At 34.9% G+C, this 115,343-nt stretch carries 100 protein-coding genes, 2 pseudogenes and 1 CRISPR repeat array (2 of these 103 running past the window's edge); of the genes and pseudogenes, 22 read left to right on the top strand and 80 right to left on the bottom strand.

The features are described 5' to 3' along the window. The 7 genes from arcC to ssnA form a co-directional block, all read right to left on the bottom strand. A protein-coding gene (gene arcC / locus AC4BBR_RS05585) for a carbamate kinase (RefSeq protein WP_490461568.1) crosses the window boundary here: on the bottom strand, nucleotides 1–183 show its 5' portion. The gene continues 756 nt to the left of window position 1, outside the view; the window shows 183 of its 939 coding nt (coding positions 1–183); the start codon lies at nucleotides 181–183; the stop codon falls past the left edge of the window. 294 nt (nucleotides 184–477) lie between these two features. Next, a complete protein-coding gene (gene ygeW / locus AC4BBR_RS05580) occupies nucleotides 478–1,671 on the bottom strand; it encodes a knotted carbamoyltransferase YgeW (RefSeq protein ID WP_490461567.1) in 1,194 nt (397 codons plus the stop codon). 102 nt (nucleotides 1,672–1,773) lie between these two features. Next, the gene (locus tag AC4BBR_RS05575) at nucleotides 1,774–3,090 is read right to left on the bottom strand and encodes a YgeY family selenium metabolism-linked hydrolase (protein WP_490461566.1); all 1,317 of its coding nucleotides are present in this window, start codon (nucleotides 3,088–3,090) and stop codon (nucleotides 1,774–1,776) included. Between the two features lie 5 nt (nucleotides 3,091–3,095). Next, nucleotides 3,096–4,289, bottom strand: a complete 1,194-nt coding sequence (gene dpaL, locus AC4BBR_RS05570; RefSeq protein ID WP_490461565.1) for a diaminopropionate ammonia-lyase — start codon at nucleotides 4,287–4,289, stop codon at nucleotides 3,096–3,098. A gap of 54 nt (nucleotides 4,290–4,343) precedes the next feature. Then, nucleotides 4,344–5,726, bottom strand: a complete 1,383-nt coding sequence (gene hydA / locus AC4BBR_RS05565) for a dihydropyrimidinase (protein ID WP_490461564.1) — start codon at nucleotides 5,724–5,726, stop codon at nucleotides 4,344–4,346. A 50-nt stretch (nucleotides 5,727–5,776) separates the two neighbouring features. After that, the gene (gene ygfK / locus AC4BBR_RS05560) at nucleotides 5,777–8,782 is read right to left on the bottom strand and encodes a putative selenate reductase subunit YgfK (RefSeq protein WP_490461563.1); all 3,006 of its coding nucleotides are present in this window, start codon (nucleotides 8,780–8,782) and stop codon (nucleotides 5,777–5,779) included. A gap of 39 nt (nucleotides 8,783–8,821) precedes the next feature. Further along, nucleotides 8,822–10,156: a putative aminohydrolase SsnA gene (gene ssnA / locus AC4BBR_RS05555; RefSeq protein WP_490461562.1), complete on the bottom strand. Its 1,335-nt coding sequence runs from the start codon at nucleotides 10,154–10,156 to the stop codon at nucleotides 8,822–8,824. A gap of 419 nt (nucleotides 10,157–10,575) precedes the next feature. Between ssnA and AC4BBR_RS05550 the strand changes: the two genes are divergently transcribed. The 3 genes from AC4BBR_RS05550 to AC4BBR_RS05540 all read left to right on the top strand — a co-directional run bounded on the left by AC4BBR_RS05550 (nucleotide 10,576) and on the right by AC4BBR_RS05540 (nucleotide 13,608). Continuing rightward, nucleotides 10,576–11,214: a helix-turn-helix transcriptional regulator gene (locus AC4BBR_RS05550; RefSeq protein WP_490461561.1), complete on the top strand. Its 639-nt coding sequence runs from the start codon at nucleotides 10,576–10,578 to the stop codon at nucleotides 11,212–11,214. A 319-nt stretch (nucleotides 11,215–11,533) separates the two neighbouring features. After that, nucleotides 11,534–12,871: a MurT ligase domain-containing protein gene (locus AC4BBR_RS05545; protein WP_490461560.1), complete on the top strand. Its 1,338-nt coding sequence runs from the start codon at nucleotides 11,534–11,536 to the stop codon at nucleotides 12,869–12,871. Nucleotides 12,872–12,912: 41 nt separating this feature from the next. Beyond that, entirely contained in the window at nucleotides 12,913–13,608 is a 696-nt protein-coding gene (locus AC4BBR_RS05540) for a type 1 glutamine amidotransferase (protein WP_490461559.1), read from the top strand. A gap of 125 nt (nucleotides 13,609–13,733) precedes the next feature. On the opposite strand, the gene manA is transcribed toward AC4BBR_RS05540, so the two are convergent. From manA to licT, 11 genes are all read right to left on the bottom strand, one after another. Further along, a complete protein-coding gene (gene manA / locus AC4BBR_RS05535) occupies nucleotides 13,734–14,708 on the bottom strand; it encodes a mannose-6-phosphate isomerase, class I (RefSeq protein WP_490461558.1) in 975 nt (324 codons plus the stop codon). 42 nt (nucleotides 14,709–14,750) lie between these two features. Next, nucleotides 14,751–15,788, bottom strand: a complete 1,038-nt coding sequence (locus AC4BBR_RS05530) for a serine hydrolase domain-containing protein (RefSeq protein WP_490461557.1) — start codon at nucleotides 15,786–15,788, stop codon at nucleotides 14,751–14,753. A 40-nt stretch (nucleotides 15,789–15,828) separates the two neighbouring features. Then, nucleotides 15,829–16,665: a VOC family protein gene (locus AC4BBR_RS05525; RefSeq protein ID WP_490461556.1), complete on the bottom strand. Its 837-nt coding sequence runs from the start codon at nucleotides 16,663–16,665 to the stop codon at nucleotides 15,829–15,831. 345 nt (nucleotides 16,666–17,010) lie between these two features. Next, nucleotides 17,011–18,246, bottom strand: a complete 1,236-nt coding sequence (locus AC4BBR_RS05520; protein ID WP_490461555.1) for an ABC transporter permease — start codon at nucleotides 18,244–18,246, stop codon at nucleotides 17,011–17,013. After that, on the bottom strand, nucleotides 18,243–18,953 hold the full coding sequence (locus tag AC4BBR_RS05515; protein WP_490461554.1) for an ABC transporter ATP-binding protein: 711 nt from the start codon (nucleotides 18,951–18,953) through the stop codon (nucleotides 18,243–18,245). Before AC4BBR_RS05515 ends, AC4BBR_RS05520 begins: the two co-directional genes overlap by 4 nt. 11 nt (nucleotides 18,954–18,964) lie before the next feature. Continuing rightward, complete coding sequence (locus tag AC4BBR_RS05510) at nucleotides 18,965–20,125, bottom strand: efflux RND transporter periplasmic adaptor subunit (protein WP_490461553.1); 1,161 nt, start codon at nucleotides 20,123–20,125, stop codon at nucleotides 18,965–18,967. Nucleotides 20,126–20,496: 371 nt separating this feature from the next. Continuing rightward, entirely contained in the window at nucleotides 20,497–21,456 is a 960-nt protein-coding gene (locus AC4BBR_RS05505; RefSeq protein ID WP_490459128.1) for an IS30 family transposase, read from the bottom strand. A 141-nt stretch (nucleotides 21,457–21,597) separates the two neighbouring features. Further along, nucleotides 21,598–22,185: a guanylate kinase gene (locus AC4BBR_RS05500; protein WP_490461552.1), complete on the bottom strand. Its 588-nt coding sequence runs from the start codon at nucleotides 22,183–22,185 to the stop codon at nucleotides 21,598–21,600. A gap of 218 nt (nucleotides 22,186–22,403) precedes the next feature. Next, nucleotides 22,404–23,852, bottom strand: coding sequence for a glycoside hydrolase family 1 protein (locus tag AC4BBR_RS05495; protein WP_490461551.1), 1,449 nt, complete (start codon nucleotides 23,850–23,852; stop codon nucleotides 22,404–22,406). A gap of 110 nt (nucleotides 23,853–23,962) precedes the next feature. Next, a complete protein-coding gene (locus AC4BBR_RS05490; protein WP_490461550.1) occupies nucleotides 23,963–25,843 on the bottom strand; it encodes a beta-glucoside-specific PTS transporter subunit IIABC in 1,881 nt (626 codons plus the stop codon). 181 nt (nucleotides 25,844–26,024) lie between these two features. Then, the gene (gene licT / locus AC4BBR_RS05485; protein ID WP_490461549.1) at nucleotides 26,025–26,867 is read right to left on the bottom strand and encodes a BglG family transcription antiterminator LicT; all 843 of its coding nucleotides are present in this window, start codon (nucleotides 26,865–26,867) and stop codon (nucleotides 26,025–26,027) included. A gap of 469 nt (nucleotides 26,868–27,336) precedes the next feature. On the opposite strand from licT, the gene AC4BBR_RS05480 reads away from it, so the two are divergent. Continuing rightward, nucleotides 27,337–27,957, top strand: a complete 621-nt coding sequence (locus tag AC4BBR_RS05480) for an FMN-dependent NADH-azoreductase (RefSeq protein ID WP_490461548.1) — start codon at nucleotides 27,337–27,339, stop codon at nucleotides 27,955–27,957. 46 nt (nucleotides 27,958–28,003) lie between these two features. On the opposite strand, the gene AC4BBR_RS05475 is transcribed toward AC4BBR_RS05480, so the two are convergent. The 25 genes from AC4BBR_RS05475 to AC4BBR_RS05355 form a co-directional block, all read right to left on the bottom strand. After that, on the bottom strand, nucleotides 28,004–29,170 hold the full coding sequence (locus AC4BBR_RS05475) for an AI-2E family transporter (protein ID WP_490461547.1): 1,167 nt from the start codon (nucleotides 29,168–29,170) through the stop codon (nucleotides 28,004–28,006). A gap of 4 nt (nucleotides 29,171–29,174) precedes the next feature. After that, entirely contained in the window at nucleotides 29,175–29,537 is a 363-nt protein-coding gene (locus AC4BBR_RS05470; protein WP_490461546.1) for a PTS glucitol/sorbitol transporter subunit IIA, read from the bottom strand. A 361-nt stretch (nucleotides 29,538–29,898) separates the two neighbouring features. After that, complete coding sequence (locus AC4BBR_RS05465) at nucleotides 29,899–30,075, bottom strand: DNA-directed RNA polymerase subunit beta (RefSeq protein ID WP_490461545.1); 177 nt, start codon at nucleotides 30,073–30,075, stop codon at nucleotides 29,899–29,901. A 14-nt stretch (nucleotides 30,076–30,089) separates the two neighbouring features. After that, nucleotides 30,090–31,388 (bottom strand): UDP-N-acetylglucosamine 1-carboxyvinyltransferase, encoded by a 1,299-nt coding sequence (gene murA, locus AC4BBR_RS05460; RefSeq protein ID WP_490461544.1) that lies wholly within the window; start codon nucleotides 31,386–31,388, stop codon nucleotides 30,090–30,092. 106 nt (nucleotides 31,389–31,494) lie between these two features. Further along, nucleotides 31,495–31,731 (bottom strand): DUF1146 family protein, encoded by a 237-nt coding sequence (locus AC4BBR_RS05455; protein ID WP_490461543.1) that lies wholly within the window; start codon nucleotides 31,729–31,731, stop codon nucleotides 31,495–31,497. Nucleotides 31,732–31,999: 268 nt separating this feature from the next. Further along, nucleotides 32,000–32,419, bottom strand: coding sequence for a F0F1 ATP synthase subunit epsilon (locus AC4BBR_RS05450; protein WP_490461542.1), 420 nt, complete (start codon nucleotides 32,417–32,419; stop codon nucleotides 32,000–32,002). A 16-nt stretch (nucleotides 32,420–32,435) separates the two neighbouring features. Beyond that, nucleotides 32,436–33,842 (bottom strand): F0F1 ATP synthase subunit beta, encoded by a 1,407-nt coding sequence (atpD, locus tag AC4BBR_RS05445; protein WP_490461541.1) that lies wholly within the window; start codon nucleotides 33,840–33,842, stop codon nucleotides 32,436–32,438. Nucleotides 33,843–34,104: 262 nt separating this feature from the next. Beyond that, the gene (locus tag AC4BBR_RS05440; RefSeq protein ID WP_490461540.1) at nucleotides 34,105–35,025 is read right to left on the bottom strand and encodes a F0F1 ATP synthase subunit gamma; all 921 of its coding nucleotides are present in this window, start codon (nucleotides 35,023–35,025) and stop codon (nucleotides 34,105–34,107) included. A 15-nt stretch (nucleotides 35,026–35,040) separates the two neighbouring features. Further along, nucleotides 35,041–36,597, bottom strand: coding sequence for a F0F1 ATP synthase subunit alpha (gene atpA, locus AC4BBR_RS05435; RefSeq protein WP_490461539.1), 1,557 nt, complete (start codon nucleotides 36,595–36,597; stop codon nucleotides 35,041–35,043). A 28-nt stretch (nucleotides 36,598–36,625) separates the two neighbouring features. Continuing rightward, nucleotides 36,626–37,168, bottom strand: a complete 543-nt coding sequence (gene atpH / locus AC4BBR_RS05430) for an ATP synthase F1 subunit delta (RefSeq protein WP_490461538.1) — start codon at nucleotides 37,166–37,168, stop codon at nucleotides 36,626–36,628. Next, entirely contained in the window at nucleotides 37,155–37,682 is a 528-nt protein-coding gene (gene atpF, locus AC4BBR_RS05425; protein ID WP_490461537.1) for a F0F1 ATP synthase subunit B, read from the bottom strand. The genes atpH and atpF overlap by 14 nt, the downstream gene beginning before the upstream one ends. Nucleotides 37,683–38,055: 373 nt before the next feature. Beyond that, entirely contained in the window at nucleotides 38,056–38,268 is a 213-nt protein-coding gene (atpE, locus tag AC4BBR_RS05420; RefSeq protein WP_490461536.1) for an ATP synthase F0 subunit C, read from the bottom strand. Nucleotides 38,269–38,310: 42 nt separating this feature from the next. Then, nucleotides 38,311–39,027: a F0F1 ATP synthase subunit A gene (gene atpB / locus AC4BBR_RS05415; protein ID WP_490461535.1), complete on the bottom strand. Its 717-nt coding sequence runs from the start codon at nucleotides 39,025–39,027 to the stop codon at nucleotides 38,311–38,313. A 302-nt stretch (nucleotides 39,028–39,329) separates the two neighbouring features. Then, on the bottom strand, nucleotides 39,330–39,794 hold the full coding sequence (gene smpB, locus AC4BBR_RS05410) for an SsrA-binding protein SmpB (protein WP_490461534.1): 465 nt from the start codon (nucleotides 39,792–39,794) through the stop codon (nucleotides 39,330–39,332). A 17-nt stretch (nucleotides 39,795–39,811) separates the two neighbouring features. Continuing rightward, on the bottom strand, nucleotides 39,812–42,160 hold the full coding sequence (gene rnr, locus AC4BBR_RS05405) for a ribonuclease R (protein WP_490461533.1): 2,349 nt from the start codon (nucleotides 42,158–42,160) through the stop codon (nucleotides 39,812–39,814). Beyond that, the gene (locus AC4BBR_RS05400; protein ID WP_490462075.1) at nucleotides 42,157–42,924 is read right to left on the bottom strand and encodes an alpha/beta hydrolase; all 768 of its coding nucleotides are present in this window, start codon (nucleotides 42,922–42,924) and stop codon (nucleotides 42,157–42,159) included. Before AC4BBR_RS05400 ends, rnr begins: the two co-directional genes overlap by 4 nt. A 144-nt stretch (nucleotides 42,925–43,068) precedes the next feature. Continuing rightward, the gene (secG, locus tag AC4BBR_RS05395) at nucleotides 43,069–43,305 is read right to left on the bottom strand and encodes a preprotein translocase subunit SecG (protein ID WP_490461532.1); all 237 of its coding nucleotides are present in this window, start codon (nucleotides 43,303–43,305) and stop codon (nucleotides 43,069–43,071) included. Nucleotides 43,306–43,457: 152 nt separating this feature from the next. Continuing rightward, nucleotides 43,458–43,733 (bottom strand): GNAT family N-acetyltransferase, encoded by a 276-nt coding sequence (locus tag AC4BBR_RS05390; RefSeq protein ID WP_490461531.1) that lies wholly within the window; start codon nucleotides 43,731–43,733, stop codon nucleotides 43,458–43,460. A 5-nt stretch (nucleotides 43,734–43,738) separates the two neighbouring features. After that, nucleotides 43,739–44,008, bottom strand: coding sequence for a (4Fe-4S)-binding protein (locus tag AC4BBR_RS05385; protein ID WP_490461530.1), 270 nt, complete (start codon nucleotides 44,006–44,008; stop codon nucleotides 43,739–43,741). A gap of 117 nt (nucleotides 44,009–44,125) precedes the next feature. Next, nucleotides 44,126–45,916, bottom strand: coding sequence for a heavy metal translocating P-type ATPase (locus AC4BBR_RS05380; protein WP_490461529.1), 1,791 nt, complete (start codon nucleotides 45,914–45,916; stop codon nucleotides 44,126–44,128). Between the two features lie 162 nt (nucleotides 45,917–46,078). Then, nucleotides 46,079–48,547: an HAD-IC family P-type ATPase gene (locus tag AC4BBR_RS05375; protein WP_490461528.1), complete on the bottom strand. Its 2,469-nt coding sequence runs from the start codon at nucleotides 48,545–48,547 to the stop codon at nucleotides 46,079–46,081. 167 nt (nucleotides 48,548–48,714) lie between these two features. Continuing rightward, nucleotides 48,715–49,295: direct repeats of the CRISPR family, unit length 34 nt; unit sequence ATTTCAATCCACTCACTCCATATTAGAGTGAGAC. Nucleotides 49,296–49,492: 197 nt separating this feature from the next. After that, nucleotides 49,493–50,320 carry an NAD(+) synthase gene (nadE, locus tag AC4BBR_RS05370; protein ID WP_490461527.1) on the bottom strand — a complete coding sequence of 276 codons (828 nt, stop codon included), beginning with the start codon at nucleotides 50,318–50,320 and terminating at the stop codon, nucleotides 49,493–49,495. Between the two features lie 15 nt (nucleotides 50,321–50,335). After that, the gene (locus tag AC4BBR_RS05365) at nucleotides 50,336–51,808 is read right to left on the bottom strand and encodes a nicotinate phosphoribosyltransferase (RefSeq protein WP_490461526.1); all 1,473 of its coding nucleotides are present in this window, start codon (nucleotides 51,806–51,808) and stop codon (nucleotides 50,336–50,338) included. Between the two features lie 77 nt (nucleotides 51,809–51,885). Continuing rightward, the gene (locus AC4BBR_RS05360; protein WP_490462074.1) at nucleotides 51,886–52,296 is read right to left on the bottom strand and encodes a GtrA family protein; all 411 of its coding nucleotides are present in this window, start codon (nucleotides 52,294–52,296) and stop codon (nucleotides 51,886–51,888) included. A gap of 116 nt (nucleotides 52,297–52,412) precedes the next feature. Continuing rightward, nucleotides 52,413–53,045 carry a response regulator gene (locus tag AC4BBR_RS05355; RefSeq protein ID WP_490461525.1) on the bottom strand — a complete coding sequence of 211 codons (633 nt, stop codon included), beginning with the start codon at nucleotides 53,043–53,045 and terminating at the stop codon, nucleotides 52,413–52,415. Nucleotides 53,046–53,556: 511 nt separating this feature from the next. Here AC4BBR_RS05355 and AC4BBR_RS05350 point away from each other — a divergent pair. Genes AC4BBR_RS05350 through AC4BBR_RS05340 form a run of 3 tightly spaced genes read left to right on the top strand, consistent with a single transcriptional unit; the run spans nucleotide 53,557 to nucleotide 56,826 of the window. Next, nucleotides 53,557–54,489: an ABC transporter ATP-binding protein gene (locus AC4BBR_RS05350; RefSeq protein ID WP_490461524.1), complete on the top strand. Its 933-nt coding sequence runs from the start codon at nucleotides 53,557–53,559 to the stop codon at nucleotides 54,487–54,489. A gap of 14 nt (nucleotides 54,490–54,503) precedes the next feature. Continuing rightward, nucleotides 54,504–55,652: an ABC transporter permease gene (locus AC4BBR_RS05345; protein WP_490461523.1), complete on the top strand. Its 1,149-nt coding sequence runs from the start codon at nucleotides 54,504–54,506 to the stop codon at nucleotides 55,650–55,652. Continuing rightward, entirely contained in the window at nucleotides 55,639–56,826 is a 1,188-nt protein-coding gene (locus AC4BBR_RS05340; RefSeq protein ID WP_490461522.1) for an ABC transporter permease, read from the top strand. Before AC4BBR_RS05345 ends, AC4BBR_RS05340 begins: the two co-directional genes overlap by 14 nt. Nucleotides 56,827–56,877: 51 nt before the next feature. On the opposite strand, the gene AC4BBR_RS05335 is transcribed toward AC4BBR_RS05340, so the two are convergent. After that, the gene (locus tag AC4BBR_RS05335; RefSeq protein ID WP_490461521.1) at nucleotides 56,878–57,234 is read right to left on the bottom strand and encodes a DUF1827 family protein; all 357 of its coding nucleotides are present in this window, start codon (nucleotides 57,232–57,234) and stop codon (nucleotides 56,878–56,880) included. Nucleotides 57,235–57,420: 186 nt separating this feature from the next. On the opposite strand from AC4BBR_RS05335, the gene AC4BBR_RS05330 reads away from it, so the two are divergent. Further along, nucleotides 57,421–58,179, top strand: coding sequence for a MerR family transcriptional regulator (locus AC4BBR_RS05330; RefSeq protein ID WP_490461520.1), 759 nt, complete (start codon nucleotides 57,421–57,423; stop codon nucleotides 58,177–58,179). Between the two features lie 92 nt (nucleotides 58,180–58,271). On the opposite strand, the gene AC4BBR_RS05325 is transcribed toward AC4BBR_RS05330, so the two are convergent. Continuing rightward, nucleotides 58,272–58,913, bottom strand: coding sequence for a hypothetical protein (locus AC4BBR_RS05325; protein WP_490461519.1), 642 nt, complete (start codon nucleotides 58,911–58,913; stop codon nucleotides 58,272–58,274). A 104-nt stretch (nucleotides 58,914–59,017) separates the two neighbouring features. Then, nucleotides 59,018–59,872, bottom strand: a complete 855-nt coding sequence (locus AC4BBR_RS05320; protein ID WP_490461518.1) for a Cof-type HAD-IIB family hydrolase — start codon at nucleotides 59,870–59,872, stop codon at nucleotides 59,018–59,020. Nucleotides 59,873–60,102: 230 nt separating this feature from the next. Here AC4BBR_RS05320 and AC4BBR_RS05315 point away from each other — a divergent pair, with 230 nt between their 5' ends. After that, complete coding sequence (locus AC4BBR_RS05315; protein WP_490461517.1) at nucleotides 60,103–60,852, top strand: TraX family protein; 750 nt, start codon at nucleotides 60,103–60,105, stop codon at nucleotides 60,850–60,852. A 184-nt stretch (nucleotides 60,853–61,036) separates the two neighbouring features. On the opposite strand, the gene AC4BBR_RS05310 is transcribed toward AC4BBR_RS05315, so the two are convergent. The 3 genes from AC4BBR_RS05310 to groES all read right to left on the bottom strand — a co-directional run bounded on the left by AC4BBR_RS05310 (nucleotide 61,037) and on the right by groES (nucleotide 66,152). Further along, nucleotides 61,037–63,724, bottom strand: coding sequence for a putative mucin/carbohydrate-binding domain-containing protein (locus tag AC4BBR_RS05310; protein ID WP_490461516.1), 2,688 nt, complete (start codon nucleotides 63,722–63,724; stop codon nucleotides 61,037–61,039). A gap of 451 nt (nucleotides 63,725–64,175) precedes the next feature. Further along, nucleotides 64,176–65,804 carry a chaperonin GroEL gene (groL, locus tag AC4BBR_RS05305; RefSeq protein WP_490461515.1) on the bottom strand — a complete coding sequence of 543 codons (1,629 nt, stop codon included), beginning with the start codon at nucleotides 65,802–65,804 and terminating at the stop codon, nucleotides 64,176–64,178. Between the two features lie 63 nt (nucleotides 65,805–65,867). Then, entirely contained in the window at nucleotides 65,868–66,152 is a 285-nt protein-coding gene (groES, locus tag AC4BBR_RS05300; protein ID WP_490461514.1) for a co-chaperone GroES, read from the bottom strand. Between the two features lie 222 nt (nucleotides 66,153–66,374). On the opposite strand from groES, the gene AC4BBR_RS05295 reads away from it, so the two are divergent. Continuing rightward, nucleotides 66,375–66,557 carry a hypothetical protein gene (locus AC4BBR_RS05295; protein ID WP_490461513.1) on the top strand — a complete coding sequence of 61 codons (183 nt, stop codon included), beginning with the start codon at nucleotides 66,375–66,377 and terminating at the stop codon, nucleotides 66,555–66,557. An 87-nt stretch (nucleotides 66,558–66,644) separates the two neighbouring features. Continuing rightward, a complete protein-coding gene (locus tag AC4BBR_RS05290) occupies nucleotides 66,645–67,313 on the top strand; it encodes a CPBP family intramembrane glutamic endopeptidase (protein ID WP_490462073.1) in 669 nt (222 codons plus the stop codon). A gap of 63 nt (nucleotides 67,314–67,376) precedes the next feature. Here the strand turns inward: AC4BBR_RS05290 and AC4BBR_RS05285 are convergent, their stop codons facing one another. Then, nucleotides 67,377–68,042, bottom strand: coding sequence for a redox-sensing transcriptional repressor Rex (locus tag AC4BBR_RS05285; RefSeq protein ID WP_490461512.1), 666 nt, complete (start codon nucleotides 68,040–68,042; stop codon nucleotides 67,377–67,379). Between the two features lie 216 nt (nucleotides 68,043–68,258). On the opposite strand from AC4BBR_RS05285, the gene AC4BBR_RS05280 reads away from it, so the two are divergent. The 5 genes and pseudogenes from AC4BBR_RS05280 to AC4BBR_RS05260 all read left to right on the top strand — a co-directional run bounded on the left by AC4BBR_RS05280 (nucleotide 68,259) and on the right by AC4BBR_RS05260 (nucleotide 76,470). Beyond that, nucleotides 68,259–70,205 carry an ABC-F family ATP-binding cassette domain-containing protein gene (locus AC4BBR_RS05280; protein ID WP_490461511.1) on the top strand — a complete coding sequence of 649 codons (1,947 nt, stop codon included), beginning with the start codon at nucleotides 68,259–68,261 and terminating at the stop codon, nucleotides 70,203–70,205. Between the two features lie 13 nt (nucleotides 70,206–70,218). Then, nucleotides 70,219–70,854 carry a GntR family transcriptional regulator gene (locus tag AC4BBR_RS05275; protein WP_490461510.1) on the top strand — a complete coding sequence of 212 codons (636 nt, stop codon included), beginning with the start codon at nucleotides 70,219–70,221 and terminating at the stop codon, nucleotides 70,852–70,854. Nucleotides 70,855–72,170: 1,316 nt separating this feature from the next. After that, on the top strand, nucleotides 72,171–73,361 hold the full coding sequence (locus AC4BBR_RS05270) for a quaternary amine ABC transporter ATP-binding protein (RefSeq protein WP_490461509.1): 1,191 nt from the start codon (nucleotides 72,171–72,173) through the stop codon (nucleotides 73,359–73,361). Next, nucleotides 73,354–75,069, top strand: a complete 1,716-nt coding sequence (locus AC4BBR_RS05265; RefSeq protein ID WP_490461508.1) for an ABC transporter permease/substrate binding protein — start codon at nucleotides 73,354–73,356, stop codon at nucleotides 75,067–75,069. The genes AC4BBR_RS05270 and AC4BBR_RS05265 overlap by 8 nt, the downstream gene beginning before the upstream one ends. Nucleotides 75,070–75,222: 153 nt before the next feature. Further along, a pseudogene (locus AC4BBR_RS05260) lies at nucleotides 75,223–76,470 on the top strand (IS256 family transposase). A gap of 363 nt (nucleotides 76,471–76,833) precedes the next feature. Here the strand turns inward: AC4BBR_RS05260 and AC4BBR_RS05255 are convergent. From AC4BBR_RS05255 to AC4BBR_RS05215, 9 genes are all read right to left on the bottom strand, one after another. After that, nucleotides 76,834–77,793 carry an IS30 family transposase gene (locus AC4BBR_RS05255; protein ID WP_490459128.1) on the bottom strand — a complete coding sequence of 320 codons (960 nt, stop codon included), beginning with the start codon at nucleotides 77,791–77,793 and terminating at the stop codon, nucleotides 76,834–76,836. A 251-nt stretch (nucleotides 77,794–78,044) separates the two neighbouring features. Beyond that, nucleotides 78,045–78,479 carry a hypothetical protein gene (locus tag AC4BBR_RS05250; protein ID WP_490461507.1) on the bottom strand — a complete coding sequence of 145 codons (435 nt, stop codon included), beginning with the start codon at nucleotides 78,477–78,479 and terminating at the stop codon, nucleotides 78,045–78,047. Between the two features lie 7 nt (nucleotides 78,480–78,486). Then, the gene (locus AC4BBR_RS05245; RefSeq protein WP_490461506.1) at nucleotides 78,487–80,058 is read right to left on the bottom strand and encodes a T7SS effector LXG polymorphic toxin; all 1,572 of its coding nucleotides are present in this window, start codon (nucleotides 80,056–80,058) and stop codon (nucleotides 78,487–78,489) included. Next, nucleotides 80,058–80,405, bottom strand: coding sequence for a DUF3958 family protein (locus tag AC4BBR_RS05240; protein WP_490461505.1), 348 nt, complete (start codon nucleotides 80,403–80,405; stop codon nucleotides 80,058–80,060). Before AC4BBR_RS05240 ends, AC4BBR_RS05245 begins: the two co-directional genes overlap by 1 nt. Further along, nucleotides 80,402–80,692 carry a TIGR04197 family type VII secretion effector gene (locus tag AC4BBR_RS05235; RefSeq protein WP_490461504.1) on the bottom strand — a complete coding sequence of 97 codons (291 nt, stop codon included), beginning with the start codon at nucleotides 80,690–80,692 and terminating at the stop codon, nucleotides 80,402–80,404. Before AC4BBR_RS05235 ends, AC4BBR_RS05240 begins: the two co-directional genes overlap by 4 nt. A gap of 214 nt (nucleotides 80,693–80,906) precedes the next feature. Continuing rightward, nucleotides 80,907–81,905, bottom strand: coding sequence for a hypothetical protein (locus tag AC4BBR_RS05230; RefSeq protein ID WP_490461503.1), 999 nt, complete (start codon nucleotides 81,903–81,905; stop codon nucleotides 80,907–80,909). 183 nt (nucleotides 81,906–82,088) lie between these two features. Further along, the gene (locus AC4BBR_RS05225; protein WP_490461502.1) at nucleotides 82,089–82,592 is read right to left on the bottom strand and encodes a hypothetical protein; all 504 of its coding nucleotides are present in this window, start codon (nucleotides 82,590–82,592) and stop codon (nucleotides 82,089–82,091) included. 719 nt (nucleotides 82,593–83,311) lie between these two features. Continuing rightward, nucleotides 83,312–83,488 (bottom strand): hypothetical protein, encoded by a 177-nt coding sequence (locus AC4BBR_RS05220; protein WP_490461501.1) that lies wholly within the window; start codon nucleotides 83,486–83,488, stop codon nucleotides 83,312–83,314. Further along, the gene (locus AC4BBR_RS05215; RefSeq protein ID WP_490461500.1) at nucleotides 83,485–88,677 is read right to left on the bottom strand and encodes an isopeptide-forming domain-containing fimbrial protein; all 5,193 of its coding nucleotides are present in this window, start codon (nucleotides 88,675–88,677) and stop codon (nucleotides 83,485–83,487) included. The genes AC4BBR_RS05220 and AC4BBR_RS05215 overlap by 4 nt, the downstream gene beginning before the upstream one ends. 760 nt (nucleotides 88,678–89,437) lie before the next feature. Between AC4BBR_RS05215 and AC4BBR_RS05210 the strand changes: the two are divergent. After that, nucleotides 89,438–90,290, top strand: a pseudogene (locus AC4BBR_RS05210) (transposase). Between the two features lie 182 nt (nucleotides 90,291–90,472). Here the strand turns inward: AC4BBR_RS05210 and AC4BBR_RS05205 are convergent. From AC4BBR_RS05205 to AC4BBR_RS05185, 5 genes are all read right to left on the bottom strand, one after another. After that, a complete protein-coding gene (locus AC4BBR_RS05205; RefSeq protein WP_490461499.1) occupies nucleotides 90,473–91,771 on the bottom strand; it encodes a glucosaminidase domain-containing protein in 1,299 nt (432 codons plus the stop codon). Nucleotides 91,772–92,602: 831 nt separating this feature from the next. Then, nucleotides 92,603–92,917, bottom strand: a complete 315-nt coding sequence (locus AC4BBR_RS05200) for a hypothetical protein (RefSeq protein WP_490461498.1) — start codon at nucleotides 92,915–92,917, stop codon at nucleotides 92,603–92,605. 17 nt (nucleotides 92,918–92,934) lie between these two features. Beyond that, entirely contained in the window at nucleotides 92,935–93,618 is a 684-nt protein-coding gene (locus AC4BBR_RS05195; RefSeq protein ID WP_490462072.1) for a fructose-6-phosphate aldolase, read from the bottom strand. Between the two features lie 80 nt (nucleotides 93,619–93,698). Further along, nucleotides 93,699–96,134: a glycyl radical protein gene (locus AC4BBR_RS05190; RefSeq protein ID WP_490461497.1), complete on the bottom strand. Its 2,436-nt coding sequence runs from the start codon at nucleotides 96,132–96,134 to the stop codon at nucleotides 93,699–93,701. A 134-nt stretch (nucleotides 96,135–96,268) separates the two neighbouring features. Continuing rightward, nucleotides 96,269–97,012 carry a DeoR/GlpR family DNA-binding transcription regulator gene (locus tag AC4BBR_RS05185; RefSeq protein WP_490461496.1) on the bottom strand — a complete coding sequence of 248 codons (744 nt, stop codon included), beginning with the start codon at nucleotides 97,010–97,012 and terminating at the stop codon, nucleotides 96,269–96,271. 146 nt (nucleotides 97,013–97,158) lie between these two features. Here AC4BBR_RS05185 and AC4BBR_RS05180 point away from each other — a divergent pair, with 146 nt between their 5' ends. Continuing rightward, on the top strand, nucleotides 97,159–97,935 hold the full coding sequence (locus tag AC4BBR_RS05180) for a glycyl-radical enzyme activating protein (RefSeq protein ID WP_490461495.1): 777 nt from the start codon (nucleotides 97,159–97,161) through the stop codon (nucleotides 97,933–97,935). 203 nt (nucleotides 97,936–98,138) lie between these two features. Here AC4BBR_RS05180 and AC4BBR_RS05175 read toward each other — a convergent pair whose 3' ends face one another. The 7 genes from AC4BBR_RS05175 to AC4BBR_RS05145 all read right to left on the bottom strand — a co-directional run bounded on the left by AC4BBR_RS05175 (nucleotide 98,139) and on the right by AC4BBR_RS05145 (nucleotide 104,835). Continuing rightward, nucleotides 98,139–99,107 carry a sugar-binding transcriptional regulator gene (locus AC4BBR_RS05175; protein ID WP_490461494.1) on the bottom strand — a complete coding sequence of 323 codons (969 nt, stop codon included), beginning with the start codon at nucleotides 99,105–99,107 and terminating at the stop codon, nucleotides 98,139–98,141. Nucleotides 99,108–99,558: 451 nt separating this feature from the next. Continuing rightward, entirely contained in the window at nucleotides 99,559–100,632 is a 1,074-nt protein-coding gene (locus AC4BBR_RS05170; protein WP_490461493.1) for an ABC transporter substrate-binding protein, read from the bottom strand. Then, on the bottom strand, nucleotides 100,629–101,465 hold the full coding sequence (locus AC4BBR_RS05165) for an ABC transporter permease (protein WP_490461492.1): 837 nt from the start codon (nucleotides 101,463–101,465) through the stop codon (nucleotides 100,629–100,631). Before AC4BBR_RS05165 ends, AC4BBR_RS05170 begins: the two co-directional genes overlap by 4 nt. Continuing rightward, nucleotides 101,462–102,271, bottom strand: coding sequence for an ABC transporter permease (locus AC4BBR_RS05160; protein WP_490461491.1), 810 nt, complete (start codon nucleotides 102,269–102,271; stop codon nucleotides 101,462–101,464). The genes AC4BBR_RS05165 and AC4BBR_RS05160 overlap by 4 nt, the downstream gene beginning before the upstream one ends. Before the next feature lie 11 nt (nucleotides 102,272–102,282). Next, on the bottom strand, nucleotides 102,283–103,368 hold the full coding sequence (locus AC4BBR_RS05155) for an ABC transporter ATP-binding protein (protein WP_490461490.1): 1,086 nt from the start codon (nucleotides 103,366–103,368) through the stop codon (nucleotides 102,283–102,285). Between the two features lie 138 nt (nucleotides 103,369–103,506). Beyond that, on the bottom strand, nucleotides 103,507–104,049 hold the full coding sequence (locus tag AC4BBR_RS05150) for a helix-turn-helix domain-containing protein (protein WP_490461489.1): 543 nt from the start codon (nucleotides 104,047–104,049) through the stop codon (nucleotides 103,507–103,509). Nucleotides 104,050–104,346: 297 nt separating this feature from the next. Next, a complete protein-coding gene (locus AC4BBR_RS05145; protein ID WP_490461488.1) occupies nucleotides 104,347–104,835 on the bottom strand; it encodes an FUSC family protein in 489 nt (162 codons plus the stop codon). 246 nt (nucleotides 104,836–105,081) lie between these two features. Here AC4BBR_RS05145 and AC4BBR_RS05140 point away from each other — a divergent pair, with 246 nt between their 5' ends. Genes AC4BBR_RS05140 through AC4BBR_RS05125 form a run of 4 tightly spaced genes read left to right on the top strand, consistent with a single transcriptional unit; the run spans nucleotide 105,082 to nucleotide 108,064 of the window. Next, nucleotides 105,082–106,074, top strand: coding sequence for an oxidoreductase (locus AC4BBR_RS05140; RefSeq protein ID WP_490461487.1), 993 nt, complete (start codon nucleotides 105,082–105,084; stop codon nucleotides 106,072–106,074). A 15-nt stretch (nucleotides 106,075–106,089) separates the two neighbouring features. Continuing rightward, entirely contained in the window at nucleotides 106,090–106,860 is a 771-nt protein-coding gene (coaB, locus tag AC4BBR_RS05135; protein ID WP_490461486.1) for a phosphopantothenate--cysteine ligase, read from the top strand. Further along, nucleotides 106,860–107,402 carry a phosphopantothenoylcysteine decarboxylase gene (gene coaC, locus AC4BBR_RS05130; RefSeq protein WP_490461485.1) on the top strand — a complete coding sequence of 181 codons (543 nt, stop codon included), beginning with the start codon at nucleotides 106,860–106,862 and terminating at the stop codon, nucleotides 107,400–107,402. Before coaB ends, coaC begins: the two co-directional genes overlap by 1 nt. 17 nt (nucleotides 107,403–107,419) lie before the next feature. After that, a complete protein-coding gene (locus AC4BBR_RS05125; RefSeq protein ID WP_490461484.1) occupies nucleotides 107,420–108,064 on the top strand; it encodes an ECF transporter S component in 645 nt (214 codons plus the stop codon). A gap of 688 nt (nucleotides 108,065–108,752) precedes the next feature. On the opposite strand, the gene AC4BBR_RS05120 is transcribed toward AC4BBR_RS05125, so the two are convergent. The 9 genes from AC4BBR_RS05120 to AC4BBR_RS05080 form a co-directional block, all read right to left on the bottom strand. Then, nucleotides 108,753–108,920, bottom strand: coding sequence for a hypothetical protein (locus AC4BBR_RS05120; protein ID WP_490461483.1), 168 nt, complete (start codon nucleotides 108,918–108,920; stop codon nucleotides 108,753–108,755). A 588-nt stretch (nucleotides 108,921–109,508) separates the two neighbouring features. Continuing rightward, complete coding sequence (locus tag AC4BBR_RS05115; RefSeq protein ID WP_490461482.1) at nucleotides 109,509–109,820, bottom strand: DUF6980 family protein; 312 nt, start codon at nucleotides 109,818–109,820, stop codon at nucleotides 109,509–109,511. A gap of 16 nt (nucleotides 109,821–109,836) precedes the next feature. Further along, on the bottom strand, nucleotides 109,837–110,655 hold the full coding sequence (locus tag AC4BBR_RS05110) for a colicin E3/pyocin S6 family cytotoxin (protein WP_490461481.1): 819 nt from the start codon (nucleotides 110,653–110,655) through the stop codon (nucleotides 109,837–109,839). A gap of 185 nt (nucleotides 110,656–110,840) precedes the next feature. Continuing rightward, nucleotides 110,841–111,266, bottom strand: coding sequence for a hypothetical protein (locus AC4BBR_RS05105; protein ID WP_490461480.1), 426 nt, complete (start codon nucleotides 111,264–111,266; stop codon nucleotides 110,841–110,843). A 17-nt stretch (nucleotides 111,267–111,283) separates the two neighbouring features. Next, complete coding sequence (locus AC4BBR_RS05100; RefSeq protein WP_490461479.1) at nucleotides 111,284–112,711, bottom strand: LXG domain-containing protein; 1,428 nt, start codon at nucleotides 112,709–112,711, stop codon at nucleotides 111,284–111,286. After that, nucleotides 112,701–113,072, bottom strand: a complete 372-nt coding sequence (locus AC4BBR_RS05095) for a DUF3958 family protein (protein WP_490461036.1) — start codon at nucleotides 113,070–113,072, stop codon at nucleotides 112,701–112,703. The genes AC4BBR_RS05100 and AC4BBR_RS05095 overlap by 11 nt, the downstream gene beginning before the upstream one ends. Then, complete coding sequence (locus AC4BBR_RS05090) at nucleotides 113,069–113,380, bottom strand: TIGR04197 family type VII secretion effector (protein WP_490461478.1); 312 nt, start codon at nucleotides 113,378–113,380, stop codon at nucleotides 113,069–113,071. The genes AC4BBR_RS05095 and AC4BBR_RS05090 overlap by 4 nt, the downstream gene beginning before the upstream one ends. A gap of 218 nt (nucleotides 113,381–113,598) precedes the next feature. After that, complete coding sequence (locus AC4BBR_RS05085) at nucleotides 113,599–114,804, bottom strand: aminoacyltransferase (RefSeq protein ID WP_490461477.1); 1,206 nt, start codon at nucleotides 114,802–114,804, stop codon at nucleotides 113,599–113,601. A gap of 173 nt (nucleotides 114,805–114,977) precedes the next feature. Further along, nucleotides 114,978–115,343, bottom strand: the 3' portion of a protein-coding gene (locus tag AC4BBR_RS05080; RefSeq protein WP_490461476.1) for a QueT transporter family protein. The gene runs 141 nt beyond the window's last position; the window shows 366 of its 507 coding nt (coding positions 142–507); the start codon falls outside the window, past its right edge; its stop codon occupies nucleotides 114,978–114,980.

Below are 115,343 nucleotides of genomic sequence, written 5' to 3'. Positions count from 1 at the left end.
TTCTTCCATCGCCAATTGGATCATGCCCACTTGAGGACCATTTCCATGTGACAAGATAACTTCGTATCCTGCTTCGATCAAATCTACAATGGCTTTCGATGTTTCTTTAACTGCGGTCATTTGTTCTGTTAAATTATCGCCTAGCGCATTTCCGCCAAGAGCGACTACGACTCGTTTTACCATTCAACGGCTCACCTCATTTTCAATTTATGGTTATTCTTATTACTTAATTATTTTAAAAGCAAGATGCTTTCTCTAAACAAATCACGTTGAAATCATTAAGTAAAAACTGCTCTTTGCATGAAGTAGTTAGAATCTTAGAATAGCAGATCCTTTTTAAGCCAGTTTTATGCTTAACTAGTAGTATTATAAATGGACTTGGAAAGGTCTTATTATTATTTTCGTTTTTGAAAAGAGAATAAATGATTCTATTTTATAGAGAAAGCATCTCACTCCATGCCAGTGACCGATTACTGCTTATTTTATTTCTCTAGGTGAGGATTTCTTTTCAAATTCTTTTAACATTGCTTGCGGGCTTTTTACTTTACTCAAGAAAATCATCGCAGCAATGATATATGGTTTGTAGCTTGCTTCCTTATAAAGTTCTACACGATAGCGATCAAAAACAGAAGCTTCAACTTCCCCTTCATCACAACTTACGCCAGTAATATCGGCTGGTAAGCAATGCATGTATAATGCTTTCCCTTCTTTTGTTGTTTTCATTAACTCTTCCGTACATTCCCAATCTTTATGATTTTTATTTTGAGTCAGTAATTCTTTCTCTAATTTATCAATTCCCACTTGATCGCCGTCACCATATAATTGCGTCCGTTTTTCCATTGCCGCAAATGGTGCCCAGCTCTTAGGATAGACAACATCTGCATCTTTAAAAGCTTCCGCCATGCTATTTGTTTTTGTAAATGAACCGCCAGCTTCAGCAGCGTTTTTCTTGGCAACTTCTTCAACTTCTGGCATAATTTCATAGCCTTCTGGGTGTGCTAACACAACGTCCATACCAAGACGTGTCATTAAGCCAACTATTCCTTGTGGTACTGACAATGGTTTTCCGTAAGATGGTGAATACGCCCAAGTCATTGCAACTTTTTTCCCTTTTAAATTTTCAATACCGCCAAATTCATGAATTAAATGAAGTGCATCAGCCATTGCTTGGGTTGGATGATCAATATCACATTGTAAATTGACCAAAGTTGGACGTTGCTCTAATACACCATCTTTATGACCTTCTTGAACTGCTTCTGATACTTCACGCATATATGTGTTTCCTTTACCAATATACATATCATCACGAATCCCTATGATATCCGCCATAAATGAGATCATATTGGCTGTTTCACGAACTGTTTCACCGTGAGAAATTTGACTTTTACCTTCGTCTAGATCTTGAACTTCTAAGCCTAATAGATTACAGGCAGAAGCAAAGCTAAAGCGAGTTCTTGTAGAATTGTCACGGAATAAAGAGATTCCTAAACCACTATCAAAAATCTTCGTCGAAATATTATTTTCCCGTAAGTAACGTAGCGTATCTGCTACGGTGAAAACAGCTTCTAATTCATCACGTGTTTTTTCCCAAGTTAAAAAAAAGTCATTTTCATACATTTTATCAAATTCTAATTTGTCCAATTTTGCAATATAATCGTTAAACGTTTCCATGTCATTTCTCCTCTATATGAATAATACGATAGCCGATATTCTAACGTCCTTTACTCATCAGAATATCGATTCGTTTTTAGCTTATATTTTTAATAATAATGATTAGTTATTTTCGCAATAAACGCTTGGTAATGCTGCATATACTGCGGCGCAACGTACCAAATCATCTTTCCATGTTTTTTCATTTGGCGCATGTGCTTGTGCTTCTGCACCAGGTCCAAACCCAATACAAGGAATCCCATTACGTCCCATAATCGACACACCATTTGTTGAGAAAGTCCATTTATCTAATAGCGGACGAGCCTTGCGCATCTCGATCGTTTCTTTTGACCCTTTACGTTCTTCACCATATAGATTTGCATGCGTTTTCATCAACGCTTTTGTTACACCATGATCTTCTGGTATCACCCAGGTTGGGAAATAACATTCGATTGGATAGGTTAAACCTGTATAGGAAGGACGATCGTAATCATACATCGAAACGACTACATCCTCTCCATATTTTTTAACGGCAGGCAAATTACGGATTTCTTCCAAACAGCTTTCCCATGTTTCGCCTGCAGTCATCCGACGATCTAATGAAACCGTACAACCATCCGCCACTGCACAACGACTTGGAGATGAATGGAAGATTTGAGAAGCAGTGACAGTTCCCTTCCCTAAGAAACGAGCTTCTTTCCATTCAGGGTTATATTTTTCGTCAAGCATCCGGACTAACCCTCTAATAACCGTACTTTCAGTATCACCATTATTATTTAAAGCGCGCACATCTTGTAAAATATCAGCCATTTTATAGATCGCATTATCGCCTCTTTCTGGAGCAGATCCGTGACAAGAGACTCCTTTAACTTCAACTTTGATCTCCATTCGACCACGTTGACCACGATAGATCCCGCCATCTGTTGGCTCTGTTGAGACAACAAATTCTGGACGGATACCGTCTTCTTTGATAATATATTGCCAGCATAACCCATCACAATCTTCTTCTTGTACTGTCACAGTAACCAAAGCTGTGTATTTTTCATTTAATAAGCCTAAATCTTTCATGATTTTTGCACCGTAAACAGCAGAAACGATTCCACCTTCTTGGTCAGAAGTACCTCGTCCGCCAATTTCTGTATCTGTTTCATACCCGTCATAAGGATCAAACTCCCAATTACTCATTTCACCGATTCCTACTGTATCCATATGACCATCAAATGCGATCAATTTTTTACCTGTTCCCATATATCCTAACAAGTTTCCTTGAGGATCTATTTCAATTTTGTCAAAACCTAATTTTGTCATCTCAGTTTTAGCACGTTCTATTTTATTTCCTTCCTCAGAACTTTCCCCTGGAATTTTGATTAAATCACGTAAAAACGTAATCATGTCTTCTCTGTAGCCTTCTGCAGCATTATTGATTGCTTTAAAATCCATTTACATTACCTCCATAAGATTTTTTTGTAGTTATCTGGATCTGTATCGCCTTCTGTTGAAAACATTAAAACAGTTGAATTTTTATCAAGCTCTAGTGTGTCACGTAATTCTTTATATTCTGGATCATGCATAGCTGTTGCTACTAACCCCATGGCTACGGCTCCTGATTCTCCTGAAATTACTTGCGGATCCTCTTTTAATGGGGCACCAAGCATTCTCATGCCTTTTTCTGAAACCCAATCAGGTGCAGAAACAAAGACTGAGGTATGATTTTCTAAAATGTCGAATGAAATAGTATTTGGCTCACCACAAGCAAGACCTGCCATGATCGTTTGTAAATCACCTTCGACAAAACGAATCTTGCCATCTTTTTCGACAGCTGACTGATACAGACAATCTGCTGCTTGTGCTTCAACAACAATCATTTTTGGGGGATTATCAGGATAAAGATTAGCAAAATAACCAATAACAGCACCCGCTAAGCTACCAACACCAGCTTGAACAAAAACATGTGTAGGGCATTTATTTCCTGCTTCTTCTAACTGTTTGGAAGCTTCTAAAGCCATTGTTCCATAGCCTTGCATGATCCATGTTGGAATTTTCTCATACCCATCCCAAGCAGTATCTTGAACCATGATACCGTTTTTAGTTTCTTCAGCCATTTTATTTGCCATTCGCACACATTCGTCGTAATTGACTTCTTCAATGGTAACTTTTGCACCTTCTTTTTCAATGTTTTCTTTACGCGTTTGTGTTGAACCTTTAGGCATCAAAACAACTGCTTTCTGCCCTAATTTATTTGCTGCCCAAGCAACACCACGACCATGATTTCCATCTGTCGCTGTGAAGAATGTTGCTTGACCAAACTCATTCCGAAGCTTCTCAGAAGTTAAAATATCATAAGTCAAATCAGTAACATCTTTGCCTAGTTTTTCTGCAATGTAATTCGCCATAGCAAATGAACCACCAAGTACTTTAAATGCATTTAAATCAAAACGATACGATTCATCTTTGACAAAAAAATCCTTTAAGCCTAAATACTCAGCCATGTTTTTTAATTCAGCTAATGGTGTCTGATTGTATTGGGGAAAACTACGATGAAAAGCTAACGCTTTCTCGATTGCTTCCTTTGACATCAGAGGTAAATAGTAATCTTCCGTTTTTGGCATGTCATTTGCCGTCCATTTTATTTTTTCCAAAAAATTTTCTCCTCCATCTTTTTTATTTAAATCAACACTGGTCGATTGATTCCGTTAATGATTACTTGTGAGCTTACGGAAAATAAACTTTCCTTGTTTTTCTACGATAACCTTGTCATTTTCAGCTACTTTTTGCCCTCTTAAATATACTGCTTTTGCGCTACCTTTCGTTTGCATACCGTCATATGGCGTATAATCAACATTCTGCAATTGAGTCGAAGCAGAAATGACGCCAGCTGTTTTAGGATTCCAAACAACGATATCCGCATCACTGCCTACTTGGATAATGCCTTTTTGCGGATATAATGCAAATTGTTTGGCAATATCTTCTGAAAGTAAACCAACCATTCGCTCCAAACTAATTTTTTCAGTTGTTACGCCATAGGTATAAATCAGCTCTGGACGAGTCTCAACACCTGGCATACCATTTGGAATCTTACTAAAATCGTTTTTCCCAATTGTCTTTTGCCCTTCAAAATTAAAGCTACAGTGATCTGTTGAAATTGTATCAACTTGACCACTGATTACACCGTCCCACAATGCATTTTGATCACTGATACTCCGTAATGGTGGGGAACATACATATTTCGCCCCTTCAAAATCTGGTCCATCGTATAAATGATCATCTAAAACTAAATATTGAGGGCATGTTTCCACATAAACTTTTTGCTTGCGATCTCTTGCCCGTTTAACAGCTTCTAAAGATTGTTTGGTACTTAAATGAACGATATTTACTGGTAAACTAGCTAAATCAGCGATCATCAAGTAGCGTTCCACAGCCTCTGCTTCAACTGAATTCGGTCTCGTTAAGGGATGGTAATGCGTTGAAAGTTTTCCTTCTGCTACAAATGTTGCAATCATTTTATTAACCATATCGCCATTTTCGCAATGAATCCCTAACATTCCTCGATACTTACGGATTTCTTGCATTGCTTCAAAAATTTCTGCATCTGTCGTTCTTAAATTATCGTAAGCCATGTACATTTTAAATGAGGTGATTCCAGCATCAATCATGTTTTTGATTTCTGCTTTAATACTCGGACTCCACTCTATAATCGACATATGATAGGTATAGTCACAAGAACTAGTTCCTTTTGCAAGATGATTCCAATCCGTTAAACAATCTTTCAAGGAACTACCTTTACTTGGTGTCGCCATATCGATCACTGTTGTTGTTCCTTTGGCAACTGCCGCTTTGCTTCCAGTATAAAAATTATCTGCAGTGCTCATCGATCCTGCACCATTATTTAGTTCCAAATGAGTATGAGCATCAATAAATCCTGGCAATAACAAATAACCTGAAACATCTTCTAGTATGGAATTTCCTGGATTCAAATTGGTACCCATCTCAATAATTTTTTCACCGTCAATTCGTACATCTACTTGACGACGATTCTTTGCGGATACAACTGTTCCGCCTTTTAAAAGAATAGACATTTTTTAACCTCCATCATTCAGAAGTTGGTTTTGCGCAACTCATTGTCTGTTTACATTTGCATACAATACTCATATTCTTCGATCATTGTATCCATTAACTCAATAATATCTTTCGGAATCTGTTGCATTTGATTCTCTAAACAAATGGTTGAAATATTTCCCCATAATCGAACCAAGCAAACTTTCTCTCTAGGATCAATGACATAAAATCCTGAGTTCTTACTATTTTCAAAATCAACCTCTGTATTAAATAACGTGAATTTATCTTTGTAAGGCGCACTTGCATAAGGACAAAAAGTTTCACAATTGCCACATTCATTACACATCCGATCCACATGAACGATTTGAGGCTGACCTTTAACATTTACCACGATATTTGCTCGGTTTGGACAAACATCCATACACGACTCGCAAATCGTTGAGCATTCTAAGCAATTACTTGCTTGTCCGCAGAATGCTTCATTTTCTTCTAGAACGCCTCGTTTGTTACGAACAAGGGCTATATCTTCATTAAAGTTAGTTTGTTCATAATGCTCATTATGGATTTGACAGATATTTTTTGTGGCTTTTGTTGCATCTGCAATCGCTTCAACAATGGTTGCAGGTCCTAGATTTGCATCACCAATCACATAAACATTTTTTAAATTTGTTTCTAAAGTATTTTGATTTGAGACCACTTTTCCGTATTGATCGGTCGTAATTCCAATGGATTGATAGAAATCTGTATCAACTTTCTCACCTACTGCAGCAATCACAGTATTCGCCACAATGTCTATAAATTCCCCCATAGCTACTGGGCTGCGACGTCCAGAGCTATCGCGATCACCTAAGCTCATTTTTTCACAAGTAAGTTGACCATCAACTAGTTTAGTTGGTGATAGTAATTCCAAGAATTCTACACCATCTTCTAACGCAAAATATAATTCTTCTTCATCAGCAGGCATATTACGTTTATCACGACGGTAAACGACGGAAACTTTTTTCACGCCTGGTAAAGTGGTTGCCGCTCTAGCACAATCCATTGCTGTATTTCCGCCACCAACAACCACGATCTCTTCCCCATAAGGATTGATTTGCGGATTTTCTCGGTTTGCTTTTAAAAATTCTAACGAGTTTAGGGTTTCCCCAGCTTCTAATTTTAGTTTGCCATGTTTCCAAGCACCAATTGCATAAATAATATTTGTGTAACCTTGTTCACGCAAAGTTTCAATATTCGGTGCAGCTTTTCCAGTCTTAAATTCAGCACCCATAAATTTGGCCATTTTCACATCATTTTGAACAGATTTCATTGATATTCTAAATTCTGGTACGATTTGGCTACAAACACCACCAATCGTATCTGCTTTTTCAAATACGGTAACTGGCATCCCTTCACGAGCAAGCAAGAACCCAGCAGATATTCCGGCTGGTCCCCCTCCTACAATAGCTGTTTTAGGCATATTTTCTTTTGGAATTGGTTTTTCCATTGTTTCCATTAGTTCATCATACGCATGCTCAGCAGCTTCTAATTTTGCTTTCCTAATTTTGATCGATCCTTCATAAAATTGACGCGTACATTTCGTCATACAAGGATGTGCGCAAATCGTTCCAGTAATAAATGGCAAAGGATTTTTATCGACAATTACTTTTAGTGCCTCCAAGTAGTTGCCCTCGCTCACATAGCGAAGGTAAGCTGGAATATCCTGATTAATTGGACAACCACCGTCACTACGACAAGGAGCCGTGTAGCAATTTGTCAAAGGAACTGTTGTACGTAATTTAGGACTTTCGGGTAATTTGATTGATTTTTTATAACGAGCTTGCTTTTTGGCTCTTTCAACGATCATTGTCAGCTTAGCTAAATCCACTTCAACTTTTGTTGGATAAAGTGAATCTGCAAGTAAATTAGCTACTTGGTTCATCCGTTGATAGCTACCAGGTTTTAATAACGTGGTCGCCATAGTAATCGGCCAAATTCCAGCATCAAAAATATCTTTGATGTTAAAAATATCCGCACCTCCAGAATAAGATATCTGCAATTTCCCGTTGAAAGCATCTGATAATTTTTTGGCTAAAGAAATACTTAACGGAAATAATGAGCGACCGGACATGTACATTTCATCTCCAGGTAATTCCTCTTCGGCAATTCCTACAGGAAATGTATTCGTAATTTTTACGCCAAAATTTAATCCTTTATTATTTGCTAAAGTTTGAAGACGTTTTAACATTGGAACTGCGTCTTCAAATTGTAAATCTTCTACAAAATGATGATCATCAAAGACCATGTAATTAAACCCTAGCTCGTCCATCGTTTGACGTGTATATTCATACCCCAACATCGTCGGATTGCACTTAATAAATGAATTCAAGCCTTTTTCTTCTAATAAATATGTCGTGATTCGCTCAATTTCATCTGAAGGACAACCATGGAGCGTGGAAAGTGTTATTGAACGGCAAACTTTTGAGCTGATTGCTTCAATATAATCTTTATCGATTTTTTTAAATTGAGGTAGATATTTATAAGCTGCTTCCTTACATTTTTGCCAGATCGGTGTAGTTTGAGCATCTTGCATATCTGTAATATACTTATCCACTTTCGGTGACTGAATCCCAGCTAAATCATACCCCACACTCATATTGAAAATGAAACCGTCTGGATCTCCTAAATCAAGCTCTTTACTAAGTAATTTTAATACAAACCAGCCTTTGACATATTCATCATATGCTTGTGGAACTCTTAATTCCGTTGACCACTCTACGTTATAGCATTCATCTGCTGCTGTGATACAAGGTTTACTTACTGGCAAGTCTTCTCCATCAATGATTTGAACAGTCTTAACTTCAAAAAAACGTGAACCCGTTAAATAAGAAGCGATAATGTTTTGAGATAATTGCGTATGTGGACCTGCAGCAGGGCCGCATGGCGTTTCCATTTTTTCACCAAATAAAGACATTGTTTTATTTGAATTAGCTTTGTAAAATTTTTTTACACCAAAAATAGTTGATTCGTTTTTATACTCGTTTAAAATCCAATTCAATAACCCATCAATAGAAATCGGGTGCATGATGTCACTCATGTTTGTCACTCCTTTTTTATTTTTCTACACTAGCAATGACTAGCGATTGATTCTTGTCCAAAGAGATTGCGCTTGTATTTGGGCATCGCGCCATATCTTTTCTTCGTCAACACCTTGTACTTCACGATTTCTCATACGAATTCCACCATTAATGATCGTATCTGTGACCGCTCCGCCATTCACACCAAATAAGATATGAGAATTATAATTATCTTTCGTCATTGGTGTTGGTCCTTTGTAATCTACTACGATCACATCTGCCGCTGCGTCGGGTTCTAAAACACCTAGCTTTGTTTCAAAATAGCGATTTGCCATTTGAGGATTATTAGTGAACAGCATTTGAGGGATTTCTGTCCATGCAGCATTTGGATCGGCTAGTTGATGTTTATGAATAATATTCCCTACCTTATAGGATTCTGTGAGATCATTCGTATAGCCATCAGTTCCAAGACCCATTAATATTCCATACTCATTGAGCATACGTATTGCAGGCGGGCATCCCACTGCATTCCCCATATTTGATTGGGGATTTGTTACGACCATCGTATTAGTATCTCTTAATAACTCCATTTCATGAGGACCGATATGGATGCAGTGTCCTGCCATCGTTTGTTTCCCTAAAATTCCTAAGTCGTACAATCGATTCACAATGGGTTTACCATATTTTGCTAGTGAATCATGCACATCCGCAATATCTTCAGCAATATGAATATGATACCCTACATCTTCAGGAGTATTTAAAACACAATATTCCAATGATTTATCTGACAACGTAAAGGCAGCATGCATACCCATCATAGCTTTTTGCATATCATCATTTCGAGCTTTACTTGCTTTAATAAAATCAACATTTTCTCTAACTGCAACTTTCATTTTTTCTTCGCCATCTCGATCTGAGACTTCATAACATAGACAAGTACGCACACCTAATTCATCCGCCGCATTAGAGAGACGAGTTAAACTACCTTCAATTTCCCCATAACTCGCATGATGATCAAAAACAGTAGTCACACCATTTTTAATACTATCTAAGTAAGCGATTTTCGCACTATGATAAGAATCTTGTAAAGTCAACGTTCGATCGATACGCCACCATTGACCTTCTAAAATATCCATAAAATTTTTAGGATGATAACCATTAATCGTTAATCCTCTAGCAAAAGTGCTATAAATATGATTATGCATATTAATTAAACCAGGCATGATCACGCCACCTTTGGCATCAATAAATTCAGCTTTTGGAAACTTTTTACGTAAATCACCAGTTGATCCTACGGCTTTGATTTTCTGTCCATCGATTACAACACATCCATCCTCATAAAATGTACCTTCCATATCTCTACAGATCGTCCGTCCATTTCCTATTAATAACATTTTTGCCCTCCTAAGATTTCATTTTATTTCACGCCGAAAAAGAAATCGCTTACAATCATATGATTCAATCATGGATTAAGATAAAGATTTTTTCTATCTTTTTATTCCTGTTATCGTCGTAAAAGAGCGCTTGCAAAATCACTTACATTGACTATTTCCTCTAACTCGAGTAAATTATACCACTTAACCTAAAAAAAAACAATGCTACCTAAAAATTATTTTTTAGTCCAATGTGCCCATTGTCTTGTATTATAATTTGGTGCATGATATTATTACATTCGAAGATAATTTCAGCTATTTTTTTCCTATTCATATACTGTTATATATCTGTTTTTTTCTAAATTTACGAATAATAAAAGGACCTAGAATAACATCTACTCAAAATGTTACTTACCTTCTTTTAGGAAAGGAGTGAAAAAATGCTCTCAGATGAAAAATTAAATTTTCTGACACAAGTCGCAAAAGCTTTGGCTGGTCAGTTCGGTGATAATTGTGAAATCGTCATTCATAAAATTAATGAAAATAATATCAATAATACGATCGTTTCAATTGAAAACGGTCACGTTTCTTCCCGTCAACTTGGAGATGGACCTTCTCAAGTTGTTTTAGAAGCGTTGAAAAAAGATCCTGCCGATTTGATCGACCACATCAATTATTTAACTCGAACACATGATGGACGAATTTTGAAATCAAGTACCGTTTATTTCAAAGATAACTTTGGTAATTTAGATGGTATTTTTGCAATTAATTACGATATTACTGCACTCATTGCCGCTGAATCAACATTGAAATCTCTCGTTTCTATTAATGAACAAGAGAATAATAAAGAACCTGACTATATTCCTCAAAATATTAATGAGCTTTTAGATGACTTGATTGAAGAGTCCGTTAAACTAGTTGGAAAACCAGTTCCTTTGATGACAAAAGATGATAAAATTAAATGTATTCAGTTTTTAAATAGCAAAGGTGCTTTTCTTGTGACGAAGTCGGGCGATAAAGTAGCAGCATTTTTTAATATTTCTAAGTATACTTTATATAGTTATATTGATGCGAAGTAACAGTGTAAGCTTTAAAAATTTTGGAATAAAGCGTTTAGTTCCGAGAAAGTAAGACTGAATTTCCGACTTATTCCCGAAGCCTTTAATTCTAAGTGCAACGTAGTAACTGTTTTTTACCACCGTTTATTCGTATATTGAGGGTGAGGCAAAAGTGCTTTTTACTTTTATCTCACCTTCGTTTTTTTTAGGCTATATTTTTCAGTCATAATAATAGTAAGAAAGAGTAAAAGGAATTAATTTTTTTTTTCAATTGTGGTATTATAGATTGAGTTTATTATTGAATTTAATAATGATCGTTATATAAATTGGAGGGCACTTTATGGGAATCAGAAGTCATATTGCGATTGCTGCAGGAAAAATTTCTCAATGGATTTTACAAACTTTTTTTAAAGGTGGCAGCAGCTATCCTGGAAAATTAGCGTTAAAAATCGATCCAAAAATTTTAGATACCTTAGCAAAAGATTACGAAATTGTCGTTGTCACTGGTACAAACGGAAAAACCTTGACTACTGCCTTAACAGTAAATATTTTAAGACAAGAATTTGATCATGTATTGACTAATCCAACAGGAGCAAATATGGAACAAGGAATCGTTTCAACCTTCTTATCTGCTAAAAATAAACGTGGGAAAAAGAAATTTGCAGTCTTAGAAATCGATGAAGCGAGTTTAAGTCGTGTCACAAAATATATTGAACCAAAGCTATTTTTATTTACAAATATTTTCCGAGATCAAATGGATCGCTACGGTGAAATTTATACCACATACAAACTAATCGTTGACGGTGCGGCGGCGGCTCCCAATGCCCCTATTCTTTGCAATGGCGACTCACCAATCTTCAATTCAGTTGAAACCGTCAATCCAAGAAAATATTACGGTTTTAATCACAAAGAAGATGAAGAGCAGATGGCTCATTACAATACAGATGGCTTGCTTTGCCCAAAATGTCACCATATTTTACATTATAAAATGATTACTTATGCGAATCTGGGAAAATATTACTGCCCTAATTGTGGCTTCCATCGTCCTGAACTGGATGTTCAACTAACTGAGATGGTCAAAATGGATAATACTTCCGCTAATTTTATAATTGATGGTAATGAATACAGTATTGCTGTCGGAGGTATGTATAATGTGTATAATGCTTTAGCTGCGACTGCTGTTGCTAAACACTATGGCGTTTCTCCAGAGAAAATCAGAGCTGGTCTAAGTTATGATGAGAAAGTGTTTGGTCGTCAAGAAACAATTAATATTGACGGTAAATTATGTACATTAGTTTTAGTTAAAAATCCTGTTGGGTTAAATCAAGTGATCGATATGATGGCTCTTGCTCCTTACTCGTTCTCATTAGTATCATTACTAAATGCAAATTATGCTGACGGTATTGATGTCAGTTGGATCTGGGACGGTAATCATGAGTCATTTGCACAAATGACTATTCCAGCAGTCATTGCGGGTGGTGATCGCCATTCAGATATGGCTTTACGCTTGAAAGTTGCTGGTATTTCTGAAGATAAACTAAAAGAAATACCTAGCTTAGATGATGTGATCGCAGCAATCAAAGAATTACCGACAGAACATGTTTATATTTTAGCTACGTATACAGCTGTTTTACAATTACGTAAATCACTCGCTGCACAAGGCTATATTAATAGCTAGCCTTTCGAAAAAAAGATAAATTAGGAATGAGGTAAAGAACAGTGCCTAAAGAATTAGTTGTGTGTCATTTATATGGGAATTTACTGAATACTTACGGCGACAATGGAAATTTACTGATGTTAAAATACCTTGCTGAAAAAATGAATGTGACTTTTCGCTCTGAGATCGTTAGTATCTATGAGCCATTTGACCCCAATAAATATGATTTGGTTTTTGTTGGTGGCGGGCAAGACTTTGAACAGTTAATCATTTCAGAAGATATTCAAACAAAAAAAGAAGCTTTGACTGAATACATTGAAAACGACGGTGTCATGTTAGCAATTTGCGGAGGGTTTCAATTATTAGGTCACTATTACATGGGGGCAAAAGGTGAAAAAATTAATGGAATTGGTGCTTTGGATCATTACACATTAAATCAAGATAATAACCGTTATATTGGCGATATCGTAATCCATAATGAAGAATTTAATGAAACCTATTATGGTTTTGAAAATCATAATGGGCGAACATTTTTAGGTAAAGAAGAACGTCCTTTAGGAAAAGTCGTTCAAGGGAAAGGGAATAATAATGAAGACGGCTCTGAAGGAGTCATCTACAAAAATGTCTTCGGTTCTTATTTCCACGGACCAATTCTTGCTCGAAATGAAAATTTGGGTCGTCGATTGATCAAAACAGCCTTAGAAAAAAAATACAATGAACCCTTCAATGTACCTAAAAAAATGAAGACAGTTGAATAAAGGAAAAAACAGCGAGACAAAAGCATTTATTTCCGTTAGAACCGCTTTTGTCTCGCCGTTTATTCATATTCCTTGGAGCTGAGGGTGACTCGTAGAGTTATGACCACAGCCTCCGTTTCTTTATTTTATACATCGATCCCAGGTTCAGAAGCAATAATAGTTAAGTCACCTTCAACACGCCATTTTGCAATGTCATTCGGCAAAATAAAGCTTGTTCCTTTAGTCAGTTCATAGCTTTCAGTCTTAATTGTATCAACATCTTCAATAATCAGATGACCAACTCCTTCAATAACTGTTGCTAATGTATAAGGTGCATTTTTCTTTAAAGTTAGCACTCCGTTGACTTGCCATTCATATACGTTGAAAAACGGTGTTTTCAAATACGTAATGATGCTAGATTGTCCTTGGTTTTGTTGTTGAATCGATAATTGTGCGTCTTTTGCAGGAACTGTTGTTACATCCACAGATTGCTGAATATGCAGTTCTCTTGCATTTCCTTCATCGTCTTTTCTGTCGTAGTCATACACACGATATGTGGTGTCACTGCTTTGCTGGGTTTCTAAAATCATGATTCCTTTACCGATTGCATGAATCGTCCCGCTTGGCACATAGAAAAAATCACCTTTTTTAACAGGTACTTTCTTGAGCAGATCGTCCCAACGTTCTTCTTTGATCATCGCTTCAAGTTCTTCTCGACTTTTAGCATTGTGTCCATAAATAATCGTTGCGCCCGGTTCAGCGTCGATAATATACCAACACTCGGTTTTTCCTAGTTCACCTTCGTGAGCTAGCCCATAAGTGTCATCTGGGTGTACTTGTACAGATAAATCATCTTCTGCATCCAAAATCTTCGTTAATAAAGGAAAAACATCTCCCTTGGCATTACCGAACAATTCACGATGATTCGCCCAAAGTTGATCTAGCTGTTGCCCAGAGAATTCACCATTTTCTACCGTACTTACCCCATGAGGATGTGCACTGATTGCCCAGTCTTCCCCAATCTTATTGCTTGGTAGATCAAAACCGAATACACTGTGTAAACGATCTCCACCCCAAATTTTTTCTTGGAACACCGGTTTTAAAAATAAAGGTTGCTGCATAGTTTAGAGACTCCCTTCCATTTATACTCATTAATTATACCACTAAAAAGAAAGCGATTCATCTTTGTTTGTTATTTTTTCTTTCAAATATGTTTCAATAAGCTCATCTCTTTTTTTCATGTATTCTGCTCTTTTATCCACAGGGTGAACGCGATTAGAAAGAAAGACAAAACCTTCCTTTTCCTCAGGATCAATCAATAAAAACGTACCTGTATACCCTGTATGGAATAAGAGCGATCGTCCAGTCAAATCTTCTTTCAGATCCCAACCTAAAGAGCGATGCCCTTTCTTATTAGGCGTTTGATCGACTAGTAAAGAGCGAATCGTCTCTTTTTCTAATACTCTATTTGTCTGATACCATCCTTCATTCAAATACATTGCTGTAAATTTTTTAAGATCGGTCAAATTGGTAAACAATCCTGCATTACCCGCATGTTCTGCTAAAACAAAAGCTTTTGGATCATGCGTTTGTCCGCGAATCAATCCTCTGACAGGATGATCTTCGGTTGGCACGATTTTAGAAAAATCCTTAGGTAAAAAAATACTTTCAGTCATATCCAGTGGCTGCAAAACACGCTCTTTAAAAATCTCGATGACCTCTTTATTAAATTGCTCTTCCAGCATAAACCCAAGTAAAATCGTACCAGTATCTGTATAAGCAACATTTTTACCTCTATTTTCACCTGAACGTACCTGATTGTATGCACCTTGCAATTCCTCTTTTGACAAAGTCGCTCGATTTTCAATATAACTTTGAATATCCGAGGTATGTGTCAAAAGATGGCGAATTGTTATTTTTTCATCTTCAAATGCTGAATAATAATTTTTAAACGGGGCATCAATGTTGATTGTTCCTGTTTCCATCAGCTGTAAGACGACTGTTGTAGTGCAAATGACTTTTGTCAAAGAGGCTACATCAAAAAGCAGTGAGCGTTCTAGCGGTTCTACAGTAGGTAATATTTGAGCATTTCCCCATGTATAATCTTCGGTTTCTCTCTCTAATATAAAAGAAAAACTAGCTCCAGGAAAAATGCCTTCATCCATTAATTTTTTGATTTTTTGCTTTGTTTTTTTATACATAAATTATTTTCCTCATTATTTTTCAACCTATTTTATTGCTCTACTCTCTAACGAACCACCATTCGATTTTACTAGGATCGTACATCGTTAAAATCGTTAATTTTTTATCAACAAAAAATTCTTGTCTTTGTTCTTCTAGATGTTGTTTTAGCTTCTTCATCTCTTCTTTATAGTTTAATGACAACACAAAAAAATCCACCCCTAAGGATTCTTCAGAATCGTCTACTCGTTTATTCTGTCTTACTGAATCTTCTAAATAAATCCAAAAATTCCTATTATTTATTGATAACATATCAGCAGTTTTACTTTCAGAAGCCATTCCTAAAATATCTTGGTAAAAGGAATAATGTTTACTCTTATCTTCCACATACAATTTGAGTCTGTCAAATCGAACACCAGCTGAAAGGCTCGAATATAAGAGATTACTTTCATTTATCAAAGGTTTGATATTCAGAGTTTTAACATTTTCTCCAAATTGATCTGCTCCTCCTAGATAACTAATCTCCAGGTTGTTCCCTTCTGGATCCTCCAAAAATACACTTTTACGCTGTCCTTTTTGGATTGATTTACTTATAGGGTAGTTGTGAACTGTGATTCTTCTTAAAAGGCTACCAAATTCTTCCTCTGTTGGAATCAATAAAGAAAAACAAATTGATTTCTCAAAAGGATGGATTTGATCTTTCTCAGAATCAGTTTCCTCTAGTATAAGTAATCGACTATCTTTTTCTTGTGAACCGAAAATCGATAGATTATTTTCTTCTAGTTTTAAAATAAATCCCAACACATTTTTATAAAAGTTTACCATGCCATCTACATTTTTCACACGAATTGCAATCGTTTTCACATATACATCTTTTGGTAATTGAAACTTTTCCATTCGTCTTCCCCCTCCGAATGTCTTCCTCTATTTATTCTAAACATCTCTACTGATTTCAGCAAGCAAATGCTCTTTTCAAAAAATTTCTTTTTCATGTGATTTGAAAATCCAAGTATATTTTTTTTCTTTTTTAATAATAAAAAAGAGGGGTATAAAACAACAGTGAAATTCACTTTTGTTTCACACCCTAAATACGAATAGACGATGGTTTCAAAAGCAACCCTCTTTTAAATAAGCTGAAATTCACAAAAATTTAAAGAGCAATTTTCGTGAATTCCTGCTTATTTCTCCAGGTTAAATCCTACAGTCCCAACCTTGTCTTTTAGCCATTATTTGATCTTTTTCTTAATTGTAAATAGCTTTGATTGGATCCATTCTAGATGCACTAATCGCAGGAATGATCCCAAATATAACACCTGTCATAATAGATACTACAGTTGATATAGCAAAAATCGATGGTGTCATCACTGGAACGATATCTACGAAGCCACCGACTAATGTTGAAAGAAGATAGCCTAATCCAACACCGATCAATCCTCCTAATAACGTAATAAATGCCGCTTCTAGTAAGAATTGCATCAAAATCATTCGAGGCTTCGCTCCAATTGCTCTACGAATACCGATTTCTCGTTTTCTTTCTGTGACCGAGACATACATAATATTCATCACACCAATCCCACCAACCAAAAGAGAAATTGCAGTGACTGCCATCAAGAACATTGTCATGCCTCCGATGGCCTCTTCCATTTGCTGCTGGTTCTTCTGCTCCTGATCATTTTCCTTAAAGATCCCTTTAACATCTGGATGGCTTTCGTTCAAAATAGTAACGGCTTGCGCAATAACGTTTTGCTTGTCAACGCCTTCTTTCAATTTGAAATTAATGCCACTAATTGATTTTGACGTTGCTAGTTTATTATATGAACTTCTTGATACAAAACTACTGGAAACAATATTCCAATCTAGTGACATTGCTTCAGAATTATCCAGAGCACCATAATCAAATGGCTCTAAAATGCCAATAACTTTATACATATATCCATTGATTGAAACAGCTTTTCCAATCAATTCACCTGGATCATCCATCTTTAAACTCGTATCAAACGTATCGTGATTCAAAATAATTACGTCTTTATTGATATCTCGATCGTCAAAATCTCGTCCATATTTAACCTTCTTTTGCCCTCGGTTTGATGTAACCATTAACGTTGCTTTGGCACCAAAATAATCCAATTCAGTATTTAGATTATCTCCCATCATACCATCCCCATATTGAGGATAAATTGATTCAACACCATCGATATCCCTGACCTTTTTCATATCGACCCTAGAAAAACTATAATCTGGTTTTTCGTAAGACATTGTCCCAGAAGCACTTTCATCTTCCATGGTATAGTGCAGCTTAACTACGCTCGTATTCATAGCACTTGTTGCAGACGTTACTTGTTTTTTCATGCCCTCGCCTAATGTTGAAATTGTCACTACTGAAGCAATTCCGATGATGATTCCAATCATCGTTAGAAAAACTCGCAATTTGTGAGCTCGCAAACTCAATAATGTACTGATCAATAGATTTGAGATCATCGAATCACCTCTTCTTCAAGAAAACGGCCATCCTTCATGTGTATCACTCGAGTCGCATATTTTTTCATATCATTATCATGGGTAACCATTACGATTGTCTTTCCTTGGCGGTTCAATTCTGTCAATAACTCCATGATTTCCGTTCCAGTTTCACTATCCAAAGCGCCTGTCGGTTCATCAGCCATGATCAAAAGCGGATCATTTACTAACGAACGAGCAATCGCTACACGCTGTTGTTGACCACCAGATAGTTCATTAACTTTTGCTTTTGTTTTTTCGCCTAAACCAACTAACTCTAAATATTTTTCAGCAATCTTTCGTTTTTCTTCATTACTTTTCTTTCCCTCGTAAACACAAGGCAATTGTACGTTTTGACTAACATTTAATGAATTGATCAAAAAGAATTGTTGAAAAATAAAACCAAGATACTCATTTCGGAATTCAGATTTTTTGTTCTCAGAAAGCTTGGAAACATCTTCCCCTTTAAAAAGATAATTTCCATCAGAAATTCGATCTAAAAAACCGATGATGTTCATTAAGGTTGTTTTTCCACTTCCTGATTTTCCCATGATCATAATAAATTCACCTTCATTGATCGTCAAATCCAATGATTTTAAGACGTGCAATTTTTCTTTACCCACAGGAAAATATTTATTGATTGCCTGCATCTGAATGAGAGGTCGCGGACTTTTTTCTTCTTGCATCATGTGTGCTCCTCCTATTCTTTAGCGGCTTTTGGTGCTGCTTCTCCTGATTCTTCACTACCATCGCCAATCAAATCGCCTTCTTTAACTTCCTTCTTAGAAGAAACAACAATTCGATCCGCTGATTCTAATCCTGAATGAACAACGATATTTTCACCTTTTTCTTCGCCTACCTGAATATCACGACGAATCACTGATCCAAAATCATTCACTAATACATATTTTTTGCCATCTTGATCATGCATTGCTTTTTTAGGAACTTCGATTGGCTTGTTATCTCCTAAGTTAATAGTAGCTTGCATATGATACCCATTTTTGATTCCTTCTAAACTATCAAGGGATAATTTTACATTGTACGTAGACATCGATTCGTTAGCATTATTGCTTTCACTTTGATTGGCTTTAGCTTCCGGTGGGTTACCGTCAATATAAGAAATTTTACCTGTGACAGTTGTTCCACTTGAAACGACTGAAAGATTCGCCTTTTGGTCTACGGCAATTTTCATTAAATCTTTTTCATTTACTTTACCAGCGACATACAATCCATCAGAAGTTAAGCGAAGGATAGGCGCATTTTCATCCTTGACCTCTGGAATCGAAACTCGTCCTTTGAATTTTGCTTTTGTTGAGATAAATTGTTTTGTAGATAAATCAGAAATTGTTTCATTAGAAAACAAAATTTCCTCATCTACGCCATCGATTTCCGTCTGATGTTGTTCATCAATAGCCGCTCCTGTTGTATTTCGATCTTCTTCTTTTGTTTTATTAAAATTATCGATTGCTCGGTTCCATTTATTATAGATATTCTGTTTTTTAGTAGCCAATTTACTTAACGTATTATTTTGTGCTTCAATTTCTTTAGTTACTTCTTTATCTTCATACGTAAATAATTCTGTTTCAGGTTCCACAACATCTCCATTTTTCACTTTGATATCAGGAGTACTTGTTAGTTTTGTGTCCTTTGAAAAAGCTTCCGCCTGTTCCGGTTGTACGACACCATTTATATAGACCTGTTCAATATCTGGTACTTCAAAATACTCGATTCCAAAATCTTCGCCAGCCATTTTTACTTCTGACTCTTCTACTTTTGTTCCTTTAAACAAGTTTGGAAGAATAATAATACAGATTACTATTACTGCAATTATCCCTACAATGATCACTTTTCTTTTTTTCATCACTCTTCTCCTCTTCTCCCTTTTCATTTCATAAAGTTATATTTCCCAATAACTTTAGTTATCCTACTCTTTTATTTAACCATTATTTGGTTTGTCATACAAGTTACATTTTTGTAATTAACGGAAAATTCAGATTTCTATATTTTACAAATAACCCCCAGAATAAAATGAACTGATCAATTTTACTCTGAAGGATTTCGTTTTTATTTGGATTTACTATTTATAATAAATGTTTAAACTACCACTTAGTATCTCAGCGAATTTTACACTATTAGCAATCGAGATTTTTTGAGCAATGTTCTGGAAAATTTAATTAGCGCTCTCCGCAGATAAATGAAAAAGTATTTGAATTTTTTATACTATTTGATTTGTCAAATTAAGCTAGACAAATGTCTTTCATTTATGTAACTCAAAAATACTTCTAATGGTGTTCGATAATTTAAAGATTTCCTTGGTATGTGATTTCTTTTAGAGGTGACAGCCGCAACAAAAGCTTGGTCAACTTGATTAAAATCCATTGTTTTAGGCAGCCCATCTTTACGTAATAACCCATTCGAATGCTCATTTAATCCGCGTTGTGAGGGGGTTCCAGGGTCTGCAAAATAGATAGAAATATCATTGACATTACTCATGTTTTTCCAATTTGAAAATTCTTTTCCACAATCAAAGGTAATGGATTTGAACAAGTTTCTGGGAATCTTTTGTAGCCAATCAGTTGTCGCTTTTTCAATATCCAATGCTTTCCGACCATTTGGTTTTAATGTAATAATCACTTTTGAAAGGCGTTCAACTAGAGTGATGATGGCACTTTTATGATGAACGCCAACAATTGTGTCACCTTCTAAATGCCCAAATTCCTGTTGGAAATTAGGGTAGTCAGTGGATCGTTCTGAAATATTGCGTTTAAATGCTTGCTTTCCACGACGTTCTTTATGCCCGTTGGGCTTTCGTTTCCCTTTCATTGGTAGTTTTGAGCAATCAAATTGATTCGCTTTAAACTGACGATAAAGTGTTCTAACAGAGCATGAAATAGGAAACTCAGCTCGACCAATAATCACATCAGGTGTCCACCCTTGAGCCACCATAGATTGAATGTAATCATGCTGTTTTGTAGGCAAACTAATGGGTTGTCGACCACAACGTGTTTTATTTTCTTTATATTGTTGGTAATAGTCACAGATAGATTTTCCTTGTTTCAGGAAGTTGTAAACATTGTAGATTGTCTGTCTAGAACGAGTTAAAGTCTTAGAAACCATCGTAACAGGTTGGCTCATATTGAAATAAGCTTCTATCATCACGAGTTCATTTGATGTAAGATGAGTATAGGTCATTTGTCTTCACTCCTTATAATTCTTTGGTCGGAACTATTTTGAGTGTAGCACAAATGACTTATTTAGTTGTCTAGCTTAATTTTACTATCGGCGCTATAAATTTATTAAACATAGGAAAAAGCTACGTAAAATAAATCGTTCTCACACTCGCTTACTTTTGAGATACTCATTTACTGCCTGTTCTAGCTCTTCAACAACTTTTTGAAATGGTTGATTTGCATCGATTATACAATAGTTTGGGTAAGTCATTACTTTGTTTTTATGCAAAGATTCTTGATCATATAATGCACTACGTTGTGTTATGATCTTTTCATCATCTTCTCTCGTTTGTAATCTTATTAATGTATTTTTTTTGGATGCTTTAAAAAAAATGGGAATAACCATATTGCCAAATCGCTTTTCGATTTCTAGAAAACCTTTAATCGTTAAAACATCATAAGCATAATGATCTGCCGTTTTTTGAATTAACTCAGCAATTCCTACACCATATTGATTTCCATCATATGTATCATGTTCTGCCAAAGCTTTTGTATTTAGTAAATATTCAAATCGTTCTTTCGTTTCAAAGTAGTAGTCTACACCGTTTTTTTCATCTTTTCTGATTGGACGTGTTGTATGAGAAATTACCTTATACTTTGCTTTAAAAACAGCTTCTGCCACTTTCGTTTTTCCTGAACCACTAGGACCGATAATGACAAAAAAAGGATGTTTTAGCTTTCTTCTTTCCAATGGTCTCCCCCCTCACAAACCCACTATACAACACCCAAATGATGGTATCAACGAAAAAGAAATAATGATGAATGATTAAACTACACGATGTTAATGATAATTGATTGGTTATCTTGACCAAAAAATCTTTTTAACTTAGCCAAATATTTCTTTATAATTCCAAAAATTTAGAGCTGTAGATCAAATTTTCTCCTTGACCTACAGCTCTGGTTTATTTTCTATTTCAAGTCTTGTCCATTTGTTTCAATTACTTGTTTATACCAATTAAATGATTTTTTTTCATATCGATTCATCGTGCCTTCACCGTTATCATCTAAATCAACATAGATAAAGCCATACCGTTTACTCATTTCACCGGTTGAAGCACTCACTAAATCGATACAGCCCCACGGTGTGTAACCCATTAAATCAACACCATCTTTTATTGCCTCTGACATGGCTTCAATGTGACGACGTAAATAATCAATACGATAATCGTCTTGCACATAAAAATTTTCATCCACTTTATCGATTGCACCTAAGCCATTTTCTACAATAAATAATGGTTTTTGGTAACGATCGTATAATTCGTTCAATGCAATTCTCAACCCTTCAGGATCAATCTGCCATCCCCATTCACTCGCTTCTAAGAATGGATTGCGCACGCCACCTAATAAGTTTCCAATTACTGTGTCCTCTTCTTCAGCTGTTTCATTGACTGCCGATGACATGTAATAACTAAAACCGATATAATCTACTGAATATTTTTTCATTAATTCTAAATCATTGTCTCCAATTTCTAAATCTGAGACACCATATTTATCAAACATTCGTTGTTGGTAAGCTGGATACTCCCCTCGAACTTGAGCATCTGTACAATAGAAATTGAATTCTTGATTTTGAGCTAATGTCGCCATTTGATTAACTGGATTTGCATCTATACTGTATGTTGTTGCATAGATAATCATACAGCCAATTTGCATATCTGGATTGATTTCATGACCAATTTTCACCGCTTTAGCACTAGCTACGAATTGATTATGCCATGCTTGGAAAACATTTTGATAATCCCCTGCTCCTGTCGCTTTAAGCATCCCTTGGCTTAATGCTGGAAAATGGAATGCTGAATTGATTTCATTAAACGTCATCCAATATGTTACCTTTTTGCCGTAGCGCGTTAATACAACAGTTGCATAGTTTTCAAAGAAATCGATCATTTTACGATTTTTCCAACCGCCATACTCTTTGGCCAAGTGTAAAGGCATTTCATAGTGAGAAATCGTTACTACAGGTTCAATACCATGTTTCAAACACTCATCAATCACTTGGTCATAAAACTTTAATCCTGCTTCATTGGGTATCGCTTCATCACCTTTTGGAAAAATTCTAGCCCAAGCAATTGAGAATCGGTAACATTTGAAACCCATTTTTGCAAATAGTGCAATGTCTTCTTTAAAACGATTGTAATGATCAATACCACGATGATTTGGGTAAATGAATTTATCTTCGTCAATTTCCCAATTGAACGTATCGCTACCTAAAATTTGAAAACGTTTTTTGCCACCAGGCATTGCATCAGCAACAGACAAGCCTTTCCCCTCTGAGCGATAAGCACCTTCTAATTGGTTGGCCGCAGTTGCGCCTCCCCATAAAAATCCATCTGGAAATGCTGTTTTATTGTTTGACATACGATTTTCCTCCTTATTTAAAAAGCTGATTGCGCTCGGTCAGTTTTTATCTTTTTCCCGAAAAACTAGCTCGTGAGCTAGATAATGTAAAAACATAACCAGTTGTCTAATTAACGTATAATCGCTAAGAAATCCTCACCATGTAAAACATCTGTTTGATCCATATCTAATACATCTAAATAATCCCCACTATTTGTAACAACAACTGGTGTCATAACTGGATGCCCTGCTGCTTTGATTTTTTCAATATCAAATTTAATTAACAAATCACCTTGTTTCACTTTCTCACCTTGTTTCACTAACCTCTCGAATCCATCACCATCCATCTCGACCGTATCCATACCGATGTGCATCAATACTTCAACACCATCTTCTGTTGTGATTCCAACCGCATGCCCTGTTGGAAATAGTGTTGTGATTTCGCCGTTAGCTGGAGCGTATAGCTCTCCTAAAGTTGGTTCGATCGCAATCCCTTTACCTAGAGCTCCAGATGAAAATACTTGGTCTTCAACTTTGTCTAAAGGAACGAGTGTCCCTGTTATTGGACTGGTTAAAACAATTTTATCATTTTTATTACTATTTTGTGTAATTGAGTTATTTTCTTTTGGTGCTTCACTGCCAGCTTCTAGTTTGTCATCAAATTTTAAAATAAACGTTAAAACAAATGCAACCACAAAAGCTATCACCGTTCCAATCACAGCTGCAACCAGACCAGACGTATCTTTTGTATCTTGAGGAATGAATCCTGGTAAACTCAATAAACTAACCAATCCAAAGACATAGTTTTGAACGTGACTGAAACCGATAAATGCGCCACCAACTGCCCCACCGATACAAGCAGCAATAAATGGTTTTTTAAGTGGTAATGTTACACCATAAACTGTCGGTTCTGTAATCCCAAAGATCGAAGTAATTGTTGAAGATAAAGCTAAGCCTTTTAGTTTTACATTTTTTGTCATAAAGAACACGGCTAACGCTGCTCCGCCTTGTGCTAAAACAGCTGGCAAAAGCATTGGTGCCATTGTATCTACACCACCACCTGCTGCTGAAAGGTTTAATAACATAATTGGAACAAAGCCCCAATGCATACCAAACATAACAAATACTTGCCATAAACCACCCATAACTGCACCGGCAATAATTGGGCTAAACCCATAAATTCCATCATACCCTTTACCAAGTAAATCACCTAAAATTGTTCCGATTGGGCCAATTGCAATAAAAGTAACTGGTGCCATCACAAGAAAGACAGCTAAAGGAACACAAATGATTTGTAAAAAAGAAGGAATAATTTTCTTAAAGAAACGTTCAACATGACTTTGAACATAAACAGCCAGAATAATCGGAATAACCGATGATGTATACGCACTTGCTCCGATAATTACTGGAATTCCAGCGAAACTTAATGTTTGTCCCGCCAGTGCTGTAATACTTGGATGAACGAGTGCCATTGCGAGGCAGACAGCTAAAAACTCATTCGTTTTGAATTTCTTCGCTGCAGTAAAGCCTAGAAGAATCGGTAAGTAGGTAAAAATTCCGTCAGCTATTGCAAAAAGGACAACATAAACACCTGATTCTGCAGTCAACCAATTTAATGTAACGGCTAGTGTTAAAAATCCTTTTAAGACCCCAGCACCTGCCATCGCACCTAAGAATGGCGTGAATATAGAAGAAATAATATCGATCAATTGATTGAAAATATTCCCTTTCGGTCCATTATCTTTTTCTGACTCATCATTTCCTAGACCACTATGCGCCATCAATTCTTTATAAACATCACTTACGTGGCTACCGATTACGACTTGATATTGCCCGCCGCTTCGAACTACTTGAATCACATCAGTATCTTGATTTAATTTTTCAGTATCTGCTTTTTCCTCATCTTTTAATTTGAAACGTAAACGAGTCGCACAATGGACGACACTATTTACATTTTCTTCTCCGCCAACAAGCGTTAAGACGCGCTCAGCGATTTCTTGATTTTTACTCATTTTACATACCCCTTTTTCTTAATTTTTTATATAAAAAAACCTAAACTGAAAAAACAATGATTTACTATACTTATAAAAACTAAATATAGATGAATCGCTTGTTTTTTCAATCTAGGTTTTGCCTGCTAAACAGTAACAATCCGCTTCGATTGAAAATTAAATTTTTTGGTAAACATAAACGCTATTGCTTTTTCTCTCCAGCTACACGTTGAATATGAATCGTTAAATAAATTTGTTCCGCTTTATCTATCGATTTTTGGTATTTTTTGACTAGATAATCATCGATTCTTTGTACTGATTGAAATGCTTTAGGATACTTACTTTGAATTAACTCATAAAGAAAATCATCTTCTTCATCATGAGCTTCATTTTGTAGGTAGCGTTGAGCAAAATACTGTAGATGTGTCACGATTCTTTGATAATTTAATGAATCTTCGTCAAATGGTTTACCAAAATAACGGCTAATGATCGTTAGAATATCTCGTACCATTTCAGTAGCGGACATCGTTACTTCCATATTTCCATTTGCCTGTTCACCGTTTACAATGTGAAACGCAATAAAGCCTGTTTCACTTTCAGAAAAATCAACGTTAAGTTTTTCCTTAATCAGCGCAACACCTTTTCGAGCAATCGCAAATTCTTTCGGGTAAAACTTTTTTGTTTCAAACATTAATGGGTTCGGCATTTCAAGACCTTCATTAGCCCTCATAATCGCATAATGTACGTGATCAGTCAACGTTAGATAGATATTAGACGAAAGTTCAATTTCTAACTCTTCTTCAGCCATATCCACGATTTTTTTTACGATCTCTACTTCTTCTAAAGGAATATCCGCAAACAATTGCTGAAATTGTCCAGAAATGATGGAGTCTTTAAGAACAAATTCCTTTTCGACAAAAGTTGGATCAATTACATCACCGATTTTTTTCTGAAACGCTAGTCCTCGGCCCATACAGACGATTTCTTCACCTGATTCATTTTTTGTCATGACGACATTGTTGTTTAAAATTTTTTCAATATACATGATGAACCTCACTTTTACAAATACAAATGAAAAAAACCTAGAATCCACCCAAAATAAATTGCTATGGAAGATTCAGGTTTTGCCTGCCGAACAGTAACAATCCTTATTACATGCTTATCATAACACCTTTCAAAATCATTTGCAATCCTTTTCAAATAGTAACTAGAAAATGTTATTTTTACCCAAGTGTAAAAAATATATATTTATAAAGAATAGGCTCAACGATTGAATTCATTTCTATTTCCGATTTTGAAGTTCTTTACACCCAATCCCTAAAAAAGTCATTACTTTTTTTACACTGATACTTAGTGTACTTCCATATCACTACCTATAAGTATTTTCTTTGCTAAAATAGCTGAAAACTTATTTTTTGTAGAATTTATGCAAAAATATTGATTTTCTTACTTTTTATTAGTAGAATAGTTTTGTTTATAAATAATGATACTTAGGTATTTGAAGGAGATTTTACATGTCAAAATTACTTGTTGTTAAAGCACACCCACTTACTAAGGAAGAGTCCCGTTCTGTCCGTGCCTTAGAAACTTTTTTAGAAAGCTATCAAGCTCAAAATCCAGCTGATGAGATCGATGTGCTAGATGTCTACTCTGATTTCATTCCAGAAATCGATGAAGAGTTGCTTTCTGGATGGGGGGCATTACGTACTGGTACTGAATTTACTGCTTTAAATGAAAGCCAACAAACAAAAGTTGCGCGTTTCAATGAATTAACAGATCAATTTTTAGGTGCTGATAAAGTGGTTATTGCCAATGCCTTATGGAATTTAAACGTTCCGACTCGCTTAAAAGCATGGGTCGATACAATCAATGTAGCAGGAAAAACGTTTAAATACACTGAAGAAGGTCCTAAACCGTTAACTAATGGTAAAAAAGCCTTACACATTCAATCAAATGGTGGTTTTTATGAAGGACAAGATTTTGCGTCTCAGTACGTAAAAGGTATTTTAAACTTTATTGGTATTACGGAAGTCAATCAATTATTTATTGAAGGAATCGATCACCATCCAGAAAAAGCTGAAGAATTATTAGCTACAGCAATGAACCAAGCAACAACTTTAGGAAAAACATTCTAAGATTTTAAAAGCCGAAACAGACAGATTTGTCCATTTCGGCTTTTTTTTATTCAAGTTTTTCTACTTCTTCTTCTTCATGATACAAACTTGAAACCTCTTTATACCATTCAAATATATGCGTAATGATGACCTTGGCAGCTGCGTAAACAGGAATTCCCAGAATTACTCCTACAACACCGAATAACTTTCCAGACGTCAATAACACGACTAAAATCGTCACAGGATGAATATCTAACTGACTACCTAACACAAGTGGTGAAATCACACGGCCTTCGATCGTCTGCTCGATAACAAAAATGACTAACACCTTAGCTAATAAAACTGGGCCGCCTACAATTCCTAAAAATATTGCAGGCACCATTGCTAAAAATGAGCCGAGATAAGGAATCAAATTAAGAAAGCCCGCTGTAATTCCCAATGTAATCGCATAATCCAGCCCAATGAATGAAAAGCCGAGAATAAACATTACAGCCACCGCAAAAGCCACTGTCAATTGTCCTCGTATATAAGAAGAAACCTGAGAATTGACTTCTCCTAAAACTTTCAATGTAGGTTGGCGCATTTTATTAGGTAAAAATTTCATCAAATAAGGCGCTAATTGCTTTCCGTCTTTTAACAGATAAAACAAAATAAACGGCATTGTAATGATTGCAACGACAACTGTTGCGACAGCTCCCACAAAACTTCCTAATCCTTGTACTGTAAACGTAGAAATATTACGAATAATATCCCCTAATGAACTGATCAACTTATCGCCCATATCCTCTAGTTGACTACGAAATTGCGCAAAGAAAGGGTCACTTAAAAACTCTTGCATTTTTTGATCAATCGTATCAATATATTGTGGAAAATGATTTCCAAAGCTGACTGTCTGTTCTTGTATTTTCGGAACAATCACTACAAGCCCCCAAATAATCAAAGCAACGACAAGTATAAATAGTCCAATAATGCTCCAAATACGAGGCACTTGTTTTTTTTCAAAATAATCAACAACTGGGTTCATTAAATAATATAAAATCCCTGCCATGATCAATGGTAAACCAACAACCGCGACAAACTGCCAAACAGGTTCAAATAAATACGAGACTTTTGTAAAAACTAATAAGATCAACAAAATTAATAATACAATCAATAAAGTGGTCACTACTTGATTATTTAAAAACCAACGCCAAAACCAGGAAAATCGTTTCTCTTTATTTTTCTCTTGTTCCATTTATTCACTCTCCATGAGACATATATTCTATTATTGATCCAACCTTAATTGTCGGAAAGTCATCAGGCGTAAGGTATAAACCGTTAACAATTGGATCCTCTTTAGGTATATCAGCAAAAACTAATGTCACGTGGGCAATGCTGTTTAAGTTATCGTTAGCAAAAGACCCCACATAATTAATCGTATATTCTTGTTCATCGATCTTTAGTAAATCCCCTTTTTTCATTTCTAACGTTTGATTTTCTTGAAAATTTTGAATCACAGAATATTCTTTTAACCCCTCTGTGGCGCTTTCACCAAAAAGTATGATCATCGGTTCTTTCTCATCTAATGCTCGAACACCAATTTCAGTAACTACTGCTTTCATATCCTTATCGCTCCTTCTGCAATTAATCAATCTTCATTATAACATATAACGTTTTTTCTTAGTTGATATTTTAGACTTTTCAACCTATAAAACAGCTGAAATGATGTTTAATGACTTCATCATTTTATTTTAACAGCTTGTATACTAAAACAGTTACATGTTTGTATTATATTGAGTTACTAGAATTTGTATCTATGGGTTTGGCTACTATTTTAAAGGAACTAAATATTATTTGATTTTCAACTTTGGATAGTTTCAGTTAATTGACTGTTCTCAAGTTAAAAGGGCTACACTCTTATACTATAAAAAAAAACCAACTCAAACCGTAAAAACAGGCTGAATTGGCTCTTTTATGCGATATCTATTTAAAAAAGTCTAGAATATGAGTCCAAATTTCTTCTTTGAACACATCTTTTGGATTCCCTCCGCCGACGACTCCATAACCGATCATCGTGCCGGTAACAAATAAAATAATCACTAAGGCAATCACTACTAAAACTTTCAACAAAGTCACTATAATATAGCGTGTCGAACTCATATCTATTTCCCCTTTTAACTAACTGTTGACAGTGTCTTTTCTGTCGCTTTTTCATCGTATACTCGCTCCACTTTTGCTCCTAATTTTTGAAGTTTTTCATGGAATTTGTAGTATCCGCGATCTAAATATTCTAAATGCGTTACTCGTGTAATACCTTGAGCACGTAATCCTACTAAAATCAACGCAGCAGCAGCACGTAAATCCGTTGCTTCAACAGCAGCCCCTTGTAATGCTTGACTACCATTAATAATAGCGATATTGCCTTCTATTTTTACATCAGCATTCATTCGTTGCATTTCTTCTAAATGTTGGAAACGATTTTCAAAGACCGTCTCAGTTACAACACTTGATCCCTCAGCTACCATTTGCATTGCAGTCATCTGTGCTTGCATGTCTGTTGGAAAACCAGGATGTGGCAATGTTTTGATATCCGTTGGTTTGATCACTTTAGGACCAACAACACGTAAACCGCCTCTTTCCTCACGAATTACAGCACCCATTTCAGTTAATTTAGAAATTAGCGGACGATTATGTTCCGGAATTGCTTCTTCGATCAAAACATCTCCCTCAGTCATTGCAGCTGCAACCATAAACGTTCCTGCCTCAATACGATCTTGAACAATTGAATGTTCAACCGCATGAAGTTTTTCCACGCCTTCGATACGCATCATTTCAGTACCAGCGCCGAATATTTTAGCCCCCATTTTGTTAAGGACATTCGCTAAATCAACGATTTCAGGTTCTCTAGCAACGTTTTCGATTACTGTCATCCCTTTAGCTTTAACAGCAGCCATCATGATATTTTGAGTCGCGCCTACACTTGGAAAATCCAAGTAAATTGTATTTCCGATCAACTCATCTGCAATTGCCTCAATATAGCCATTCTTTTGGATGATCTTTGCACCTAGCGCTTGGAAGCCTTTTAAGTGTAAGTCAATCGGACGTTTACCAATCGCACAGCCACCAGGCATAGCAACCTTCGCATGACCATTACGAGCCAATAAAGGACCCATAACAACGATCGACGCTCTCATTTGGCTAACGTACTCATAATTTGCTTCGATGCCTAGAGGCTGTGTTGCATCTATTATTACTTGATTCTCTTCTTCTTTAAATTCAATATTTACGTTTAAGTGTTTAATTACTTGGTTCATTGTAAAAACATCAGAAAGAATCGGTACATTATTTAATGTTGTTGTTCCTTCTTCAGCTAAAAGGGTCGCTGCTAAAATTGGCAATACTGCATTTTTAGCCCCCTCGATTTTCACAGTTCCTTTTAATTGGTTACCACCATGAACAATAATCTGTTCCATTTTGTTCCCCCCAAAAAAGTTAGAATTGGATGCTTCGATCCAAAATCTTTTCTATTATACCACTATTTACCAACAATTAGTATCTTTTCTTTTTATTCATCAATCCTTATGGAAAAAATCCAATAAATAAGTTACGGCATAAGGCAAGAAATTCTAAGAAAAATGAACTTGCAGTAAAACCAATAACAATTGAAAAAAGAACGATCAGCATACGCACTTGAGAGGTCTGATGTGTTTTAAAAAAATGTTCTATTCGAATAGATTGCATCGCCCAAAAACTAACGTAAATAAACATTATATGACTAATGATTCGAACCAGCGCATCAATACCAAAAAATTGCATCATTCATCTCCTTAATTTAAAAGCATATTAGGCTAGTACAGCTTCGACAGAAAAATTAAGTAAAATTTAAGGTGATACTTTCTATCACTTTTAGTTTTTACAGAAGATTCTTTATGCTTCACTAAGCGACATAAAGACAGTTTATCATAAATCAACTGAAACAAAAAATAAAAATTCTTAATTTTTCTAAAAGATTTTATGTATAGTTTCTCATTTTATCTAAAAAAGTAAACTGAGACAATCATGTTGTCTCAGTCACTTTAATTTTTTACGTATGTTTTGACACATTGATTCGATTAATTGCTCGGTGAAGTGCAACTGTAGCACGACTTAATTCATCCGTATTTGCATTTTCCTTTGCTTTTTCAATCATACGCTCAGCTCTTTTTTTAGCACGTTCTGCTCGGCTTACATCAATATCTCTTTCACGTTCTGCACTATCGGCAATGATTGACACAACGTTATCCCGAACTTCCATAATACCGCCATTCACAGCTATCCAATCCATGTGCGCATCAGAATCGATTCTATTCACACGCACTTCATCAATCGCCAAAGGAACGATAATAGGTGCATGTTTAGGTAAGATACCAATTTCACCATCCGTTGATTGTACCACAATAATTGATGCGTGATGGTCATAAACCAGCCCATTAGGAGTCACAATATTAATTGTTAAATAATCCATTTGGTGTCTCCCCTTTCTAGTAGTTCAACGTTTTAGCTTTTTCAATAACGTCTTCGATTCTACCCACACTACGGAAAGCTTCTTCTGGTAAATCATCGTATTTCCCATCAAGAATTTCTCTAAAGCCTTTGACAGTATCCGCTACTGGAACATAAGAACCGGGTTGTCCTGTAAATTGTTCCGCTACATTGAAGTTTTGCGATAAGAAAAATTGGATTCGACGGGCACGACCAACCAAAATCTTTTCTTGATCTGATAATTCATCCATTCCTAAAATCGCAATAATATCTTGTAATTCGCGATAACGTTGTAATACGTGCTGTACCTCAGTTGCTACAGCATAATGCTCTTCCCCTACAACTTCTGGTGTTAAGGCACTAGAAGATGACGCTAATGGATCAACTGCAGGATAAATACCCATTTCAGTTAAGCGACGTTCCAAGTTAGTTGTTGCATCTAAATGGGCAAAAGCTGTTGCAGGTGCCGGATCAGTATAGTCATCAGCTGGTACATAGATTGCTTGAATCGATGTGATCGAGCCTTTTTTAGTAGAGGTGATACGTTCTTGTAATTGACCCATTTCAGTCGCAAGTGTTGGTTGATAACCAACCGCTGAAGGCATCCGACCTAATAAAGCAGAAACTTCTGATCCAGCTTGCGTGAAACGGAAAATATTATCGATAAATAATAACACATCTTGACCTTCAACATCACGAAAATATTCGGCAATCGTTAAACCAGTCAAGGCTACACGCATACGTGCACCAGGAGGTTCGTTCATTTGCCCGAAAACCATGGCTGTTTTTTCTATAACGCCAGAGTCCTTCATTTCAAAATAAAGATCGTTCCCTTCACGTGTCCGCTCACCAACACCAGTAAATACGGAAATACCACCATGTTCTTGAGCAATATTATGAATTAACTCTTGGATCAAAACAGTCTTACCAACACCGGCACCACCGAATAGTCCAACTTTACCACCTTTTAGATAAGGCGCTAACAAATCGATAACTTTGATTCCTGTTTCTAGAATTTCATTACTCGTACTTAAATCGGCAAAATCAGGGGCTTTTTTATGAATACCGCTACGTATTGCGTCTTCTGGGAACGGTTCTTCCAAGTCGATCGTATCACCTAAAACGTTGAATACTCTCCCTAAGGTTTCTTTTCCAACAGGAACAGAAATTGGTTTGCCTGTGTCGATAACTTCCATTCCGCGTTGCAATCCATCAGTAGACTCCATTGCAATCGAACGAATAACACCGTCTCCTAATTCTAACGCTACTTCTAAAATAACTTTTTGTTTTTCTTCACCGTTTTTGTAAACGACTAATGCATTATTTATATCTGGTAAGGATTGATCTAGTGAAAATTCCACGTCAACAACGGGACCGATTACTTCAACAATCTTTCCTGAACTCATGTGTCTTTCCTCCGTTTCGTTTAAAAAAGGTCATAAAAATATTGTTCAAGAGTAAGCAATTGGAACACAATCTGGCTATCCGCTTTTTGGATGTTCAAACGTTTGTGAACCTGCTGAGCTCTTGATATTTTTATACCGTTAAGGAGGTCATAAAATTATCAACTGTTCGACAATTTTACACCCTAACGAGGTCGTGATAAAAACCTATCTTCTCTATATACTTAGTAAGAAATCCAAGCCAAACAAACTCGAATCTCGATTATTACTCTAAAGCAGCAGCACCAGCTACGATTTCAGTGATTTCTTGCGTAATCGCTCCCTGACGAGCGCGATTGTAAGAAATTGTCAAATCGCTAATAATATTTTGCGCATTATCAGTAGCCGTTTTCATCGCTGTCATTCCAGCAGCATGTTCCGCTGTTTTTGCATCAATAATCGCACCATAGATCAAACTTTCGGCATATTGCGGCAACAAATTATCTAAGATTGCTTCTTCAGAAGGTTCTAAAATATATTCTTGCTCATATGTTGTCGCCTCTTCCGGATCTAAATCTGAAATTGGCAGCATTTGTTCTACTCGAAATTGACTTGTCAATGAATTGATGTGATGATTATAACAAACATATAACTCATCAAAGACTTCATTTTCATACATTGTAGTTGCTGTTGAAACGATTTTTCTAACTTCATCAAAGCTAGGTTGATCACTCAACCCACGAAGTTCATATGCTACATTTATCCCACGAGCTTTAAAAAAATCTGCTCCTGTTCCGCCAATAGCGATCAAAACATATTCGTCCTGGGATTCATGATCATCTGTCATCATTTTCATCGTTTGTTTTAAAATTGAACTGTTGTAACCACCAACTAAGCCTTTATCAGAGGTAATAACGATATAGCCCGTTTTTTTTATTGGACGTGATGTCAGCATCATGTGGTAGTTTCCACTTTCTGACGCTTCTTTATTGTCATATGAATCCAATTCTTCCAAATCACTTAATTGAGCTGCCACAAGATGTGTAACGATAGAACGAATTTTTGACGCATATTCTTGAAAGCTTCTGGAAGCAGCTTCTGATTTTGTCAGCTTAGCGCCGGAAACCATCTGCATAGCGTTAGTGATTTGACTCGTTTTTTTAGTTGAAGCAATGCGTTGTTTGATCTCATTTAATGAAGCACCCAATTCTTGTCACCTCTCTTACGCATTTTGAATTGATTCAAGTGTATCTTTAGCTGTTAAACCTTCTGAATTCGCTGCACTAAAAATTTCTTTGAATTCTTTGATCGCAGCATCTAAATCTTCTGATTTAGGCAAGTCTTTTGTTGTACGGATCGTTTCAAATAATTCAGGATGTTTCCCATCTAAAAAGTCAAATAGTTCTGATTCAAAATCTAGAATTTTGGCAACACTGATACTATCTAAAAATCCGTGCGTCAACGCATATAAAATAACAACTTGTTTTTCTACTGCGAGTGGCGCATGTAATTTTTGTTTTAAAATTTCAACGGTACGACGCCCTCTGTTTAATTTTGCTTGCGTTGCCGCATCTAAATCAGAACCAAACTGAGTGAAGGCTTCTAATTCACGGTAACTTGCTAAATCTAAACGAAGCGTACCTGCTACTTTTTTCATTGCTTTGATTTGTGCTGATCCACCTACACGTGATACTGAAAGACCGGCATCAACGGCTGGACGAGTTCCGGCGTAGAACAAATCGCTTTCTAAGAAAATTTGTCCGTCTGTAATTGAAATAACGTTTGTTGGGATATAAGCAGAAATATCTCCGGCTTGTGTTTCAACAAATGGTAAGGCCGTCATTGAACCGCCGCCTAATTCGTCACTTAGTTTTGCCGCACGTTCTAATAAACGTGAATGTAGATAGAACACATCACCTGGATAAGCTTCACGACCTGGAGGTCGGCGTAATAGCAATGACAGTTCCCGATAGGCTACCGCTTGTTTTGATAAGTCGTCAAAGATGATCAAAACGTGTTTGCCGTTATACATAAATTCTTCACCCATCGCAGCTCCCGCGTAAGGCGCAATATAAAGTAATGGAGCTGGTTGAGATGCTCCAGCATTTACGATTATTGTATAGTCAAGTGCACCATAGGCTCTTAAGGTTTCAACTTGGTTACGTACCGTTGATTCTTTTTGACCGATAGCGACATAGATACAAATAACATCTTGCCCTTTTTGGTTGATGATCGTATCGATGGCAATAGAAGTTTTACCTGTTTTACGGTCACCAATAACTAATTCACGTTGACCTCGACCGATTGGTACAAGTGCATCAATTGCTTTTAAACCAGTTTGCATCGGTTGATCAACAGACTTTCTTTGCATAACACCTGGTGCTGCTGCTTCTACAGGTCGTGTTTTATTGGTTTTGATTTCGCCTAACCCATCGATTGGTTGACCTAGTGGATTAACGACACGACCGATCATTGCTTCGCCAACGGGGACTTCCATGATTTTACCTGTACGTTTTACCTTGTCTCCTTCTCGAATGGTTTCAAAATCACCTAAGATGATGATACCAACATCGTTTATTTCTAAGTTTTGCGCCATTCCATATGAACCGTTAGAAAACTCAAGTAATTCACCACTCATCGCATTTTCTAATCCATGGGCACGGGCGATTCCATCCCCAACATAGGTAACAGTTCCTACTTCTTCGACTGCTAATTCTTGTTGATAATTTTTTATTTGTTCCTTAATCAAGGCACTGATTTCTTCTGCTTTGATAGCCATTCAATTCACCTCTTTATTGTGCTGAACGTTATTTTAATAACAATTCTTGGATTTGTTCTAACTGTTTGTGAATACTACCATCGATCACTTTATAATTTGCTTCTATAATTACGCCACCGACAATATCTGGATCAATTAAATTAATTAAATTAGCATGTTCATAACCTAATAGTTTAGCTGCTTTTTCTTCCATTAGTTGATGTTGCTTTTTAGTCAAAGGAACAGCTGTTGAAACCGTACCTAAAAGCAAATTATTATACTCATCGTAACGTCTTTCATATTCATCAATCATTAATAATATATCGCTCATACGTGAGTAATTATAAACAACATATAAAAAATTTTCTATTGTCCCCTCATATTCACCAACTAAGTGCTTCATAATCTCATCTTTTTCATAAGGTTCCAGACGAGCATCACTCAATATCTCACCTAAATCAGGAACATCGTGAAAAATTTCTCTAAGTGCCATCAGATCTTGGTAAATACTATCGGCTTCTTGCTTTTCAATCGCCAACTCAAACAAAGCTTTACCATAGCGTTTACCTACTGTGTATTTATCTAACTTCATTTGACTTACCTAAACCTTCGATATATGAATTGATCAATGAATCATGTGCTTCAGGTGTCAATTCTTTGTTCAAAATTTTCTCTGCAATTTGTAACGATAGGCTCGCTACCTCATCTTTAACAGATGCCAATGCTTCTTCATGTTCTTGAGAGATATCTTGACGTGCTTTTTCTCGTAAACGTGAAACTTCTTCATTGGTTTCTGATAAGATTTTTTGACGGTTTTGATCTCCGTTCTCTTTCGCATGTTTAATGATTTCTGCGGCTTCAGATTTAGAAGAAAGTAATTTTTGTTGACGTTCTTCTTGCATCTTAGCGGCTGCGATTCGAGATTGTTCTGCAGAATCTAAATCATTGGCAATTTTATCTTCACGTTTTTTTAACATATCAGTGATTGCTTCCCAAGCGAATTTCTTGATTAGAAGCATCAAAATTAGAAAAGCGCCACTTACAACGATCATTGTACCTATCGTTGTACTTGGTCCTGCTTCACCGATTACTAAATAATCTAGCATGAAGTTTCAACTTCCTTTCTCTGCAATTCTCTGTGATGATGTTGTTTACCATTTTTGGTATTGTATAGTCTGGTTCACCTTATCCTTGGTGAAACTTGATATTTTTTTATAAGTTACTTCTCTCTCTTCGTTCGCCAAGTACTGCTCAACATCTGCTCTGCCATTTTGAAATAGCTACTGTCTAAAACTTGATGTTTTTAGTGGTCTACTTTTTTTGGAGAAGCTTGATACTTTTTAATAGGTTACTTCTCTCTCTTCGTTCGCCAAGTACTGCTCAACATCTGCTCTGCCGAAGGCAGTCGCAGTGTTTCGCAGCAAAGAAAGCAGCAACGCGTGGCGTTTAAAAAACTCAGCGTCCTGCCTTCTAAAGAGATTATTTAAGCACTAATAACAATGCAATAACTACACCTAGAATAGGAACCGCTTCGATCAAGGCAACTCCGATAAACATTGTTGTTCTTAGCTGTCCAGCCATTTCTGGTTGGCGTGTCATTGATTCGATTGTTTTTGAGATAACTTTTCCGTTACCATAAGCTGCTCCGATTGCTGCTCCGAAAACTGCGATTGCTGCTGCGATATCATTCATTATTGTTTTCCTCCTAAGAAATAGTTGTTTTTGATTTATTGTTTATTCTTCGACTTCAACTTTATGAGCCATGTAAACCATCGATAATGTTACAAATATAAATGCTTGAATTGCACCGATAAATAATGAGAAGGCTAACCAGATCATTTCTAACGGTATCGCCAGAGGAATCGTCCAAAGTCCTACACTGGATACGAGCCCTGCAATCAATCCTAATAATACTTCGCCGGCAAAAATATTTCCGTATAAACGTAGCGCCAAAGTAAGCAAATTCGTAAATTCCTCCATCAACTTGATCGGCATTAGAAACGATACTGGACTTAAAAAACTATTTTTAAAATATCCTTTTAAGCCAAAACGACTAACGCTAAAGAAATGTGTTAAAGCAATCATGATCAATGCTAATGTCAAAGTAACCATTGGATCGGCTGTTGGGCTTTTCCAATACGTATAGTCCCCGATGGCTACTTTGGTTACTAGACCAATAATATTAGCAACTAAGACAAACATAAACATCGTGAAAGCTAGTAGGTGAAAATTTGTTACTTCTTTACTTGGCATATTGTCGGTAATAATGCCCCGAACAAAATCAATGAGATACTCAATGACATTTTGTTTGCCTTTAGGTTTCATTTGAATATTCCTTGTGCAGAAATATACTATTCCAAAGACAATGACACATGTTAACAAAACCATCAAACAAATAGTCCCGTCAAACCAAATTGGCCCAATCTTGAAGAGTAGTGTCTTCTCTTCCAAATTAATTCACCTCTTTTCAAACAAACTTGCGAGAAGCTTAAAAGGCTTCTATTTCTTAACCAACCGTATCATACCACCAACAATGAATAATTTCAAAAGAATTTCATGAAAATAAGACACTTCTTTTAATTTGACAAAATATTCGAGAAAACGACTCCTAATGGTATTTGGTAGCATAAAGGTTAGTTACTGAAAAAACGATGAAAACTCATCGATTTCCTTCACTCTACCAAATTTTTCACATAAGATAAAGCAAAGAAATCAAATATGCGAAAAAGTATAAAAATAACCATCAAAATGAACTAACGTAAATTATTTTTAAGCGTACGGCTAATCTCTCGATTGATTTCTTTGCGCTTTAAATCTTCTCGTTTATCGTATTGTTTTTTCCCTTTGGCAAGACCAATCAATACTTTGGCATAACCATTACGGATATAAACTTTCAACGGGATGATTGTGATTCCCGTATTCTTAGTCTCGGCAATCAGTTTAGCGATTTGCTTTTTGTGTAATAATAATTTTCTTGTCCGTAAAGGATCATGATTAAAAATATTGCCCTGCTCATAGGGACTGATGTGCACATTAAGCAGGTAGGCCTCGTCATTTCTGATTCTAGCAAATCCATCTTTTAAATTGATTCGTCCATTTCGGATCGATTTGATTTCTGTTCCTTGCAAAACAATTCCAGCTTCCATTGTATCAACAACAGTATAGTCATGCCTCGCTTTACGATTTTGGGCAATCAATTTTCCTTCCCCTTTTGGCATTCCCATTCCTCCATTTTCTATTTTTTCTTTTGTTTCTTTGCTTTTTTCTTTTTGGCTACTTCTTTATAAAACGGCTTTTTGCCCTTTTTCTTATTTTTCTTTTGTACAAAAGGTTTCTTGTCTGCGTCTTTACGATCAAAAATACGTTTCCGACGACCTTCTTGACGTTTTTTTTGTTTCGGTGCTTCAATTCTCTCTACTTCTTCTGCTTCAACAAATTCGAAATCGATTTCTCTCGTTTCTGGATCTGCTTTATCTACTTTAATTTTGATTTTTTGACCGATTTTTAGTGTCATTCCTGTTCGTTCGCCAACGAGAGCCATATGATTTTCAATAAAATGGAAGTAATCTTGTTTTAAGTTGTTAACATGGATCAAGCCTTCGATTGTATTTGGCAACTCTACAAAAAGCCCAAAGCGAGTGACTGAACTGATGATACCTTCGTATTCTTCGCCAATTTTATCTGCCATGAATTCAGCTTTCTTCATTGAATCGACTTCACGTTCTGTCTCAACAGCTCGACGTTCCATTCTTGAACTATGATCGGCAATATCCGGTAAATCTTGTGTCCATTTTTCTTTTAATTTTTCTGAAACAGTTCCTTCATAGCTACGGATCAATCGATGAACGATCAAATCTGGGTAGCGACGAATTGGTGACGTAAAGTGCGTGTAATACTCTGCAGCTAAGCCATAATGTCCATAATTATCTTCTGAATAACGAGCTTGTTGCATGCTTCGCAACAACATTGTATTGATTACAGCTTCTTCGGGTTTATCTGCTACTTGTTCCAAAACTCTTTGCAAATCTTTTGGAGTAATATCTGCTTTTGTTCCTTTGACTAAAATTCCTAATACTGCTGCAAAATCAAAGAAACGCTGCATTTTTTCTTCTTTTGGTTGTTCATGAATTCTGTAAATAAAAGGTAGTTTTAAGTCATTGAAATGCTTCGCCACAGTTTCATTTGCAGACAACATGAAGGATTCAATCAAACGTTCTCCCACACCTCGTGTACGAAGCAAAATATCATGAGGGTGACCTTCTGAATCAACTAACACTTTTGCTTCACGGTCCTCAAACGAAATCGCACCACGGTTTTCACGCATTTGTTCAAGAATCTGGTGAAGTTCCCCCATTTCTTTAAACATCGTTAGTAACTTTTTGTAACGCTTCATTGTTTCTGGTTTTTGTTCTTCTAAAATTTCATTAACCGCTGTATAAGTCATACGTTCTGTTGTTTGAATCACACTTTGGAAGATATCGTGTTTCACTACGTTACCTTCAGGAGTTATCTCCATCTCACAACTCATTGTAAGTCTAGGTACGTTAGGATTCAACGAACAAATACCATTAGATAAACGTTGTGGAATCATTGGTACAACTCGATCTGTCAAATAAACACTAGTGCCACGTTCGCAAGCTTCTTGATCTAATTCACTACCTTCAGTGACGTAATAAGAAACATCTGCAATATGAACTCCTAAGAAATAATGACCATTTTCTAGTTTTCGTACCGCCACTGCATCATCTAAATCTTTTGCGTCTTCTCCATCAATCGTTACGATCATTTGATCTCGTAAATCTCTCCGACCTTCTATATCTACTTCTGAGATTGCATCAGGCACTTTATCAGCTTCTTCGATTACTTCTTCAGGAAAACTCGTCGGAATGCCATGAGCCACTACAATGGATAAAATATCCATCCCAGGATCATTTTTGTGACCAACCACTTTTTTGACTAAACCTTCTAAACTCTTTGGGTACTCTTTTTCAGGATAGTGCGTCACTTCTATGATCACAATACTGCCATCAACAGGTTTAATTCCTTGAGCAGCAATATTAAAGGTTAAACCTGTTAATTTTTTATCTTTTGGAACAGCATAACCGTAAAGATCGGTTTCGCTCACTTCTTTTTCACCATAGGCAATAAATTCACCGACGACTTGAGTGATCGCACGAGTTTTGATTTCTATTACTTTCCCTTCAGCTCCGCGATCTGAAAAAGCATCTGCTGGTTGAACGATATCTATGATAACGACATCACCATCCATCGCAAAATTGACAGCCTCTTTTGGAATATAGACATCTGCTTCTTCAGGATCAATTGTTACAAAACCAAATCCGCGTTCATTCGCCCGAAATATTCCTTCAATATCTCCTTTTTTTTGTGGCAAACGGATTTTTCCTTTTTTATTGAATTCTACTAATTTTTCGCGTTCCATCGTTGCAACTGTTTGAACCAACAGCTTAAAATCTGAACTCTTTTGTAGCTGCAAGCCTTCCGCAATTTCTTCCATGGAAAAACTTTTTTTCGTATGAGTTTCCATAAAAGATAGGATTTTCTCCTTGATTGTTTGTTTTGTCATTCTTTCTCCTCATTCCAAGACAATGTATTTAAAAATGCAAATACATCTTGTTCTAATTGTTTATGATCTGGTCCAACTGTCAACACGTGTCCACTATTTGGATACCAGTTTAATGTAAATTGTGTTTGAATCAATGCTTGGGCTGTCCGATAAACTCCCATTGGATCGATCATATCATCTTTTCCTGCTTGCGCCATAAAAACAGGAACGTTGATTTGATTGAGTTTGTTAGCTGTTTTTTCTGAAAAAAATTCTATATCTATTAATTGTTCATGCGATTTCTTTTTGATTTTTACCATTCGCTCCGCTTGCTCTTGAGCTGAGACACCAGCCATTTTTAAAACTTTTTCAGCATAAAGAACGAAATTTTCTGGAACACTATTTTTTACTGGAAAAATAGGTGAACAGAAAAAACCACCTCCGATGATTCCTTCTAATTTTCTTGTTAAAGCGTCCATTGCAAAAATACCGCCCATTGAAAGACCGAAAACCACAATTTCTTGATATCCTTTATCTTTTAAAAATTGAACTGCATCGATTGTATCTTGCCACCAATCATTGGTTGTTTTGTTCAAAATATCTTCTGGGGCAACCGTCGCATGACCAGAAAAATTAGGGGAATATACAGTATAATTTGCTTTCTCTAAATAACGGCTCAACATTCGAACATCGTTACTACTTCCTGAATAAGCGTGCAATAGTAATACAGCACGGGAACCATTTCGTGTAAATAATGGTTTAGGTAGACTTATCTTTTTCACTATCTAATTCACCTCAACTTCATTTTAGCACATTATCTATCGAAAACCTTATGAAAAGAAAGAAGTTACAAGATCTTATCATTGATGATTATTTCATATTTTTTTAAAGAAAAAAAGCCCCTCAGTAAATGAGAGACTTAAAAGATCTTACTTTGATGATAATAAAACTAAAATAAATAATAGTAACATCCACACAGCACCGATAACCGCTGTAGCACGTTGCATAACAGCTTCAAATCCGCGTGCTTTTTGTTTACCAAAAAGTTTATCAGCACCACCAGTAAATGCACTTGCTGCACTGTTTTGTTTACTTGGCTGCATCATAACGGCAATAACCATCACAACTGAAAGGATGATTACAAGTGTTAAAATAAAACTATACATAGTCTAATTCTCCTTTATTCACAAAATACATCTATTATACTTTAGCATATTTTCTATTCAATTACTAGTTCTATTTAAATAACTTTGGCCTTTTCATTGTATATTAGAAAAAAAGTGATTTGTACTTATTTGAATAATCAAAAATCATTTTTTTATTTTCTTAAAACATCACTATATTCAGGTTTTGCATCAAATTCTTTTTTAGCAAACGGACATAGCGGAATAATTTTTTTGCCTTCACGCCGTGCTTTCTCTACTCCGTTAAATACTAATTTCTCAGCTAACTTTTTTCCCCTGTATGTCGGATCAACAAATGTATGGTCAATGATCATCATTTTGTCCCCAGCATTTGACCAAGTCATTTCACCAATTTCTTGATGCGCATCATTAAATAAGACAAAGCGATCTTGTTCCTCTTTGATTTCCATAGTTATTATTCTTCCTTTCGAATATATTTTAAAGCACCACTCGGACAAGTATCAATTATGCGAATATCCTCTTCGATGCTAGCATTATCAGCAATAATCCATGGTCGACGTCCTACTTCAAAAACATCTGGATTGCCGAAAACACAGTTACCAATATGAGCACAAATATCTTTGCTATAATAAATATCTAAACCCTTGCCTGAATATTTACGATACCCTTGTGCTAGGAGCATTTCTTCCGTTACGTTTTTATGATTTATTTTGCTTCCATTCATTTGATTTCCTCCTGATTTTCAACGTGTATTCGTTTCAACCTATTGATTCTAACAATTTGAATACATAGTTGCAACTATCTGTTCTCCAGGTATTATTGCTAAAAATTGAGATTATTCTCAATCATTTTTTGCCCGTAAAGAAGATAAGATAGAAACAGTATCCACCACTTCTTGTAAAACTGCACCAAATAAAGCCGGGATGACGCCTGTGCTTGCTATTAACATCAAGACCGTACAAATCGTAATACCAATCAAAACAGATTGTTTAGCAATTTTCATAGTATCTTTCGAAATTTCTACTGCTGTGCTAACTTTTTTTAAATCATCTTTCAATATCACTGCATCAGCTGTTTCACTCGCCGCAGTGGCTCCATGAGCCCCCATGGCAATTCCAACATCTGCAATAGTTAAGGAAGGAGCATCATTTACACCATCTCCAACCATGATTATTGGTCGTTTAGACTCAGAAATCTTCTTCAGGACATCAATTTTGTCTTGAGGTAAACATTCCGCATGTACTTCTGTAATTCCAACTTCTTTTGCGATATCATCTGCAACTTTTTGACGATCACCAGTCAACATCAATAAGTGATCAACATTTAGCTTTCTTAATTGCTCCATTGTTTCGTTAGCTTCTGGACGAATACTATCAGTAAAGGTAATATAGCCTAAATATTGTCCATCTTGAGAAATATAAACAATCGTTTGATCTGCTACTTCTCTAATTTTTTGTTGTGAAACAAAAGCTGGTTTTCCAACACGAATCACTTTCCCGTCAATTGTTGCTGTGACACCAGCACCTGTTATCTCTTCTAAATTTGAAACCTTTTTTAAACTTTCTGGCGAAGAAACGTAAGCTACAAGAGAACGAGCTAATATGTGACTGGATTCTTGTTCCGCACTCGCAGCTAGCACTAACAATTCTGTTGCTGGACATCCACTCTCAGAAACAATCTTATCCACGGATAAAGATCCTTTCGTAATGGTTCCTGTTTTATCAAAGGCTACTGATTTAGCTCCCGCCATTTTTTCCAACGTAGTTCCTGTTTTTACTATAATCCCATTTCTGCTAGAACGACTCATTCCAGCAACCAAGGCGATCGGCGCAGCTAATATTAGCGGGCAGGGCGATGCCACAACCAATACTTCTGCAAATCTAGTTGGCTCTTTTGAAATAAACCAAGCCAATCCTGCGATCACATACGCTGTGATTGTAAAGGGCACTGCATAACGATCAGCCATCCGTACAAAATGAGCAGGTTGTTCTTTTGACTCTTTCACTAGTTTCACGATTGTTTGATATTGGCTATCAGATGCACTTTTTTCCGCTATCATCGTAAATGAACTGTCACCATTAATTGAACCAGACATCACTGAGTCATCTGTTTTTTTATCTACAGGGCGTGATTCTCCAGTTAAGGAAGATTCATCAAGCGTTGATGCCCCAGTTGTAACACATCCATCAACTGGAACAATTTCTCCTGGTTTTACAACAAGTTGATCACCTATACTAACCTTTTCTACTGTAATATCTGTTAGCTTGCCAAATTTAAGTAAATGTGCTTTTTGAGGTGAATTATCCAGCAACGATTTCAATTCTTTGTTAGCTTTTTTAGCTGCATAATCTTCAAGAGAATCACCACCTGTCAACATGATTAAAATCATCAAACTTGCCCAGTATTGACCAACTGCTAATGTTGCAACGATTGCCGTAATTGCTAAAATATCTACACCATATTTGCCAGACTTTAATGTTTTTATCATCTCAATCAACATCGAAAATGCCATTATGGAACCTGTAATGACAATGATTCCGTATGCCAATGTCGCTTGATGAAAAGTAAATTCAAATAATAACGCTAAAATCCCCGTTACAATCGTAATAATCAATTTTGTCAAATGTTTCATTTATACTACTCCTTTTGAAAATTTTCTTTCTCTATTAAGATTACTCTTAGTTAAAGAAATAACAAAGGTAAAACACTTAAATGAAAATGATTGTCATTCTTTGATAAACTTTTTTCTACTAAAAAAAGTTAGGATACGCTATCACCCTAACTTTTTGTAGACCTAAATCACTCGTTTTTTCTTCTTGATCCTTCTATTTTCTTTCCATTTTTCAAACTCATATAACGCTCTCGTCATAAATAATGATATATAGTTGAAAATAGATCTGCTACCAAGAATCAATGGTAAATAGAATAGAACATTTCTTGTAAATAGTGACGTCAACATAAAGAAATCGCCCAAGAATAGAAAACAAGCAAGAAACGCAATCAATAAAAGACCAATCATGATTTGTTTTTTCAAATCCAATGGTCGAGCAGCTCTCAGTAACACTTGAAATCCTACACAACCGGTAAGCAGCACACACATTGTAGAAATATCTTGTTGAGATAAATTAAACCAAATGCCCGCCAATTGCAATACTAAAATATTAAAAACAGCCGTTAACGCTCCAGGTACTGAAATTCGTAATATATTCGTTAAAAAGTGCCCTTTAATTCGTTGATAATTTGGTTCTAACGCTAAAATAAACGAAGGGATTCCGACCGTTAACGTATTGATTGGTGTTAGTTGTAACGGTGCAAACGGATATGGCAAGAATAGAAAGATAAACGTTACTGCAAGAACCGCAGAATAAATCGTTTTTACCATATACATTGATGCAACCCGTTCGATATTATTGATGACCCTACGCCCTTCATTCAATACTTGGATCATTGAACTAAAATCAGAATTCAATAAAACAACATCCGACACTGCTCGGGCAGCATCACTTCCACTAGCCATTGCCACACTAACATCAGCTTCTCTTAACGAAAGAATGTCATTGACACCATCACCTGTCATACACGTCGTATGTCCGTTTTGTTTCAAAGCTTGGATTAGCTCTCTTTTTTGATAGGGTGTTACTCGACCAAATACAGTCGTATTTTCAACCATTTCATTAAAGTTTGCCGAATCAGAAATGGTACTCATATCTATAAAATTTTCTGCCCCAGCGATTCCCGCTTGCTTAGCTATTTGTGACACCGTGATCGGATTATCACCTGAAATAACTTTTAGCGTGACATCTTGCTTTGTAAAATAAGAAAATGTATCGACAGCATTTTCACGAATCGTATCCGCAATAATGAAAATCGCTACTGTTTCTTTCTTTTTGGGTAGCTTGTGGCCTATTAACGCGTCGGAAAAATGAACTAAAATCAAAACACGATCGCCTTGTTCATTGTAAGGCGCCAATCGTTCACGCAGTTCTTCTGGAACTTCAGAATAAATAAATTCCGGCGCTCCCATTATAAACGATCCTTTTTCTTCAAAAGTCACACCACTCCATTTTCGATCAGAAGAAAATGGAATCACTTCTTTAACCTTCCAAGAAGTTTGAGTCAATGGAAATCTCGTTCTTAAAACCTTTGCTGTTGCATTTTGATCAGATAATCCTGCCATCATCTCACCCATAGCAAGCTCGATCTCACTTGCTGGAAAACCAGCTTGTGGGATCAATTCTTTGAATGTCAAACTACCATCTGTAATAGTCCCTGTCTTATCTAAACAAATAGTATCCACTCTAGCAAGAGTTTCAATGCAGGATAGTCGTTGTATCAAGGTTTGTCGTCTAGCTAAATTAGCTGCACCTACTGCAAATGCCACACTCGTCAACAGCATCAACCCTTCTGGAATCATACTGATCAACGCACCAGAAACACCTAAAACCGTTTTTGGAAAGGATTGCGTGGACTGATATTGAGACCAAAACAGTAATAAACCAATTGGAACGATAGCAATTGTTAAGCCTTTGATCAAAAGATTAAGAGAATTCATCAGCTCAGAAGTTGATTTTTTTTCTGTTTTAGCTTCTTTCGATAATTTAGAAACAAAATTATCTTCTCCAACTGCCGTAATTTTAACAAAGCCTAACCCTGAAGTAATAAAACTACCACTCATAATTTTGTCACCATTTTGCTTTGTTATTTTATCTGATTCTCCTGTTAGTAAGGATTCATCAACTTCCATCCCTTCTGCTTGAAGCACAATGCCGTCGGAAGGGACTTGATTTCCCAACGTTAAAACTAATACATCTCCTAAAACAATTTCATCTTGAAAAATTTTAGTCAACTGATTCTCTCTTAGCGCAGTTACCTCTGTTTTATTCACAATGGATAATTTATCAATCGTCTTCTTTGCGTGAATTTCTTGGATAACACCAATGGCAGTGTTGACAATGATAATCCAGAAAAATAATGCATTTTTAGGATAGCCAACAGCGAAAACTGCAATGGCTAAAAACAAGTTAATGAAATTGAATAATGTCAACGAGTTATCTAAAATGATTTGCTTTGTTGTTCTAGCTAGATCCTCAACTTCTTTATTGATCTTCCCTTGCGCATAAAGTTGTTGTACTTCTTGATCAGATAGACCTTTAATGTCGACTGGAATGCGAATATCATTCGGCTTGATTGTTTGTGTCTTTTCATCAGATGAAAGAAAATCCTCCTTATCTATATCTCTTTTTTTTCTAAACAATTTTTTCATATTTTCATTCACCTTCTTATTTACTTATAGTTAAGCCAATTGTAGAGGAAATTATTGATTATTTCAGATAACTAGTTCAATTTTACACTTTTTTTAACCATTTGAACAAAATGAAGGTATTTTGATTTGAAATTAGAGGTAAAAAAAGAAAGGCTATTTTTTAGTCTTTCCCTTTCCACTCACTCCATATTAGAGTGAGACTGCAATTTGAAGAAGGTATGGATGATTCCATGCTTATTTCAATCCACTCACTCCATATTAGAGTGAGACAAAATACAGAAATCGGTTGGTCAGATCTTGTTAAATTTCAATCCACTCACTCCATATTAGAGTGAGACAGATCCGTGCTTTTTTCCAAATGCCAAGCTACTTGATTTCAATCCACTCACTCCATATTAGAGTGAGACGTAGCAACATTTTGGTCGGAGCGTTAGCATGTGCATTTCAATCCACTCACTCCATATTAGAGTGAGACTTTATTAGAAGTTGTGAAGAAAAAAGGAAGTAACATTTCAATCCACTCACTCCATATTAGAGTGAGACACCAAAGATGAAGCATAATCCTGCGCCTTTTCTGATTTCAATCCACTCACTCCATATTAGAGTGAGACAGCAAGTTTGGTAATCGCTGAATTTATTACTGTAAATTTCAATCCACTCACTCCATATTAGAGTGAGACAACGTTGGTAGATGAATTGACTTCGGTTGAATTTATTTCAATCCACTCACTCCATATTAGAGTGAGACTGTGAAAAAGAAGTATCATCAGTCAAAAATCACTCATGATTACTAATTTCCCACATAAAACTAAATAAACATTAATTAGAAATGAGAAAAATAATAAAATACAGTCCTTCTCTCTCTATTTTTGGGTGCGAGTCTCCTAATAATTTTATGGGCACTTAGGGTTCGCACCAAAAATTAATGACTTACTTTTCCAACTCTTATTTCCAAAAATCATCAAAAATTGAAATCGGCATGTGACGCTTATGCTGAGTCTTTTTATACCAACTTTCAATCGTTTCTTTCGCTTTATCTGATACAATGTTTCCTTCAACGTAGTCATCGATATCATCATAAGTTACGCCAAGTGCTACTTCATCTGCTACTAATGGCTTATTGTCTTCTAAATCAGCGGTCGGAATTTTCGTATATAGTGCTGCAGGTGAACCTAACTCTTTCAACAATACTTTACCTTGGCGTTTATTTAAACGGAACAACGGTAAAATATCAGCTCCACCATCTCCATATTTTGTATAAAATCCAGTAATGTTTTCAGCTGCATGATCTGTTCCAATTACAGCCCCAGCTCTTTCTCCTGCAATCGCATACTGCACAATCATTCGTTGACGAGCTTTCATATTTCCTTTAGTGAAATCACTAATAGCCACACCAGATTTTTCAAGAGAGAGAACACATTCATCAATTGCAGGTTTGATATTAACACGCAATGAAACGTCAGGTTGAATAAAATCTAAAGCTTTTTTAGCGTCCGCTTCATCCGCCTGCTCGCCATAAGGCAAACGAACAGCAACAAATTTATATTGCTCATCTCTCGTTTCCTTGCGCATCTCTTCCATCGTTAATTGAGCAAGACGTCCTGCTAATGATGAATCCTGACCTCCACTAATTCCAAGGACAAGTGTCTTTAAAAAAGGATATTTATATAAATAACTTTTCATAAAATCAATACTTTTTCGGATTTCTTCTTGTGGATCGATTTTTGGTTTTACACCTAATTCTTCAATAATTGCTTTTTGTAGCTGCTCCATAGAAAAACCTCCTATTTATTTGTCCTTACTTAAGGCTTTCACATCCACACGAACCTTTTCAAGTAAACGCATTTTATGATTCCAGCACTCAGTCGATAAGTCTACCGGGTATTTTTGTGGATTTAAATCACGCTTATATTCTTCCCAAAGTGAATCCAGATTTTCTTTTGCATAACTTTTGATTTCTTCTAAAGTAGGCATTTCATAAACTCTTTTTCCTTCAACAAATATATCCTGTAAAACGGCTCTGGCTTCAAAATCTCTGACTGTTTTATTAATAAATGTATGCACTGGATGAAACATATAAATTTCCTCTTGCTTACGAGGATCTTCATCCCATAGCGTCACATAGTCACCTTCAGATTTTTTATCTGATTTGCGCGTGATTCGCCAAACTTGTTTTTTTCCTGGAGTTGTAACTTTTTCGGCATTACTAGATAATTTGATCGTATCTTTCATTTGACCCTGTTTATCTTCAATCGAAACTAATTTAAATACAGCACCTAAAGCAGGTTGATCATAGGCCGTAATTAATTTCGTTCCAACACCCCAAACATCAATTTTTGCTTTTTGCATTTTTAAACTTAAGATCGTATTTTCATCTAGATCATTTGAAGCGTAAATCTTGGCTTCCGTATAGCCGGCTTCATCTAATTGTTCACGCACTCGTTTTGAAATATAAGCCATATCTCCACTATCAAGACGAACTCCTAGAAAATTAATTTTATTGCCCATTTCTTTTGCTACACGTATTGCACTTGGAACACCCGATTTCAAAGTGTCGTAAGTATCAACCAAAAAGACGCATTCTTCATGTGTTTTTGCATAAGCTTTAAAAGCATCATAATCGTTTCCATAAGACTGTACTAGCGAATGAGCATGGGTTCCACTAACAGGAATACCAAAAATTTTACCTGCACGCACATTACTTGTTGCATCGGCTCCGCCAATGTAGGCTGCTCGAGTTCCCCAAACAGCAGCGTCTAATTCTTGAGCACGACGGGTACCAAATTCCATCAAAGGATCTTCACCAATCACAGATTTTATTCGTGCCGCTTTTGTTGCAATCAGTGTTTGAAAATTGACCATATTCAAAAGAGCAGTTTCAATCAATTGACATTGCGCCAAAGGTCCTTCGACTTGAATCAATGGTTCATTATTAAAAACTAAATCTCCTTCTAATGCAGAACGAACGGTACATTTAAATTTGAACTCTTTTAAGTATGTCAAAAAGTCTTCGGGATATTCCGCTACCTCTCTAAGATACGCAATATCTGTATCTGTAAAAGTTAAATTTTCTAAATAATTAACTAAACGTTCCAATCCAGCAAAAATAGCATACCCATGATTAAAAGGCATTTCTCTAAAATAACATTCAAAAACAGAATGTAAGTCCGCTCTACCTAATTTCCAATATGTTTGCATCATATTGATTTGATATAAATCCGTATGTAGCGTTAAGCTATCATCATCGTATACTTTTGTCATTTCACTATACCACCCTTTTTCTGAGATTTTAGTTCCTATTATAACAAGAAAAGTGATTTTCTAAGTAGAAACTGCTTTTAAGATACTTTTTTCTTAAAAATGAAAAACTTACTGAAAAAGTAATTTAGTATAACCACAGCAACTTGGGTAATCATTTTTGCCCAAAAATCTGAAATATTCATCATTTCTATCATTAGAACCATTAAAGCCATATCAACAACAAACGATAAAACCCGGTACCAATAAAATAATAACATCTCTCTAAAAAAAGAACCAATATCCTCATGATTACTTGCAAAAACAAAATACTTATTTGTGAAAAAAGCGAATAGTACTGATAAAAACCAGCCAATTGCATTACTTATTCTATAGTCAATCCCTAATACATCTTTACAGATAAAGAAAATCACTATGTTGACCACAGTTGTTGCGACTCCAAAAATTAAATATGAAATTACTTCTTTATATCTATAAACTAATTCTTTCAACATGCACGCTTCCTTTCATTTCTCTTCTTATTTTATCAAATTTAGAATAGAAATCCTATTGATTTTGTAGCTTCTCATAATTGATTATTCGTTGATAAAAATAAAAATTTCTGGCTCTATTTCATATGAATGTTTTTATAGTAGAAAACCGCTAACTGTGTTCGATCTCTCAGTTCTAGTCTCTCTAATAAATTACTGATATAATTTCTGATCGTTCCTTCACTTAAATAAAGATGATTCGCAATTTCTTTATTATTCAATCCTTCTGCTATCAAAGATAGAATAGACAAATCTTTTTCATTGATCTTAGATTCTTTTAAACAAATTGTATTTTTATTTTGCAACAAATACGGGAGCCGCTCTATGAGAGTATGATCAAAGACTGATTGACCATTTTTGATAGCTTTAATTGATGGTACAATAGCTTCTAAATCTTGCTTTAGCAAGTAACCTTTTACACCAATTTTGAGTGTTTGAATGAGATACTCATCATCTGAAAATGTTGTTAGCAGCAAAATAGAAGCTCGCTCATCTATCGCTAAAATTTTTTTCGCTACTTCAATCCCCGTCGAATCTTTCATCTGAATATCCATCAATAAAATATCAGGTTGCAATGCTTCGTATAATTCTACAGCCTGGATTGCGCTAGCCCCTATTCCCACTACACTAATTTCGCCACTTGTTTCAACAATTGCTTTAAGTGCAGTAGTTACTAATAAATCATTATCTACAACCAATAATCGAATCACTTTTTATACCCCTTTGATTTGGCAAAATAGCAAATACCGAAAGAACAACTTCTTTTCGTCTATAGCTCAATTTGCCCCCTAATTTTTCCATTCTCTCTTGCGTACCAACCAACCTGATTCCAGTTTCAGTTAAGTATACGTCTTTCCTTAAAGTTCTATTATCTTCGATCGTCCTTTTATAAAAAACTGGGTGATTCTAAAAAAATCATCACTTTGTCAGCATTACTGTGTCTCTAAACATTTGATAGCAATTCTTTAATTACCATGATGCAAACAAGTTTCTATTCTTTACTGACTCATTCTAAAAAAGCTTCATTTATTTATACCTAATGATGTTCATTCTTTGCGTAATACTTTCTCAAAGCTGATTTAAAGAGATTACCAATTTTTCATCTTCTCCAATTTCTCCACTTATATGACAAATGTCACATCGATATAGGAAAATATTCACTTATATCTTATGACGATTTGGTCTATAGTTCTATTATAAAGAAAAAAAGGAGAATTTCATATGATAATCGAAATAAATGATTTAGTAAAACATTATGGTAATTTAACAGCATTGAATCACTTTAATTTACAAGTAAAACAAGGAGATATTTTAGGACTACTTGGACCTAATGGTTGTGGAAAATCAACAGCGATTAATTGCATGCTCTCACTCTTATCACATGACAAAGGTGAAATCAAACTCTTTGGTGAAAAAATGTCTCCCACTCGCTACGACATAAAAAAACGGATTGGTGTTGTACCACAGGAAGTCGCTGTTTTTGATGAACTGACAGTAATTGAGAATATAGATTATTACTGTGGCCTATATATCCAGGATAAAGCAACTAAAAAAAAGTACGTTGCTGAAGTAGTCACCTTAGTTGGTTTGGAAGATTTCATCACTTTCCTACCAAAAAAATTAAGTGGCGGACTAAAGCGCAGACTTAATATTGCATGTGGCATTGTTCATAAACCAGAACTTATCTTTTTAGATGAACCTACCGTTGCAGTAGATCCCCAAAGTCGTAACAAAATTTTAGACAGCATTAAAGAACTGAATCGCATGGGAGCAACCATTGTCTATACAACTCACTATATGGAGGAAGTAGAGCAATTATGCAATCATATTGTGATTGTCGAAAAAGGTCAAGTCATAGCAGAAGGTACCAAGGAACAACTAAAGGGGATGATCAAAATCAATGAGAAAATCGTGATCGAAATTCCTAATTTCCCTTCAGCTGTTAAAGAAGAATTACTACAACTTTCTGGCATTATCGATATCACATATGACAATGTTTTCGCAACCCTAAATACTGAAAAAAACAAAACAGTCTTTACTCAAGTATTAAATATCTTGGAAGAAAATAGAATTTCATTTGGTAATTTTTATACCCAACAACCCACACTTAATGATGTCTTTTTAGAGATAACCGGCAGAAAATTAAGGGATTAGAAAGGAGACATCGTATGTTTTTACATTTATATTATTATCGATTAAAGATTCAATTAAAAAATAAAGTTTTATTATTTTGGTCCTTGGTTTTCCCGCTGCTCTTAGGTTTATTTTTTACGGCTGCCTTTAGTAATCTAGATACCATTAACTTAATTAAAAAAATTCCAGTTGGGATCGTGACTCAAGGACAAATTTCAGACCAAAACACTGACTTATTTTTGAACACTTTAAACGAAACCAAAAACAATGATCAAAAAATGTTTGTTCCGGTGGTTATTTCAAAAGAAAAGGCGACTAAACAGTTGCTCAATGATAAAATTGCTGGTTACTATACTTTAACCAACGATGATATAACTCTAACAGTCAGCAAGCAAACCGTTCAGCAAAATGTCTTAGATTCTTTTATGAATCAATTTTTGCAAAGCAAAGCGACCTTGAATACATTACAAAAAGAAAATCCAGCTCTGTTAGCCTCAGCAATTACAGAAAAAATCGGGAAAATAACAAATTATATTTCTATTGATCGAGCTACTGCTTCAAAAGGTAGCCAGAAAAGCTTTTATTTCTTTACTTTGATCGGAATGAGCTGCATGTTCGGTATGTTCTGGGGAATCAATAATGCCAATGATGAACAAGCGAATCAGTCAGCTAATGGCATCCGTTTAAGTATGACACCTAAAAACAAATTATTTATTGTTCTAACAAATTTGACTTCTTCATTTACGCTATTTATTGTTGAAATCTTCTTTATCTTAGGTTTTTTCCATTTTATTTATGGTGTAGATTTTGGCTCTCGCTGGTTATTGATTTTATTAACTTGTGCATTAACTGTTCTTACTGCACTTTCGTTGGGTGTTTTATTCGGGAATATCCTAAAAGTGCCTTTGAATCAAAAAATTTCCCTTGCTGTAACGTTTCAAATGATTTGCAGTTTTCTAGCTGGAATGATGTCTCCTGATATCAAACTTTTAATCAATCAGTATATTCCTTGGCTCAATGCAGTCAATCCAGTTAATCTTGTTAGTGAGGCTTTATATAAGCTTTATTACTATAAGAATATTGACAGCTTTTACAATAATCTACTTAGCTTGAGTACATTGACAATAATCTTTATCGTAGCTAGTGTTATTTACGAAAGGAGAGTGCAATATGTCAGTCTTTAATGCTACTTTTGGTATTCTAAAGAAAAATTTAGGAACATTGATTCTTGCATTAGGAATCAGTTTAGGGATTTCTTTCGCTTATTCCGGTTCTTATTCACCTAACTCTACTGCATCTGAACTTGAGAAGATGAATATCGTTATTTTTAATAAAGATCACGGCGATATGGCAAAACAGCTGGAAACTTACTTAAAACAAACAATGAATGTCCGTTCATTAAAAGACACACAAGAAGCAATCGATGACGCTTTATTTTTTGGAAAAGTTGATTATGTGTTAACTATTCCTACGTCATTCTCTCAAAGTATTAAACAAAAACAGCAGCCAAACTTGACAATCCAAGTAAAGCCTGACAGTTTTAACCAAATATATATTGATTCAGTCATTAATAACTATTTGACTACGTATCAATTCTATCAAGAAGCCTTTCCAGATAAAACGGAGGCTGAAATCATCAAGTTAACGACAACAAATCTTGCAACAGTGGGAAATGTTAATTTTTCTTCTTCTTATGATCAATCAAACAAAAATACAGCAACAGGAAAAGTTTTTGGTGTATTGGCATATACCATGTTTATGACTATTTTCAGCGCAATCACTTTAGTTAGCTTAGCATTTAATCGTAAAGAAATTAAACATAGAAATAACTGTTCACCCATTTCCAAGCGTGCATTTTCTCGTCAACAGTTGATTGTGCAGCTCGGATTTTGTATAGTAATTTGGGCAGTCTTTGTCAGTCTCATTCTTTTGGTCACGAAAAGTAGTTTTGATCAGCATAGTGCGTATTTTATTTTGAACACATTACTTCTATTCATTGTTGCTGTGTCTTTTAGTAATCTAATTGGCGGAATTATCAGTAATCCAGATATGATTTCTGGAATCAATAATGTGTTTATTCTAGGTAGTTCTTTTGTTAGTGGTGTATTTGTACCTGCAGAAATTTTACCTGATATTGTCACAAAAGTGGCTTCTTTTACACCAACCTATTGGTATATGAGGAATTGCACACTGATTGGAAATACAAGACAATTCAACAATGATTTTTATACTAATATTCAATTCAATACACTTATTTTATTGATTTTTACTTTCAGCTTTTTCTTATTAGCAATGGTAATAAAAAAAGAACATCATGGTTTAAAATTTAGCATCAAAAAATCAGCTAGCAACAGTTAAAGAATCCCCTCTAGAAAAAGCTGCTGTTCAGCTTTTTCTAGAGGGGTATTGTTATGAAGGATCGACACTTTTTTGAATTACAATGATATCTTTTCTAGGCGCACTAAAAGAATACCCTTTTTGTTGCATTTCATTTTTAACACCAACATGAACCATTACTTTTTCTCTAGTTGTATTTAAAAGTTTTTTGATTACATAATCAATTTCTTTTTTGCTAATCTTCTTTTTAGTATTGATCATAATAATATCTATCTTATCAAATGCCTCAGCGTAGACAATTTGAGTACGGTCTAGTGCATATAATTTAAAAAATTTAATTGCTTTTGTGCCAAATACAAACTTAGTGATATTTGGATAAAAATATTCTAAATCTAAATTTCTGTTGATTGGTGTCTCAATTAATTTCATTCGCTTAACCCCTTTTTTATACCCTAAATCTTGATCACATCATATAAAAATTTTACTCTTTCATTGACTTTTTGTAAATCAAAATATGAGTTTTCATAAAAAAGAAAAAATATGTTATGCTATAAAAAACGCTTGACCTTCACGTTAAGTAAAGGTTTATACTATTTTCATACAGGAGGAAAACAGATGGACTACACAATCAAAAAAGTTGCTGAACTATCCGGAATCAGCACTCGAACATTACGTTATTATGATGAAATTGATCTTTTAAAACCAGCGCGAATCAACTCCTCTGGTTACCGAATTTACGGAACAAAAGAAATCGATAAGCTGCAGCAAATTCTTTTTTACCGTTCAATGGATTTGAAATTAGAACAGATCCAAAAATTATTAAACACGCAAAACTATGATTCTAAACGCGCGTTACAGAATCATCATCGACAATTATTGGAAAAGCGCCGGCAGATCGATCATCTGATCCTCACTGTAGAAAGAACATTACGCTATCAAAAAGGAGAAATAATAATGACTGACAAAGAAAAGTTTATAGGATTCAAACAAGAAAAACTACAAGAAAATGAACAAATATACGGTAAAGAAATCCGAGAAAAATATGGGAAAAAAACAGTGAATTTATCCAATAAAAAATGGTTGAATCTAAGTGAAGAAGACTTTAGTAAAATGGAAATTGCTGAAAAAGAAATGTTTGAAGCGTTAAAAATTGTGATGGACACCAAAGAATATCATTCAAAAATAGCTGAAACTGTATTTTTAAAGCATAAAGAATGGCTACATTTCACTTCACCTGTCTATTCAACTGAAATGCACATAGGATTAGGACAAATGTATGTTGGTGATGAGCGATTTACTGCTTACTACGATAAACAAGCAGGTGCTTCCGCTGCTCAAACACTAAATTTAATTATTCAAAATTTCGCAAAATAGAGAAATAAAAAGAAGCTGGGATGCAATATTTCCCAGCCTCCTATTTAAAAGCAGTAACAATTTTAACATTCAAGCTATCGACATTATTTATTCTAATTACTAAAATACCCGAAGAATGCAAGCCCTAATAAAACCAGAAATAATGTCGTTACAATTGCTGATTTAAGTCTTTGTTTTCTGCGTTTCATAATAAAATTAGCATTCTTTAACAGCTCTTGTTTATAACTAGCAGCATACTTAATTTGCGTGATATCATAATAAAAAAATTGTAGTGGCTGCTCCAATATTTTCTTGTCTAACTCTTCAGTGAAGCCTACTAATAGTGTATATTGTCTGATTTTTGATGGAAAGTTTCTGGAGTTTTTCTTTTTCAATTTTATAAATAGCTCCTGATCATCTAAAAAGTAATACGCTTGATCATCTTCTTGAACTTCAATCGATTCCATTCTCTGAAACTCAGTCGGCAATTTCTCTTGAATTTGCTGATAATACGCTTCAAAAGCCTCCACACGTAAATAACGAAGAAGGTAGACAACCAATCCTATCTCAATTAAAAATAACAGTACCAGCAACATTCTAACAATTGTTTCGGATAAACCCATTCCAAAAATCGTTATCAACATGAACGCAAGCAGACTGAATACATACCTTTGATAATGTCTCATATATAATTGCCTAACACCCGATTGATAATACTCTAAATCATGGTCGATATTCTCTTTTATTTCTTTCATTGTTACTCCTCCAAATTTAAAAGTCTATTGCCTAAGTATGCCATTTTATCAAAAATATTTATTTTTATTTTATCCTATACAATTATCAATGACAAACTACATTTTCAATTTTTGATAATTTCTTCAAAAATGAATTTGCCGACCCCACCATCTAGACAATCATCGATAATTACCTGACACTTCTCTTTCACAATTTTTTTAGCATTCCCTACTGCAACTGGAATATCTACAACTTCCAACATGGCTAAATCATTTTCACCATCGCCGATACCATAACTACGCGCATCAGGGTAATTTTTCATAAACTCTTTAATTGCATTCCCTTTACTACTATTGGGATTAACGATTTCTAAGCATTGTATAAATGAAGAAAAAACATCAGCTGACTCACTACTCAATAATTCACGCAATTTTTCGTGCTCCTCATCACTTGCTTCCATCAATTCTATTTTCATCACTTTTAATTCAGGATGCTCAGTTAAATAAGTAAGTGGCTCTCCTACATGCTGACATTGCTCTTTAAAGAAAGATTCTTTAAAATCCATAATCTGTTTACCTGTCTGACCCATTGTTTCAAGCTTTTTTCTTAATGCTAAAATATTTGTTTTATAATTTTCAACTGGTTTCAAAATGATTCCTTCATTTGTATGGATATGATAAAAAATATTTCGTGCTTCTAAAATAGCGATGACCCTTTCGCATTCAGCTAGTGATAAACAATGATTAAACTGAATGGGTTTACCAACTAATTTACATCCGCCACCATTACTAAAAATAACATCGCATTCTCTTTCTAGTTCAGCCATTAATTCTGTCAACTGTGCATAACCACGCCCACTAATAAAAACAAAATGATCGCCCTGATTTTGTAAAGCATAAATCGCTTCATAATTGATCTGTGGGACTTCTCCGCCTATATCCTGAAATGTTCCATCTATATCACAAAAAACAATATTCATTGTCTAAACTCCTTTTCCTTATTGATTCATTATTTTTTTGCTCTTTACTTTATAAAAAGAGAGAGACATTTTTATTTCAACTATTTGAGTATAGCATAAAATTCTACTTTAATTTGTATCTTTTATCAGAGTTTTATTTCCTCACTGTTAAAATCAAATTTGTTAATACAAGGTTTTTAAAATATGATAAAATGAACTATCTGAGTAATATATTGTAAGGAGGAAAATGATTGGAAAACAAGCGCTTTTTCTCAGGTAGTCAACTAAAATGGCTGGCTATTATTGCTATGCTGCTAGATCATACTGCAAAAATTATTTCTTTTCAATCTTTTTTAACGTTATCTGTTCCCTATTCAGTTGAACCTAACCTTACTCATCTGATTGAATCGAGTCAAACTGTTTTTCCTATATTCATCATGATTGGAAGACTCGCTTTCCCTATATTCTGTTTTTTACTCGTAGAAGGGTTTATTCATACTTCGAATACAAAAAAATATATGATCCGTTTATTTTTATTTGCTTTAGTTTCTGAGATACCTTATGATTTAGCCTTTTCACTTCAACTAATTGATTTGGAAAATCAAAATGTCTTTTTCACCTTATTGATTGGGTTATTCGTCATTATTGGATTGGAAAAGTTAAAGAATCATTCTGTTAAAAATAACATTTTTTCTATTATAGTAGTAGGAACTGGGATTTTCTCTGCTGAGTGGTTACAAACTGATTATGGTGGATGGATTGGCGTTTTGTTGATCGTCATTTTGTATTTATTTAGAGATTTCCTCCTTTTAAAATGTATTTTCGGTGCTTTAGTTCTTTTACAAAATAGTTTGTTTGGACTAATTGCTTTTGTGCTTATCTATTTTTATAATGGCAAACGCGGAAAACAGTGGAAATATTTTTTTTATTGGTTTTATCCTGTTCATTTAGTGGTTTTGTTTAGTATTCAGCAATTTTTTATTGTACCTTATTTCACCTAAGTAATGAATAATTTAGAATAAATGTCCCGAAATTTTACAATGCCCTATAAAGGCTTTGTAAGATTTTCGGGACATTCACATATATATCCTAACTTTTTCACGCTGTTGCTTTAGAGTGTCTATTTTTTCTCAAAAACATTCCCTATTTACTTTTCTTTGTCAGCATCTTTTAAAGATTATTTTGCTAATATTCTAATCCATTCTCTGTTACTTGATACGTAATTGTCTCACTTGTTGGCAAGAGTTTTTTTACATCAGTATTTTCTATCATCAATCGATCTTTATACTCACGATGATATAACGTAACATAATCGCCTATATTCAATGTGATTTTGTCTTGCTTTGCCACATAAAATTTGTTTCCAATATACTCATTGTCATATTTTTCAAAACCCATGCGATTTCTAATAATTATCCCAGCATACTTATCAGAAAAATAAGTATGGGGCTGTCCTGATGTTGTATCGATAACTGCCGTGCGCTCATTTAGCGATAGACTTATTTTCGAGAATACTTTGTCTCCTAATCCTTTTAATGTGTATTGAAAATGAGAGCCATTATTGGGATTAGGTTGAGGTATTGACGCACTATCTGCTTCTTCTATTCCATTTTCTTTTACTTGATACGTAATCGTCTCATTTGTTGATAAGTGAGCTTTTGTATCTATATTCTCTATCATCAATCGATCTTTGTATTCACGATGATATAACGTAATATAATCACCTATATTCATTGCTACTTTATCTTGTTTTGCCGAATAATTTTTATTTCCAATATATTCATGGTTGTATTTTTCTATACCATTTCGATCGTTAATCGTTATCCCAGCATACTTATCAGAAAAATAAGTATGAGGTTTTCCTGATGTTGTATCGATAACTGCCGTGCGCTCATTTAGCGATAGACTTATTTTTGAGAACACTTTGTCTCCTAATCCTTTTAATGTGTATTGAAAATGAGAGCCATTATTGGGATTAGGTTGAGGTATTGACGCACTATCTGCTTCTTCTATTCCATTTTCTTTTACTTGATACGTAATCGTCTCATTTGTTGATAAGTGAGCTTTTGTATCTATATTCTCTATCATCAATCGATCTTTGTATTCACGATGATATAACGTAATATAATCACCTATATTCATTGCTACTTTATCTTGTTTTGCCGAATAATTTTTATTTCCAATATATTCATGGTTGTATTTTTCTATACCATTTCGATCGTTAATCGTTATCCCAGCATACTTATCAGAAAAATAAGTATGAGGTTTTCCTGATGTTGTATCGATAACTGCCGTGTGCTCATTTAGCGATAGACTTATTTTTGAGAATACTTTGTCTCCTAATCCTTTTAATGTGTATTGAAAATGAGAACCTTTATTGGGATTAGGTTGAGGTGTTGACGCACTATCTGCTTCTTCTATTCCATTTTCTTTTACTTGATACGTAATCGTCTCATTTGTTGATAAGTGAAGTTTCGTATCTGTATCCTCTATCATCAATCGATTTTTGTACTCACGATGATATAACGTAATATAATCACCTATATTCATTGTTACTTTATCTTGTTTTGCCGAATAATTTTTATTTCCAATATATTCATGGTTGTATTTTTCTACACCATTTCGATCGTTAATCGTTATCCCAGCATATTTGTCAGAAAAGTAAGTATGAGGCTTTCCTAATGCTGTATCGATAACTGCAGTATTACTATTTAACGATAAATTTATTTTCGAGAATACTTTGTCTCCTAATCCTTTTAGAACTATCTCATATGAATTTTTTTCAGGGACTTTCTCAGAATAATAAAAATCTTTCTTTTGATCAAAAATATCAGTAATTGTTAATTGAATTTGATCTCCTGCATTTATTGAAAATTTATCAGTAACACTATTTTTATACGATTGTATGGAATCAATTATTTTTAGCGTTTTGCCATTTCTATTCACTTTAATAGTTGCTTTAAATTGAGGTGTACTAGTTGATTTTAATTTCCAATCAACTGAAAATTCATTTTTAGTGTGCTTCACATTAAAACTATCTATTAAAATATCATTTATTTTAGGTTCACTTGGTTGGTTAATTTTATACGTTTTTCCTTTACCTATTGTTGAATTTTCAAAGCCACCTGCTTGTGCCCAGAAATAATCATTTGTTGCTCCACCATTCCAATTTTGATCATTGCGATGCTGATTTTCAACTTTTTGTGTATCCCAAGATACCCATCTCTTCTCTTTTAAAGATCTTCCGTAGCCATTTTTTAATTTGAAACTACGTTTATGTTGTCCTGTACCAGCCCAATCTTCTTGAAACATTGTTTGACCATATTTAAAATTTATATTGGCTACTGGAAAATCTAGTATAGCAATTTGCTTCCAGTTATTATCTGAATCTTTTACCCACTGACCTACTTTAGTGTGAGAATGTTCATTCCACGAACGTAACAACATTGTATACCATTGATTAGGTTGCCATGGATACGTAGTAGATACTTTTCTTCCTGTACCTTCTCCACCAAACCTTTCTGAAATTGACTCAGAATCTAAATATTCAGCTTTTATAGCCTCATTTGTTGAAATAGGATCCCATATAGAGAAATGAACCGTTCTTTTTCCAGATTGTTGTTGAAAACCTGCATATCCACCTGCTTCTCCTCCTTGATTCCAATTATGGACAGCCCAATAAGTATATGGTGTTGTATCCATACCACTCCAGTCAGTCATAATTATATCTGATGATTGAGAATTAGTGGGAGTTACATAAACACCAGGTGCATTTCTCGCGGCAAAAGCCACTCCTCCACCAATAGTTAAATAACAACTTACCAACAATGTTAAACCTATTATCTTAATAATAGATGTCAAGCTTTTTTTCATTAAAATTCCCCCTTTATGAATAAATTATAACAATAAGTTGTATCTAAATCAATATTCAAAAAAACATTTGTTATTTTTTAAAAATATATTCATGTTAAAGTATATATATTGTTTTTTCTTTTATTTCTTTATTACGCATTAATGTCACTCTCAGATAACAATTGATTCCTTCACCGTTAGGTAAATCTAATTGCTTGTCCTCTATTGAGCGTCCACACATTCTCACTAATTAACTAGTATCAAAATAAATGAAAAAGTGTGAAGCAAAACTAAAAATCAGTTTTGCTTCACACTTTATATTTGAATAGACAACAAGATAAACGTAACGACTCCGCCTCGCTTTGATTACATCAAAATTGAAATTCTATATTTTTGTGTCACTTTCGTGAATTTCTTCTTATTTCTCAGTTCTCGGAGCTAGACGCCTTTTATCTCAACCCAAATTAAATGTCTACATCATGCCACCCATTCCCATTGAAGGATCCATTGGCGGCATTGCAGCACTTGCTGGTTCTGGCTTATCTGCCACTACTGCTTCTGTTGTTAATAATAAGGCAGCAACAGATGCAGCATTTTGTAATGCAGAACGAGTTACTTTTGTTGGATCAACGATTCCTGCTTCAACCATATTTACCCAATCACCATTTGCAGCATTAAAACCAATGCCCAAATCGATATTTTTTAATTTATCCACGATTACTGAGCCTTCATATCCAGCATTTTCAGCAATTTGACGGATTGGTTCTTCTAATGCACGAATCACAATTTTCACACCTGTTGCTACATCACCATCAGCATCCAATTTTGCAACTTTACCAATAACATTTACTAGCGCTGTACCACCACCAGAAACCATACCTTCTTCAACAGCCGCGCGAGTAGCGTTCAAGGCATCTTCAATACGTAATTTTAATTCTTTTAATTCAGTTTCTGTTGCGGCTCCAACTTTAACAACTGCTACACCGCCAGCTAATTTCGCTAAACGTTCTTGTAATTTTTCACGATCAAAATCAGAAGTTGTTTCCGCAATTTGATTTTTAATTAATTGAACACGTGCATCAATACTTGCTTTTTCACCAGCGCCTTCAACGATTGTAGTATTGTCTTTATCAACAACCACTTTGCTTGCGTTACCAAGGTTTTCGATTGTTGTATCTTTTAATTCTAGACCTAGATCTTCTGTAATCACGGTTGCACCTGTTAAAATAGCAATATCTTCAAGCATCGCTTTACGACGATCACCAAAGCCTGGAGCTTTAACGGCAACAACATTGAATGTACCTCGGATTTTATTTAATACTAATGTTGGCAATGCTTCACCATCAACATCATCTGCAATAATCAATAATGGGCGACTTTGTTGTAAAATTTGTTCCAACAACGGTAAAATATCTTGAATGTTGGAGATTTTTTTGTCAGTAATCAAGATATACGGATTTTCTAAAGCAGCTTCCATTTTGTCATTGTCTGTCACCATATATTGAGATAAGTAACCACGATCAAACTGCATTCCTTCAACGACGTCTAATTCCGTCTCGATACCTTTTGATTCTTCAATCGTAATAACACCATCATTACCGACTTTTTCCATTGCGTCAGCAATCAACTGTCCAACACGATCAGATCCAGAAGATACAGCTGCCACTTGCGCGATGGCTTCCTTTGAATCAACAACAGTTGAAATGTTGTGTAACTCTTCAACCGCAGTTTTAGTTGCTAATTCAATCCCACGGCGGATGCCTAAGGGATTAGCACCTGCAGTAACGTTTTTCAAACCTTCGCGAACGATTGCTTGTGTTAAGACTGTTGCAGTAGTTGTTCCATCTCCTGCAATATCATTTGTTTTAGAAGCAACTTCTGAAACTAATTTCGCACCCATATTTTCAAAATGATCTTCCAATTCGATCTCTTTAGCAATCGTTACCCCATCATTTGTGATCAATGGCGAACCAAAAGATTTTTCCAAAACAACGTTACGACCTTTAGGACCTAATGTTACTTTTACTGTGTCTGCTAAAATATCTACTCCACGAAGCATTGATGCACGAGCATCTTCTGCAAATTTGATTTCTTTTGCCATAATTCCTTCACCTCAAAAATTTTATTTTTTCTATTTTAAATGTTTTTTACGTTTAAAAATGAATTACTCGACAATCGCGATGATGTCTTTACCAGAAACGATCAAATAATCATTTCCTTCATATTTAACTTCTGTACCTGAATATTTTTCAAACATGACTGTATCGCCTACTTTTACTTCGGCAGGAACTTTTGTACCGTTCTCTAAAACACGGCCTTCACCGACTGCGATAACGTTTCCTGTTTGAGGCTTTTCTTGAGCGGCAGATGCTAAGACGATGCCTCCAACTGTTTTTTCTTCTTCTTTCGCGACTTCAATAACGACGCGATCGCTTAATGGTTTTAACACAATAAATCCCTCCAAAAAAATATTTTTCTTTTTTAGCACTCTTAGTTAACGAGTGCTAACTACACTATTTATAATACTCATTTCCCTTTCGTTTTGCAAGTCTTTTGACTAAATTTATTAAATAATTGTTCAAAGAAAATAAGTTTCTTTACATGGTTCGACATATTCCTTCTCTATCTTCCATTTCATGGTAAAATAAGAACTGAAAGAGAGGCGATTGAAATGAAACAACGAATCATAGGGGCTCTTACGTCCACAGGACTTTATTTAATTATTGCCAATGTCGGGAACTTCTTTTTTGGAGTAAGTAGACGTTTTGACTGGACTACTACAATATGGGAAGCAGCATTTTTCTTCGTATTTATCTTTCTACTATTGGGATATCGCAATAATCGAAAAAAATGATAATCTGCTAAAAAAAACACTAGCTATGGTATACTTTTTATATTCTGCAATTATTGAAAGGAGTTTTCTGTTTTTATGTCTACAAATATGTCTATTAGAAAAGTAAGCTTTTTAATGCTTATTATATATGGACTCGTCTTCTTTTCTCCTTTTATCTTCAGATCCTTTTCATCTGAAGTTATAATCGGTGGTACGACGTTTACTTATATTCTAGGTGCTGGTTTGATGATTTGGCTGTATATCAAAAATAAAAAAACTGCCGTTACAATGGTAGAAAAACAAGCTACACTGACTTCCCCAGTTTTTATCTTCTTACTCGGTGTCAGTGGTATTTTTTTAGCAATGATCATCCAAGCTATTGTTTTTAGCATTGAAACAACTATTACAGGTGTTGATCCTAGTTCGCAAAATACACAAAATATTATCAAGGTTATTTTAGCGAATCCGCTATTTATTCTAGCAACAACAATTGGCGGGCCTATCATGGAAGAGTTTATTTTTCGTCGTTCTTTGATTAGTCTAACTGAAACATATACTGGATTTTGGTTCTCGGCTATTATTAGCTCCTCTTTGTTCTCTGTTATCCATCAAGATGGTCATTTTTTTGTTTACTTTTGCATGGGACTCTTTTTTGCTCTCCTTTATAAAATGACTGGTAAAATTTGGACCTCTATCATTGCCCATTGTGGAATGAATACCATCGTTGTGATCGCTCAACTTGTATTGCATTATGGAAATATTGAATTACCTAAATAAACTTAAACATAAAACCCCAGGAAGTGCATTTTCTGTAAAAATGCACTTCCTGGGGTTTTCAAATCATTCTTTTTCATCGTCAATTTCAGTATCGACTAATTCATTATCGTGATGTAAGAAGTAAATCAAGGTTTGTAGTTCATTCGTCAAATCGACATTTTGAATCAAAACATCTGTAGGTGAGACTAATCGAGCTGCCGTAAAATTCAAAATACCTTTCACTCCAGCATCTGCTAACTGACTGACAACTTCTTGGGCTTTTCTGGCTGGTAAAGTCAAAATTGCCACTTCGATTTGCTGAATACGAATCTGTTCCATCATATCTGTCATTGGATAAACCGGAATACCATCAACAATTCTACCGACAATATCGTCGTTGACATCAAAAGCGCAACTAACGCGAATACTATTGCTTTGATGAAATTTATACTTTAGTAAGGCACTTCCTAAGTTACCTACACCAATCAATGCTACATTTGTTAGTTCATCATCATTCAACGTTTTTGCAAAGAAATTCATCAGGTTCTCTACATCGTATCCATAACCACGCTTACCTAATTCACCAAAATAAGAAAAATCTCGTCGAATCGTCGCGCTATCTACCTGTACCGCTTCACTTAGTTCAGTAGATGAAACTTTATTTTTGCCTGCATCATGCAGAATTCTCAAATAACGATAATATAGGGGAAGGCGTCTTGCCGTTGCTTTTGGAATAATTTGGTCTTTCACAATCGTACCTCCAATACTCTAAATATACACAAATATCCACTTCTCATAATAGCAGTTATTCCAAATAAAAAGCAATCTTATCGCTCAAAAAAATGAACTATTTTTTGAACTTTTTAGAATTATCAAGCAAAAATTTTGGTCCGATTGTAGGACAGGTGCTTTTTTCAATCAATTTGTGCTACACTAAAGTTATTGAAATAGAAATGAGGATACCAAATGATTTTACTCCAAGCAAACCAGATTGCCCGATATTTCGGCGCAGACACTTTGTTTGAAAACATACAAATGGAGATCAGTACAAATAGTAGAATCGCTTTAGTCGGTCGCAATGGTGCTGGTAAATCTACTCTTTTAAAAATAATTGCTGGTATCGATGCACCTGATGCCGGTACGATCGCTAAAAATAAAACAGCCAGTCTAGGTTACTTAGCTCAAGATACTGGACTTGTTTCTAATAAAACTGTTTGGGACGAGATGCTTGAAGCCTTTGTCGATGTGATCACAATGGAACAACGGATGCGTGAATTAGAGTTGATTATCAGTGAACTTTTGCCTGACGCTTCAAATTATGAATCTATTATGAAAGAATACGATCGGCTGCAACACGATTTTTCAGAAAAAAATGGTTACAGCTATGAAAACGAAATTCGTTCTGTCCTACATGGTTTTGGATTTAAAGAAGACGTTTATTCAAAACAGATCAGTACCTTATCTGGTGGTCAAAAAACACGATTAGCTTTAGCACGAATGCTCCTACAAAAACCAGATATTTTGATTCTCGATGAACCAACTAACCATTTAGACATCGAAACTCTTTCTTGGTTAGAAAACTACTTACCTAGTTACTCTGGTGCTCTTTTGATCGTCTCGCATGATCGGTATTTCTTGGATAAAGTTGTTACCGAAGTCTATGAGATCAGTCGTCATAAAATGAGGTATTACAAAGGAAACTACTCCAAATATTTAGAATTGAAAGCTGAACAATTGACCAGTGAATGGAAAGCTTACGAAAAACAACAAACTGAAATTAATAAACTAGAAGACTTTGTAGCCCGAAACTTAGTCAGAGCTTCCACGACTAAAAGAGCGCAAAGTCGTAGAAAAACGTTAGAAAAAATAGAACGTTTAGATCGACCTCAAGGGGATGAAAAATCTGCGAATTTTCTTTTTTCAATTGAAAAAGTCTCTGGAAATGTCGTACTTCAATTAGAAGATGCTGCGATTGGTTATGAAACTCATATCTTATCACAACCTGTTTCATTGGATATCCGTCGTCAAGAAGCAATTGCCTTGGTCGGACCTAACGGAATCGGAAAATCTACTTTGCTAAAATCGATTATTGGAAGTATTCCCTTCATTAAAGGTGCAGCCACTCTTGGAACTAACGTTCAAATCGGTTATTATGACCAAGAACAAGCAAACCTTCACGGAACCAAAACCGTTTTAGCTGAACTTTGGGATGAACATCCAACCACTTCAGAAAAAGATATTCGGACTATTTTAGGTAGTTTTTTATTCAGCGGAAATGATGTAGAAAAAACAATTCCACTTTTAAGTGGCGGTGAAAAAGCCCGGGTTGCTTTGGCAAAATTATCCATGGATAAAGAAAATTTCTTGATTCTAGATGAACCGACCAACCATTTAGATATTGATAACAAAGAAGTTTTGGAAAATGCTTTGATCGATTATGAAGGAACACTTCTTTTTGTTTCACATGACCGTTACTTCATTAATCGCATTGCAACTAAAGTTATTGAACTTTCTGAAACTGGTAGTAGACTCTATTTAGGTGACTACGACTATTACCTAGAAAAGAAAAAAGAAGAAGAAGAATTAGCTTCATTATTAGCTGAACAATCTGCCACAAAACAAGTAGATACAGTAAAACCTAAAAATGACTTTTATCAAAACAAGGAACAACAAAAAGTGCTTCGTAATTTGAACCGAAAAATTACACAAATTGAAGAAAATCTGACAGTATTAGATACAACGATTGGCCAGCTTGAACAAGCAATGAGCGACCCTACGCTTGTTGATGACCATATGAAGCTAATGTCATTAAATGAAGACTTAGAAACGAAACGTGTTGAACAAGAACAATTGCTGACTGAATGGGAAAATTTTAGCTTAGAACTAGAAGAATTAGAAGAAAATAACGAATGAAAGGCGGTCAAACATGACTTCAAAACGCATAAATGTGACGAAACCAAAGTATCAGCAAATTGCTGTTGATGTAGCCGCTAAAATCGCTGATCAGACTTTTCCTGTGGGCGATAAACTTCATGCACGATCCACTCTTGCAAATAAATACAGTGTTTCTCCTGAAACAGCCCGCAAAGCAATCAGCGTGTTAGTTGATTTAGAAATCGTCAAAGCAAAACACGGCAGTGGCTTCTATGTTCACTCAATGAAAAAAGCTGAACTCTTCGTTGAGCAATACCATGATGTTCAATCGATTCATGATTTGAAGGATGATCTAATTGACAGTGTAAAAAAACAAAAAGAAGAATTAAGTCACTTCTCAGAAATTTTGGATAAACTTGTGGATCAGACCAAACGCTTTGACTCATTCAATCCGTTAAATCCGGTAACATTTACACTAACCGACGATGCATCACACCTTGAAATGACGATCAGCGAACTAAATTTATGGCAAAGTACTTCTGCCACTTTGATTGCGATCAAACATGGTGATGAATTACTGGTATCTCCTGGGCCTTATACCAAACTGACTGCTGGTGATACGATTTATTTTGTTGGTCATGAATCCACACTGCAACGAGTTCAAAATTTTTTCTATCCAAATTCATGAACTATAAAATAACCAAATCTAAATCAACCCCAAAGAGTTAAATTTTCAGATCTAACTTTTTGAGGTTGATCTATTAATATACAACTTTTTTATCCATCTTATTTACTATACTGTTTAGGGCATTTTCAAAATGTTTATCTAAAAGGAATTCCACTTTCTTTTCATTTTCATGTAATAATAAGTTTTTGTATGATCCTCAATTTTTTTCATCTCCTTTTTAATCTAAAAAAACACTGTACCTGTCAAAATTTTCCTTGCCGTTCTATAAGAAAAAAATAGAGCAGATCGTTATATTATCTTCCTTTTGTATTTCAAAATTGATTGTTGTTTTAATCAAGTCGTCACTATACCCAAAAACCAATTTTATTTGATTGTTGGATAGATTACTTTGTTTAAGCAGTAGATTGGGAATCGTATCAGGTATCACACAAGCTGCTGTACAAAGTGCGCCCGTCAACGCAATTGTTTTAGCAACATCTCATCTTGATTATTGCCAAACCTATCTAAATCGTCTTTAAATAGAAATACACCTTTACTCGCCCATCCTCGATAAATACTACACTCGATTTTTCTCTACTCTATCACTCCTATCTAGCTTAATTATATGTTTGAAAGAAACCGAAGTACCAGCAATATTTTTGATAATAACCATCAGTGATAACTATTATCAATTAACAGTGTCGTCTAGTTTAATAGATGTTTTTGCCAAATACATTGTTCATTAGCGAAACATTCAGATAATTACTAAGATGGCATTTATAATTAAAAGATCTACCAAAAAATTTCCCAAGAACTTTTTTCAGAGTAATCAACGATCATCTACTGAAAAAAACTTAAATTGATTTTTCTAGCTAGCAATTCAATGGTCTAAATATCGATTATCGATCTTGAGGTATAGATGCTCAGTTTGAAGTCTGGATTCCCATTTCAAAAGATAGCTACGACAATTACTTTGTCTATTACAAGCATTTCCCACTGATTTGGTATTATGAACTGACATATTCATCTTCTCTGATAAAATTTAATATCACTTTCTTTTCTCTTTTTAGATCGCTAATTTGACAAAGTGACTACACGATGTTAACCTAGAATGGTCACTTTTTGCAGAAAAGAAAATAATTTTCTTTGCATGCATATTAAGTTTTAGTGTTATAACTAAAAATACTGGCGTTTGTAGTTACCTAGCTTCACGAGCTAGTCTCTCGGGAAAAAGATAAAATCCGATTGTGGCTTAAAACGCCACCCTCTGTTTTTCCTTTTTTCCTGTCGAGACTGAATGAGCTCGTTCAGCTTTTAAAATAAGGAGGAATTTTGTTTTGCCCAAAGTAAAAGTTTCGCATTTAACAAAAATATTCGGTAAAAAGTCAAAACAAGCACTGGATATGATCAAAGAAAACAAAGATAAAACCGAGATCTTGAAAAAAACTGGCGCTACTGTAGGAGTTTATGATGTGAATTTCGAAGTGGAAGAAGGAGAAATCTTCGTGATCATGGGGCTTTCTGGTAGTGGTAAGTCAACATTGATTCGTCTATTAAATCGTTTGATCGAACCCACTTCCGGAAATATTTTTATTGATAATCAAGATATATCAAAATTGGATAAAGAAGGTCTTAGAGAAGTTCGGCGTAATAAGATGAGTATGGTATTTCAAAATTTTGGTCTCTTTCCTCACCGTACAATTTTGGAAAATACTGAGTACGGTTTAGAAGTTCGTGGTGTTCCAAAAGAAGAACGAAAAGCTAAAGCTGAACAAGCCTTAGAAAACTCAAGCTTACTTGCTTTTAAAGACCAGTTTCCTAATCAACTATCTGGCGGAATGCAACAACGTGTCGGTTTAGCTAGAGCCTTGGCTAACGATCCAGAAATTTTATTGATGGATGAAGCCTTTTCTGCTCTTGATCCATTAATTCGTCGAGAAATGCAAGATGAATTAGTCGATTTACAAGAAAATGTGAAGAAGACGATCATCTTTATCACACATGATTTAAATGAAGCTTTACGTATTGGCGATCGAATTGCTCTAATGAAAGACGGTCAGATCATGCAAATTGGTACTGGTGAAGAAATCTTAACAAACCCAGCCAATGATTACGTTCGTACCTTCGTTGAAGATGTGGATCGTTCGAAAGTTCTAACTGCTCAAAATATCATGGTTCCAGCATTAACAACCAATATTGAAATCGATGGTCCGACGGTTGCTTTAACTCGAATGCGCCAAGAAGAAGTTAGTATGCTTTTAGCCGTTGATAAAAAACGTCAACTAAAAGGTGTGGTCCGAGCTGAACGCGCATTAGAAGCTCGTAAAGCGGGTAAACCATTAACTGATTATGTAGATACTGATATCACTACAATTGATAAAGATATGCTCGTCAACGATATTTTCCCAATCATTTATGATTCACCTACACCAGTTGCCGTAACTGACAATAATAAATTGCTTGGTGTTGTCATTCGAGGCAGCGTTCTTGAAGCATTAGCAGAAACAGAGGTGACTATCAATGAATAATTATCAATTACCAGTGGCAAGTTGGGTCGAAACAATTACAGAATGGATGACGAATACTTTCTCAGGAGTTTTCAGTTTCTTCCAAACAACGGGTCAAAGTTTAATGGACGGCATCACTTCCCTATTAGTTGCGATTCCTCCCGTACTATTTATTATTATTTTAACTGCCATTGCATTCTTTATTTCAAATAAGAAAATTGGTTTAAGTCTGTTTACACTGATCGGTTTACTTTTCATTTATAATCAAAATTTATGGACAGATTTAATGAGTACCGTTACTTTAGTTTTACTTTCTAGTGTGGTTTCTATCGTTATCGGTGTACCACTTGGAATTTTAATGGCTAAAAGTAATAAAGCGCAAAGTATTATTACGCCTATTTTAGATTTCATGCAGACAATGCCTGGATTTGTTTATCTAATTCCTGCTGTTGCCTTTTTCGGAATTGGTATGGTTCCTGGGGTGTTTGCCTCAGTGATCTTTGCTTTACCACCGACAGTTCGTTTTACGAATCTTGGAATTCGTCAAGTTCCCAAAGAACTCGTTGAAGCTTCTGATTCATTTGGTAGCACTGGTTGGCAAAAATTATTCAAATTGGAATTACCATTAGCTAAAAATACCATTATGGCGGGTGTTAACCAAACAACGATGCTCGCACTTTCTATGGTAGTTATCGCATCCATGATCGGAGCTCCTGGTCTTGGTCGTGGCGTTCTTTCTGCTTTACAACGTGCCCAAGTTGGAAATGGCTTTGTTAATGGGGTTGCGTTAGTTATCCTAGCCATTATCATTGATCGTTTTACTCAAAATTTAAATAAGAAAAAAACAACTCCAGCTAAATCAAAACTATCTAAAAAACAAAAAATTGGTGGAACTGTTGTAGCTGTTATAGCGATCGTCGCTTTGATTGCAAGCTCTACCCTTTTCTCTTCTGCTAAAAATGATGAAAAAAATATTTCTCTTTCTTATGTAGAGTGGGATACAGAGGTTGCCTCAACTCATGTCATCGGTGAGGTTTTAAAAGATGTTGGTTACAATGTCTCACTAACACCGTTGGATAATGCCATTATGTGGGAATCAATCTCAAAAGGAGAAACAGATGCAATGGTTGCAGCTTGGCTTCCTGGAACACATGGTGAACAATACAAACAATATAAAGATAAAGTGGATGATTTAGGTGAAAATCTAAAAGGTGCTAAACTTGGTATCGTCGTTCCACAATATATGGATGTCAATTCAATCGAAGACCTAAAAGATCAAGCTGGTAAAAAAATTACTGGTATTGAACCTGGTGCTGGTGTTGTTGCGGCGGCTGAAAAAACGCAAAAAGCTTACAACAACTTATCTGATTGGTCAGTAGAAACCTCTTCTTCTGGTGCAATGACTGTTGCTCTCGGTCAAGCAATCAAAAATAAAGAAGACATAGTTATCACTGGTTGGTCTCCTCACTGGATGTTTGCCAAATATGATCTTAAATATTTAGAAGATCCAAAAGGCACAATGGGCAAAGAAGAAGCAATCCATACAATGGCTAGAAAAGGATTGGAAGAAGAAAATCCTGAAGCCTATAATATTTTAAAAAATTTCCATTGGACGAAAGAAGATATGGAATCTGTTATGTTAGAAATCAACAATGGAACTGATCCAACACAAGCTGCTAGAGACTGGATTAACAGTCACTCAAAAGAAGTCGCAGAGTGGAAAAAATAATAAAAAGTGCTGACCGTGATTTTTATGGTCAGCACTTTTTTGAGAGTGTAAAATAAACTGTGTAAGTAGCTAATTCTAGATAAGCTACTTATACAGTTTTTCTTTTCGTGTAAAGAAAATTCAGATAAAATAAAAATGAAAGGATGCGAGAATATGGCAAGACAGAAAAGAGATCCTAAAACCGTCGAACTAGCGAAAACTATTCTAGAAAACTACAATCCTGAAAATGTCGATGACATGCAAGAAGCGCTAAAAGATATTTTTGGTCCCTTATTTGAACAAATGCTTCAAGGCGAAATGACCCATCATTTAGGCTACGATATTCACTCAAAACAGGAGAAAGAAACGAACAATCGAAGAAATGGATTTGGCTCTAAGAAAGTAAAAACAAGCTTTGGAGAAGTCCCTATTGATGTACCTAGAGACAGAGAAGCCACGTTTGAACCAGAACTTATTAAGAAACGTGAACGGGATGTTTCAGCTATCGAATCAAAGGGTTTGTCCATGTATGCCAGAGGTATGTCCCAAAGAGATATCGCTCATACCATTGATGATATTTATGGGTTTTCCATTTCTCACGAAATGATTTCTACAATCACTGATTCTGTTCTTCCAGAACTGGAGGAATGGCAAAATCGTCCTTTAGCGAAGTGCTATGCCTTTGTTTTTGTGGATTGTATGTATGTGACGTTAAGAGAAAATTATGAAGTGAAAGAATATGCTGTCTATACAATTCTTGGGTATGATTTAAAAGGGAAAAAAGACATTTTAGGGTTGTGGCTGAATGAAACTGAGAGTAAAAACCGCTGGATGCAGATTTTTGATGAATTGAAATCTCGTGGTGTATAGGATATTTTCTTTATGTCTATGGATGGTGTTTCTGGTCTTGAAAATGGCGCAAAATCTATTTTTCCAAAGGTGATCGTTCAGCGTTGTATCGTCCATTTAGTGCGCAATGCGCTTCGGTATGTTCCTTATAAAGACTACAAGGAATTTTCTAGGGAAATGAAAAAATTTTATGGTGCTCCTTCGTTAAAAGCTTGTCAGAGTGCTTTTGATACCTTTCAAAAACGTTGGTCTCACTACTCTGGTGCTGTAGAGGTTTGGAAACGTAATTTTTCTCATGTGGAACAACTTTATGATTATGGTAGCGCAGTGCGTAAAATTATGTACACAACAAATGCCGTTGAAAGTATTCATTCCAGCTTTAGAAAAGTAACTAAAAAAGGCGCATTTCCAATTGAAACCGCTCTTTTGAAACTTCTTTATCTACGAGTAACAGAATTGGAAAAGAAATGGACAGCTGGGTTTATACCCAATTGGCCGATGGTCTTAAATCAATTAATGGCGAATGAACAGTTTTCTGAGCGCATCAATACTTATAGCTTATATATTTCCTAGTCACTGTTGCATCAAAAAAGAACATCAAATTTTCCTTTTCGGTAAGGTTTCTTTCTTAAGCTCTTTTAACCAAAGGTTATTTAGGAATTATTTAATGTTCTTTTTCGTTCTTAGATTTATCAGTTACACACTTTAGTTGACAACCCCATATTCTCCGCATTTATTTAATACCTTACGAAAAAACAGAAAAATCAAACTTGTAATAACACCTGTAACAACACCTTCTGGCACTACTTTAATACAACCCCAAAACCAAAGAAAAATATCTTGTAAAACTTGCGTTTCTTACGTTCCTCCTCTTAAAACCTTCCCTAAAACATAATTTTCATAGAGATAACTAAAATCAAAACAACTTTTGATTTGTCAAATTAAGCTAGACAAATGTCTTTCATTTATGTAACTCAAAAATACTTCTAATGGTGTTCGATAATTTAAAGATTTCCTTGGTATGTGATTTCTTTTAGAGGTGACAGCCGCAACAAAAGCTTGGTCAACTTGATTAAAATCCATTGTTTTAGGCAGCCCATCTTTACGTAATAACCCATTCGAATGCTCATTTAATCCGCGTTGTGAGGGGGTTCCAGGGTCTGCAAAATAGATAGAAATATCATTGACATTACTCATGTTTTTCCAATTTGAAAATTCTTTTCCACAATCAAAGGTAATGGATTTGAACAAGTTTCTGGGAATCTTTTGTAGCCAATCAGTTGTCGCTTTTTCAATATCCAATGCTTTCCGACCATTTGGTTTTAATGTAATAATCACTTTTGAAAGGCGTTCAACTAGAGTGATGATGGCACTTTTATGATGAACGCCAACAATTGTGTCACCTTCTAAATGCCCAAATTCCTGTTGGAAATTAGGGTAGTCAGTGGATCGTTCTGAAATATTGCGTTTAAATGCTTGCTTTCCACGACGTTCTTTATGCCCGTTGGGCTTTCGTTTCCCTTTCATTGGTAGTTTTGAGCAATCAAATTGATTCGCTTTAAACTGACGATAAAGTGTTCTAACAGAGCATGAAATAGGAAACTCAGCTCGACCAATAATCACATCAGGTGTCCACCCTTGAGCCACCATAGATTGAATGTAATCATGCTGTTTTGTAGGCAAACTAATGGGTTGTCGACCACAACGTGTTTTATTTTCTTTATATTGTTGGTAATAGTCACAGATAGATTTTCCTTGTTTCAGGAAGTTGTAAACATTGTAGATTGTCTGTCTAGAACGAGTTAAAGTCTTAGAAACCATCGTAACAGGTTGGCTCATATTGAAATAAGCTTCTATCATCACGAGTTCATTTGATGTAAGATGAGTATAGGTCATTTGTCTTCACTCCTTATAATTCTTTGGTCGGAACTATTTTGAGTGTAGCACAAATGACTTATTTAGTTGTCTAGCTTAATTTTACTATCGGCGACTTTTAAAAAACATAACTCGACAGATAGTTGATGATATATACAGAAAACCAATGAATATTATTATGTTAAGCATCATTGGTTTTCACCTCTATGAATATTCAATAACCTTTTATTCCATTTTAATATGCTCTATGAAAAATAATTTTTTATCAATTATTAAGAAAATTTCTCAACGTAAATTGTATAGATATACTGATTTTTGACTTTTGAAATTTTTGTTATTATTTTATATTGTGAATGATTAAGAACATCTTCCGAAACTAATGTACTTGAAGCTATTTCATTATTTTTCAAAAAATTACTTTTAAGTTCTTTTTTTGAAGGATTTTCCATAATTAAATTTGACAAGCTACTGGATTTATTGGCTCTGTATATATAATTAACTATTTTATCCTCTGATAATTCAGAAAAATTGAATCTTCTCTGATAGTACATATCTTTATTTTTGATATGCTTATCTATCGAAGCATCCCATTTTATCAATGGCACCTGACCTAGATAAGGAACTTTAATGTAATTAAATTTCAAATAAAAAAATCCAACTACTACTAAAATAACTGTTAGTAAAAATATCCATTTCTTCTTTTTCATAGATAACCTACTTCAGTGAATTATTTGAATTGATTACATTTAACAAAAATTCTGCAAACACTTTTTGTTCTTCTACACTCATATCTTTATATGCACCACCGTTAATAAAATCAGTATATTGCTGTTGTAATATTGCTATTCCTTCATTATATGACCCATTTCCTATATTAGTTACAAATTCTTCTGCTCTATTCGTTTTTCCATTTGTTAATTGATTAAAATATTGATTCATAGCTTCTAAAGAATTAGTAGACTTTGAAATTCTATTAAATATGTTGACACTATCTAAATCTGCACGATAATCATCATTTCCTAAACTTGGCTTAGCTCCAGGTACTCCAGCTATATCTCCAATATAGCCAGAATTATTATTTAATCCACCTACTCCATTAAATAAACCAATTGATTCACCTAAAGAATCTTCTAAAATAGCGTTATTCATATACGAAGCTATGATAGCAGCCATGTGTGAAAAATCAACTTTATTGTTAAATTGGTTGAATAAATCTATATATTTTTGTTGTTCATTTACACTAAGTTTATTCCAATCAACGTTTTGATTTGCTACAAAACTATTATAATACTCTTTTGGATTTTTATAAATTCCTGAACATAAATTGTATTGATTCCAAATCATATTTTCTAAAGCATTTAATTCTTCCTTTGTTAATCCTAACTTGCCTAAAGAAGTCCTCCAGTCAGAGTTTAGTCCCCCAGTATAACTCCACATTCCCCAATCTTTAAGGTTTCCTGTATATACCGGTGATGCAAGCAACTGCCAAAATAATTTATTTGCGTTATCCGTTCCATACTCTTTTTTTAATTTTTGATAAATATCCATTAATAATTGGCTTTCTTCATTACTAAATCCAAATTGAGTCTCTAAATTTCTTAGTAATTTTTGCTCACTAGTCATATTTTTTTCTTGATAACTTTTCCATCGCTCATTAATAGTATTTTTCCACGATAAATCTTTTGGAATTGAAAACGTTCCTGTTGCCTCATTCCATGCAGTTTTTGTTTGAGCTAATCCAGTATTCATAGCACTTTGCAAGCTAGAGATTTCAGAAAATATTGAAGGTGAACTTGCATTAAATGCTAATAATTTACGTAATTGCTCTTCTAATTTTTGTTTGGAAGCACTATACATCCCAATTAACATCGAGTTAGCTATTAATTGAAATGTTTTTGTAATATCAGAAGTTTTTGATGAATTAATATCTTTACGGATATCTTCCGCTTGATTCAGTAATCTATCTGCTCTTCTAATCTTTTCTTCTAATTCAGATTGTTTTAAATCCCCACTATCTACTTGAGAAATATATTCTTCTGGAAATTTCTTCACTGCTTTTTCTACTGCTTCAGATAACAGTATCCCACCTTGTGCTAAAGGATACAACACCGATTGAAAATAGTCTTTTGCCGAATCATACGCTTTACCTGTTAAAAATGGGGCATTTAAAGTAAAATCATTGATTGCTTTTTGCAATTCTTGATATCCTTCTGCTTGCGATTTACACATGGTAGATACACTTGATGCTTGACTTTGAGAAGTAGAAACATACATATCAACACTCATTATTTGCTATCCTCCTCTGCTAATGCTTTTCTTTTTTCATAACTGATATCATCTAATTGGTTCAAAACTTTCTTTTTTTGTATACGTAATTCTTCCTCATCATTTTCCAAATACTCCATTACTTGTCTTGATTTTTGAGAAAATTCATCAAAGATTGATTTAAAAAAATTCCCTTGTTCATTCTTATCAAATTGATAACAAATATCATCAAAAAAATGCCTTGCTTCATAAAAATGATTGTCGTAATTTTCCTTAACCCGTTTAACTTGATTAACTTCACTACTTAAGGTTTCTTCTTTTAAATATAATTGCTTTTCTTCTTTTTGAATATCTTCTAATTTTCTCATTTTCCTAAACCACCTAAAGGTTTAAAAATAGTGTTTGCAACAGTTTGGTCTAAAGCTTCAAAATCCTTTGCTACACTTTGTAGATTACTAGATGCCAAAAATACCGCCTGAGCTACCTTAGTAGCTGTTTCTTGAGCTGTAGTAATGGCTTCTTGAGCATTTGTATTTCCTGCCACTGTTGTTTGAGTATCATTATTTATGCTTGATTGCTGTATTAATCTATCTGTTGCATTTTTTAGTGCAGTAGCCTTTTGGCTTGCTCCAGCCAAATCACTTTGTATTGCCATTAGTTACTCCTCCTTAAAAAAACTAATTGTAATAAAATCTTATCACACATATCATTTTGATAATAGTTAAAATTTACTTTTAAACATATATTTTGTTCTAAAATCATAATGTTCAAATCTATAATATTCCAGATTTTTTATTTTTTATTACTTTTACTCAATAAAATACAAAAAAAGTGATTGCAAAAATTCCTTCACAATCACTAATCTCGTATTAAATTTTTGGAAAATATCTATTGGTAAAACTAACCATTTTTCTTTTTGAAATTTTAAACTCTTCTTTTACCTTATCAAAATTCCCATCATACTTTTGAGAATTGATATGTTTGTATGCCTGATAATACTTTTTCAAAGATAATTGATTAAAATATTCCTTCTTAAGTTTAAAAAAATACGTTTTGGTAATTCCTCCTTCAATTAGATACTGTTTAATTCTATATTGTTTGTTTTCAAGTAATTTATCATAATACCTATCAATTAGATAAAATTCTTCTGAATAATCTTTTTTCTTACTAATTTTTGTGGTTCCATAAAGTCTTCTTCTTGATTTTTCACTTTTTGCTTTACTCTGCTTTGATACTAATAATTTTAATTGATAAATTCCCTCTCTATCTTTTGTTTCACGAACATATATATTTAATTGCTCTTCAATTAATTCTATTTCTTGATATTGTTTCGTTGATTTTTTATTATTTGGTAATTCTTCCCATTTCGCATATTCTGCATACGCATCCATAAATGCATAATATTGTATCGTATCCCATCCAACACTAGGATAATAGTAATTTTTCCCATCGATTATTTCACATTCAAAATTAATTTCTGATAATTTTTTTACAGGTTCCATATCATCGTAAATCTCTGCAATAATATCAAAATTATCATCTTCAAGAAGTTTTTCTATCGGTATTCTTGCTATCAAAAAATAATACAGCAATAAATAATAACGTCTATAGTAATAGCTTTCACAAAATTCTTTTGTTACCTCTAATTTCCCATTTTTTTCCACATATTCATTTGTTAGAATCAATAAATCGTGGAATGTTCTAATATACTTTTTTTTAAGTGATATATATGGGTTCAAGTTAGTAATTGCTTTGATTAATTCTTCTTCCTTACCAAACATAAATTGATAACAAATTTCCAAAAAACACTTATCTATTTTTTCGGCAATATCTATGAACTTTTCTCCATTTGATAGTTCTTCTTTCATGATTGCTTCCCTCTATATTCTTATATGTTATCATGTAGACTCATCATTAATTATCCCTTTAATAATATAGTTTGATTTGCATTTATTCTTTTTTTATCGCTAACTTGATTCTTATCCTAATATAAGTATAGCTCAGATTTAGTTTATTGTCTCAAAAGTTTTATCAGCTTTTACAATTTGCAATTATCCCTTACTTTTCTTGATACTTTCTGTTTCTTTGACCTCTTTTTTATTCTTACTTATTTTCTCTTTTTCTAATTTTTCTGATAAATCACTTAGCCCTAACGATGCTTTATAAAATTCTTTCGTTACTTGTTCGTATTTTTTCACAACTTTCTTATCTTCTGCAGTATAATCTTTTAGTTTTCCAAAGCCAATTTTTTCCACATCATTAATAAATTTTTGCGTTGTTTTGTTAATAAAATCCAAATTATTAGCTGAAGCAATATAGACTAATTGATTATTGCTATTTTTAACTACTTTCAAATTATCCACTTTACCATTTTTAATTCGAGTGGTTAATCCAACAACTACTCCACTTCTTCTTTTTCCATCGTTGCCAATTAATTCTTTTCCTAATTCTTTATCTTTCAACAATTCTACCCACAATTCTTCTGTCTTTAATCCGCTTTCATTTTTTGATAGCAATCCTTGCATTTTATTTAATACTTTAGCTGTTGTAGACATAACTCTCATTTCCTTTCGATTAAAACTGTATTTTTTACATCTACATAAAGCTGTTTTCACAATAACTTGACTTATTTTACCCAATATAATAACATATTCCAATTTATTTTTACAACTATTTTCCGTGCAAAAATCATGCAAATAAAAATGCAAATTTTGAACAAAGTTCATACAAAAATTGCTTTAATAAAATAAGAATGTTATCGTTATTAAATTTTAAAAAAGCTATATTATCAACGCTTTTCATAAAAATAACCACCGCTGGGTAGGCGGTGGCAAGGAGTTCTTTTTACTTGAGGAGTAAAAATGAAAAAGTGTTTTGTTTGGGTTTGTTATTGGGTATGACTAAATAATAACGTGAAAATTTGAAGAAACTATGCCTAAATCGTTTAGGTTTTCTATAGAGTGATTAAGAAAAAGTAAATAGGACTATTTTAACAAAATAAAATAGCTAATAATAAGATCAACTTATTTTAATGCCTATAAATTTTTTACCATTTGAGTGAAAACGACTAAAATCTAACTACAAAAAATAGAAAGAATTAAGATTAAAACTTCGGAAATAAGAGAGAATTCACTATAACTTGAAAAGTACCAATGAGCGATCCATCAAAATTTAATTTGAGATTCCCTGCTTGTTGTTATTTTCGTAAATTCTCACTTAATTTCTCGGAGCTTAAAACTTCAGTCCAGATCTCTGATTTCTAGAACTACTTTTCTTATTTTTCTACTTCTGTGATGACCGAATTCGTTTTTTCTTGCACATGTTGTTCGTTTGAATTGTTTTTTTGAGAAGTTTTTTCGTCTTCATTGGATCCATTGCGTTCATTTTTTTTATTGCCACAGCTACATAGGATGAGCAGCAAAATTACTAAAACGATTAACTTTCTTTTCATTTTGATCCCTTTCTTTTTGTTCTATATCCTAAAACAATCAAAATGATACCAATTCCTACGACAGGTAACATATAATTCATTGTTTCTCCAGCATTTAGAAGTTTCCCTTTAGAAGGACTATTTGTATTTCCCGGTGTCTCAGGCTGACTAGGAATAGTCGTAACAGTTATTTCTGGTTTCTCGGGATCTAATGGTTCATCTGGATCTCCAGGATTTACCGGAGGTACTGTTCCATTTACAATCGCAATATTTTTAATTGTTCCTGTCACTTGTTCTGTTACTTTTACTTTGAAGGACACAACAACTTCTTCTCCGCCTTTTAGACTGCCTAAGTTTTGTGTATCCAATTGTTGACCATTTACTTGATTGTCGGGTAAGGTTTTTGTTGTTCCATCCGGATAGGTTGCTTTTAATGTTCTGGCTTCATAACTTAATCCAGTTGGAATTGTGTCGCTTACTTGTACATTATTTACAATCGTCTCTGCTGCAGATTTATTTTTAGCAGACACGCGATACTCAATGATATCCCCGACTTTGATCATTTGATTGTCGGTCGACTTGCCAGCTTCATCATATGCCTTTTTACTTGTTTCCAATGTTCCGGCTTTTGGCATTACTTCCGTCGGAACTCCTGGAATTTCAGGTTCTTTTGGTTTGTTTGGATCTACTGGATCCGTCTTAGGCGTTATCGCCTGTGCTTTATTTACAACAGTCGATCCTGTCGCTTCTTCTCCAACTATTGCTTTAAATTCAACAGTTGCTGTTTCATTTTTATCATTAACTATCACATTCGGTACAGTTAAGACATTATCTTTCCATACATCACTGTCGTCTTGTGCTTGACTGTTGAATGTTGTTGTTCCTGGCACATAATTTAGATTTGCCGGTAACTTATCGATAATACTTCCATTCCATTGACCCGTTCCGTCTTTATGTGTCAATTTAATTGTATACGTAACCGTATCTCCTGGATAGACTTTCGTTTCTAATGTTCCGTTGACTAATTTTTCTCCCGTCACTTCTCCTGGTATACCTACGGATACTTGTGGTTTGTCTGGATCCAATGGTTTGTCTGGATCTCCAGGATTTTCTGATGGTACTGTTCCTTTTACTGATGCAACATTTTTCATCGTTCCTGTCGCTTGTTCTGTTACTTTTACTTTAAAGGACACAATGGCTTCTTCTCCACCGTCTAGACTGCCCAAGTTTTCTGTATCTAATTGTTGACCATTCACTTGACTGTCCGGTAAGTTTTTAACTGTTCCATCTGGATAAGTTGCTTTCAATGATCCAGCTTCGTAACTTAATCCTGCTGGTATTGTATCACTCACTTGCACATTATTTATAATCGCATCTGTTGCAGATTTATTTTTAGCAGACACACGATATTCAATAATATCTCCAACTTTAACGGTTTGATTGTCGATGGATTGACCTGCTTCATCATAGACTTTCTTACTCGTTTCAAATACGCCCACTCTTTTAATTACTTTTGTTGGTACTTCCGGTATTTCGGGTATCTTTGGATTGTTTGGATCTGATGGATCAATTGGCGGTGTCGGTTGCGCTTCTGCTTTGTTCACAACAGTTGTTCCCAACGCTTCTTTTCCAACAGTTGCTTGAAATTCTACTGTCGCTGTTTTATCTAAGTCATTAACAGTCACATTTGGTACGGTTAAAACACCGTCTTTCCATACAACACTATCGTCTTGTTCTTGACCGTTGAATATTGTTGTTCCTGATACAAAACTTAAGTTTTGCGGTAACGTATCTGTAATGCTTCCACTCCATTGACCGGTTCCAGCTTTATGTGTCAGTTTAATCGTATAGGTCAGCGTATCTCCTGGGTAGGCTGTCGTTCCGGTTGTTCCGTTGACTAATTTTTCTCCTGTCACTTCCCCTGCTATACCTACAGATGCTTGTGGTTCTTCCGGATCCAATGGTTTTTCTGGATCTCCAATTTTTTCTGGTGGTACTGTTCCTTTTACGATTGCAACGTTTTTAATCGTTCCTGTCGCTTGTTCTGTTACTTTTACTTTGAAGGATACAACGACTTCTTCTCCGCCTTTTAGACTACCCAAGTTTTCTGTATCTAATTGTTGCCCATTCACTTGACTGTCTGATAAGGTTTTTGTTGTTCCATCTGGATAGGTTGCTTTTAATGTTCCAGCTTCGTAACTTAATCCTGTTGGAATGGTGTCGCTCACTTGCACATTATTTACGATCGTCTCTGCTGCAGATTTATTTTTAGCCGACACACGGTACTCGATAATATCCCCAACTTTGACAGTTTGATTATCAATAGATTGTCCTGCTTGATTGTATCCACTTTTACTTGTTTCTAATGCTCCCGCACTTGGCACTACTTCTGTCGGTACTTCCGGTATTTCGGGTACCTTTGGATTATTTGGATCTGATGGATCAATCGGTGGTGTTGGTTGCGCCTCCGCTTTGTTTACAACGGTTGTTCCTAGCGCTTCTTTTCCAACAGTTGCTTGAAATTCTACTGTCGCTGTTTTATCTAAGTCATTAACAGTCACATTTGGTACGGTTAAAACACCGTCTTTCCATACGACATTGTCGTCTTGTGCTTGACCGTTAAAAGTTGTTGTTCCTGGCACAAAAGTTAAGTTTTGCGGTAACGTGTCTGTAATGCTTCCACTCCATTGACCGGTTCCATCTTTATGTGTCAGTTTAATCGTATAGGTCAGCGTATCTCCTGGGTAGGCTGTCGTTCCGGTTGTTCCGTTGACTAATTTTTCTCCTGTCACTTCTCCTTGTATGCCTACAGATACTTGTGGTTCTTCTGGATCTAGTGGTTTATCTGGATCGTTAGGGTTTTCAGGTGGTACTGTTGCTTTTACAGTCGCGACATTTTTAATTGTTCCTGTCGCTTGTTCTGTTACTTTTACTTTAAAGGACACAACGACTTCTTCTGCGCCTTTTAAGTTGCCCAGGTTTTCTGTGTCCAATTGTTGGCCATTCACTTGACTATCTGGTAAGGCTTTTGTTGTTCCATCTGGATAGGTTGCTTTCAATGATCCAACTTCGTAACTTAATCCTGCTGGAATTGTATCGCTTACTTGTACATTATTTACAATCGTCTCTGCTGCAGATTTATTTTTAGCAGACACGCGATACTCAATAACATCTCCGACTTTAACCATCTGATTATTGATGGATTGTCCTGCTTCGTCGAACGCTTTTTTACTTGTTTCTAATGCTCCCGCACTCGGTACTATTTCTGTTGGTACTGCTGGTATTTCTGGTGTTTTGGGATTGTTTGGATCTGATGGATCAACTGGCGGTGTTGGTTGCGCCTCTACTTTGTTCACGACAGATGTTCCTACTGCTTCTTTTCCAACAGTTGCTTGAAATTCTACTTTTGCTGTTTTATCTGAGTCATTAAGGGTCACGTTGGGTATGGTTAAAACACCGTCTTTCCATACGACATTGTCATCTTGTGCTTGACCGTTAAAAGTTGTTGTTCCTGGCACAAAAGTTAAGTTTTGCGGTAACGTGTCAGTAATGCTTCCACTCCACTCACCGGTTCCATCTTTATGTGTCAAGTTAATTGTATAGGTCAGTGTATCTCCTGGATAGGCTTTCGTTCCGTTTGTTCCATTGACTAATTTTTCTCCCGTCACTTCTGCTGGTGTTATTATTCCAGAAAATTGAGCAGAAACTTTATTAGTACTCGATTTATCAGTATCGAATGTACGGTCTGCCGTATTAGGTACATCTAATAAATTTCCTACTTGATATTTTTTTATTTGTTCAGGAGTGAGATTATCTTTTAACGTTGTTGAAATTTTCATTCTATAGTACTGACCATAGTTGTTTACATCCGTCAAAAAAGTTGGTTTTGCAGAAGCCGTCACTCTTTGACCGATTGTTTGTATAGTAAAGTTATTAGATACATTTGTTCCTAATCCATTGTAAATTTGAACATTATTTATTGTTAAAACATCTTCAATAGTATCTTCTAAAATAAACGATGAATATTGATTATCTTCTGTTCTATTAGGCATTAGTTGCGTGATATTAAATGTCGCATTTTTTTCTTCTAACGTCTTATTTTCTACTTCTTTTATAGGATCTGGATTATCGAAATTTCCAGGAAATAATCTACTAAATCCAATTGTACTGTTTATACTACCAGAACGCTCTGCCCCAGGTTTTAATTTAACTTTAGTCGTCGGTCCAAAAGTAATAGAAAATGTATTTCTAGGATCATTCAAACTGACCGAATTACCATCCGTGCTTTGTCTGGCAACCCCTGATACAGTCCCAGCTGGAAGTTCAATCTGGTTTAATACATTGTTTCTAACCACCAGACTTTGAACGATATTTGTTTCTGGATAAAATGCCAACCACTCCTGTAGATCCAATTGTCCCATATTAAAATGTCCTGTAATTTCTGCAGCTTCATTTGTGTCTTCATAAAAAAATCGATATTCTAGTACTGGCGGTAATGAAGACGGTGTATTCCTTATAGATCCTGGCTGGAAGTCCCCTAGTGTAGAAGCGCCTGCAGGGATATTTTTAATAACTATTTGAAATTCGTCTCCCGTAAACTCAACTGGGACTACATTCATACCTAATTTTCTTCCATTGTAATATCCGATATTATCGAATTTAACATACGTATTCTGGCTAGCAGTAACAACAGCTTTCCTTATATAGACAGTATTTTGAGAACCTAAGGATACTTCTGCACCATTTTCAATATACGTTGTTTTCGTTTCTGCGGTGAAAATAGGGGTAAATGAATATTTTGAATCTATAAACGTATTTGGATCCAATATAGTAACATAAGGCGCATCTACTATTTTTCCGATAACTTTAGGACCTGTCGTTATATCAGGACCTACTGGACCATTTTCACTAGTAGCTCTTTCCATACCAGAGCTAGGGGGAGCATTTGATGCTTCTTCGCTACTGGCTACTGTACTATTTTCCAAATAATCTTCTGTTGGTTGTGTTGGTTGTGCTACTTGTTCTTCTTGACTTTTTTCAGTCTGAGAATTTTGTATTTGCTCTGATGATTCTTTCATTTTTTCGTTTTCTTCTTTTGATGTTTGCTCTGTAGAAGAAACTGCCCCTTCTTCTTGCGCTATGCTCGCCATAGGGCTCACATATTGTCCGACCAACATTGCCATTATCAATATTTTTACTAGTTTCTTCATCCTAATCCTCCTAAAATTTTTTTATTTTCAACTTACAAGACATACTATCGATACCCTCCACTCCTTAAAAATAGCGATTCACTTTTTTTAAAATCCAAAAATATATTAAAATTGAAAAAATCAAACGATAGCAAACGATTGATTTACACCAGAAAGCGCTTTAAAAAAAAGCTACTTAAACTGGCTAAGGTAGCAACCAAAATAATTATCGAAAATAAACAAATGACTATCTGATTTTATTTATAGAAACATATAAAAATCTGGATGCTTATTCTTGTATCATTTTAAACCGCAGGATTATTTATTTTGGAGAGCAATTATTATCATTATTTTTTAAATTTAATCTAACATATTAAATTTATTTTGTAAAATATTAAAAAATTAATATGCTAAAAAGTATATTTTTTCATTTCCTATTCCGAAGATATAACATCGGATTTCAGAAGATTTAGAACTGTTAAACCATAATTTTTCAAATGAATATTCTATTTTTTTATAAAAATAATCTACAAATTATATTTTAATGCTGGTGATAAATCACTTATATTTTTAAAAATGAAAACAGTTAGTTATCTTATTTTAATCATCTTATTAACGTGCTTAGAATTTTAGCCTTAGAAGGTTCTGGCTCTAAAATAAATGGGACTGATGAAAGTAGAAATACTTTTCTCAGTCCCATGTTCATTTTTAGATAAAAAAATATCGTTCTCTGATAGAATTAAGCTGCGACACCAAATCTAACGGAGAGGAACGATAGGCTATGCTTCATGATATCAAAAAAATATTGAGAATCATAGATGAAAACCTAACAATTTTAGCTGTTTCGTTTCACGAATTGTTCTTAGTCATGGAACTAGCGAAACAACGTTATTCTTGTCGAAATTGTTCTCGTCATTGGACGGCAAACGCTTATTTTGTTGCCCCACATTGCTTTATCGCCAAGCATGTTTCCGGGAAGTTTCTCTCTTTATTAAAAGAAAAAATGTCTCTTCGCTTGATCGCTTCTCTGTGCCTTGTGTCGATTACAACCGTTATTCGTATACTGAGCGTATCTCCCTAAACAAAAGCAAACCTATTTACCCTCTGTGTTGATGGTGGATGAGTTTCGTTCCCATACTTCTCTTGAGGATAAAATGAGCTTCATCTGCGCCAATAAATTGAAAAGCAATTGGCGCTTTTTACTAAAAGATCGAACGACAATCAACCATTCAACCTACAAAACATGGCGTAGTTTTCGGGCACCAAAGTTTCCTTATCTAACCGAAGCAATGATGATTGAGCGACTTCTTGATTTTTCGCCTAGACTTCGTTTTACTTATCAAGTCTTTCACGAATTGGCAGAAGCGTTCCGAACGAAAAATCACCAAGAATTCTTTGAGCAATTGCGAACTCTTCCAGAAGAGTTCGATGAACCATTTCGTACGAGCATCACAAATTTATTAACTTATGAAGAAGGCATTCGTAATGCCATGATTTATCCCTATTCTAACGGGAAACTAGAAGCAATGAATACACATATAAAAACACTCAAGCGTGTCTCTTATGGCTTTAAATCCTTTCAAAATATGAAAACACGAATTTTTCTTATGAACGATTTGATAAAAATGACTTAACAAAAAAGTTGGTTATCAAAAGGCTCTTCCTTTCAATAACCAACTCTACTATTTTTTCTCATCAGTCCGATTTGACAATGAGCCATTTCCTTTAGACTTTATAATAGTCGATTTCGTTTCTTTTAATTTTCTTTAATAAGATTAGTTACAAAGAACCATTTTAGTTCAAAATTACAATAGGTTTATTTAGGTGTTACATACGCTAGAGTGTTCGCCGTATCTTTATCAATCACTCTAAATGAAACCATTCCTAAACCTGCAACGTTCATTTCTGAGATGAGAATAGAACCATCATCATAGACATGTTCGACAAACGCTACATGCCCATATGTTCCATCAGCTCCCGCAACTGTTGGTTGGAAACTAACCGCTGTTCCAGCTTTAGGCTTATTAGACACCTCATAGCCATTCGCTTTACCAGTTGCACCCCAGTCCATTCCGTTCCCCATCGTTGACTCAACATAACCTTCTAATTGAACGATACGATTATAAACGTATTGCGTGCAGTTTCCTGCAGCATAAGCCTCTGATCCAGAATATGTTTCACCAGAATATTCTTTAAAATCACTATCTGGATGACTATCAGAAACAATAATTCCACTTGTTGATGTAGATGGTTTCTCTTTGTCATATTCAGTCAAGTCATATTCTTCGATAAAAGCATTAAGTTTTTGATCATAATTAGTATCAGTAGCATAAACACCTGTCAAAGATTTTGTTGCTTCGCGATAACTCACGGCATTTGACTTCCAAGTACCTGAATAGATTGTTTTGTTTGAATCTATGCCTTCTTTCATTAACTTAGCATAATCTTCAAACGATTCTTTGTATCCAGGGTATTTTTTGAAAGAAGCATCGATTGTATACCAATTACCAGATCCATCATCTTCTTGTGTAGAAAAGACAACGTTCTCCCCTTTATACTCACCTTTGATTCCAAAGAGATTATGATAAGGTTGTTGGCTTAAATCGCTATTGCCAGAACCAGTTTCCAAGATTGCCTGGGCAATCATAACAGAAGCATATAAATCATTTTTTTGACCTACAGCACGTGCTTTTTCACCAATGCGACGAATAAATGTTTCTGTTGGTTCATTTTTTACAATTTTGATTGCTTGATCCAATTGTTCCTCACTAGGTACATGATCAGCTGTTTCCTGTACGACTTGTTCAGTTGGCGTTTCAATTGGAGTATTTGGTTGTACTTCTGGTACTTCCTCTGAACTACTTGCAGGAGGTAGCGCTTCTTCTGAAGATTCTGGGCTAGAATTGGTTGTTTCAGTTGTACCAGTCTCCGCTTCAGAGGTAGATGAATCAGTCGGTGTTGTAGTATCTTCTGTTGAAGAACTTTCGGTTGCTTCAGTTGTACCTTCTTCGACTGGGCCTGACTGCGTTAATTCATCAGCGTAACCAACTACTGGTATTAAATTAACACTGAGCAATACACAAATCATCTGGAGTGATAATAATTTTTTTTTCATTCATTCTTAATTCCTCTCAAATATATTGATTCTGATGTTTTCTTTGGTGCTTAGAATCTAGCACTTATCTTTTTAGGTTGTTTCCTAATTACTTTTAAGCCGTCAGTCAAACTCTTCAGTAATATTTAATGCGCTAAACACTGAATCACACATTCAGTCATTCCAATTAATAAACTTTTTAATTATGAAAACATCAAAAGTCCTCAACTATTGTTGATTTTCTTTCCGTATCTCTTCATATATCCACCTACCCTTTATCTTTAAAACAGTATTTGACCTTCTGTAAGTTGAATTTATTTTACCATAAGTACGTCCAAAAATCTTGTGATTCACTCAACTTTTCACGAAGTTTCGAAAAAAATTCACGTTTAAGACAAATAATAATCACTTTTGAAGCAATAGCTCGTAATTTCAGAAAAAATCCATCTATACAGCGCATCAATAATCTGTTTATCAGGCTTCATAAATCTAAGTTTTCTTGTATTATAAGGGATTTTTTGCAACTATGTTTTCTGATTAATTATCTATTATAGTAAACAATGAGAAAAGGACAAAACACTCAGAATAAGCCAAAATTCACAAAAATTTGAATAGTAATTTTCGTGAATTTCGGCTAGTCTCTTATATGTAGTGTGTGCTACTGTTTTAATGACTGAACACATGCATCAACTGCAAACAATGCATATGTTCTATCTTCTGCTGCTATGGTTGGTCTGCACCCGTTTGCGCTTCAATGATTGAACGGTCTATAACCCAAGTAGCCAGTGTCTCAGCAATTCTAAATGTTTACTTAGCGCCTTTGAAATAACTGCGGTATCTCCTAAAATTAGTTCAGGATTTTTTTTGTAAAATATATATTCCAAAGACATCTTTATCTGAATAAATATCTAATAAAGATATCGTAGAAGCATCAATTTTTTTACTACCACATAATCCAATGACAAGATTAAATTGATTAACTTTGCTAATCTTGTTCACACGATTAATTTCTGCCGTAGAAGCTTCCTCATTGAAAGGGACACGTGAATAACTATCATCGCGAAGTAACAGAACTTCATTATCTAAATTTTTAATATATGAAATTCCCTTTACTAAAATAGTTTTTCCTTGAACATATTTAGATGGACTTGCAAATACTTTTTTCATATTTAAACCTCCAAAGATTATTTAAGCGAAGCAATGGTGGTTTCTTCTCCAAATATAGCTTCCCAGTCAGCGGTGAAATCAACAATTGCTTTTTCAACCGACGGCATATCAAATGCTTGTTTGATAATATCAACACCCATAGTTGCAGCTTGTGCGCCATTTTGAAATGCTGCATTGATTTGTCCAACATTTTTAAAACTCGCCGCTAAAATTTTGGTTTTGCTATTCGTTCGAGTAATTTCCTTTGCCATTTCACTAATCGCTTCCTTTGGATCAATGTTTAAATTTTCCATTCGGTTAAAATACGGAGCAATGTAATCAGCACCTACTGCAATTGCTAAATACGCTTGAAATTTACTATAGATAGCTGTCGCCGTCACGTTCAACCCTCTATTTTTCAATTCTTTAATTACTCTTAAGCCAGTCTCACTGACTGGTACTTTGATAAAAACCTTTGAATCTAATTCTGATACAATCGTTTCAGCATCTTTAAGCATTCCTTCATAGCTTGTCGCAACAACTTGAACATGTAAGGATTTTCCTTCACCAATAATAGCCCGAATCAATTTCATATGTGTAAAAAAATCTATTTTCCCCTCATTTTTGATGATTGAAGGATTGGATGTGACGCCTGCTAAAGGAAGTATTTTTTCAAATTTTTTAATATCTTCTATATTGGCGGTGTCTATCATAAATTCCATCATCTACACACTACTTTCTATTTTTTGTAATTTTCTTTTTAAAAGAGAACAAATTTACTGACTGCTAAAGATAACGCTATTTATAGTACATGCTCTGTCCGTTCAATAATATCATCTTGCGTTGCTTTCGATAGTGCACTAAAAAATGCAGAGTAACCTGCCACTCGAACAATCAAATCACGATGTTTTTCAGGCTTTTTTTGCGCATCAATCAATGTATCACGTGAGACAACGTTATATTGAATGTGATAACCATGTAGTTTGTTGAAAAATGTACGAAGCAACATAATCAATTTCTGCTTATCTTCTTCTTTAGCCAAAGTCTGCGGATTGACTTTTTGATTCAATAGAACACCGCCAATAATTTCATCAGTTCTTAATTTAGAAACAGATTTTAAAACAGATGTTGGTCCGTTTTTATCCATATTATGTGATGGAGAACAGCCTTCTGCTAGTGGAACCCATGCATTTCGTCCATCTGGAGTTGCCATTGTTCCTTTTCCTTGTCCAACATTTGCTGAAATAGATGAGGTTCCAGAATAACGTAGCCCACCAATTGGCCCACGCCCAAAACGCGTACTAGGATACTTTTTGACTTCTTCAATATAGCTGTCGTACGCTTTGGTTACCAGCCGATCTACGTAGTCATCATCATTCCCATATTTTGGTACATCTTGAAGAATCATTTGTTGGATTTCTTTGCCACGCTCACTTTCATAATCTGTCATCAACGCTTCCCAAAGTTCATTTTGCGTAACTTTTTTTTCTTCAAAAACTAATTGCTTGATAGCTGCCAATGAGTCAGCTAAGTTGGCAATACCAACTTGAAGACCTGAAATAAAGTCGTACACTGCACCACCTTCTTTAAGAGTCTTCCCTCGTCCAATACAGTCCTCAGTTAGAGCAGAACATAGAATATCTGGCACGTCACGTTCGAGTCCTAGGTCAATCGCATTTTCTACGATGACACTCATGCGAGTTAATTCACGTACTGTTTTATCCCAAACATCTTGTAATTCTTCAAAAGACTTCATCTCTTTAAAATGACCGTGCCCTTTTACAAAAGATTTACCTGAAACAGGATCAATTCCATTATTCATAGCAATCATTAAGATTTTAGGAAAATTCATGTAGCTCATCCCTGTACAGCGATAACCCCATTTTCCAGGAACAGCCGTCTCTACACAGCCAATTGCACTATAATTATAAGCATCCTCTTCAGCAACACCAATCGTAAGAAAAGAAGGGATGATGATCTCATCATTATTAAAAGCCGGCATACCAAACCCTAACTTCATCACTTCAATACATTCATTCATAAATTTACTATCTAAGTCTGAGTGATATCGAACACTTAGGTTTGGTTGTGGTAATTTTGTTTGAGCAACACTACGTAAAACAAGGTAAGATAGTTCATTTACAGCATCTTTTTTATCTTTTGTTTGACCACCAATCGTTACATTTTGATAAAGAGGGCTTCCTGCACTACTAAATGTGTGCGATTGACTACGTACTTTATTAATGGTTAGTGTTTTAATCCAAAGATTCGTTAGTAGCTCGACAGCTTGATCTTCTGTACTAATTTTATTGTCTAGATCATTCTTCAAATATGGGTACATATATTGATCAAAGCGACCGTAGGACAATGAATGTCCATTAGATTCAATTTGTAATATCAGTTGAATAAACCAAACGGATTGAACAGCTTCAAGAAACGTTTCCGCTGGTTTATTTGGCACTTTAGCGCAAACACGACTGATTTCAAGCAATTCAGCTTTTCTTTTTGGACTAGCTGTTTCAGCCATTTCTTTTGCTAATTTTGAAAAGCGCTCTGCATATGTTTTAACGGCATCAAGAATAATCAAAATGGCGTTGTAAAATTGATATTTATCAATGCTTTCTGGTTCAGTTAGGTCTAGGTTTGCTTTTTCTCTTAGGGTACGCTCCTTATACCCTTCAAGACCAATTTCTAATACTTGTTGATAGTCTACCGCTAAGTGAGCATCCCCAGAATTCATTTTGCCTTCCATACCAAAAAATCCTGTTTCCATAAATACAGAAACTTCTTCTGGGAGCAATGCAGCTGCTTTTGCTCTCAAATTATTATTATCCCAAAAAGAAGCAATTGAACGTAAATCATTTTTCGTTTTTTCCGTAATATAAAAAACATCTCCATCACGTTTTTCAAATAAGTCTAGTTCATTTAAGACAAACTCTAATGTGTATTCTGGAAAGATTGGTGCGTCCTTATTTGATGCTGCCTGATTTCCGACAATCATTGTTTCATCTTCAATGTAAATAGACATTTTTTCTAGAACATTTTTCAACATATAGGCACGTTTCATCACACTAGATTGATTTTGATATGTTTTGTAAGTTTCTGTCACTAATAACGCGCGCTCCGCACAAATATAAGGATTTTTGTTCAATATAGACTCTCGATATTCATTCATACGATTGGTCAATTCTCCAAAATATGGCTGATTTTTTGTTTTCCCTTTGACTTGAACATTCATAATATTGCACCATCCATTTCATTCGAAACTTTTTTTGTTTCTTATGAAATTAATTTATCATATTTAAATAGAAACAGTCAATATCAAAGTTAAATCAATTAAAAACAAAAAAATATTGCACAAATGTGCAATATTTAAACAGTGATAATCTCAACATTTTTTTCATCCAAAAACCGTAATTCTTCTTCTTTTATACCCGAATCAGTAAATACTTTGCTGATCTCGTCAAAGCCAAACTCAGAAACTAAACCGTTTTGTATAAACTTACTTGAATCAGTTAATACAATTGTTTGATTTGCTGCTGTTGCTAACGTTCTAGTTGTATCACAACGCGTGAGATCACTCCCCGTAAAGCCTCTATTCTGGTCAAAACCATCGATACCGACAAATAATTTATCAACAAAAAATTCACTAATTACTTGTTTGACAAGAGGTCCTACATTTACTTGAGATTCTTTCTGATACTCTCCACCTAATAAAATAATTTTCACTGATTCAGCTTTTCTAATGTAGGAAGCAATAAAACAAGAATTAGTAATAATCGTAATGTCGTTTCGATTGAACGCTAATTCCTCTGCTAATAATGCGCAGGTTGAACCAGATTCTATCATGACAACTTCGCCATCCTTAACTATTTTGCTAGCTTCTAAGGCTATCCTTCTTTTTAAATCATAGTTTTGAGCTAATCGATAATTAATATCATCGATGTTATTCAACAATGCATAACCATGCTGACGATGTAAAAGTCCCCTTGCTTCTAGCTTATCTAAATCCTTCCTAATCGTTACTTTCGAAACGTTTAAGAGTTCTGAAAGTTCATTAACTTCTATTTTTTTCTTTTGGCTTACGATTGAGATAATTTCTTCTTCCCTTGACATTAAATCCCTCCTATATTTCTATTAGATTAACATATATCTATCTTCACAACAATATCCTATACCTGTTTTTCCTACGTAACTATTTATGTTTACGTACGATGTTTTATTTGCTAAACTATAGATAAATAAAAGAAAGGATTATGATTATGATAGATCAAGCGTGCATCTTCAATATTCAAAAATTTAGTATCCACGACGGTCCAGGAATCCGAACAGTCGTTTTTTTCAAAGGCTGTCCTTTAAACTGTTTTTGGTGTTCAAATCCTGAATCACAATGTGGAAAACCTGAAAAAATGTGGAATACACAAAAGAAAGATTATGCAGCCGTTGGTGAATATAAGTCTATAGATGAAATTATCGAAGAAGTGATGAAAGACGAACCCTTTTATGAAGAATCTGGTGGTGGTGTAACACTTTCTGGTGGAGAGGTTCTTTATCAAGCTACATTTGCGACAAAGTTACTACAGCAATTAAAAGAAAAGAACATTCATACTGCAAGTGAAACAACTGGATTTGCAAAGGAGAAAACCTTTCAAAAATATATTAAACACGTCGATCTTCTATATTTTGATATCAAACACCCTAATGACATTCAACACAAAAGAGGCACAGGAGTTTCCTTAAAACCGATTTTAACTAATCTATCCTTTGCTTTGAAAGAACATAATGATTTAGTAGTCAGAGTACCTATCATTCCTCAATTTAATGATGGCCAAGAGAATGCGGAAGCTTTTGCAGTTCTTTTTAATAAAATGGGCATTGAGAAAGTGGAGCTCTTACCTTTCCATCAGTTTGGTGAACAAAAATATACATTTTTAGATCGTGACTATACGCTAAAGAATATTCCTCAACTTCATACCGAAGATCTCGACTATTTTAAAGTTATTTTAAATGAACACCAGATCATTTGTCATGTACATTAATGCGATAAGCATGTGACTTTTTAAACTACTCTCAAAAGTTAACGAAAAAAGTTGACTGTTGAGTAGTCCTTTACTTGTCACATGTTTTTTAGTTGCTTTGATGTTTATGTTAAGAATAACAACAGATTAACTGACATTCTGTTAAACAAGCGATAAACTCTCTGCTCAATGTCGTGATTATTAGTTTAATCATTCATAACTAATTACATGTGGAAAGAGTAATCATCATCTAGATGTAAAATATTTACAATGGTTTCTCGATCACTTACTATACAATTAACGTATTTTCTTCGTATCATAGCTAAAAGGGCTTGAGACTTTTGGTTTCCTCTAGCAATAGCTATAGCTTTAGAAACTTGAGCTATTTTTTCTAATGGAATTCCAATTGTGCGTTCTTGTAATTTATAATGAATAGGAGCTCCATCTTTATCAAAAAAACGACAAGAACACTCTCCAACAGCTCCTTCTTTTGCTAAAGTTTGATAATCTTCCTTAGCTAATAAATCCCGCCATTGACTATTATTTTCATCCAAGTTACCCCCTACACCAACAATGGCGACATCTAAGTGTTCCCAATAATTAAGAATGTCTTCAAAATAACTTGACTGAATGATATCTTGGGCTAACTGCTCACTTTCCTGAATCACTGTTGCATTTACAAATGTAGTTTTTCCATGAAATTTCTTTGCCATTTCATAAACTAACGTGTTCACATGATATTTAGAATTAATGTGACTTGGACCACCAGCTAATGGACAAAAAAGAGACTTTTCTAAATAACGATTCTCTAGTTTTTCAATCATCTTACTCAATGTAGATCCCCAAGAAATACCTATTACCTGATTATCTAAAATAGTGTTCTTAACAAAATTTGCCGCAGATTGCGCGAATGCCTCATTTTTTTCTTCTTCAGAGTTAGTAGAATTATCCGAAGCAATCGTTACTTGATTGAGATTGTATTTCTTTTTGAAATATTCTTCCAAGGCAAACAAGTCGGAATCAAATCCTACAATATCAATTTTGACAATTCCCTTTTCCTTAGCCTGCGTCAACATTCGACTGATTGTTGTTCGATAAATACCTAAAATCTCAGCTATTTCAGCTTGAGTTTTCTTTTCAACATAGTAGAAATAAGCAACTTTCGCCAATAGTTTTTTTTTATTTGTATCCATATGCTCTCCATTCAAATACAGAGTTTTATTGATGCTTTCATCACTTAGTGTATCACTTCAAATGTTATTTTGAAACCATTTCCAGTTGCGTACGTAACTATAGTGTATTTATAGATATCGATAGAGTTTATATGTTTGAAATTTGAACTGCGTATTTTTTATAAAAACTATTTCTCTAAATAATAAAAAAAAACAAAAAAATTGTTTTTTTTTTAGCTCTATACTTTCTGATGTTGGTGAGAAATCACTGGCATCTTTTTTTATGTTTTAAAAGAATTTTTATGCTTAACCTTACATACATCAAGCTTTTCAGCTAAAATTCTCTGGTAGAAAACACCAAAAAAGCGACTATTTCGTCGCTTTTGGTAGAATTTTGGAAAACTGGCAGTAAAACGGTGGCTTATTCTCCTGAATTTTTGTTGATTTAACGTGTTTTTACTGAGTTTTCCAATCATCGGCGGTACATCTTAAACTCCAGAAACAAATCATTGTAAACGCCCAAATATTTTGCACCTAAATCTTCATAAACTTCCAAATGTTTAATCACTTCATCATTTGGGTAAAACTGTTCATCACCTGAAATTTTCTTGGGAAGTAATTTTTCTGCCACTTGATTCGGCGTAGAATAACCTATATACTCCGCATTTTGAGCAGCATTTTCAGGTCGTAGCATAAAATTAATAAACTCGTAAGAACCGTTAATGTTTTTTGCCGTCTTAGGTATCACAATATTATCAAACCAAAGATTAGAACCTTCTGATGGAATCACATAGTGCAAATGCTCATTGCCATCAAGCATTTCAGCTGCTTCACCAGAAAATGTAACAGCAACCGCACTCTCTTCATTGATCATATACATTTTTATTTCATCTGCCACAATTGCTTTAACATTTGTAGTTAACTTATTTAATTTATTTGTCGCTTCACGTAATTCACGATTATTTTTACTATTCAAAGAATAATTTAAGCTATTTAAAGATAAACCTAGTACTTCTCGAGCTCCATCAATCAACATCACGTTGTCTTTTAACTCTGGTTTCCACAGGTCATTCCAATGCTCAATTTCACCTTTATCAATAAATTTATCATTATAGATGATACCTAAAGTTCCCCAAAAATAAGGAATTGAGTAGTTATTTTGCGGATCGAAATCTAAATTTAAAAAGCGTTCATCGATATTTTGCAAGCCGATTAACTTTTTATGATCGATTGGTAAAAGCATATCTTCTTTCATCATTTTTTGGATCATGTACTCAGAAGGAATCGTGATATCATAGGCGGTTCCTCCTTGTTGGATTTTGGTAAACATTGCTTCATTTGAATCGAATGTTTCATAGTTGACTTTATAACCTGACTCTTTTTCAAACTTACGCAACAACTCTGGGTCGATATAATCGCCCCAGTTATAAATTGTCAACGTATCAGCACCTGACATTCCACTAGCTTTTTCTAACTGACGAACGCCTAAAAACAAAATCAGAATAATCGCTAAGATCCCAATGAGCAAAGATTGTAGTTTTTTCATTTAAGGTTAGCCACCTCACTTTGTTCTTGGCGTATTTTTTTTACACGTTTAGAAGTATTGTCTTGACTAATAAAATAATAACCAATCACTAAAATCATAGAAAAAATGAATACTAATGCACTCAATGCATTGATTTCTAAACTAATTCCCTGTCTGGCTCTGGAATAAATCTCAACAGACAGAGTAGAGAAACCATTTCCTGTGACAAAAAAGGTCACCGCAAAATCATCCAACGAATACGTAAACGCCATAAAATAACCAGCGATGATACCTGGTGATAAAAACGGTAAAATAATATTTTTAATTACCTGTACGTTGCTGGCACCAAGATCACGAGCGGCATCTACCATCGAGTCATTCATTTCCTGTAATTTCGGCAACACCATTAATACAACGATTGGAATACTAAATGCAATATGCGACAATAATACACTGGCAAAGCCCAAACTAATAAAGCCAACAGCTGTAAAAAAGATTAAAAAACTGGCACCAATGATTACGTCAGGTGAAACGAGTAAAATATTATTTAAACTCATCAAGGTCGTTCTCGTTTTTCTACGTCTTGTATAATAAATCCCCATTGCACCAAACGTTCCGATAATCGTTGCTAACAACGCAGATAAAAAAGCTAACAAAAAAGTATTTAACACAATGATCAACAATCGCGTATCTTCAAAAACCGCGCTATAATTTGCAAGTGTGAAACCTGTAAATTTATTCATCGTGTCTGTGTCATTAAATGAGTAGAAAATCAGATAAAAAATTGGTGCATATAACAAAGCAAAGACAACAATCAGATACAGATAAGACCATTTAAATTTTTTCTTTGTCATTTCACCCGCTCCTTTTTCTTCTTCTCACCAGTTAAAAGCATCACGATAAACATTGCAACAATCAAAATCACTCCGATGGTTGAACCCATCCCCCAATTTTGCGTCACCATAAAATGCTCTTCTATAGCTGTTCCAAGTGTAATCACACGATTTCCGCCAATCAAACGTGTCAGCATAAATAATGAAAGCGAAGGAATAAAAACTGCTTGAACGCCACTTTTTACGCCATTTAATGAAAGCGGAAAAATCACTCGTTGAAAAGTCTCAACACTATTTGCCCCAAGATCACGACTAGCACTAATCAACGAAGGATTTAGCTCTTCTAACGCATTAAAAATTGGCAAAATCATAAACGGGATTTCAATGTAAGTTGCTACAAACAAAAAACTGACGTCAGTAAATAAAATTTGCTGGGGACCTATCCCGATAAAACCTAAAAATTGATTCACATTACCATGAATACTAAAAATTCCAATAAAGGCATAAGCTTTCAACAAAAGATTTACCCAAGTTGGTAATATTACCAACATCAACCATAATTGTTTATGCTTTAATTTTGTCAAAAAGTACGCCGTTGGATAACTGATCAAAAACGTAAATAATGTAATCAAAGAAGCATACCAGACTGAATTAAGCGTCATACTTAAATAAGTGCCCGATGTAAAATATGTTTGATAATTAGATAAAGTAAATCGCCCATTCATATCAAAGAAAGACTGATAAATGATCATCAAAACTGGCGCAATCACAAATAATAATAGCCACATCGTATAAGGAATCGAATAAATTCGGCGCATTGTTTTCATCACTATTCCTCCTATTCTTCGTAGCTTTCTAAACGAGCATCAAAATCTTCTTCTGACTCATTGAAACGCATCACATGAATATCTTCTGGTTCAAAAAAAAGACCAACTTTAGCGCCTTCTTTCGCTTTTTTAGTTGAATGAACCATCCATTCATTTTGATCTTCATCATAACAAATGATTTCATAGTGAACGCCACGGAATAGTTGTGTATCAACTGTTACGACTAATTTTCCTTTCTCAACAGTGGTAATTGCTAAGTCTTCTGGACGAAGCATTATTTCAACAAACTCAGCTTTACGCATTCCGCCATCCACACATTCAAAACGTTTTCCAACAAATTCAACTAGATTGTCTTCGATCATCGTACCATTGACGATATTACTTTCTCCCACAAAATCAGCTACAAAGTGATTAATCGGTTCATCATATATATCGACAGGTGTTCCGCTTTGCACGATATGCCCTTTGTTCATAACAAAAATTTCATCACTCATCGCCAAAGCTTCTTCTTGATCATGGGTAACAAATATAAAAGTGATTCCTAAACGTTGCTGTAGCTCACGTAATTCATATTGCATATCTGTTCGTAATTTCAAATCCAAAGCAGACAGTGGTTCGTCTAAGAGCAAAACTTTTGGTTCATTCACAATAGCACGAGCAATTGCTACACGCTGACGTTGACCACCAGACATTTCACTGATTTCTCGCGTTTCATAACCTGGTAACTGCACCATACGCAACGCATCTTTAACTTTCTTTTCAATTTCTTTTTTGGGTATTTTGTTGATTTTCAAACCAAATGCTACATTATCAAAGACATTCATATGAGGAAACAAAGCATAATCTTGAAATACAGTATTGACCTGACGTTTATTCGCTGGAATATCGTTGATCCGCTGCCCATCAAAATAGATATCTCCTTCTGTAGCATCTACAAAACCAGCCAAAATACGTAAAATCGTTGTTTTTCCACATCCAGATGGACCAAGTAGCGTATAAAATTTCCCCTGTTCTATTTCAAAACTAACATTTTTTAGCACTTTTTCATCATCATATTGTTTAACGACATTTTCAAACGTAATAATATTTTTTTTCACTTAATAATGCCTCCTCAGTTAAAAGTGTAACGGGCTCGCCTTATCTCGAATGAAAGAGTAGAAAAATCAGAAGGTGGTAGAGTTTACCATGTTCTGATTTTATCTTATTTCCGAGAGGATAACCTGTAAAACTAGCTATTACAAATACGATTCTGTAGCTACAATCAATACTCTGCTTTTTCCTGTTGAATGATTGATTAGTTGATGAGGTTCTGTAGCTTGATAATACATTGCCTCTCCTTTTTTAGCTGAGTAAGTTGCTTCACCCAATATTAATGAAATAGAACCGTCAATCACGTAGATAAATGTTTCAGATAAGGAAGGTTCAAACGTTTTGTATTCACCATTTTTATCAAATGTTAAAATAATGGGTTCCATCTCTTTTTCATTCGATTCTGGGATCAGCCATTTTAGTTCATAACCGCTCTCTTCATCATAATATAATGTACTGTCTTCATTTTTGTATACGATTTTTTGTTCCAACGTCTGTTCACTGAAAAATTGTTCGGGGGTAATACCTAAAACCTCAAGAATATTAAAAAATGTTTCCATCGATGGTGAGCTTAAATCACGCTCCAATTGGGAAATGTACCCTTTTGTCAAATCCGTTCGCTCGCCCAATTCTTCTTGGGTCAAATTTTTTTGTACACGTAAATTTCGCAGTTTTTCTCCAATTTCCATCAGTACACCTCATTTCATTTAAAAAATATATAAAAGTTTGTTAATACTAAACCAGAAGTTTAATTTCACCTTTTCTAGTATACGAATTTTTTTTAAAATAGCAACAAATTTCAACAATAATTTTTTAGTTTCATCTTATACTTACATACTAGCACCGGTTGAGTGATTTTAACAAAATAAAAATAGGATCTTTTTCTGAAGGTATTTCTTCTAACTCCACTCCGTTTATTCACATTTAGGGTGTGAAACAAAAATGAATTTCACTTTTGTTCCACACCCTTCCTCATTTTATATAAATTAGACAGTTCTTTTCTTATCGTACTTTAATGGAATAAAATAATTTACCAACAGCGCAATGCCCATACCAATAAAACTATCCACAACTCTAGCAAGCGCATAACCATAGGATTGATTTGCTGGGATCATAAACACGATTGTTAACAACGTTGCGCACGCTCCAACCGTCCCTTCTTGATAGCCTAAACTGGCCAGTAAAGCAATCATCAGCGTAATAATCACAGGAATAAACACTAGTTGTACAAGTTCTGTCCTGCCTAAAAAATTGAATACAGCAATCACAACAATTGACATTATCGCCCCCATCACATTACCAATAATACGATGCTTGCCATATTTTAATGTGTTTTCCATATCTTCTCTCAACGTAAAAACTGTTGTAATTGCTGCGACAACGTAAGTTTCTCGTTTCAATAAAATACTAACTAAAATACAAAAAAAGACACTTAACCCTGTTTTGAATGTTCGCATACCTACTTTAAATTTCAACAAAATTAATTCCTTTCAAACTTAAAACAATCGTTTAAATTTTTTAACTTACTACACTTAAGTTCATCCATCTTATTCTAACTCATTTTTCTTCTATTATGAAGGAGTCTTCAAGAAGAATTTGCTAAAGATAAAAAGAGAATATGTTATGATAGTAACCAGCAGGATAAATTTGATTGTTCTGACTTCTCAAAAAATAGGAACTGAAAAAATGATAGGTTGTTACCTAAAATATGGAGGCTATTTATGAAAAATTTTAATGGATTTCTTGTTAAGAAAATAGATGATACTGTTGCGACAACCATAGAAAAAATAGATCTCTCTGATTTATCTAAAGGAGATGTACTCATCAAAATTGTTTATTCTTCAGTTAACTATAAAGATTTGCTGGCTACCAAACAAAATGGTGGTGTCATTCGTGATTATCCGATGATTCCTGGCATCGATTTAAGTGGAACTGTTTTAACCTCTACAGACGATCGTTTTGTGGAAGGTCAAAATGTTTTAGTTACAGGTTACGGCTTAGGTGTCACGCATACAGGTGGATTTGCTGAAATTGCTCGGGTTCCTGGTGATTGGGTGGTTCCTTTACCCAAAGGATTAAACTTAAAAGAAGCTATGATTTTTGGTACAGCTGGTTTTACCGCTGCTTTATCCGTTCAAGCTCTTGAAAATCACGGTTTAGCCCAAAATAAAAATGCAACGGTTCTAATTACCGGTGCCTCTGGTGGTGTCGGAAGCTTAGCCCTTGCTATGCTAAAAAAACGAGGGTATAAAAATATCTCTGCTTTGAGTCGAAAAACGACTGCTGTTGATGCTCTGAAAAAAATTGGCGCAACGAATATCCTTTTGGTTGATGAATTTATGCCTGAAAAAATTAACCCTTTAGCAAAGCAAACTATTGATTTTGCAATTGATACCGTGGGCGGGGATATATTATCTGTGTTGTTATCTAAAACTGGCTACAGCGGCAGTGTTGCTATGTGTGGAAATGTTGCTGGAATCAAATTAAATACAACTGTATTACCTTTTATTTTAAGAGGGGTGAATCTGCTAGGTATTGATTCTGTCAATGTTCAAATGAACGAACGTCTAGCTATTTGGCAACGTTTAGCCACTGATCTAAATGTCAGCAATCATGAAATAGTAAATGAAATAACTTTACAAGAATTACCTCAAACTTTGAATCAGTTACAGGCGGGTACACATATTGGGCGTACGATTATAAAAATGAGCTAAAGGAGCAAATCATAAATGAAAATCTTGATCACAGCAGGTGGAACTTCTGAAAAAATCGATACTGTCCGTTCCATCACAAACCACTCAACAGGACGTTTAGGAAAGGCAATTAGTGGAATTTTTTTATCCCAAGGGCATCAAGTAACCTATATAACCACTCCTCAAGCTGTTCGTCCAGCAACAAAACCTAATTTGACGATTATCGAAATAGAAACAACAAAAGAGTTAGAATCTACTTTACTTGATCAATTTAAGTTTCAAAGTTTCGATGGCATTATCCATAGCATGGCTGTCAGTGATTTTACAATAGAGACAACTTTATCAGAAGATCGCTTTATCGAAAAACTTGCAACCAAATTAACAGCCGAAGGAAACTTATCTGATCTAGCAAACTTGACCGAAGAACTTTATCTCAGTTTAGATGAAATTGGCAAAACAATCCAACAAGAAAAGAAAATTCCTTCTGGAACAGACCGACTCTTGCTTTTTTTAAAGAAAAACCCTAAAATAATTGCAATGCTGAAAGAGCAACAACCCCAAGCAATTCTTGTTGGATTTAAGTTGTTAGTTGGTGTCTCTACAGAAGAATTGATTCAAGTGGGACGATCTATTTTATCAAAGAATAAGTGTGACTTTGTTTTAGCCAATGATCTTGAAGATATTCAAGGGGACCAACATAAAGGAATCCTGATCGACGCACAAGGTCAAACTGAAGTTGCCAAGACTAAAAATGATATCGCTCAAATGATCGTTAAAAAGGTCGAAGAAAGATGGAGGAATCAATGATGAAAACTATATTGTTAGCTATTTCCGGCAGTATATCTGCTTATAAGGCAGCCGATATAACTAGCCAATTCATTAAATTAGGTTATAATGTCGAAGTCATCATGACTACCAATAGTACGAAATTCATCACACCATTGACGTTGCAGTCTTTGTCAAAAAATCCAGTTCATACAGATGTCATGGAAGAAATATATCCTGATCAAATCAATCATATCGAATTAGCGAAAAAAGCTGATCTTTTTTTAGTCGCTCCAGCTTCCGCTAATATTTTAGCAAAATTAGCTCATGGAATTGCAGACGATATGCTTTCAACTGTTGCTTTAGCTTTAAAAGAAGACGTACCTAAGTTTGTTGCGCCTGCAATGAATACTTATATGTATCAAAATCCGATTACACAACGTAATTTAGCAACATTAAAAGAAGTCGGGTATCATGAAATTGATCCTCGTGAAGCGTTATTGGCATGTGGCGATTTTGGTCGAGGGGCTCTTGCAACTGTTGATGAGATTGTCGCTAAAATCAATGACGTTTTAGCGAAATAATTTTTTAGGAGTTATTTATGAAAAATACAAAGACATTTACATTAACTGCTATGTTTTTAGCTATCCTTATTTTGCTATCGGCTGTTCCTTTTTTAGGTTTTATTCCTATTGGGCCGATTAATGCAACAACAATGCATATTCCCGTGATTATTGCATCCATCGTCTTAGGTCCAAAAATTGGCGCTTTTTTAGGTGGGGTTTTCGGAATTATAAGTATGATCCGCAGCACCATTGTTTTGTCACCTTTATCATTTGTCTTCTCCCCTTTTATCCCTGTTATAGGGACTAATCAAGGGAGCTTTAAAGCAGTCATTGTTGCAATGATTCCAAGAATTCTGATTGGTATTGTTCCTTATTTTGTTTTTATGGGATTGAAGAAACTAACGAAAAATAAACTTACATCTCAAGCACTTAGTTTATTTATTGCCGGTTTTCTAGGGTCAGCTACGAATACAATTCTTGTGATGAACTTGATTTATTTTCTATTTAAAGATTCATACGCCCAAAGTATTGGCGCCAATGGTACAGCGATTTATACTGGAATTTTGACGGTGATTTTTACTAGCGGTATCGTTGAAGCAATCGTTGCAGCTGTTGCCACAGTCGCAGTAACTTCTGTCTTACTACGCTTAGTAAAAAATAATGCAACACAAAAATTGTAGAAATCGTGAAGAAGCGTATAGAGTAGACTGGGTTTGCCAGTTTTTCTGGCTCTAAAATAAATGGGACTGATGAAAGTAGAAATACTTTTCTCAGTCCCATGTTCATTTTTAGATAAAAAAATATCGTTCTCTGATAGAATTAAGCTGCGACACCAAATCTAACGGAGAGGAACGATAGGCTATGCTTCATGATATCAAAAAAATATTGAGAATCATAGATGAAAACCTAACAATTTTAGCTGTTTCGTTTCACGAATTGTCCTTAGTCATGGAACTAGCAAAGCAACGTTATTCTTGTTGAAATTGTTCTCGTCATTGGACGGCAAACGCTTATTTTGTTGCCCCACATTTCTTTATCGCCAAGCATGTTTCCGGGAAGTTTCTCTCTTTATTAAAAGAAAAAATGTCTCTTCGCTTGATCGCTTCTCTGTGCCTTGTATCGATTACAACCGTTATTCGTATACTGAAGTACAGCAGCGTATCTCCCTAAACAAAAGCAAACCTATTTACCCTCTGTGTTGATGGTGGAAAAATTAATTTAAGACTCCTTGCTTTTTTGTTATCATTAGCAGACACAGTCTTGTATTCAATTCTCTCTTGATAAAATCCTCTAAAATGGCATGTCATATATTTATATTCAATACTATGAATAAATTCTTCGAAAACTTCTTCTATAACCTTTCCTTCTTTATTTTTTAAATGTATATTTATCACATATGTTCTTCTTATCCAATGCCATATCAAAATCTATGATACTTTTTATATCTCTCAACCAAATTTGAATTTCCATACTAATTCCATCTTCAACAATATATTCCCATTGACTACTTAAATAATTAAAAATATTATCTGACAATTTTATTTCTTCCTATTTTGTTGCGAATAATCTCGTTATATACCGTAATGCATCAATACTTTATTTTCTTCCAAAGCTTTATTACACAGTTCCACAATGCTGTTTAACTTGTCTAATAGCAACTTCTTTTGGATTGATTCATCAGGATAAAGATCACTTTTCAATGATAGTTTATCTAGCGCATTTTCAAATAATGAAATCCAACTTGACAAAATAGATTTAAATAGCCAGATCTCATCATCATAAAAAAAGTTACCCCATAATAATTAAGTCCATTCTTTTTCTCTTTTAAACTATTCCAACCACCCTTTAGCCAACTCAAAGAATCATATATATATAATTAGACTGTCGTCAATAGACACAACATCCACTAATTCAACGTCCTTATAGGATAAATTTTGCGAATACTGAACTACTTTAAAATCATGTTTTGGCATGCATATTCCCCCTTCTTTCCGCTATATTTCAAAGGACAAGATAGATCCATCCGGAGCAAGATCAATGCAGCTTCCATTTTACCAAACTATTTTTATATTAGGTGTATATCCTAGATCGTCCACTCCAACTTATAAGTAATCTTAGTTATAATTATTCCTTATATTTTTTTAACCACTCATTAGATTTATATTCTTCAGGTAGCTGTTCAAACTCATCTATTGGATCTTCATATCCAATTTTTTCTAACTCATCAAACCATTGCATTCTTTTTGAAGTTGGTAGTTTATCCCCTGACCATGGACAGTAATTAATGCCTACATAAGATCTACCTCCATCATGAATGATGATTCCGAATTCATCAAATTTCTTTTCGTGGTAAATTAATTTATTCGTATCTTTAAATCCTTCATCAGTTTCTGTTGTAAAATACTCAAGTTCTTCACAGCAAAATTTAGTATCCATTATAATCTCCTATCTACTAATTAACTTTAATCGTTCTACCTTTCACAGCTGGTTTGTACATTTTTCCAGTAACTGGGTCCATTGCCCCTAAATGAAACCCAGCCTTATCATATACCTCTATATCGTTATGAGTGTAATCCCATTCATATAATTTCTTTTTATTTCCTTTTCCAGAGGATTTTCTGTCTTTTCCTTTAACATTATCAAGTCCCTTCCAAATTGGACTCTCATTTTTCCCAGGATTAGTTTTTTGACCACCGTTTGCAGGATAACCATTTCCCAAACTATTCCAAGCACTAGTAAATACACCTGCTCCATGACCAGATACGGCTAATCCACTGGCATCAATTGCTGGAATTGCAAGCGTACTCGACCCTCCAGTAACTGGAGCACCAGCTAGTCCTCCAAATGTACCACCTGCCATCCACAAGCTTCCGCCAACGAACTCTGCACCACCTTGAACTAATGAGCTTAGATCCGCCACAAACTGACCTATTGCATAGCTTGGAGTTCCTCTCAAATTCCCACCAAGCGATCGTTCACCAAATAGCTCATTTAAAATGGATTTTCCATTATTATTTGCTAACTGATCAAGAAATCCTGCTCCAAATCCTTTTAACATATCCCAGTTTTGAGTTCTCAATGCTTCTTGTAGTTGACTCGTTAAATCTGCATCATACTTTCCATCGATATACACACCTGTAACATTTCCATATTCGTCATACGTAAACGTGACTTCTTGGTGTTCCAAATTATAGGCTTTAACTTTCGCATCCATCTTCTTCTGCCGTTTATCCCATGACCTACCAATCGGTTTCGTCCAAGATAAATTCATCCTAGATAAATCAAACGTACCTTTTTTTTATTCAAAAAACCTTAATTATGAAATAACTACGCATATCATAATTAAGGTTTTTAAGTTGTTACATTTTTAATGGAATATAAGCATTTCGGCTTTTTTTATCCTAAATTTACAGTAATAAAATTTTTAATTGGCGATTTTTCTAATTTAAGAACCCTTTAAACACCAAAATGAACGAGTAACATTTCGCTCTCTAAAGCTTCCCTACATAAATTTTCTAAATTACTAAGTTTTGACAATAAAATCTGCTTTTCAACTTTTTCTTTGTAAAATACTCCATCCTCAGCAATAAATTCTGTTGACAGCTCAAACTCTTCTGGAGAATTGTTAAAAACTTGTCTCCAAGAAACTATAAGTTGTAATAGTTTTTTTGTTCCTTCCTCCTTAAATAAAGTCGTACCATAATAATTGATACCCATTTTTTTCTGCTCTAAACTTTCCCAATAACTAGGTATCCACATTAATGTATCCATACTGTAAAGTATAAAATAATCATCAATTCTAACCATACTTTTTCTACTCTCTTTATTAAAAATAATATCCTTTTCTGATTTAAACATTGCAAATTCATGCACTAATGCCATACTTTATCACCTTCATCTTAATTATTTTTCCCAAAAGAAATAATTGATCCATCTGGAGCTAAATCAATATATCGACCATTTTTTCTAAATCGCTTTACATCAGGAGTGTATCCCGAAACATTTGATGGCTTAACTCTTTTTTTTACAGATTTAGCAAATTCTTCTGCTTTTCTCATATACTCCTCAATGGAACTAGCCCCAACTTCATCACCATGTTTATCAAAGTGCTTACGAATGTTTGCTTCTGAAGAATTAGTATTACCAGCCCCCCATTCACCATTTTTATTACTATATGATCTATCCTCAAAATGATAACCATCAAGCAAACTGTCAAAAGCATTCACAATAGTTCCTGCTCCATGCGTCATCGCTGCCGATCCACTCGCTGTAACTGCAGGACTCAATGTCGCACTTGCTCCACCTGTAACTGGTATTCCCGCAAACGAAAGTCCATTTCCACCAACCAGCCAGGAGAAACCACCTAAAAATTCCGCTCCGCCGCCAACTATTGAAGCAAGATCACCAATAAATTGACCTCCTGCATACGGCTTCGTTCCAACTGCGTTTGGGTCTAATGTCCTCTCACCCATTATTCCAGCTAAACCAAAATTTTCATAAATTTTATCGGCTAGCCCAACGCCCAATGCCTTAAGTCCATTCCAGTTGTTTGTCGCAATTGCTTCTTGTACCATGCGAGTCGTTTTTGCATCAAATACACCGTCAATATATACGCCAGTAACATTACCAGCCTCATCAAATGTATAGGTGATTTCTTGATTAGCTAAGCGGTAGGCTTCTACTTTCGCATCCATCTTCTTCTGCCGTTTATCCCATGCCCTACCAATCGGTTTCGTCCAAGATAAATTCATCCTAGACAAATCAAACGTCCCAGAAGTTGGATTCCAAGCCGCACCTTTTTCTACTTCCGCTAATCCTGCATCCAAATTAGCTAATTGCGCTTCAAATTCTGAAAATAACGCGGGTGAACTGGCATTGAATTCATACAACTTTTGGCGTTTTTCTTCATTCTTTTGAATTGAGCTTTGTACACCCATGTAGCGTTGTTCCATGCGTTGGTTTGGTTCTTTTTCTTTATCCATTGTGCGTGCCATGTTTTGTAATAAGGCTTGTCCTTGAGCGATTTCGGCTTTCAATTGTTCTTCGATCACATCACAGGTGTCCACCGATGATTGAAATTCTTCGGGAAATTTACTGTGCGCTTCAACTAAGGCCTCACATGCTAGTATAAACCCACTGGCTAATGTTGGGTAGACGGCTGAGAAATAAACTTTCGCTGAATCGTATGTTTTACTAGATAGTGGCGCATTCATAAAGCCGTTGACACTATCTTTGAGCGTGCCGCAAAACTGGATATACTCATTCGCCATTTGTTTAGCAGCGGCGCTTTGGGCTTTTACTTCCCCTACGTAAAAATCAATAGCCATAGCGCGTGTCCTCCGCTTCTTCCACAAATAATTGCCTGCGCGCCACGTATAGTTCTTCTTCTTTATTTTTTAATGTCACTTCTTCATTGACTAAACGTTCCGCTATGTCTTCTAATCGTTGGCGTTCATATTGGTGTAATCGATTGGCTTCTTCATCTAATTCCATAAAATGACCGATATATTGCGACCCTTGATTGTTCCCAATCAAGTCTTGGTAATAGCGTTGTTCTTGTTGGTGGATCGAAAAATAATCTGCTTCCAACTCTTCTAATTCACGAATTTCACGGCGTTTGTCGTCTTGATCATGGTTTACTTGTTGCAGCTGTTGATTGATTTTTAATTCTTTTTCCTCTACACTCATCGGCGGCTCCCTCCAAGAGATGGAGAAAATAGTGGTAAATCAAAGCTTTTTTTGATTTTCTGGTCGATGAGGCTAAATTCTTTTGCCACTGAATGGATATTATTTCCATCTCGAGTGATCGCATTAGAGACACGTTGGCCTCGACTGTGAAGGCTGGTTAAGCTATTTTTTGCATTGTTATTGCCACTCACCGTAGTACGTTCTGCTTTGTTTACGGCTTGATTCACAGAGGGAAATCCACTAGCTGCCCGACTGAACTGCGCTGAAACGCCTCCTGCCACGGTTAAACTGCTTTTGATTCCTGACATTTTTTTACCCCTTTGCTTTATTTTTACATTTCCATTACTCCCTATTCCTATTTTGACACATTTATGTGGCTTATAGTTATCAAGTTTTTCTTTGGAATGTAAAAAAATTGCGAATTTTGGGGGTATTATGAACTATTTTTTGTAACAAAAATCATAGTTCATAATAAAAAACCAGATCCATTTTGATGATAAACATCAAAACTGTATCTGGTTTATTTTTATTTCTTTTGTTTTTTCAATTTATAAGCATATTCACTTGCTTTGAACAGCACGCGATTCACTGGTAAATCGAACTCACCTATAAATTCATTAATGGTTGGATTAAAGTTAGATTTAAATTTGATCAACCCATCATTCAAATTCCCTTCCAATCCGCCCATATTACAAGAAATGCAGCCGCGTTCAAAACATTCATTGATCGCATCAAACCAAGTCAGATAAGCTGGCATATAGCGTTTATAGCGCTCGTCCATTCCAGCATAAAGAATTTCACTCGTTGAGCCAAAAGTAATAGCTAAAGCCCCCGCCACGACAGCTACATCACCAGAATGTGCGATATTTTCTTCAAGTTCCGTTATTTCCCGTGTCAGAGAAAAATCAAGTTCCTCTAAATTATGACGTTTTTTTACTTGATTTTCTTTTAAATTAGCTAAATCTTCTTTATTTTTATCGAAACGCTTTTTCGTCTCTTCAAAGCGTTCTTTCAAGTTCACTTGCGCCAACATAATAAATGAATTTTCAGGATAAATTGTTAACAGTTTTTCAAAATAATCACCATTTCTCAGTGAGATATTTTGACGTTCCGTTGTTAATTCAATGACTTTTGCAAAATCATCCACTAACTCGGTATGACCCATTTTAACTGTGACACCTTTTTTCTGCGCTTGCTTCATCATTTTCTTCGTACTTTTCGATAACTGCTCTTCACTGAAGTCTTCTTTATAAATATTAGCTTGAAAACGTGGTTGTATCGTGGCATCCATTTCCATCGTCAAACCTTGATGTTTCGCTCCGCTAGCAATCATAGTATCAATGATCACTTGTGCCATTGGATCGATCGCTTGTTCTTCACCTAGATGGAAATCTTTATAGTGGACAGTTGGGTCCATTTTTACAAATAATGCGCGTTTTTTCTTACCGAATTGCTTCAACTCTTTGAAAAAAAACGCTACAAGCTCAGAATTTGTATAATCCATAATCGGACCGCGTGGCGTATAAAGCATCGTAAATTTCATTGGTAATGGTCTGATCAATACCAAACTAGAGGCAACTAAGGTACCATTTTCGTAAACACCGATAATCTCAGAACCCCAGTTATCCTTCACTTTAGCCCATGCAGATGATTGTAATAAGTTGCATAAGGGGTGACTTTCCACAAATTTATCGTGTTCTTTGGCATCGATGCCAATTTTAAATTCAAGCATTATATAAAACTCCTCTACATTTTAGCTTCTCTATTACCATATCATAATTTATTTTACAGGAACAGTAAAGTTTTTCCTGAAATTGGTTAAAGAACTTTAAGAGACTGAATCCAAACTATATCAGTCTTGAATCAGCCTCTTAAAAATGAATTCTTAGTGTATTTTTTTATTCATCAAAGTCGTTTTTCAAAATGGACAGATTTATTAATCCAATACATCACTGGTACAGCTACTGTCATTATTGCAAATTCACTAAGTGCCAATGTTGCATAGTTCCCCCAGAAAGCTGGTCCACCCGTTGGTGCCAACATATACGCAATAATACACATGGTTGCTGTGAAAAATAACGTATTTAATGCCAACCGAGCGACGACATTCGGTACTTTCTTTTGTAGCAACGCTGTTAAGCTTAATGAAATAAACGATTGCAGTCCACCATAAAATGCATCCATAGCACCAAAGCCATAGAAAAAATTATAGACAACAACGCCACCTAAAACGCCCCACATCAATTTCCGATTGAAAACAACTAAGTGATT

Source organism: Enterococcus sp. AMC1251 (assembly GCF_058216535.1).
The sequence above is the reverse complement of the archived record's forward strand: the minus strand, read 5'-3'. Positions and strand labels throughout refer to the sequence as shown.

Excerpts from the sequence above, each read along its gene's own strand:
- ygeW (WP_490461567.1), bottom strand. The coding sequence starts at position 1,671 with ATGGAAACGTTTAACGATTATATTGCAAAATTGGACAAATTAGAATTT.
- AC4BBR_RS05575 (WP_490461566.1), bottom strand. The coding sequence starts at position 3,090 with ATGGATTTTAAAGCAATCAATAATGCTGCAGAAGGCTACAGAGAAGAC.
- hydA (WP_490461564.1), bottom strand. The coding sequence starts at position 5,726 with ATGTCTATTCTTTTAAAAGGCGGAACAGTTGTATCCGCAAAGAATCGT.
- ygfK (WP_490461563.1), bottom strand. The coding sequence starts at position 8,782 with ATGAGTGACATCATGCACCCGATTTCTATTGATGGGTTATTGAATTGG.
- ssnA (WP_490461562.1), bottom strand. The coding sequence starts at position 10,156 with ATGTTATTAATAGGAAATGGACGGACGATCTGTAGAGATATGGAAGGT.
- AC4BBR_RS05550 (WP_490461561.1), top strand. The coding sequence starts at position 10,576 with ATGCTCTCAGATGAAAAATTAAATTTTCTGACACAAGTCGCAAAAGCT.
- AC4BBR_RS05545 (WP_490461560.1), top strand. The coding sequence starts at position 11,534 with ATGGGAATCAGAAGTCATATTGCGATTGCTGCAGGAAAAATTTCTCAA.
- manA (WP_490461558.1), bottom strand. The coding sequence starts at position 14,708 with ATGCAGCAACCTTTATTTTTAAAACCGGTGTTCCAAGAAAAAATTTGG.
- AC4BBR_RS05530 (WP_490461557.1), bottom strand. The coding sequence starts at position 15,788 with ATGTATAAAAAAACAAAGCAAAAAATCAAAAAATTAATGGATGAAGGC.
- AC4BBR_RS05525 (WP_490461556.1), bottom strand. The coding sequence starts at position 16,665 with ATGGAAAAGTTTCAATTACCAAAAGATGTATATGTGAAAACGATTGCA.
- AC4BBR_RS05520 (WP_490461555.1), bottom strand. The coding sequence starts at position 18,246 with ATGATCTCAAATCTATTGATCAGTACATTATTGAGTTTGCGAGCTCAC.
- AC4BBR_RS05515 (WP_490461554.1), bottom strand. The coding sequence starts at position 18,953 with ATGATGCAAGAAGAAAAAAGTCCGCGACCTCTCATTCAGATGCAGGCA.
- AC4BBR_RS05510 (WP_490461553.1), bottom strand. The coding sequence starts at position 20,125 with ATGAAAAAAAGAAAAGTGATCATTGTAGGGATAATTGCAGTAATAGTA.
- AC4BBR_RS05505 (WP_490459128.1), bottom strand. The coding sequence starts at position 21,456 with ATGACCTATACTCATCTTACATCAAATGAACTCGTGATGATAGAAGCT.
- AC4BBR_RS05495 (WP_490461551.1), bottom strand. The coding sequence starts at position 23,852 with ATGTCAAACAATAAAACAGCATTTCCAGATGGATTTTTATGGGGAGGC.
- AC4BBR_RS05490 (WP_490461550.1), bottom strand. The coding sequence starts at position 25,843 with ATGAGTAAAAATCAAGAAATCGCTGAGCGCGTCTTAACGCTTGTTGGC.
- licT (WP_490461549.1), bottom strand. The coding sequence starts at position 26,867 with ATGTATATTGAAAAAATTTTAAACAACAATGTCGTCATGACAAAAAAT.
- AC4BBR_RS05480 (WP_490461548.1), top strand. The coding sequence starts at position 27,337 with ATGTCAAAATTACTTGTTGTTAAAGCACACCCACTTACTAAGGAAGAG.
- AC4BBR_RS05475 (WP_490461547.1), bottom strand. The coding sequence starts at position 29,170 with ATGGAACAAGAGAAAAATAAAGAGAAACGATTTTCCTGGTTTTGGCGT.
- AC4BBR_RS05470 (WP_490461546.1), bottom strand. The coding sequence starts at position 29,537 with ATGAAAGCAGTAGTTACTGAAATTGGTGTTCGAGCATTAGATGAGAAA.
- AC4BBR_RS05465 (WP_490461545.1), bottom strand. The coding sequence starts at position 30,075 with ATGAGTTCGACACGCTATATTATAGTGACTTTGTTGAAAGTTTTAGTA.
- murA (WP_490461544.1), bottom strand. The coding sequence starts at position 31,388 with ATGGAACAGATTATTGTTCATGGTGGTAACCAATTAAAAGGAACTGTG.
- AC4BBR_RS05455 (WP_490461543.1), bottom strand. The coding sequence starts at position 31,731 with ATGCAATTTTTTGGTATTGATGCGCTGGTTCGAATCATTAGTCATATA.
- AC4BBR_RS05450 (WP_490461542.1), bottom strand. The coding sequence starts at position 32,419 with ATGGATTATTTAACAATTAATATTGTGACTCCTAATGGGCTGGTTTAT.
- atpD (WP_490461541.1), bottom strand. The coding sequence starts at position 33,842 with ATGAGTTCAGGAAAGATTGTTGAAGTAATCGGTCCCGTTGTTGACGTG.
- atpA (WP_490461539.1), bottom strand. The coding sequence starts at position 36,597 with ATGGCTATCAAAGCAGAAGAAATCAGTGCCTTGATTAAGGAACAAATA.
- atpH (WP_490461538.1), bottom strand. The coding sequence starts at position 37,168 with ATGAAGTTAGATAAATACACAGTAGGTAAACGCTATGGTAAAGCTTTG.
- atpF (WP_490461537.1), bottom strand. The coding sequence starts at position 37,682 with ATGCTAGATTATTTAGTAATCGGTGAAGCAGGACCAAGTACAACGATA.
- atpE (WP_490461536.1), bottom strand. The coding sequence starts at position 38,268 with ATGAATGATATCGCAGCAGCAATCGCAGTTTTCGGAGCAGCAATCGGA.
- smpB (WP_490461534.1), bottom strand. The coding sequence starts at position 39,794 with ATGCCAAAAGGGGAAGGAAAATTGATTGCCCAAAATCGTAAAGCGAGG.
- rnr (WP_490461533.1), bottom strand. The coding sequence starts at position 42,160 with ATGACAAAACAAACAATCAAGGAGAAAATCCTATCTTTTATGGAAACT.
- secG (WP_490461532.1), bottom strand. The coding sequence starts at position 43,305 with ATGTATAGTTTTATTTTAACACTTGTAATCATCCTTTCAGTTGTGATG.
- AC4BBR_RS05390 (WP_490461531.1), bottom strand. The coding sequence starts at position 43,733 with ATGGAAATCAAAGAGGAACAAGATCGCTTTGTCTTATTTAATGATGCG.
- AC4BBR_RS05385 (WP_490461530.1), bottom strand. The coding sequence starts at position 44,008 with ATGAATGGAAGCAAAATAAATCATAAAAACGTAACGGAAGAAATGCTC.
- AC4BBR_RS05380 (WP_490461529.1), bottom strand. The coding sequence starts at position 45,916 with ATGAAACATTTGACAAAATTGATTATTACGATTGTAACGGGGATTTTA.
- AC4BBR_RS05375 (WP_490461528.1), bottom strand. The coding sequence starts at position 48,547 with ATGAAAAAATTGTTTAGAAAAAAAAGAGATATAGATAAGGAGGATTTT.
- nadE (WP_490461527.1), bottom strand. The coding sequence starts at position 50,320 with ATGGAGCAGCTACAAAAAGCAATTATTGAAGAATTAGGTGTAAAACCA.
- AC4BBR_RS05365 (WP_490461526.1), bottom strand. The coding sequence starts at position 51,808 with ATGACAAAAGTATACGATGATGATAGCTTAACGCTACATACGGATTTA.
- AC4BBR_RS05350 (WP_490461524.1), top strand. The coding sequence starts at position 53,557 with ATGATAATCGAAATAAATGATTTAGTAAAACATTATGGTAATTTAACA.
- AC4BBR_RS05345 (WP_490461523.1), top strand. The coding sequence starts at position 54,504 with ATGTTTTTACATTTATATTATTATCGATTAAAGATTCAATTAAAAAAT.
- AC4BBR_RS05340 (WP_490461522.1), top strand. The coding sequence starts at position 55,639 with ATGTCAGTCTTTAATGCTACTTTTGGTATTCTAAAGAAAAATTTAGGA.
- AC4BBR_RS05335 (WP_490461521.1), bottom strand. The coding sequence starts at position 57,234 with ATGAAATTAATTGAGACACCAATCAACAGAAATTTAGATTTAGAATAT.
- AC4BBR_RS05330 (WP_490461520.1), top strand. The coding sequence starts at position 57,421 with ATGGACTACACAATCAAAAAAGTTGCTGAACTATCCGGAATCAGCACT.
- AC4BBR_RS05325 (WP_490461519.1), bottom strand. The coding sequence starts at position 58,913 with ATGAAAGAAATAAAAGAGAATATCGACCATGATTTAGAGTATTATCAA.
- AC4BBR_RS05320 (WP_490461518.1), bottom strand. The coding sequence starts at position 59,872 with ATGAATATTGTTTTTTGTGATATAGATGGAACATTTCAGGATATAGGC.
- AC4BBR_RS05310 (WP_490461516.1), bottom strand. The coding sequence starts at position 63,724 with ATGAAAAAAAGCTTGACATCTATTATTAAGATAATAGGTTTAACATTG.
- groL (WP_490461515.1), bottom strand. The coding sequence starts at position 65,804 with ATGGCAAAAGAAATCAAATTTGCAGAAGATGCTCGTGCATCAATGCTT.
- AC4BBR_RS05295 (WP_490461513.1), top strand. The coding sequence starts at position 66,375 with ATGAAACAACGAATCATAGGGGCTCTTACGTCCACAGGACTTTATTTA.
- AC4BBR_RS05290 (WP_490462073.1), top strand. The coding sequence starts at position 66,645 with ATGTCTATTAGAAAAGTAAGCTTTTTAATGCTTATTATATATGGACTC.
- AC4BBR_RS05280 (WP_490461511.1), top strand. The coding sequence starts at position 68,259 with ATGATTTTACTCCAAGCAAACCAGATTGCCCGATATTTCGGCGCAGAC.
- AC4BBR_RS05275 (WP_490461510.1), top strand. The coding sequence starts at position 70,219 with ATGACTTCAAAACGCATAAATGTGACGAAACCAAAGTATCAGCAAATT.
- AC4BBR_RS05265 (WP_490461508.1), top strand. The coding sequence starts at position 73,354 with ATGAATAATTATCAATTACCAGTGGCAAGTTGGGTCGAAACAATTACA.
- AC4BBR_RS05255 (WP_490459128.1), bottom strand. The coding sequence starts at position 77,793 with ATGACCTATACTCATCTTACATCAAATGAACTCGTGATGATAGAAGCT.
- AC4BBR_RS05250 (WP_490461507.1), bottom strand. The coding sequence starts at position 78,479 with ATGAAAAAGAAGAAATGGATATTTTTACTAACAGTTATTTTAGTAGTA.
- AC4BBR_RS05245 (WP_490461506.1), bottom strand. The coding sequence starts at position 80,058 with ATGAGTGTTGATATGTATGTTTCTACTTCTCAAAGTCAAGCATCAAGT.
- AC4BBR_RS05240 (WP_490461505.1), bottom strand. The coding sequence starts at position 80,405 with ATGAGAAAATTAGAAGATATTCAAAAAGAAGAAAAGCAATTATATTTA.
- AC4BBR_RS05235 (WP_490461504.1), bottom strand. The coding sequence starts at position 80,692 with ATGGCAATACAAAGTGATTTGGCTGGAGCAAGCCAAAAGGCTACTGCA.
- AC4BBR_RS05230 (WP_490461503.1), bottom strand. The coding sequence starts at position 81,905 with ATGAAAGAAGAACTATCAAATGGAGAAAAGTTCATAGATATTGCCGAA.
- AC4BBR_RS05225 (WP_490461502.1), bottom strand. The coding sequence starts at position 82,592 with ATGTCTACAACAGCTAAAGTATTAAATAAAATGCAAGGATTGCTATCA.
- AC4BBR_RS05220 (WP_490461501.1), bottom strand. The coding sequence starts at position 83,488 with ATGAAAAGAAAGTTAATCGTTTTAGTAATTTTGCTGCTCATCCTATGT.
- AC4BBR_RS05215 (WP_490461500.1), bottom strand. The coding sequence starts at position 88,677 with ATGAAGAAACTAGTAAAAATATTGATAATGGCAATGTTGGTCGGACAA.
- AC4BBR_RS05205 (WP_490461499.1), bottom strand. The coding sequence starts at position 91,771 with ATGAAAAAAAAATTATTATCACTCCAGATGATTTGTGTATTGCTCAGT.
- AC4BBR_RS05200 (WP_490461498.1), bottom strand. The coding sequence starts at position 92,917 with ATGAAAAAAGTATTTGCAAGTCCATCTAAATATGTTCAAGGAAAAACT.
- AC4BBR_RS05195 (WP_490462072.1), bottom strand. The coding sequence starts at position 93,618 with ATGGAATTTATGATAGACACCGCCAATATAGAAGATATTAAAAAATTT.
- AC4BBR_RS05190 (WP_490461497.1), bottom strand. The coding sequence starts at position 96,134 with ATGAATGTTCAAGTCAAAGGGAAAACAAAAAATCAGCCATATTTTGGA.
- AC4BBR_RS05185 (WP_490461496.1), bottom strand. The coding sequence starts at position 97,012 with ATGTCAAGGGAAGAAGAAATTATCTCAATCGTAAGCCAAAAGAAAAAA.
- AC4BBR_RS05180 (WP_490461495.1), top strand. The coding sequence starts at position 97,159 with ATGATAGATCAAGCGTGCATCTTCAATATTCAAAAATTTAGTATCCAC.
- AC4BBR_RS05175 (WP_490461494.1), bottom strand. The coding sequence starts at position 99,107 with ATGGATACAAATAAAAAAAAACTATTGGCGAAAGTTGCTTATTTCTAC.
- AC4BBR_RS05170 (WP_490461493.1), bottom strand. The coding sequence starts at position 100,632 with ATGAAAAAACTACAATCTTTGCTCATTGGGATCTTAGCGATTATTCTG.
- AC4BBR_RS05165 (WP_490461492.1), bottom strand. The coding sequence starts at position 101,465 with ATGACAAAGAAAAAATTTAAATGGTCTTATCTGTATCTGATTGTTGTC.
- AC4BBR_RS05160 (WP_490461491.1), bottom strand. The coding sequence starts at position 102,271 with ATGAAAACAATGCGCCGAATTTATTCGATTCCTTATACGATGTGGCTA.
- AC4BBR_RS05150 (WP_490461489.1), bottom strand. The coding sequence starts at position 104,049 with ATGGAAATTGGAGAAAAACTGCGAAATTTACGTGTACAAAAAAATTTG.
- AC4BBR_RS05140 (WP_490461487.1), top strand. The coding sequence starts at position 105,082 with ATGAAAAATTTTAATGGATTTCTTGTTAAGAAAATAGATGATACTGTT.
- coaB (WP_490461486.1), top strand. The coding sequence starts at position 106,090 with ATGAAAATCTTGATCACAGCAGGTGGAACTTCTGAAAAAATCGATACT.
- coaC (WP_490461485.1), top strand. The coding sequence starts at position 106,860 with ATGAAAACTATATTGTTAGCTATTTCCGGCAGTATATCTGCTTATAAG.
- AC4BBR_RS05125 (WP_490461484.1), top strand. The coding sequence starts at position 107,420 with ATGAAAAATACAAAGACATTTACATTAACTGCTATGTTTTTAGCTATC.
- AC4BBR_RS05115 (WP_490461482.1), bottom strand. The coding sequence starts at position 109,820 with ATGGATACTAAATTTTGCTGTGAAGAACTTGAGTATTTTACAACAGAA.
- AC4BBR_RS05110 (WP_490461481.1), bottom strand. The coding sequence starts at position 110,655 with ATGAATTTATCTTGGACGAAACCGATTGGTAGGTCATGGGATAAACGG.
- AC4BBR_RS05105 (WP_490461480.1), bottom strand. The coding sequence starts at position 111,266 with ATGGCATTAGTGCATGAATTTGCAATGTTTAAATCAGAAAAGGATATT.
- AC4BBR_RS05100 (WP_490461479.1), bottom strand. The coding sequence starts at position 112,711 with ATGGCTATTGATTTTTACGTAGGGGAAGTAAAAGCCCAAAGCGCCGCT.
- AC4BBR_RS05095 (WP_490461036.1), bottom strand. The coding sequence starts at position 113,072 with ATGAGTGTAGAGGAAAAAGAATTAAAAATCAATCAACAGCTGCAACAA.
- AC4BBR_RS05090 (WP_490461478.1), bottom strand. The coding sequence starts at position 113,380 with ATGTCAGGAATCAAAAGCAGTTTAACCGTGGCAGGAGGCGTTTCAGCG.
- AC4BBR_RS05085 (WP_490461477.1), bottom strand. The coding sequence starts at position 114,804 with ATGCTTGAATTTAAAATTGGCATCGATGCCAAAGAACACGATAAATTT.